The sequence below is a fragment of the Streptomyces sp. NPDC048258 genome, from assembly GCF_043201995.1.
GTDB lineage: Bacteria > Actinomycetota > Actinomycetes > Streptomycetales > Streptomycetaceae > Streptomyces.
The window spans coordinates 1-111,160 of the sequence record NZ_JBICZH010000002.1 but is presented as its reverse complement, the minus strand read 5'-3'; the positions used below and the strand labels follow the sequence as shown (position 1 = coordinate 111,160).

108 protein-coding genes (1 of these 108 cut by a window edge) are annotated in these 111,160 nt (G+C 71.3%); 47 read left to right on the top strand and 61 right to left on the bottom strand.

Annotated features, from left to right (window positions below):
* A protein-coding gene (locus tag ACGFYQ_RS04690; RefSeq protein ID WP_393739964.1) for a hypothetical protein crosses the window boundary here: on the bottom strand, positions 1-443 show its 5' portion. The gene continues 343 nt to the left of window position 1, outside the view; 443 of the gene's 786 nt are visible here — the first part of the coding sequence; the start codon lies at positions 441-443; the stop codon falls past the left edge of the window.
* A gap of 180 nt (positions 444-623) precedes the next feature.
* Here ACGFYQ_RS04690 and ACGFYQ_RS04685 point away from each other — a divergent pair, with 180 nt between their 5' ends.
* From ACGFYQ_RS04685 to ACGFYQ_RS04675, 3 genes are all read left to right on the top strand, one after another.
* Positions 624-1,895, top strand: a complete 1,272-nt coding sequence (locus ACGFYQ_RS04685) for a magnesium transporter MgtE N-terminal domain-containing protein (protein WP_393739962.1) — start codon at positions 624-626, stop codon at positions 1,893-1,895.
* A gap of 103 nt (positions 1,896-1,998) precedes the next feature.
* On the top strand, positions 1,999-2,604 hold the full coding sequence (locus ACGFYQ_RS04680) for a DUF1003 domain-containing protein (protein ID WP_393740887.1): 606 nt from the start codon (positions 1,999-2,001) through the stop codon (positions 2,602-2,604).
* A 96-nt stretch (positions 2,605-2,700) separates the two neighbouring features.
* Positions 2,701-3,816, top strand: a complete 1,116-nt coding sequence (locus ACGFYQ_RS04675; RefSeq protein WP_393740885.1) for an Mrp/NBP35 family ATP-binding protein — start codon at positions 2,701-2,703, stop codon at positions 3,814-3,816.
* Between the two features lie 82 nt (positions 3,817-3,898).
* Here the strand turns inward: ACGFYQ_RS04675 and ACGFYQ_RS04670 are convergent, their stop codons facing one another.
* The 5 genes from ACGFYQ_RS04670 to sigE form a co-directional block, all read right to left on the bottom strand.
* Positions 3,899-4,642: a hypothetical protein gene (locus ACGFYQ_RS04670; RefSeq protein ID WP_393739960.1), complete on the bottom strand. Its 744-nt coding sequence runs from the start codon at positions 4,640-4,642 to the stop codon at positions 3,899-3,901.
* A 113-nt stretch (positions 4,643-4,755) separates the two neighbouring features.
* On the bottom strand, positions 4,756-5,190 hold the full coding sequence (locus ACGFYQ_RS04665) for a sec-independent translocase (RefSeq protein ID WP_393739958.1): 435 nt from the start codon (positions 5,188-5,190) through the stop codon (positions 4,756-4,758).
* Between the two features lie 57 nt (positions 5,191-5,247).
* The gene (locus ACGFYQ_RS04660; protein ID WP_393739956.1) at positions 5,248-6,633 is read right to left on the bottom strand and encodes a trypsin-like peptidase domain-containing protein; all 1,386 of its coding nucleotides are present in this window, start codon (positions 6,631-6,633) and stop codon (positions 5,248-5,250) included.
* A gap of 54 nt (positions 6,634-6,687) precedes the next feature.
* On the bottom strand, positions 6,688-7,371 hold the full coding sequence (locus ACGFYQ_RS04655) for a zf-HC2 domain-containing protein (RefSeq protein ID WP_393739954.1): 684 nt from the start codon (positions 7,369-7,371) through the stop codon (positions 6,688-6,690).
* Positions 7,368-8,144, bottom strand: a complete 777-nt coding sequence (gene sigE, locus ACGFYQ_RS04650; RefSeq protein WP_393739952.1) for an RNA polymerase sigma factor SigE — start codon at positions 8,142-8,144, stop codon at positions 7,368-7,370. Before sigE ends, ACGFYQ_RS04655 begins: the two co-directional genes overlap by 4 nt.
* Before the next feature lie 179 nt (positions 8,145-8,323).
* Here sigE and ACGFYQ_RS04645 point away from each other — a divergent pair, with 179 nt between their 5' ends.
* The gene (locus ACGFYQ_RS04645; protein ID WP_037919526.1) at positions 8,324-8,986 is read left to right on the top strand and encodes an O-methyltransferase; all 663 of its coding nucleotides are present in this window, start codon (positions 8,324-8,326) and stop codon (positions 8,984-8,986) included.
* Between the two features lie 43 nt (positions 8,987-9,029).
* Here the strand turns inward: ACGFYQ_RS04645 and ACGFYQ_RS04640 are convergent, their stop codons facing one another.
* Positions 9,030-9,647, bottom strand: a complete 618-nt coding sequence (locus ACGFYQ_RS04640) for a hypothetical protein (RefSeq protein WP_393739949.1) — start codon at positions 9,645-9,647, stop codon at positions 9,030-9,032.
* A gap of 121 nt (positions 9,648-9,768) precedes the next feature.
* Positions 9,769-9,936, bottom strand: coding sequence for a DUF3117 domain-containing protein (locus tag ACGFYQ_RS04635; RefSeq protein WP_003966491.1), 168 nt, complete (start codon positions 9,934-9,936; stop codon positions 9,769-9,771).
* A gap of 332 nt (positions 9,937-10,268) precedes the next feature.
* Between ACGFYQ_RS04635 and ACGFYQ_RS04630 the strand changes: the two genes are divergently transcribed.
* Positions 10,269-11,072: an enoyl-CoA hydratase/isomerase family protein gene (locus ACGFYQ_RS04630; protein WP_393739947.1), complete on the top strand. Its 804-nt coding sequence runs from the start codon at positions 10,269-10,271 to the stop codon at positions 11,070-11,072.
* A 42-nt stretch (positions 11,073-11,114) separates the two neighbouring features.
* Here the strand turns inward: ACGFYQ_RS04630 and ACGFYQ_RS04625 are convergent, their stop codons facing one another.
* Together ACGFYQ_RS04625 and ACGFYQ_RS04620 are read right to left on the bottom strand one after the other, a co-directional pair.
* Entirely contained in the window at positions 11,115-11,702 is a 588-nt protein-coding gene (locus ACGFYQ_RS04625) for a DNA-3-methyladenine glycosylase I (RefSeq protein WP_393739945.1), read from the bottom strand.
* Complete coding sequence (locus ACGFYQ_RS04620; RefSeq protein WP_393740883.1) at positions 11,699-12,058, bottom strand: DivIVA domain-containing protein; 360 nt, start codon at positions 12,056-12,058, stop codon at positions 11,699-11,701. Before ACGFYQ_RS04620 ends, ACGFYQ_RS04625 begins: the two co-directional genes overlap by 4 nt.
* Positions 12,059-12,135: 77 nt before the next feature.
* On the opposite strand from ACGFYQ_RS04620, the gene folP reads away from it, so the two are divergent.
* On the top strand, positions 12,136-12,996 hold the full coding sequence (folP, locus tag ACGFYQ_RS04615) for a dihydropteroate synthase (protein WP_393739943.1): 861 nt from the start codon (positions 12,136-12,138) through the stop codon (positions 12,994-12,996).
* A gap of 70 nt (positions 12,997-13,066) precedes the next feature.
* On the opposite strand, the gene ACGFYQ_RS04610 is transcribed toward folP, so the two are convergent.
* Both ACGFYQ_RS04610 and dapE read right to left on the bottom strand, forming a co-directional pair.
* A complete protein-coding gene (locus ACGFYQ_RS04610) occupies positions 13,067-13,834 on the bottom strand; it encodes a TIGR00730 family Rossman fold protein (RefSeq protein ID WP_393739941.1) in 768 nt (255 codons plus the stop codon).
* 64 nt (positions 13,835-13,898) lie between these two features.
* Positions 13,899-14,978: a succinyl-diaminopimelate desuccinylase gene (dapE, locus tag ACGFYQ_RS04605; RefSeq protein WP_393739939.1), complete on the bottom strand. Its 1,080-nt coding sequence runs from the start codon at positions 14,976-14,978 to the stop codon at positions 13,899-13,901.
* 86 nt (positions 14,979-15,064) lie between these two features.
* Here dapE and ACGFYQ_RS04600 point away from each other — a divergent pair, with 86 nt between their 5' ends.
* Together ACGFYQ_RS04600 and ACGFYQ_RS04595 are read left to right on the top strand one after the other, a co-directional pair.
* Complete coding sequence (locus tag ACGFYQ_RS04600) at positions 15,065-16,018, top strand: hypothetical protein (protein WP_393739937.1); 954 nt, start codon at positions 15,065-15,067, stop codon at positions 16,016-16,018.
* A gap of 277 nt (positions 16,019-16,295) precedes the next feature.
* On the top strand, positions 16,296-16,655 hold the full coding sequence (locus ACGFYQ_RS04595) for an ATP-binding protein (protein ID WP_393739935.1): 360 nt from the start codon (positions 16,296-16,298) through the stop codon (positions 16,653-16,655).
* A gap of 93 nt (positions 16,656-16,748) precedes the next feature.
* Here ACGFYQ_RS04595 and dapC read toward each other — a convergent pair whose 3' ends face one another.
* Entirely contained in the window at positions 16,749-17,843 is a 1,095-nt protein-coding gene (gene dapC, locus ACGFYQ_RS04590; protein WP_393739933.1) for a succinyldiaminopimelate transaminase, read from the bottom strand.
* A gap of 123 nt (positions 17,844-17,966) precedes the next feature.
* A complete protein-coding gene (gene fdxA / locus ACGFYQ_RS04585) occupies positions 17,967-18,296 on the bottom strand; it encodes a ferredoxin (protein WP_030713714.1) in 330 nt (109 codons plus the stop codon).
* Positions 18,297-18,413: 117 nt separating this feature from the next.
* Between fdxA and ACGFYQ_RS04580 the strand changes: the two genes are divergently transcribed.
* Together ACGFYQ_RS04580 and ACGFYQ_RS04575 are read left to right on the top strand one after the other, a co-directional pair.
* Positions 18,414-19,400, top strand: a complete 987-nt coding sequence (locus tag ACGFYQ_RS04580) for a GNAT family N-acetyltransferase (protein ID WP_393739932.1) — start codon at positions 18,414-18,416, stop codon at positions 19,398-19,400.
* Positions 19,397-20,191 carry a transglutaminase-like domain-containing protein gene (locus ACGFYQ_RS04575; protein WP_393739930.1) on the top strand — a complete coding sequence of 265 codons (795 nt, stop codon included), beginning with the start codon at positions 19,397-19,399 and terminating at the stop codon, positions 20,189-20,191. The genes ACGFYQ_RS04580 and ACGFYQ_RS04575 overlap by 4 nt, the downstream gene beginning before the upstream one ends.
* Positions 20,192-20,381: 190 nt before the next feature.
* On the opposite strand, the gene ACGFYQ_RS04570 is transcribed toward ACGFYQ_RS04575, so the two are convergent.
* The 17 genes from ACGFYQ_RS04570 to ACGFYQ_RS04490 all read right to left on the bottom strand — a co-directional run bounded on the left by ACGFYQ_RS04570 (position 20,382) and on the right by ACGFYQ_RS04490 (position 42,244).
* Positions 20,382-22,223, bottom strand: a complete 1,842-nt coding sequence (locus ACGFYQ_RS04570; RefSeq protein ID WP_393739929.1) for a hypothetical protein — start codon at positions 22,221-22,223, stop codon at positions 20,382-20,384.
* 343 nt (positions 22,224-22,566) lie between these two features.
* Entirely contained in the window at positions 22,567-22,950 is a 384-nt protein-coding gene (locus ACGFYQ_RS04565; RefSeq protein ID WP_393739927.1) for a DUF6113 family protein, read from the bottom strand.
* Positions 22,947-23,843, bottom strand: coding sequence for an N-acetyl-1-D-myo-inositol-2-amino-2-deoxy-alpha-D-glucopyranoside deacetylase (gene mshB, locus ACGFYQ_RS04560; RefSeq protein ID WP_393739925.1), 897 nt, complete (start codon positions 23,841-23,843; stop codon positions 22,947-22,949). The genes ACGFYQ_RS04565 and mshB overlap by 4 nt, the downstream gene beginning before the upstream one ends.
* Positions 23,844-23,865: 22 nt before the next feature.
* A complete protein-coding gene (locus ACGFYQ_RS04555; protein WP_053677094.1) occupies positions 23,866-24,060 on the bottom strand; it encodes a hypothetical protein in 195 nt (64 codons plus the stop codon).
* Between the two features lie 354 nt (positions 24,061-24,414).
* Positions 24,415-25,476, bottom strand: a complete 1,062-nt coding sequence (locus tag ACGFYQ_RS04550; protein WP_393739922.1) for an ABC transporter ATP-binding protein — start codon at positions 25,474-25,476, stop codon at positions 24,415-24,417.
* The gene (locus ACGFYQ_RS04545; protein WP_393739920.1) at positions 25,469-26,452 is read right to left on the bottom strand and encodes an ABC transporter ATP-binding protein; all 984 of its coding nucleotides are present in this window, start codon (positions 26,450-26,452) and stop codon (positions 25,469-25,471) included. Before ACGFYQ_RS04545 ends, ACGFYQ_RS04550 begins: the two co-directional genes overlap by 8 nt.
* Before the next feature lie 12 nt (positions 26,453-26,464).
* Complete coding sequence (locus ACGFYQ_RS04540) at positions 26,465-27,490, bottom strand: ABC transporter permease (protein WP_393739918.1); 1,026 nt, start codon at positions 27,488-27,490, stop codon at positions 26,465-26,467.
* Entirely contained in the window at positions 27,483-28,406 is a 924-nt protein-coding gene (locus tag ACGFYQ_RS04535; protein WP_393739916.1) for an ABC transporter permease, read from the bottom strand. The genes ACGFYQ_RS04540 and ACGFYQ_RS04535 overlap by 8 nt, the downstream gene beginning before the upstream one ends.
* Positions 28,407-28,498: 92 nt before the next feature.
* Positions 28,499-30,133: an ABC transporter substrate-binding protein gene (locus ACGFYQ_RS04530; RefSeq protein ID WP_393739914.1), complete on the bottom strand. Its 1,635-nt coding sequence runs from the start codon at positions 30,131-30,133 to the stop codon at positions 28,499-28,501.
* Between the two features lie 107 nt (positions 30,134-30,240).
* Positions 30,241-31,179: a GNAT family N-acetyltransferase gene (locus ACGFYQ_RS04525; protein ID WP_393739912.1), complete on the bottom strand. Its 939-nt coding sequence runs from the start codon at positions 31,177-31,179 to the stop codon at positions 30,241-30,243.
* 123 nt (positions 31,180-31,302) lie between these two features.
* A complete protein-coding gene (locus tag ACGFYQ_RS04520) occupies positions 31,303-32,355 on the bottom strand; it encodes an ABC transporter ATP-binding protein (protein ID WP_393739910.1) in 1,053 nt (350 codons plus the stop codon).
* The gene (locus ACGFYQ_RS04515) at positions 32,348-33,394 is read right to left on the bottom strand and encodes an ABC transporter ATP-binding protein (protein WP_393740881.1); all 1,047 of its coding nucleotides are present in this window, start codon (positions 33,392-33,394) and stop codon (positions 32,348-32,350) included. Before ACGFYQ_RS04515 ends, ACGFYQ_RS04520 begins: the two co-directional genes overlap by 8 nt.
* 20 nt (positions 33,395-33,414) lie before the next feature.
* Entirely contained in the window at positions 33,415-34,362 is a 948-nt protein-coding gene (locus tag ACGFYQ_RS04510; RefSeq protein WP_393739908.1) for an ABC transporter permease, read from the bottom strand.
* The gene (locus ACGFYQ_RS04505; RefSeq protein WP_393739906.1) at positions 34,355-35,287 is read right to left on the bottom strand and encodes an ABC transporter permease; all 933 of its coding nucleotides are present in this window, start codon (positions 35,285-35,287) and stop codon (positions 34,355-34,357) included. The genes ACGFYQ_RS04510 and ACGFYQ_RS04505 overlap by 8 nt, the downstream gene beginning before the upstream one ends.
* Before the next feature lie 174 nt (positions 35,288-35,461).
* Positions 35,462-37,096, bottom strand: coding sequence for an ABC transporter substrate-binding protein (locus tag ACGFYQ_RS04500; protein ID WP_393739904.1), 1,635 nt, complete (start codon positions 37,094-37,096; stop codon positions 35,462-35,464).
* Between the two features lie 452 nt (positions 37,097-37,548).
* Positions 37,549-39,453 carry a translational GTPase TypA gene (gene typA, locus ACGFYQ_RS04495; RefSeq protein ID WP_393739902.1) on the bottom strand — a complete coding sequence of 635 codons (1,905 nt, stop codon included), beginning with the start codon at positions 39,451-39,453 and terminating at the stop codon, positions 37,549-37,551.
* A 373-nt stretch (positions 39,454-39,826) separates the two neighbouring features.
* A complete protein-coding gene (locus ACGFYQ_RS04490; protein WP_393739900.1) occupies positions 39,827-42,244 on the bottom strand; it encodes an ABC transporter family substrate-binding protein in 2,418 nt (805 codons plus the stop codon).
* A gap of 373 nt (positions 42,245-42,617) precedes the next feature.
* Here ACGFYQ_RS04490 and ACGFYQ_RS04485 point away from each other — a divergent pair, with 373 nt between their 5' ends.
* The 6 genes from ACGFYQ_RS04485 (at position 42,618) to ACGFYQ_RS04460 (ending at position 49,467) form a co-directional block, all read left to right on the top strand.
* Positions 42,618-42,842, top strand: a complete 225-nt coding sequence (locus ACGFYQ_RS04485) for a hypothetical protein (RefSeq protein ID WP_393739898.1) — start codon at positions 42,618-42,620, stop codon at positions 42,840-42,842.
* Positions 42,843-42,969: 127 nt separating this feature from the next.
* Positions 42,970-43,794 carry a hypothetical protein gene (locus ACGFYQ_RS04480; protein ID WP_393739896.1) on the top strand — a complete coding sequence of 275 codons (825 nt, stop codon included), beginning with the start codon at positions 42,970-42,972 and terminating at the stop codon, positions 43,792-43,794.
* Between the two features lies 1 nt (position 43,795).
* Positions 43,796-45,721 (top strand): fumarate reductase/succinate dehydrogenase flavoprotein subunit, encoded by a 1,926-nt coding sequence (locus tag ACGFYQ_RS04475; RefSeq protein ID WP_393739894.1) that lies wholly within the window; start codon positions 43,796-43,798, stop codon positions 45,719-45,721.
* A complete protein-coding gene (locus tag ACGFYQ_RS04470) occupies positions 45,718-46,548 on the top strand; it encodes a succinate dehydrogenase/fumarate reductase iron-sulfur subunit (RefSeq protein ID WP_393739892.1) in 831 nt (276 codons plus the stop codon). Before ACGFYQ_RS04475 ends, ACGFYQ_RS04470 begins: the two co-directional genes overlap by 4 nt.
* A 67-nt stretch (positions 46,549-46,615) precedes the next feature.
* Positions 46,616-48,706 (top strand): TPM domain-containing protein, encoded by a 2,091-nt coding sequence (locus ACGFYQ_RS04465; RefSeq protein WP_393740879.1) that lies wholly within the window; start codon positions 46,616-46,618, stop codon positions 48,704-48,706.
* Positions 48,707-48,753: 47 nt separating this feature from the next.
* Positions 48,754-49,467, top strand: coding sequence for a PspA/IM30 family protein (locus ACGFYQ_RS04460; protein ID WP_393739890.1), 714 nt, complete (start codon positions 48,754-48,756; stop codon positions 49,465-49,467).
* A 203-nt stretch (positions 49,468-49,670) separates the two neighbouring features.
* Here the strand turns inward: ACGFYQ_RS04460 and ACGFYQ_RS04455 are convergent, their stop codons facing one another.
* The 7 genes from ACGFYQ_RS04455 to ACGFYQ_RS04425 all read right to left on the bottom strand — a co-directional run bounded on the left by ACGFYQ_RS04455 (position 49,671) and on the right by ACGFYQ_RS04425 (position 57,774).
* Positions 49,671-52,283: a SpoIIE family protein phosphatase gene (locus ACGFYQ_RS04455; protein ID WP_393740877.1), complete on the bottom strand. Its 2,613-nt coding sequence runs from the start codon at positions 52,281-52,283 to the stop codon at positions 49,671-49,673.
* Positions 52,284-52,441: 158 nt separating this feature from the next.
* Positions 52,442-52,870, bottom strand: a complete 429-nt coding sequence (locus ACGFYQ_RS04450) for an ATP-binding protein (RefSeq protein ID WP_393739888.1) — start codon at positions 52,868-52,870, stop codon at positions 52,442-52,444.
* 139 nt (positions 52,871-53,009) lie between these two features.
* Positions 53,010-53,435, bottom strand: a complete 426-nt coding sequence (locus ACGFYQ_RS04445; protein ID WP_393739886.1) for a (deoxy)nucleoside triphosphate pyrophosphohydrolase — start codon at positions 53,433-53,435, stop codon at positions 53,010-53,012.
* Between the two features lie 27 nt (positions 53,436-53,462).
* Positions 53,463-53,648: an SPOR domain-containing protein gene (locus ACGFYQ_RS04440; RefSeq protein WP_328927454.1), complete on the bottom strand. Its 186-nt coding sequence runs from the start codon at positions 53,646-53,648 to the stop codon at positions 53,463-53,465.
* 356 nt (positions 53,649-54,004) lie between these two features.
* A complete protein-coding gene (locus tag ACGFYQ_RS04435) occupies positions 54,005-54,757 on the bottom strand; it encodes a GntR family transcriptional regulator (RefSeq protein WP_393739883.1) in 753 nt (250 codons plus the stop codon).
* A 138-nt stretch (positions 54,758-54,895) separates the two neighbouring features.
* Positions 54,896-56,074 (bottom strand): DUF4190 domain-containing protein, encoded by a 1,179-nt coding sequence (locus ACGFYQ_RS04430; RefSeq protein ID WP_393739881.1) that lies wholly within the window; start codon positions 56,072-56,074, stop codon positions 54,896-54,898.
* Positions 56,075-56,202: 128 nt separating this feature from the next.
* On the bottom strand, positions 56,203-57,774 hold the full coding sequence (locus ACGFYQ_RS04425; protein ID WP_393739879.1) for a S8 family serine peptidase: 1,572 nt from the start codon (positions 57,772-57,774) through the stop codon (positions 56,203-56,205).
* Positions 57,775-58,003: 229 nt separating this feature from the next.
* On the opposite strand from ACGFYQ_RS04425, the gene ACGFYQ_RS04420 reads away from it, so the two are divergent.
* The 3 genes from ACGFYQ_RS04420 to ACGFYQ_RS04410 all read left to right on the top strand — a co-directional run bounded on the left by ACGFYQ_RS04420 (position 58,004) and on the right by ACGFYQ_RS04410 (position 61,177).
* Positions 58,004-59,101: a pyridoxal-phosphate dependent enzyme gene (locus ACGFYQ_RS04420; protein ID WP_393739877.1), complete on the top strand. Its 1,098-nt coding sequence runs from the start codon at positions 58,004-58,006 to the stop codon at positions 59,099-59,101.
* A 264-nt stretch (positions 59,102-59,365) separates the two neighbouring features.
* Positions 59,366-60,184 (top strand): isocitrate lyase/phosphoenolpyruvate mutase family protein, encoded by an 819-nt coding sequence (locus ACGFYQ_RS04415; protein WP_393739875.1) that lies wholly within the window; start codon positions 59,366-59,368, stop codon positions 60,182-60,184.
* 57 nt (positions 60,185-60,241) lie between these two features.
* Positions 60,242-61,177, top strand: a complete 936-nt coding sequence (locus tag ACGFYQ_RS04410) for an EamA family transporter (RefSeq protein WP_393739873.1) — start codon at positions 60,242-60,244, stop codon at positions 61,175-61,177.
* A gap of 24 nt (positions 61,178-61,201) precedes the next feature.
* On the opposite strand, the gene ACGFYQ_RS04405 is transcribed toward ACGFYQ_RS04410, so the two are convergent.
* The 4 genes from ACGFYQ_RS04405 to ACGFYQ_RS04390 all read right to left on the bottom strand — a co-directional run bounded on the left by ACGFYQ_RS04405 (position 61,202) and on the right by ACGFYQ_RS04390 (position 65,069).
* Positions 61,202-61,984, bottom strand: coding sequence for a trypsin-like serine peptidase (locus tag ACGFYQ_RS04405; RefSeq protein WP_393739871.1), 783 nt, complete (start codon positions 61,982-61,984; stop codon positions 61,202-61,204).
* Between the two features lie 5 nt (positions 61,985-61,989).
* Entirely contained in the window at positions 61,990-63,087 is a 1,098-nt protein-coding gene (locus ACGFYQ_RS04400; RefSeq protein ID WP_393739869.1) for an alpha/beta hydrolase, read from the bottom strand.
* A gap of 268 nt (positions 63,088-63,355) precedes the next feature.
* Positions 63,356-64,453, bottom strand: a complete 1,098-nt coding sequence (locus ACGFYQ_RS04395; RefSeq protein WP_393739867.1) for an alpha/beta hydrolase — start codon at positions 64,451-64,453, stop codon at positions 63,356-63,358.
* A 178-nt stretch (positions 64,454-64,631) separates the two neighbouring features.
* Positions 64,632-65,069 carry a MarR family winged helix-turn-helix transcriptional regulator gene (locus tag ACGFYQ_RS04390; RefSeq protein WP_393739865.1) on the bottom strand — a complete coding sequence of 146 codons (438 nt, stop codon included), beginning with the start codon at positions 65,067-65,069 and terminating at the stop codon, positions 64,632-64,634.
* A 79-nt stretch (positions 65,070-65,148) separates the two neighbouring features.
* Here ACGFYQ_RS04390 and ACGFYQ_RS04385 point away from each other — a divergent pair, with 79 nt between their 5' ends.
* From ACGFYQ_RS04385 to ACGFYQ_RS04375, 3 genes are all read left to right on the top strand, one after another.
* On the top strand, positions 65,149-66,168 hold the full coding sequence (locus ACGFYQ_RS04385; protein ID WP_393739863.1) for an SMP-30/gluconolactonase/LRE family protein: 1,020 nt from the start codon (positions 65,149-65,151) through the stop codon (positions 66,166-66,168).
* 67 nt (positions 66,169-66,235) lie between these two features.
* The gene (locus ACGFYQ_RS04380; protein ID WP_393739861.1) at positions 66,236-66,643 is read left to right on the top strand and encodes a CPCC family cysteine-rich protein; all 408 of its coding nucleotides are present in this window, start codon (positions 66,236-66,238) and stop codon (positions 66,641-66,643) included.
* 87 nt (positions 66,644-66,730) lie between these two features.
* Positions 66,731-67,027, top strand: coding sequence for a type II toxin-antitoxin system RelE/ParE family toxin (locus ACGFYQ_RS04375; RefSeq protein WP_393740875.1), 297 nt, complete (start codon positions 66,731-66,733; stop codon positions 67,025-67,027).
* Positions 67,028-67,254: 227 nt separating this feature from the next.
* On the opposite strand, the gene ACGFYQ_RS04370 is transcribed toward ACGFYQ_RS04375, so the two are convergent.
* Both ACGFYQ_RS04370 and ACGFYQ_RS04365 read right to left on the bottom strand, forming a co-directional pair.
* Positions 67,255-67,509 (bottom strand): Txe/YoeB family addiction module toxin, encoded by a 255-nt coding sequence (locus ACGFYQ_RS04370; RefSeq protein WP_393739859.1) that lies wholly within the window; start codon positions 67,507-67,509, stop codon positions 67,255-67,257.
* The gene (locus ACGFYQ_RS04365) at positions 67,506-67,787 is read right to left on the bottom strand and encodes a type II toxin-antitoxin system Phd/YefM family antitoxin (RefSeq protein ID WP_393739857.1); all 282 of its coding nucleotides are present in this window, start codon (positions 67,785-67,787) and stop codon (positions 67,506-67,508) included. Before ACGFYQ_RS04365 ends, ACGFYQ_RS04370 begins: the two co-directional genes overlap by 4 nt.
* Positions 67,788-67,977: 190 nt before the next feature.
* Between ACGFYQ_RS04365 and ACGFYQ_RS04360 the strand changes: the two genes are divergently transcribed.
* The 3 genes from ACGFYQ_RS04360 to ACGFYQ_RS04350 all read left to right on the top strand — a co-directional run bounded on the left by ACGFYQ_RS04360 (position 67,978) and on the right by ACGFYQ_RS04350 (position 69,234).
* On the top strand, positions 67,978-68,247 hold the full coding sequence (locus ACGFYQ_RS04360; protein WP_393739855.1) for a type II toxin-antitoxin system Phd/YefM family antitoxin: 270 nt from the start codon (positions 67,978-67,980) through the stop codon (positions 68,245-68,247).
* The gene (locus ACGFYQ_RS04355) at positions 68,240-68,524 is read left to right on the top strand and encodes a type II toxin-antitoxin system RelE/ParE family toxin (RefSeq protein ID WP_393739853.1); all 285 of its coding nucleotides are present in this window, start codon (positions 68,240-68,242) and stop codon (positions 68,522-68,524) included. Before ACGFYQ_RS04360 ends, ACGFYQ_RS04355 begins: the two co-directional genes overlap by 8 nt.
* Before the next feature lie 95 nt (positions 68,525-68,619).
* A complete protein-coding gene (locus ACGFYQ_RS04350; protein WP_393739851.1) occupies positions 68,620-69,234 on the top strand; it encodes an antibiotic biosynthesis monooxygenase in 615 nt (204 codons plus the stop codon).
* 158 nt (positions 69,235-69,392) lie between these two features.
* On the opposite strand, the gene ychF is transcribed toward ACGFYQ_RS04350, so the two are convergent.
* Positions 69,393-70,481: a redox-regulated ATPase YchF gene (gene ychF, locus ACGFYQ_RS04345; RefSeq protein ID WP_393739849.1), complete on the bottom strand. Its 1,089-nt coding sequence runs from the start codon at positions 70,479-70,481 to the stop codon at positions 69,393-69,395.
* A gap of 262 nt (positions 70,482-70,743) precedes the next feature.
* Between ychF and ACGFYQ_RS04340 the strand changes: the two genes are divergently transcribed.
* Entirely contained in the window at positions 70,744-71,133 is a 390-nt protein-coding gene (locus ACGFYQ_RS04340) for a DUF6542 domain-containing protein (protein ID WP_393739847.1), read from the top strand.
* Between the two features lie 17 nt (positions 71,134-71,150).
* On the opposite strand, the gene ppgK is transcribed toward ACGFYQ_RS04340, so the two are convergent.
* Together ppgK and ACGFYQ_RS04330 are read right to left on the bottom strand one after the other, a co-directional pair.
* Positions 71,151-71,888, bottom strand: coding sequence for a polyphosphate--glucose phosphotransferase (ppgK, locus tag ACGFYQ_RS04335; protein WP_393739845.1), 738 nt, complete (start codon positions 71,886-71,888; stop codon positions 71,151-71,153).
* Between the two features lie 21 nt (positions 71,889-71,909).
* Complete coding sequence (locus ACGFYQ_RS04330) at positions 71,910-72,914, bottom strand: 4-hydroxy-3-methylbut-2-enyl diphosphate reductase (protein WP_393739843.1); 1,005 nt, start codon at positions 72,912-72,914, stop codon at positions 71,910-71,912.
* Between the two features lie 95 nt (positions 72,915-73,009).
* Between ACGFYQ_RS04330 and ACGFYQ_RS04325 the strand changes: the two genes are divergently transcribed.
* The 4 genes from ACGFYQ_RS04325 to ACGFYQ_RS04310 all read left to right on the top strand — a co-directional run bounded on the left by ACGFYQ_RS04325 (position 73,010) and on the right by ACGFYQ_RS04310 (position 76,700).
* A complete protein-coding gene (locus ACGFYQ_RS04325; protein WP_393739841.1) occupies positions 73,010-74,398 on the top strand; it encodes an APC family permease in 1,389 nt (462 codons plus the stop codon).
* A gap of 91 nt (positions 74,399-74,489) precedes the next feature.
* Positions 74,490-75,719, top strand: coding sequence for an exodeoxyribonuclease VII large subunit (xseA, locus tag ACGFYQ_RS04320; protein WP_393739839.1), 1,230 nt, complete (start codon positions 74,490-74,492; stop codon positions 75,717-75,719).
* 73 nt (positions 75,720-75,792) lie between these two features.
* Entirely contained in the window at positions 75,793-76,011 is a 219-nt protein-coding gene (locus tag ACGFYQ_RS04315) for an exodeoxyribonuclease VII small subunit (RefSeq protein ID WP_362392352.1), read from the top strand.
* 98 nt (positions 76,012-76,109) lie between these two features.
* Positions 76,110-76,700, top strand: coding sequence for a malonic semialdehyde reductase (locus ACGFYQ_RS04310; protein WP_393739837.1), 591 nt, complete (start codon positions 76,110-76,112; stop codon positions 76,698-76,700).
* Between the two features lie 273 nt (positions 76,701-76,973).
* Here the strand turns inward: ACGFYQ_RS04310 and ACGFYQ_RS04305 are convergent, their stop codons facing one another.
* Positions 76,974-77,501 carry a DUF4245 domain-containing protein gene (locus ACGFYQ_RS04305; RefSeq protein ID WP_393740873.1) on the bottom strand — a complete coding sequence of 176 codons (528 nt, stop codon included), beginning with the start codon at positions 77,499-77,501 and terminating at the stop codon, positions 76,974-76,976.
* 225 nt (positions 77,502-77,726) lie between these two features.
* Between ACGFYQ_RS04305 and glpX the strand changes: the two genes are divergently transcribed.
* Complete coding sequence (gene glpX / locus ACGFYQ_RS04300) at positions 77,727-78,758, top strand: class II fructose-bisphosphatase (protein WP_054221849.1); 1,032 nt, start codon at positions 77,727-77,729, stop codon at positions 78,756-78,758.
* Positions 78,759-79,090: 332 nt separating this feature from the next.
* Here glpX and ACGFYQ_RS04295 read toward each other — a convergent pair whose 3' ends face one another.
* The 3 genes from ACGFYQ_RS04295 to ACGFYQ_RS04285 form a co-directional block, all read right to left on the bottom strand.
* Entirely contained in the window at positions 79,091-79,489 is a 399-nt protein-coding gene (locus ACGFYQ_RS04295) for a WhiB family transcriptional regulator (RefSeq protein WP_393739834.1), read from the bottom strand.
* 178 nt (positions 79,490-79,667) lie between these two features.
* On the bottom strand, positions 79,668-80,267 hold the full coding sequence (locus ACGFYQ_RS04290; RefSeq protein WP_393739832.1) for a TIGR03086 family metal-binding protein: 600 nt from the start codon (positions 80,265-80,267) through the stop codon (positions 79,668-79,670).
* Positions 80,268-80,329: 62 nt separating this feature from the next.
* The gene (locus tag ACGFYQ_RS04285) at positions 80,330-81,004 is read right to left on the bottom strand and encodes a DUF1707 domain-containing protein (RefSeq protein WP_393739830.1); all 675 of its coding nucleotides are present in this window, start codon (positions 81,002-81,004) and stop codon (positions 80,330-80,332) included.
* Between the two features lie 157 nt (positions 81,005-81,161).
* On the opposite strand from ACGFYQ_RS04285, the gene ACGFYQ_RS04280 reads away from it, so the two are divergent.
* Together ACGFYQ_RS04280 and ACGFYQ_RS04275 are read left to right on the top strand one after the other, a co-directional pair.
* Positions 81,162-82,826, top strand: a complete 1,665-nt coding sequence (locus tag ACGFYQ_RS04280) for a fumarate hydratase (RefSeq protein WP_393739828.1) — start codon at positions 81,162-81,164, stop codon at positions 82,824-82,826.
* A gap of 137 nt (positions 82,827-82,963) precedes the next feature.
* On the top strand, positions 82,964-83,572 hold the full coding sequence (locus ACGFYQ_RS04275) for a hypothetical protein (protein ID WP_393739826.1): 609 nt from the start codon (positions 82,964-82,966) through the stop codon (positions 83,570-83,572).
* Here the strand turns inward: ACGFYQ_RS04275 and ACGFYQ_RS04270 are convergent.
* Positions 83,529-83,921, bottom strand: coding sequence for a hypothetical protein (locus ACGFYQ_RS04270; protein ID WP_393739824.1), 393 nt, complete (start codon positions 83,919-83,921; stop codon positions 83,529-83,531). The two genes, ACGFYQ_RS04275 and ACGFYQ_RS04270, sit on opposite strands and share 44 nt — an antisense overlap.
* 53 nt (positions 83,922-83,974) lie before the next feature.
* On the opposite strand from ACGFYQ_RS04270, the gene ACGFYQ_RS04265 reads away from it, so the two are divergent.
* A complete protein-coding gene (locus tag ACGFYQ_RS04265) occupies positions 83,975-84,742 on the top strand; it encodes a glycerophosphodiester phosphodiesterase (protein WP_393739822.1) in 768 nt (255 codons plus the stop codon).
* Positions 84,743-84,795: 53 nt separating this feature from the next.
* Here ACGFYQ_RS04265 and ACGFYQ_RS04260 read toward each other — a convergent pair whose 3' ends face one another.
* Positions 84,796-86,349, bottom strand: coding sequence for a ricin-type beta-trefoil lectin domain protein (locus ACGFYQ_RS04260; RefSeq protein WP_393739820.1), 1,554 nt, complete (start codon positions 86,347-86,349; stop codon positions 84,796-84,798).
* Positions 86,350-86,457: 108 nt separating this feature from the next.
* On the opposite strand from ACGFYQ_RS04260, the gene ACGFYQ_RS04255 reads away from it, so the two are divergent.
* The 3 genes from ACGFYQ_RS04255 (at position 86,458) to ACGFYQ_RS04245 (ending at position 91,230) form a co-directional block, all read left to right on the top strand.
* Positions 86,458-87,861 (top strand): class II fumarate hydratase, encoded by a 1,404-nt coding sequence (locus tag ACGFYQ_RS04255; protein WP_393739818.1) that lies wholly within the window; start codon positions 86,458-86,460, stop codon positions 87,859-87,861.
* A gap of 113 nt (positions 87,862-87,974) precedes the next feature.
* A complete protein-coding gene (locus ACGFYQ_RS04250; RefSeq protein ID WP_393739816.1) occupies positions 87,975-88,685 on the top strand; it encodes a DUF402 domain-containing protein in 711 nt (236 codons plus the stop codon).
* 256 nt (positions 88,686-88,941) lie between these two features.
* Positions 88,942-91,230 carry a SpoIIE family protein phosphatase gene (locus tag ACGFYQ_RS04245; protein WP_393739814.1) on the top strand — a complete coding sequence of 763 codons (2,289 nt, stop codon included), beginning with the start codon at positions 88,942-88,944 and terminating at the stop codon, positions 91,228-91,230.
* Positions 91,231-91,317: 87 nt separating this feature from the next.
* On the opposite strand, the gene ACGFYQ_RS04240 is transcribed toward ACGFYQ_RS04245, so the two are convergent.
* A complete protein-coding gene (locus ACGFYQ_RS04240; protein ID WP_393739812.1) occupies positions 91,318-93,609 on the bottom strand; it encodes a transglycosylase domain-containing protein in 2,292 nt (763 codons plus the stop codon).
* 242 nt (positions 93,610-93,851) lie between these two features.
* Between ACGFYQ_RS04240 and ACGFYQ_RS04235 the strand changes: the two genes are divergently transcribed.
* The 6 genes from ACGFYQ_RS04235 to ACGFYQ_RS04210 all read left to right on the top strand — a co-directional run bounded on the left by ACGFYQ_RS04235 (position 93,852) and on the right by ACGFYQ_RS04210 (position 100,169).
* Positions 93,852-94,769: an SPFH domain-containing protein gene (locus ACGFYQ_RS04235; protein ID WP_393739810.1), complete on the top strand. Its 918-nt coding sequence runs from the start codon at positions 93,852-93,854 to the stop codon at positions 94,767-94,769.
* Positions 94,766-95,068, top strand: a complete 303-nt coding sequence (locus ACGFYQ_RS04230; RefSeq protein ID WP_393739808.1) for a hypothetical protein — start codon at positions 94,766-94,768, stop codon at positions 95,066-95,068. Before ACGFYQ_RS04235 ends, ACGFYQ_RS04230 begins: the two co-directional genes overlap by 4 nt.
* 117 nt (positions 95,069-95,185) lie before the next feature.
* On the top strand, positions 95,186-96,535 hold the full coding sequence (locus ACGFYQ_RS04225; protein ID WP_393739806.1) for a serine hydrolase domain-containing protein: 1,350 nt from the start codon (positions 95,186-95,188) through the stop codon (positions 96,533-96,535).
* 90 nt (positions 96,536-96,625) lie between these two features.
* Positions 96,626-97,150: a PadR family transcriptional regulator gene (locus ACGFYQ_RS04220; protein WP_393739804.1), complete on the top strand. Its 525-nt coding sequence runs from the start codon at positions 96,626-96,628 to the stop codon at positions 97,148-97,150.
* Positions 97,147-97,833, top strand: coding sequence for an ABC transporter ATP-binding protein (locus ACGFYQ_RS04215; RefSeq protein WP_393739802.1), 687 nt, complete (start codon positions 97,147-97,149; stop codon positions 97,831-97,833). Before ACGFYQ_RS04220 ends, ACGFYQ_RS04215 begins: the two co-directional genes overlap by 4 nt.
* Positions 97,830-100,169 carry an ABC transporter permease gene (locus ACGFYQ_RS04210; protein ID WP_393739800.1) on the top strand — a complete coding sequence of 780 codons (2,340 nt, stop codon included), beginning with the start codon at positions 97,830-97,832 and terminating at the stop codon, positions 100,167-100,169. The genes ACGFYQ_RS04215 and ACGFYQ_RS04210 overlap by 4 nt, the downstream gene beginning before the upstream one ends.
* Positions 100,170-100,196: 27 nt before the next feature.
* On the opposite strand, the gene ACGFYQ_RS04205 is transcribed toward ACGFYQ_RS04210, so the two are convergent.
* Positions 100,197-101,144: a hydrogen peroxide-inducible genes activator gene (locus ACGFYQ_RS04205; RefSeq protein WP_393739798.1), complete on the bottom strand. Its 948-nt coding sequence runs from the start codon at positions 101,142-101,144 to the stop codon at positions 100,197-100,199.
* Between the two features lie 135 nt (positions 101,145-101,279).
* On the opposite strand from ACGFYQ_RS04205, the gene ACGFYQ_RS04200 reads away from it, so the two are divergent.
* Both ACGFYQ_RS04200 and ACGFYQ_RS04195 read left to right on the top strand, forming a co-directional pair.
* Positions 101,280-101,834 (top strand): peroxiredoxin, encoded by a 555-nt coding sequence (locus ACGFYQ_RS04200; protein ID WP_393739796.1) that lies wholly within the window; start codon positions 101,280-101,282, stop codon positions 101,832-101,834.
* A gap of 3 nt (positions 101,835-101,837) precedes the next feature.
* Positions 101,838-102,377: an alkyl hydroperoxide reductase gene (locus ACGFYQ_RS04195; protein ID WP_393739794.1), complete on the top strand. Its 540-nt coding sequence runs from the start codon at positions 101,838-101,840 to the stop codon at positions 102,375-102,377.
* Between the two features lie 56 nt (positions 102,378-102,433).
* Here ACGFYQ_RS04195 and ACGFYQ_RS04190 read toward each other — a convergent pair whose 3' ends face one another.
* From ACGFYQ_RS04190 to ACGFYQ_RS04170, 5 genes are all read right to left on the bottom strand, one after another.
* Positions 102,434-103,111, bottom strand: a complete 678-nt coding sequence (locus ACGFYQ_RS04190; protein WP_393739792.1) for a hypothetical protein — start codon at positions 103,109-103,111, stop codon at positions 102,434-102,436.
* On the bottom strand, positions 103,108-104,445 hold the full coding sequence (locus ACGFYQ_RS04185) for an AI-2E family transporter (RefSeq protein ID WP_393739789.1): 1,338 nt from the start codon (positions 104,443-104,445) through the stop codon (positions 103,108-103,110). The genes ACGFYQ_RS04190 and ACGFYQ_RS04185 overlap by 4 nt, the downstream gene beginning before the upstream one ends.
* Positions 104,446-104,587: 142 nt before the next feature.
* Positions 104,588-105,292, bottom strand: a complete 705-nt coding sequence (locus ACGFYQ_RS04180) for a transglycosylase SLT domain-containing protein (RefSeq protein ID WP_393739787.1) — start codon at positions 105,290-105,292, stop codon at positions 104,588-104,590.
* Positions 105,293-105,715: 423 nt separating this feature from the next.
* Positions 105,716-107,032: a PhoH family protein gene (locus ACGFYQ_RS04175; RefSeq protein ID WP_393739785.1), complete on the bottom strand. Its 1,317-nt coding sequence runs from the start codon at positions 107,030-107,032 to the stop codon at positions 105,716-105,718.
* A gap of 327 nt (positions 107,033-107,359) precedes the next feature.
* The gene (locus ACGFYQ_RS04170; protein ID WP_328927403.1) at positions 107,360-108,121 is read right to left on the bottom strand and encodes an isoprenyl transferase; all 762 of its coding nucleotides are present in this window, start codon (positions 108,119-108,121) and stop codon (positions 107,360-107,362) included.
* Between the two features lie 127 nt (positions 108,122-108,248).
* Between ACGFYQ_RS04170 and mgrA the strand changes: the two genes are divergently transcribed.
* The gene (gene mgrA / locus ACGFYQ_RS04165) at positions 108,249-109,286 is read left to right on the top strand and encodes an L-glyceraldehyde 3-phosphate reductase (protein WP_393739783.1); all 1,038 of its coding nucleotides are present in this window, start codon (positions 108,249-108,251) and stop codon (positions 109,284-109,286) included.
* A 132-nt stretch (positions 109,287-109,418) separates the two neighbouring features.
* Here mgrA and ACGFYQ_RS04160 read toward each other — a convergent pair whose 3' ends face one another.
* Positions 109,419-110,201, bottom strand: coding sequence for a prepilin peptidase (locus tag ACGFYQ_RS04160; protein ID WP_393739781.1), 783 nt, complete (start codon positions 110,199-110,201; stop codon positions 109,419-109,421).
* A gap of 315 nt (positions 110,202-110,516) precedes the next feature.
* On the opposite strand from ACGFYQ_RS04160, the gene ACGFYQ_RS04155 reads away from it, so the two are divergent.
* A partial coding sequence (locus ACGFYQ_RS04155) for an IS701 family transposase (protein WP_393739779.1) occupies positions 110,517-111,160 on the top strand: 644 nt, incomplete at its 3' end.

Sequence of the window (111,160 nt, the reverse complement as noted above, 5' to 3'; positions counted from 1 at the left end):
ATGTCGGTGAAGCCGCGGAACTGCTTGTACGAGGGGTCGCCCTCGGGCACCTTCACGTACTTGTCGCCGAGCTTGCCGGCCGAGTCGGACTTGCCCCAGAACGCCGCGCTCGCCTTCAGGTACAGCTGCTCCCCGACCCGCAGCAGCTGGAAGGTGTCGTCCTGGGACTTCACCTCGCCCGAGCCGCCGTCCGACTTCAGCCGCATGTCGACGGTGAAGGACTTGCCGCCGCTCACCAGCGTGCCGGACAGGTGCACCGACTCCGCTTCGCCGGCGGCCGCCTTCGCCTTCGCCTCGATCTTGTCGGCGGACAGCTTGCCTATCCCGTTCGTCCCCTCGTCGGGATCCTCCCCGCAGCCCGTACCGGTGACGGCGAGGCCCGCGCACAGCACACCGATGAACGCGGCCCGGCGCAGACGCGCGGCAGGGAAGTAGGCGGTCACGTGCGGGTGCCTCTCGTCGGTCCTCTTCGAGCAGCAGGCAGCGTACCTGCCCGTAGGCGTACGGCCGCCAGGCCCCCGTAGGGACCCCCGGGCGGACCGCCCCACCAGGACGGTTGCCGGTGGCACGGGCTAGCCTGAGGGGCGGCAGGACTGTTGATTGACGCTCTAGGAGGCGCTCGGATGGCTGCAGGCGCCCCGCGGATCTTCGTCTCGCATCTGTCGGGTGTGCCCGTCTTCGACCCCAACGGCGACCAGGTCGGCCGGGTCCGCGACCTCGTGGCGATGCTGCGCGTCGGCGGGCGCCCGCCGCGGCTGCTGGGGCTGGTGGTCGAGGTCGTCAGCCGGCGCCGGATCTTCCTGCCGATGACCCGGGTCACGGGCGTGGAGTCCGGGCAGGTCATCACCACCGGTGTCGTGAACATGCGGCGCTTCGAGCAGCGGCCCACCGAGCGGCTGGTCCTCGGCGAGCTGCTGGACCGCCGGGTGAAGCTGGTCGCGGACGGCGAGGAGGTCACCGTCCTGGACGTGGCCATCCAGCAGCTGCCGGCCCGCCGGGACTGGGAGATCGACAAGATCTTCGTACGGAAGGGCAAGGCGGGCGCGCTGCGCCGCCGCGGCGAGACCCTGACCGTGGAGTGGTCCGCGGTCACCGGCTTCTCGCTGGAGGAGCACGGGCAGGGCGCCGAGAACCTCGTCGCCACCTTCGAGCAGATGCGCCCGGCCGACGTGGCGAACGTCCTGCACCACCTGTCGCCGAAGCGGCGCGCCGAGGTGGCCAACGCCCTCGACGACGACCGGCTCGCGGACGTCATGGAGGAGCTGCCGGAGGACGAGCAGGTGGAGATCCTCGGCAAGCTGAAGGAGGAACGCGCCGCCGACGTCCTGGAGGCGATGGACCCGGACGACGCGGCCGACCTGCTGTCCGAGCTGCCGGAGGACGACATGGAGCGGCTGCTCACGCTGATGCAGCCGGACGACGCGGCCGACGTGCGGCGCCTGATGTCCTACGAGGAGCGGACGGCGGGCGGTCTGATGACCACCGAGCCGATCGTGCTGCGGCCGGACGCGACGGTCGCGGACGCGCTGGCCCGCGTACGGCAGGCGGACCTGTCGCCGGCGCTGGCGGCGCAGGTGTACGTGTGCCGGCCGCCGGACGAGACGCCGACGGGCAAGTACCTGGGCACGGTGCACTTCCAGCGGCTGCTGCGGGATCCGCCGTTCACACTGGTCAGCTCGATCGTGGACACGGGCCTGGCGCCGCTGCGGCCGGACGCCTCGCTGCCGGTGGTGACCAGCTACCTGGCCGCGTACAACATGGTGGCCGTGCCGGTGGTCGACGAGAGCGGTTCGCTGCTGGGCGCGGTGACGGTCGACGACGTACTGGACCACCTGCTGCCGGACGACTGGCGCGAGACGGACTTCCACTCGGAGGAGGTCGTGGGTGGGCACTGAACGGGGGCGCGGCGACCAGTCGCGTGAGCGGCGGCTCCGGGAGCGGCGCGAGCAGATCCGGGAGCGGCGTGAGCAGGGGCGGCAGCAGGCGCGCGATCACGGGCTGGCGGAGGCTGCCGCGGAGCGGGTGGAACGTTCTTCCTTCGAGCGCGGCGAGCGTGCGAAGGCCGCTCAGTTCGGCCCGTCGACGGGTTCGAGCGCGCTGACGCGTTCGCGGGTCCGCCTCGACCTGCCGCGCTCGGCGCGCCGGCGGCTGCTGCCGGAGTACGACCCGGAGGCGTTCGGGCGGCTGTCGGAGCGGGTGGCGCGGTTCCTCGGCACGGGCCGGTTCATCGTCTGGATGACGGTCGTCATCATCGTCTGGGTGCTGTGGAACATCTTCGCGCCGGACGGCATGCGGTGGGACGAGTACCCGTTCATCTTCCTGACGCTGATGCTGTCGCTCCAGGCCTCGTACGCGGCTCCGCTGATCCTGCTCGCGCAGAACCGGCAGGACGACCGGGACCGGGTCAACCTGGAGCAGGACCGCAAGCAGAACGAGCGCTCCATCGCCGACACCGAGTACCTGACGCGGGAGATCGCGGCCCTGCGGATGGGCCTGGGAGAGGTCGCCACGCGCGACTGGATCAGGTCCGAGTTCCAGGACCTGATCAAGGAGATGGACGAGCGGCGGCTATTCCCGCAGGAACGTGACGAAGGCGACCGCTGACGGGCTTTCCTGAGCCGTGCCACCGAGCCGTACCATCGGGGCATGGCTACCGACACAAGCTCCGCCGACGCCGCCGCAGTGCCTGAGCAGGACGCGATCCTCGACGCGCTGGCGACGGTGAACGACCCCGAGATCCACCGGCCGATCACCGAGCTCGGCATGGTGAAATCGGTGGAGATCGGCGACGGCGGCGCGGTCGCCGTCACCGTCTACCTCACGGTGTCGGGCTGTCCCATGCGCGAGACCATCACCAAGAACGTCACCGAGGCCGTCGCGCGGGTCGCGGGCGTCACCTCGGTCGAGGTCACCCTCGACGTGATGAGCGACGAGCAGCGCAAGGAGCTGGCGACCAGCCTGCGCGGCGGGACCGCCGAGCGCGAGGTGCCCTTCGCCAAGCCGGGCTCGCTGACCCGCGTGTACGCGGTCGCGTCCGGCAAGGGCGGCGTCGGCAAGTCCTCGGTCACGGTCAACCTGGCCGCGGCGATGGCGGCGGACGGCCTGAAGGTCGGCGTGGTCGACGCGGACATCTACGGCCACAGCGTGCCGCGCATGCTCGGTGTCGACGGCCGTCCGACGCAGGTCGAGAACATGATCATGCCGCCGTCGGCGCACGGCGTGAAGGTCATCTCCATCGGCATGTTCACCCCGGGCAACGCGCCGGTGGTGTGGCGCGGGCCGATGCTGCACCGAGCCCTCCAGCAGTTCCTGGCGGACGTGTTCTGGGGCGACCTGGACGTGCTGCTGCTGGACCTGCCGCCGGGCACCGGTGACATCGCGATCTCGGTGGCCCAGCTGGTGCCGAATGCCGAGATCCTGGTCGTCACGACGCCGCAGCAGGCGGCGGCCGAGGTCGCGGAGCGGGCCGGCTCGATCGCCGTGCAGACCCACCAGAAGATCGTCGGCGTCGTCGAGAACATGTCGGGCCTGCCGTGCCCGCACTGCGACGAGATGGTGGACGTCTTCGGCTCGGGCGGCGGCCAGAAGGTGGCCGACGGACTGACGAAGACGGTCGGCGCGACGGTGCCCGTGCTGGGCTCGATCCCGATCGACGTGCGGCTGCGCGAGGGCGGCGACGAGGGCAAGCCCGTCGTACTGTCCGACCCCGACTCCCCGGCGGGCGCGGCCCTGCGGGCGATCGCGGGCAAGCTGGGCGGCCGCGCGCGCGGCCTGTCGGGCATGTCGCTGGGCATCACCCCGCGCAACAAGTTCTGATTCGCCGCAAGCACGCGAAGGGGCGCCGCTCGACGAGCGGCGCCCCTTCGCGTTGCCGGCCCGGCTGCGGCCGGCGCGGCTGCTACTCGTACGCCGACAGGTCGCCGATGACCGAGAAGCCGAGGCCGTACGCGCTCATGCCCCGGCCGTACGCCCCGAGGTGCACCCCGCTGCTGGTGGACCCGGCGAGCACCCAGCCGAACTCCGACTCGCGGTAGTGGAACGGTGTCGGCTCCCCGTCCACCGGCAGCGACAGCGTCGACCAGTCGGGCCCCGCGAGATCGTCCGCGAGCTCCCACGCGGCCTCGGTCTGCTGGTCGAGCCAGTCGCTGCGCAGGGAGTGGTCCATCTGCCCGGGCCAGCTGTAGGCCAGCAGCCCCGAGCCGGCCAGCCAGGCCGCCGAGGAGACCGAGGTGGCCTCCAGGGTGCCGGTGCCGTCGCCGCTGCGGCGGACCGGATTGCTCGCGACGGTGACGACCACCGCGAAGCGCTCCTTCTCGCCGGTGGCGATCTCACCGCGGGCGGACGGCTCGTCGCCGTGCCCGGTGGACCCGTGCTCGACGGTGCCGTCGGCGCCGGTGCCGACCTGCATGAGCCAGCGGGGGCCGGTGAAGGCCCCGTCCAGCCCGTACCAGGGGAAGTCGGCCGCCAGGAACCCCTCGGCCGTCCGGCGGGCCGCCGGCAGGGGAGCGGCGGCCTCCTGCGGCTGCGCTTCGCTCTGCGGGGCGTTCTGCGGGGCGGTATGCGGTTCCTGCGCGGGTGCGGCGGCGGGGGCGGGTGCTTCGGCGGTCTGCGCCCCTACCCGACTACTGCTCGTCGTCTCCATCTGAGCGGCCTCTCGTTCCGTGGGGTCCGGAACGGCCCGCCCCCCACGGGCGTCCTGGATCCGGACTCATGGAGGATAGCCATCCGACCCCGGATCGCCGGGCAGGTCGCGCGTCAGGTGGCGTCGGCGTCGAACCGCGCGCGCTGGTCCGGAGCGGGTGCGGCGGGCTTCTTCAGCAGGTCCGGGCCGGTGGCGGCGGGGCCGGCGGAAGCCGGTGCGGGGTCCGTCTCCTTGCTGTTGACGGCGTCGGTGACGTCGTTCAGCTCCTTGCGGAGATCGAAGCTGCTGCGGATCTCCTTGAGGTCCTCGTTCTCGGTCAGCTGCTTGCGGATGAAGGTCTTCGGGTTCAGGTCCTCGAACTCGAAGTCCTTGAATTCCGGGCCGAGTTCGGAGCGGATGTCCTGCTTCGCACTGTCCGAGAACGCGCGGATCTTCCGGATGACACCCGTCACGTCCTGAATGACCTTGGGCAGTTTTTCCGGGCCGAAGATGAGAATGGCGAGCACCACGATCGTGACGAGTTCGAGTGCGCCTATGTCGTTGAACACCTTGCCGCTCCTCGGCTCTCTTCACTGCGGGCCCGGACACACGGTACCCCAGTGCTCCTAAGAGCCGTTCGCCGATCCGAGGACCACTTCCAGGGTCCGCTCGCGGCCCTCGCGGAGCACGGTGAGGGTCAGCGGATCACCCGGCCGGTGGGCCCTGATCTTGATGATCAGCTCGTCACCGCCGCGTACGCGCTGGCCGTCCACCTTGGTGATCACGTCGCCTGCCTTGACCCCGGCGCGGGCGGCCGGTCCGTCGGCGGTCACGGCCGGTTTGCCGTCCTCGCCCTTGTCCCCGACCCGGGCGCCGTCGCCGGTGTACTGCATGTCCAGGGTGACCCCGATGACGGGGTGCGTGGCGCGGCCGGTGCGGATGAGCTCCTCGGCGACGCGCTTGCCCTGGTTGATCGGGATGGCGAAACCGAGCCCGATGGAGCCGCCCTGGCGCGCGGGATCGTCCTTGTCGGCGCCCCGGATCGCGCTGTTGATGCCGACCACGTGGGCCTTGGCGTCGAGGAGGGGGCCGCCGGAGTTCCCGGGGTTGATGGGGGCGTCGGTCTGGAGGGCGTCCACGTAGCTGATGTCGCTGCCGTCGCCCTTGTCGCCGCCGGCGGTGACGGGCCGGCCGGTGGCGCTGATGATGCCGGCGGTGACGGTGTTGGACAGGTCGAACGGGGCTCCGATGGCCACCACCGGGTCGCCGACCTTCACGTTCTCGGAGTTGCCGAGGCTCAGCGGCTGGAGCCCCCGTACGCCGCTGACCTTGACCACGGCCAGGTCGTATCCGGAGTCACGGCCGACCAGCTCGGCGGTGACGCTCTCGCCGGTGCTGAAGGTGACCGCTATCTCCTTGGCGTCGGCGACGACGTGGTTGTTGGTCAGGATGTGGCCCTGCTGGTCGAGTACGAAGCCGGTGCCCGTGCCGCTGCTCGACGCCCCCCGCACGTGCAGGGTGACCACCCCGGGGAGCGCGGTGGCCGCGATGCCCGCGACACTCTCGGGCGCGCGGCCCTTGTCCGCGACGCCGGCCTGGGGCAGCTCCAGGCGGGTGCTGCTCTGCCGCTCGGCGAGCACGCCGAGGTAGCCGCCGATCCCGCCGGCCAGCAGGGCGGTACCCGCGGCGAGGGCCGCGACCTGCCACAGCCGGAACCCGCGGCCCTGCATGCCCCGGTCCACGGTCTGCAAGGGCTGGTTGCCCCAGGGGTCGTAGCGCACCGCGCGGACCGCCGCCTGACCATGGGCCTGTGCCGGGCTCGCGACCTCGGTCGCCTCGGCGGGCGCGGCCTGAGCCCCGTCCTGGGCCGCGGTCTGGGCCGCGCCGTCGCTCGCGCCTTCGGGCCGAGGGGAGGGAACCCCTTCGGGGTGCCCGGCCGAACGGCCCTGCGCCGTGCCCTCGGGCCGGCTCCACCACTGTGGAGCCGGATCGGTCTGCTGCCTGTCGGCCATGGGCGCTCCCCGCGTACCTATCCGCATGTGCCGCAGATTCAACCAGGTCCCCGGTCAGCGCAGCAGCGAGACCGGGCGGGCCGAACTCGGAGCGGAGGGGTGGAGCGGCGGGAGCGGGGTCGCGGCGGTCGACAGGAGGGACGGTACGGCGGCGGGCGTGGGCAGCCGGTCACGGACGGACGCGTCGGCCACGGACACGGCGGGGCCGGGCCGGGAGGCGGGTGCGGGCGACTCACCCCGCACGTTCGGATCCACCCCCTCCAGGGGCATCGCACCGCCCAGCGCGATCGCGGCCAGCGACACGGCCCCGGCGGCGACGAAGGCGAACCGGCGGCGCGGACGGCCCACCTCGTGGATCCGGAAGCCCTCCTGCCGCGGCCCGGCGGCCGTGGGAAGCGCGTACGCGAACGAGGCGAACGGGTCATTGCCGGAGAGACCGGACGGACCGGAGGACCCCTGCGGACCCGCGGAGCCGGACGGACCGGACGGCCCGTCGAGGCCGCCACCCGGCAGCCCCTGCAGCCGGGCCAGCAGCCCGGCGGACAGCGGCGGAGGCGCGCTCTCCACGAACATGGTCTTCAGGCGGCGCTGGGCATCGGCCTCGGCCTTGCACTTGGCACAGGTGGCCAGGTGGGCCAGGACCCGCTCGCGCACGTCGTGGTTCAGCTCCCCGTCCACCAGGGCGGCAAGCCGGTCACCCAGGTGCTGTTCGGCGGGGGACGGACTGACTCCGCTCACTCGGCTCCGCCCTCTCCCCCGGCGCCCGGCGCACCCACGGCGACCCCGGCCAGCGCGCGCTGCTCCGCGCGGGCCTCGGGAGAGCGGTGCTTGAGCGCCTTGCGCAGGTGCGAACGGCCCCGGTGGATACGGCTGCGCACGGTACCGAGCTTCACCCCGAGCGTGGCGGCGATCTCCTCGTACGACAGGCCCTCGATGTCGCACAGCACCACGGCCGCGCGGAACTCGGGCGCGAGGGTGTCCAGCGCCTGCTGGACGTCCGCGTCGAAGTGCGTGTCGTGCAGGACCTGCTGCGGGGACGGCTCGCGGCTGGGGAGCCGCTCGGCGGCGTCGTCGCCGAGCGCGTCGAAGCGGATCCGCTGCTTGCGGCGGACCATGTCCAGGAACAGGTTCGTGGTGATGCGGTGCAGCCAGCCCTCGAACGTGCCGGGCGTGTACGTGGACAGCGAGCGGAAGACGCGGACGAAGACCTCCTGGGTCAGGTCCTCGGCATCGTGCTGGTTACCCGTCAGACGGTAGGCAAGGCGGTAGACCCGCGCACTGTGCGTGCTGACGATCTCCTCCCATGAGGGAGGGGTCCACGCCTGGGAGCCCGCATCGGCGGCAAAGGTCGCGGTGGTTGCGGTGGCGGTGTGGAAGCTGTCAGCAATGTCGGTCACGGATTTCGGCTCACCCGCCGACCAGAAGAGGCGTCTGAACACGCCCCCACGATCCACAGGCGCAGCCGCACCTCCCCTGTCGGCTCTGGTGGTGTCCAGTGGAGTCCCTACCATAGCCACCCCCTCTGTCAGCTCCGGATAAGCATTTTTGCAGTATCTTTACGCGAGTCTTAAGCCGCGGAGCGGTCCTGGACTGCCGATCTGCCCGGCACCGTCCCTTCTTATCCCGCCCACACCCTTCACAACGCCCGGTCCCATCTGCGGGTTCCCGACGTCAACGGATACAGTCACCGTTGCGCCAACTATGGGGACAGGAGAGGGTCATTACCGGCAACCGGCAGACGAGCTGGGCGTTCGCCGACGCGTTTGTCGCCGAGGACGACGCTCTGCGATGGGCCCGCGACCGGTCCAGGGAAGCGGGCCTGCGCTCCGTCTCTCCCGGCACCGGGGCCGCGCTGCGCCTGCTGGCAGCCACCGCGGACGCCAAGGCGGTCGCCGAGATCGGCACCGGAACGGGCGTCTCCGGCATCCACCTGCTCCACGGAATGCGCCCGGACGGGGTGCTGACCACGGTGGATCCCGAAGCGGACCGGCAGGCCTTCGCCCGCCAGGCCTTCCGCGCCGCCGGCTTCGCGGGCAACCGCGCGCGGTTCATCCCCGGCCGAGCGCTCGACGTACTCCCCCGCCTCGCCGACGGCGGGTACGACCTCGTCTTCTGCGACGGAGACCCGGCCGAGTCCCTCGACTACCTCGCCGAATCGTTGCGCCTGCTGCGCCCCGGCGGGCTGGTGTGCTTCGAGGGGGTCTTCTCCGACGGCCGTACGGTCGACTCCGCGGCCCAGCCGGTGGAGGTCCTCCGCGTCCGCGAACTGCTGCGCAGCGTCCGCGAGAGCCCCGCCCTGGAGGCCGCTCTGCTCCCGGTGGGCGACGGGCTGCTGTGCGCCGTGCGGCGCTGAGCCGCCGTACGCCACACCCGCCGCGCACCCCCGTACGCCGGCCTCAGCGCAGCAGGGCGAAGGTGAGGGCGGCCGTACCGCCCAGGGCGGTGCCGGCGAGCAACTGGGCGGCCGTGTGCGCCCGCAGGACCAGCCGCGACCAGCCGACGGCGGCGGCTATCAGCGCCGCGGGAAGCACGGACGGACCGAAGACGAGCGCCAGGATCATCACGGCGCCGCCGGCCACCGACATGTGGATGGATATCTGCCAGCCGACGGTGACCAGCAGCGACGACACGAGGCCGACGAGCATCGCCACGACGAGCGCGAAAACGTCCTCGGGGGCGCCGAGTACGTGCAGCAGGGTGATCCCGGCGGCGACGGAGACCAGGCTCAGGGCCATCGGCACCACGCGCTGGCGCCGCACGCGGATGTGCTGGTCGGTCAGCGCCCCGCGCCGGACGCCGAACACGATGATCCCGATCGGCACCACACCGCAGAACAGCGCGCCGAGCAGCCCCCAGCCGAGGCCGGACCACGAGGCGGTGCTGCGCCAGCCGATCAGCAGGAGCAGGGCGACCACCAGGTTCGCCGGCGCCAGGACGTCGGAGAGGATCCGGGCCGTCTTCTGACGCGGTGTGCAGTCGGCGAAGGCGGGCGGCGCGGGCGGGGAGAAGGTCACGGCGTGGCTCCGGGAAGGGAAAAGGCCGGGGCGCGGCCTGGAGGACGACACAACGCTGCCCCGGCCGCTGATCGCGGTCGGGGCAGCGCAGAGAATGCAGAACGCAGATGGTGCCGACGGTTCAGCCGACGACCTTCTTCAGGGCGTCACCCAGGGCGTCCGCCTCGTCCGGCGTCAGCTCGACGACAAGCCGACCGCCGCCCTCGAGCGGTACGCGCATGACGATGCCCCGCCCCTCCTTGGTGACCTCGAGCGGGCCGTCGCCCGTCCGCGGCTTCATGGCCGCCATGCTCGTTCCCCTTCCTGAAACCAGCTCATCGTCAGCCGACGGCCCCATTCAGGCGCCTAGTACCCGGCATCGAACACATTGCTTCCCAGCCATTATCCCGCATGTCAGGACCCGATGACCAACATCGCCCGTGAACGGTTGGGCAACGCGCTCGGCCAAAACCACTCATTTCGGGGACCCGCCTGCGATACTTCGCCGCCGCACCCCGCGAACCGCCTCCGCTTTCTTTGACGCACATCACATGTGCGCGTGCGCTCCGGTCCGCCATGCTGGCCCTTGCACCGGCCGGTACCGGCCGGTAGCCATCCCGCGACGAAGGGGGACCCCCTGCCATGGCCGACAGCGTGCTCTACGAAGTGAGCGACGGACTCGCGACCATCACGATCAACCGCCCGGACGCGATGAACGCCATGAACACCGAGGCCAAGGTCGCACTGCGCGACGCGGTCCGGGCGGCGGCCGCGGACACCGCGGTACGGGCCGTCCTGCTCACCGCGGCCGGCAACCGGGCCTTCTGCGTGGGCCAGGACCTCAAGGAGCACATCGGGAACCTGGCGGCGGACCGCGAGACCGGCTCCTCGCTGACGATGAGCACGGTCGCCGAGCACTACAACCCGATCGTCCGGGCGCTCACGGAGATGCCGAAGCCGGTGGTGGCCGGGGTGAACGGCGTCGCGGCCGGAGCGGGCTTCGGTTTCGCGCTGGCGGCGGACTTCCGGGTCGTCGCCGACACCGCGTCCTTCAACACCTCGTTCGCCGGGGTGGCGCTGACCGCCGACTCCGGGGTCTCGTGGACCCTGCCCCGTCTGATCGGCGGCTCCCGCGCCTCCGACCTGCTCCTCTTCCCGCGTTCCCTCAAGGCCCAGGAGGCGTACGAGCTCGGCATCGCCAACCGCCTGGTCCCCTCGGACTCCCTGCACGCCGAGGCCGAGGCCGTGGCCCGCGCGCTGGCGTCCGGCCCCACGGTCGCGTACGCGGCGCTGAAGGAGTCCCTGGCGTACGGGGCCTCCCACTCCCTCGCCGAGGCCCTGGAGCACGAGGACGTCCTCCAGACCCGCGCGGGAGCCTCGGAGGACCACTCCATCGCCGTCCAGGCCTTCCTCGCGAAGCAGCCCCCGAAGTACCTGGGCCGCTGAGCCCTCCCGGCCCCGCACCGCACCGCCCCACCGCGGCCCGGCTCAGGCCGGGTCGCGCGAGGTGCAGTCGATCAGGTGGTCGTTGACCAGGCCGCAGGCCTGCATCAGGGCGTAGGCCGTGGTGGGGCCGACGAAGCGGATGCCGGCCTTCTTCAGGGCCTTGGCCAGGGCCGTGGACTCCGGCGTGACCGCCGGCACCTCGGTGACCGTGCGCGGGGCCGGGCCAGGCTTCCCGGGGGCGTGGGACCAGATCAGGGCGTCCAGCTCGCCCGGCTCCCAGCCGGCCAGGACCCTCGCGTTGGCGAGGGTCGCCTCGATCTTGGCCCGGTTGCGGATGATCCCCTCGTCGGCGAGCAGCCGCTCCGCGTCCCGCTCGTCGAAGGCGGCGACCGCCGCGATCCCGAAGTCCGAGAAGGCCTTACGGAATCCCTCCCGCCGCCGCAGGATCGTCAGCCAGGACAGGCCCGACTGGAAGGCCTCCAGGCAGAGCCGCTCGTACAGCGCGTCGTCGCCGTGGACCGGGCGGCCCCACTCGGTGTCGTGGTAGGCGACGTACTCCCCGGTGGACCCCGTGGACAGCGCCCACGGGCACCGCAGCAGCCCGTCCGCACCCGCCACCGTGCCGGTCACCGCTCACCGTCCTTGGTGAGGTCGACGTGCCCGGCCCCGGCCGCGTCCGCCGGGCCGGGGCGGGCGGCCGCCGCGGCCGTCAGCTGGGCGATCCGCGCGTCCCGTTCGGCCAGCTCGGCCGCCAGCCGCTCCAGTACGTCGTCCACCTCGGCCATCCGGTAGCCGCGCGGGGCGACCGGCAGCCGCAGCGCGTCGATGTCCGCCCGTACGACGGGCCGGGTCTCCGGCAGCGCGTCCGCCACCCGGTCCGGCTCCGCTTCCGGCAGGACGGCCTCCGAGCCGCCGCCGATCACCGCAAGGGTGACCGCTGCCACGACCACGACCAGCGCGATCATCAAGAAGAAGAACACGATCAACTCCCCACGAGAGACTCCGGCCACCAGGTTAAGGTCGCAGGCGAGGCGCGAGGGCCGCCGAAGGAGGAAAGACCAGGATGCTGCGACTGGGCAGGCGCGAGTTCGACACCCACGAGCCGGTGATCATGGCCATCGTGAACCGCACCCCGGACTCCTTCTACGACCAGGGCGCGACGTTCCGCGACGAGCCGGCGCTGGACCGGGTCGAGCAGGCGGTCGCCGAGGGCGCCGCGATCATCGACATCGGCGGGGTCAAGGCGGGCCCTGGCGAGCACGTGGACGCGGCCGAGGAGGCACGGCGCACGGTCGGCTTCGTGGCCGAGGTCCGGCGCCGCCACCCGGACGTGGTGATCAGCGTGGACACCTGGCGGCACGAGGTCGGCGAGGCCGTGTGCGAGGCCGGGGCGGACGTGCTGAACGACGCGTGGGGCGGGGTCGACCCCAAGCTGGCGGAGGTCGCGGCGCGCCACGGGGCCGGGCTGGTCTGCACCCACGCGGGCGGGGTCGAGCCGCGGACCCGGCCGCACCGGACCGAGTACGAGGACGTCATGGCCGACATCCTGCGGGTCACGGTCGGCCTGGCGGAGCGGGCGGCCGCGCTGGGCGTCCGCCGGGACGCGATCATGATCGACCCGGGCCACGACTTCGGGAAGAACACCCGCCACTCCCTGGAGGCCACCCGCCGCCTGTCGGAGATGACCGACACGGGCTGGCCGGTCCTGGTCTCCCTGTCCAACAAGGACTTCGTCGGCGAGACCCTCGACAAGCCGGTCAAGGAACGCCTGCTGGGCACCCTGGCCACGACGGCCGTCTCGGCCTGGCTCGGCGCCCAGGTCTACCGCGTCCACGAGGTCGCGGAGACGAAGCAGATCCTCGACATGGTCCGCTCCATCCAGGGGCACCGCCCCCCGGCGGTCGCCCGCCGCGGCCTGGCCTGAGGCGGCCGGGTGGGCCGGACGGGCCCGCCCGGCCCCCGCCCGCCGCGAGGGCGGCGTCAAGAAGGGGGTCCTACTTGCCGACTTCCTTCGTCACCAGCGCGATCGCCTCGTCCACGTCGTCCGTGACATGGAACAGGTACAGGTCCTTCTCCGAGGCCTTGCCCTGCGCGATCACCGTGTTCCGCAGCCAGTCGATCAGGCCGCTCCAGTACTCCGAACCGAAGAGCACGATCGGGAAGCGGGTGATCTTCTGGGTCTGGACCAGGGTCAGCGCCTCGAACATCTCGTCCAGCGTGCCGAGGCCGCCCGGCAGGACCACGAAGCCCTGGCTGTACTTCACGAACATCGTCTTGCGGACGAAGAAGTACCGGAAGTTGAGCCCGAGGTCGACGTGCTGGTTGAGCCCCTGCTCGAAGGGGAGCTCGATACCGAGGCCGACCGAGACGCCGTTGGCCTCGCGGGCGCCCTTGTTGGCCGCCTCCATCGCGCCCGGACCGCCGCCGGTGATCACCGCGAAGCCCGCCTCGACGAGCGCGCTGCCGATCCGTACCCCGGCCTCGTACTCCGGTGAACCGGCCGGCGTACGGGCCGAGCCGAACACACTGATCGCGGGCGGCAGCTCGGCGAGCGTACCGAAGCCCTCGATGAACTCCGACTGGATGCGCAGGACCCGCCAGGGATCGGTGTGAACCCACTCGGAGGGCCCGGCCGAATCCAGCAACCGCTGGTCGGTCGTGCTGCCCGCCTTGATCTGGCTCCGCCTCCTCAGCACCGGCCCGAGCTGCTGCTCCTCGGGCCGACGACGAGCGTCCCCGTCAGGAATACCGCGGTTGCCCATGATGTGCTCCCTCCTGCTGATCGTTGGATCAGGGTAGGCGCACAAAGGTGACGGCAAGCGGAATTCAGGAGGTCAGCCAGGCGCGGAGTCGTTCCTCGCAGTGCAGGATCGCCTTCGTCTCCACGCGCTCGTCGACCTTGTGGGCCAGCAGGGCGTCGCCCGGGCCGTAGTTGACCGCGGGGACGCCCAGCGCGCTGAAGCGGGAGACGTCCGTCCAGCCGAACTTCGGCATGGCGCGCCCGCCGACCGCCTCCATGAAGGCCGCCGCCGCGGGGTGGGAGAGGCCGGGGAGGGCGCCGCCCGAGAAGTCGTCGATCACGAACTCCTCGACGCCGCAGTCCGCGAAGACCTCCCGGACGTGGGCGATCGCGTCGTCCATGCTGCGGTCGGGGGCGAAGCGGAAGTTGACCGTCACCGTGCACGCGTCGGGGATGACGTTGTTGGCGACGCCGCCCTCGATGCGCACCGCGTTGAGGCCCTCGTGGTACTCCAGGCCGTCGATGACGGGCTTGCGGGGCTCGTACGCCGCCAGCCTGGCCAGGATGGGGCTCGCCGCGTGGATGGCGTTGGAGCCCATCCAGCTGCGCGCGGAGTGGGCGCGCTCGCCGGAGGTGCGGAGCAGGACGCGCAGGGTGCCCTGGCAGCCGCCCTCGACCTCGGCGTTCGACGGCTCCAGCAGCACCGCGAAGTCGCCGGTCAGCCAGTCGGGGTGGGCCTCGGCGACCTTGCCCAGGCCGTTGAGGTCGGCGGCGACCTCCTCCTGGTCGTAGAAGACGAAGGTGAGGTCGCGGTTCGGCTCGGGGACGGTCGCCGCGATGCGCAGCTGTACGGCGACGCCGGACTTCATGTCGGTCGTGCCGCAGCCCCACAGGACGTCGTTCTCGTCGAGGCGCGAGGGGACGTTGTCGGCGATCGGCACGGTGTCGAGGTGGCCGGCGAGTACGACGCGCTCGGCGCGGCCGAGGTGCGTGCGGGCGACGACGTTGTTGCCGAAGCGGTCCACGGTGAGGTGCGGGAGGGCCCGCAGCGCGTGTTCCACGAGGTCGGCGAGTACCTTCTCGTCGCCGCTCACGGAGGGGATGTCGACGAGCCGGGCGGTCAGCTCGGCGGCGTCCAGGGTGAGGTCCAGCTCGGATTCGGGCATGCACCGACCCTAACGCCCCGGTCCGGGGCGGGGCCCCGGACGTCCGGCCGCTGGACGCGTCATATGCCTCAAGTACGGTGGGCCGCGTGCCCGAGAACCGTGATCCTCGCTCCCGTCGCCGCAGGCCGCTCCGTGCGGCCGTGGGTCTGCTCGTCCTGTTCGCGGTGGTCGGCTATTTCGCCGTCCAGCGGTACTCCAACGGCGGCGCGGGGGCCCCGTACTGCACGGCCGCGGCGGCCGCAGGCAGCGGGCAGAAGTACGAGATGACCCCGGAGCAGGCGGCGAACGCGGCGACGATAGCCGCCGTCGGCATCTCCAAGGGGCTGCCGGACCGGGCGGTGACCATCGCGCTGGCGACCGCGATGCAGGAGTCGTCGCTGCGCAATCTCGACCACGGCGACCGGGACTCGCTGGGCCTGTTCCAGCAGCGGCCCTCGCAGGGCTGGGGCACCCCGGAGCAGATCACGGACCCGGTGTACTCGGCCGGGATCTTCTACGACCACCTCGTGGACGTTCCGGGGTACTCGCGGCTGCCGCTGACGGTGGCGGCGCAGAAGGTGCAGCGCAGCGGCTTCCCGCAGGCGTACGCGAAGCACGAATCGGACGCGACGGTGCTGACGGCGGCCTTCGGCGAGAGCGGCACCCTGTTCTGCTCGGGCCCGGCCCCGCTGCGCGGCGATCCGGAGAAGGTGAAGGCGGAGCTGGTACGGGCCTTCGGCAAGGACGCCCTGGGCGGTGGCCGAAACGGTGCGCCGGCCGGACGGACGGTGCCGGACCGGGTCGAGGAGTCCGAGGTCACCCTCCAGCTGAAGCGGGACGGCGGCGCGGGCGAGGCGCGGCGCGGCCGGGCGATGGCGCACTGGGCGGTGGCCCGGTCGCACGAGCTGGGCATCGCCCGGGTCTCCTACGACGGGTCCGCCTGGATCGGGGGCAAGGACCGGGGCCAGTGGCAGTCCAAGGGCGGCAACGGCGCGAAGGACGGCGACGGGGACCCGCACGACTCGGCGCCGGACGAGGTACGGATCTTCATCGCCCGCTGAGGCCCGCCGAAGGCCCGGCGAAGGCCCGCCGAAGGCCCGGCGAGGCCCCACGGAGGCCCGTGCAGGCGTACGAGTGATCACTCCTGCGGGGGTGGCCGGCGGCCGGGCCGCGAGGGCCCCAGACCCGTAGAAGGCCTGGTGGGCGCGTACCAATGCGCTTGTCGCGGAAGCCGATTAAACGATGCGTTACCGATCCTTTACCTACCGGATCCGCAACTCCACCCGCCCCACGAGCGGTTGTACACGGCGTACTCAGCCGCTACCGCTTAGGAGCAACATGTCTCTCCCCCTGACCCGTCGGATCGCCCGTGCCGCGCTGCTCGTCGCAGCCGGGGCAGCGCCCGTGGTCGGTGCGGCCGGAACGGCCAGCGCCGCCGGTCTGGAGTCCGTGCCGCAGCTGGGCGCACTCACCGCCCCGGACACCGCCGACGCCTCGGCCGTGACCGGTGCCGCCACGGACACCGCGGGCGCCGCGACCGAGGCCCTGCCCGCCGCCGCCCCCGCCGCCGACGTGGCCGGCAAGGCGACCGGCCTGCTCGGTGGGCTGCCCGCCGCGCCGCAGCTGCCGCTGGCCGAGGGCGGCCTGCCCGGTGGTCTGACGGGCGGCCTGCCCGGTGGTCTGCCGCTGGGCGGCTGATCCGCCGAGGGAACACCGAAGGGGCCGGGAGCACGAACTCCCGGCCCCTTCGGGCTGTTCAGGGGCAAGACACCCCCTTGCGGCGGCCAGGTCTCAGCCGAGGCGCTTGACCGCCGCCTCGACGCGCTCGTCGGTCGCGGTGAAGGCCACGCGCACGAACCGCGCGCCCGCCTCGCCGTAGAAGTCGCCCGGCGCGACCAGGATGCCCAGCCCCGCGAGGTAGGCGACCGTCTCCCAGCACGGCTCGTCCCGGGTCACCCAGAGGTAGAGGCTCGCCTCGCTGTGCTCGACGCGGAAGCCGTGCGCCTCCAGGGCGGCGCGCAGCGCCGCGCGGCGGGCAGCGTAGCGGCCGCGCTGCTCCTCGACGTGCGCGTCGTCGCCGAGCGCCGCGACGGTGGCCGCCTGGACCGGGGCGGGGGTCATCATGCCGCCGTGCTTGCGGATCTCCAGCAGTTCGCCGAGCACGTCCGCGTCACCGGCGATGAACGCGGCCCGGTAGCCGGCCAGGTTGGACCGCTTGGAGAGCGAGTGGACGGCCACGAGGCCCTCGTACGAGCCCCCGCACACGTCGTCGTGGAGGACGGAGACGGGCTCGGCCTCCCAGCCCAGCTCCAGGTAGCACTCGTCGCTGAAGACCAGGATCCCGTGCTCGCGCGCCCAGGCCACGATCCGGACGAGCTCCTCCTTGGGGAGGACCTTCCCGGTGGGGTTGGACGGGGAGTTGAGCCACAGCAGCTTCAGGCCGGCCGGGTCGAGCTCGGTGGGGTCGTCGTAGACCACGGGCTCGGCGCCGCACAGCCGGGCGCCGACCTCGTACGTCGGGTAGGCGAGCCGGGGGTACGCGACCTTGTCACCGGCTCCGAGCCCCAGCTGGGTCGGCAGCCAGGCCACCAGCTCCTTGGAGCCGACCACCGGCAGGATGTTGCGGTGCCCGGCGGCGCTCGCGCCGAGGCGCCCGCGCACCCAGCCCGTGATCGCGTCGCGCAGGGCGGGCGTACCCCACACCGTCGGGTAGCCCGGGGAGTCCGCGGCGCCGATCAGGGCGCGCTGGATCAGCTCCGGCACCGGGTCCACGGGCGTGCCGACCGACAGGTCGACGATACCGTCCGCGTGGGCCGCCGCCGTCGCCTTGTACGGCGCCAGCTTGTCCCAGGGGAAGGCGGGAAGACGGTCGGATACTGCGGCCACGGTGGTCTCTGCTCTCTCTGGGTGCCGGACGCTCTGGGCGCTGGACGCGAAGGTCGGGAAACACCTCGGTCCCGTGCGGCGGGCAGGCCGTACGGGACCGAGTGGCGCTTCTGCCGTGAAGGGTCAGTGCTCGCCGTTGATACCGGCGGGCAGCGCCGCGATGAAGGGGTGGTCGCGCTCGATCAGGCCGAGCTTGGAAGCACCACCGGGCGAACCGAGCTCGTCGAAGAACTCGACGTTCGCCTTGTAGTAGTCCTTCCACTCCTCCGGAGTGTCGTCCTCGTAGAAGATGGCCTCGACCGGGCAGACCGGCTCACAGGCACCACAGTCGACGCACTCGTCCGGGTGGATGTACAAGGACCGCTGGCCCTCGTAGATGCAGTCGACCGGGCACTCTTCGATGCATGCCTTGTCCTTGACGTCGACACAAGGCTCCGCGATGACGTAGGTCACGCTCTCGTTCCTCCTCGGTAGGGCTTTCCATATCGCGCGGGAGCGCGGCGTCGTCGATGCCCGCACCTAGTATCTCCGTTCCCGGGCACGATCCGAACAGGAGGGGCGGACAGAGCTGTGGAAATCACTGCCGGTGGGCTGCTGGAAGTCCGTATTACCCCGGCTGACGTGGGTAAACGAGTCTCTGTACGACGGGTGGAGCGCGGGCGGAGCGGGGCTCCCGAGTACGCGGACACCGTAGGTGTTCTCACATCCTGGACCGAAGGTGTGCTGTGGATCACACGAAAGAACGGCCAGACCGTCCGGATCGCGGAATCCTCGCTGGTGGCGGGCAAGGTCGTGCCGCCCGCGCCGGCCCGCCGGCGGGGTCCGGCGGCCTCCTTCGAGGAGCTCTCGCGGGTCGCGGCGCGGTCCTGGCAGCCGCTGGAGAGCGAGCCGCTGGGCGAGTGGACGCTGCGCGCGGCCGCCGGATTCACCCGGCGGGCCAATTCGGTGCTGCCGCTCGGCGATCCGGGGATGCCGCTGGACGATGCACTCGCGCGAGTGACCTCCTGGTACGCGGAACGAGGACTTCCGGCGTACGTGCAGGCCGCGACGGGCGCGGTCGGCACCCAGGAGCTGCTGATCCCGGAACTGGAACGGCGGGGCTGGGCGGCCGAGGCGTCGGCGGAGGTGCGGATCGGCGCGCTGGCGCCGGTCGGCGACGTGGACGCGCCCGCCGCCGGGGACGTACGGCTGACCCGTGTCCCGGACGAGGAGTGGCTGGGGCGCTACGGGAAGGTCGGCGACCCGGACGTGGCCCGGCGGGTGCTGGTCGGGGGCCCGTCGGTGTGGTTCGCGGCGCTGCCCGGGGGCCGGGCGATCGGGCGGTGCGTGGTGGACGGCCGGTGGGCGGGCTTCGCGGCAGTGACGGTCGATCCCGCGTACCGGCGGGAGGGCCTGGCGACGGCGGTGATGGCGGCGCTCGCGCGGCGGGCGCTGGAGGAGGGCGCGTCGGCGGCGTGGCTCCAGGTGGAGACGGACAATCCGGGGGCGCTGGCCCTGTACGACGGGCTGGGCTTCGCGCTGCACCACACGTACCACCACTACCGGGCGGCGGCGTGAGTTCGGCGGCCCGGCGGGAGCAGTTCGCGGCGGAGGCGCGGTCGGAGCGGCCGGACCTGGCGCTGCTGTGCCTGCTGCTGGCGGCGGAGGCGGACCCGGAGCTGGACGAGCGCGCCATGGACTGGGCGCAGATCGAACTGGACCGGCTCGCCGGGATGCTGCCGTACGGGCTGCGGGGCGGGCGGGCGTGGGCCTCGGCGGTCACGGAACTGCTGGGCGGCCGCCTCGGTTTCCACGGCACCCCGGCGGACTACGACCGGCTGTCGTCCTCGCTGCTGCACGAGGTGCTGCGGCGTCGGCGGGGGCTTCCGATCCTGTTGTCGGTGGTGTGGCTGGAGGTCGCCCGGCGGGCGGGTGCGCCGGTGTACGGGCTGGGGCTGCCGGGGCACTTCGTGGTGGGCTTCGGGGACCCGGAGGAGGGCGTGGTGGTCGACCCGTTCGCGGGCGGCGCGTCCTTGGGAGCGGGGCCGGCGGAGCTGGCGGAGGGGCCTCGGACACCGGCCCGCACGCTGGACATCGTGCTGCGGATCCTGAACAACATCCGGGCGTGGGCCTCCGCCCGGCCGGAGCAGTCGGGGGTGGCGCTGTGGGCGCTGGAGCTGTCGCTGCTGCTGCCGTCGCATCCGGCGTCGCTGCGGTTCGAGCGGGCGCGGCTGCTGGTGGAACGGGGTGCGTTCCGGGAGGGCGCGGCCGAACTGGAGGCGTACGCCGATGTGGTGGCCGCGGTGGATGCCGATGCGGCGGCCCGTATCCGCGCCGAGGCCGTTTCCGCTCGCGCTCTGCTGAACTGACCCCTTGCGCCGGGTTCGGGCCGCGCCGCGCTCGTCGGCGGGGCTCAAAGACCTGGGGCTCCGCCCCAGACCCTCCCCCGGACTCCGTCCGGGGGGACCCCCACGCCTCGAACGCCGGCGGGGCTGGATTTGCCGCGGATATGACAGTGCCCCCGCCCGGGGCGGGGCGGGGGCACTGTGACGGGGCTTCCTAGCCTGCGTTGGTGTCGATGACCGCGGTCCGCTCGGCCGTCGTCTTGCCGCGCAGGGCCTTGACGAGGGCTCCGGCGACGTCCTGCGGGGTGACGGCGGTCTTGGAGCCGTCGCCGCGGGTGATCAGGATGCCGTCGAAGGTGTTCCCGTAGGTCTGCTTGAGGGCTTCCAGGTCGAACTTCTCGACGAGGTGGCCCTCGACCGGCTGCATGCTGAGGATCTTGGGCAGGGACTTGCTGCCGAAGGCGATCGACTTGGCGCCGACCTTGACCGTGGCGTTGGCGGACATCGCGGGTTCGGCGAAGTCCTTCATGGCCCGGTCGAGTTCGGCCTGGTCGATGATCGGGGCCTTCGTGGTGACCGGCAGTTCGGGCACGGTCGGCTTGCCGGTGGCGACCATGTCACGGAAGGCCTTGGTGACCAGCTCGACGGAGGCGTCGACGTCCAGGGTGGTGCCGGGGGCGCCGGGGACGGCCACGGCCTTGCCGGTGTCGAACTTGATCGTGCCCTCGGTGGCCGAACCGGAGGTGCCTGCGAGCTCCTGGAGCGCGACCTGGAGCTTCTCCTCGTCGACCGGCATCACGGCGTCGGCCTTGCGCTCGTTGCCGAGGAGGGAGCCGATGACGGTGATCGGGTTGTAGTCGCTGCCGGCCGCGTTGCGGACGGTGGTCTGGCTGTCCAGGGTCAGGCCGGCCTTGTCGGGCTTCAGCTCGACCTGCTTGCCGCCGACGCTGAGCTGGAGCGGGGCGGCGGCGCGGGTGCCGAAGGCCGTCTGGAGCTTGGCCACGGCCTCGTCCCGGCTGCCGCTGATGTCGACGCTGAGGACGGTGGTGCCCTTGGGGACGTCGGAGTGGTTGAGGAGCAGCCCGGCTCCGTAGGCCACGCCGACGAGGACCACGGCGGCGCCGCCGAGGAGGACCAGCTTGGAGCGGCCCTTCTTGGCGGGCTTGGCGGCCTTGGCGGGGGTGGCCTTCTGCTGCGCGGGCGTCGGGCGCGGGACGGCCGGCGCGGGCGGCGGGACGGGGGTCGGCGCCGGGCCCGCCTCGGGTCCTGGCCAGCGCGGCGACTCCGCGCCAGGGGGGCCGCCGAGGGGACCGGAGCCGTAGCCGGGGCCGCCCGTGGGGCCGGGGTAGCCCTCGCCCTGGCTGTCGTAGACGGGGAAGGCCTCGGTGACGGGGCCGGAGTCGTCCTGGCCGCTCCCGTACGCCGGGAAGCCCTGGGTCGATCCGACGCCGGGGCCGCCGGGGGCGGGGGCGGCCGGGGAGAAGCCCGGACCGTAGTCCGCGACCGGCGGGGGCGGGGTGCGCGGCGGCGCGAAGCCCGCGTCGGGCACCGGCGGGGCCTGGGTGCGCGCGGGCGGCGGGAAGCCGGCGCCCGGCCCGGCCGGAGGCGGCGGGGTGATCCGCGGGGCGGGGGGCGCTCCGGGCCCGGGCGGCGGAGCCTGCTCCCGGACGGGCAGGGGCGGCGGGGTGGGCGCGGGGGCGGGGGCCGGGGCGGGCGCCTTGCGGGGGGCGAACCAGTTGCTGGCCGGCTCCTCGGCTTCGCCCGCGCCCTGGGCGCGGGCCGGCTCCTGCTCGGCCTCGATCCGGGTCGGCACGGGCTTCGGCCGCTGCGCGAGCGGCGGCTCGGGCGCCCGTCCGGGCGCCGGCTCGGCTGCCTGCTGCGGCGTCGGCCGCGTGTCCGGCGCGGCGCCGGCCGCTCCGGAGGTGCTGCCCATCGCCTTGCGTACGACCACCGGCGGGATCGGCCGCGAACCCGGGATGTTGATCCGGATCCGGGTCGTCAGGGTGGTCTCGGTCTTGGGCCCGTCGGAATCGGGCGTGGACGGCTTCGAGGTCACAGAGTTCTCCTCCGGGGCGGTCGCCGCAGCGTCCGTGGACGGATACTGGCCGGTTCCATACGGCGGCGTACCCGAGGGGTAAGCGGCTCCACCGCGCCCGTTGGGCCCGGAGGACGAACTGTCAGTTTCACGACTCAAGGCAGGTTCTCCCGGTTGGCTCCGCCGCCCGTCATACCGTGCGCGGGCAGCTCGGCGGCCCGTCCACCATACTGGCCGCCGCCGCCGCGCAACTGACCCATGGGAATCACTGGTTCCTCATAGGCCCCGCCAAACCCCCCTGAAGCGGCCCTCGGGCTGCCGTCCGCTCCCCTCGCGCCGGCCCTCTAAGGAGTCCGACACCACGTCACTTGGCAGACCGCGCGGCCGAAACCGGCCGATCCAGCGGACCGCGCATCGTGGCGCACATCACAGCGAGCACCGTCCCACCCAAAAGGTAGGCGTACATGCCGATTCCGGACGAACTGAGCAGGAAGTCCCCCTCGGAGCGCGGGATGCCGAGCACCACGTACGCGAGGAACCAGCCGACCGCGGCCCCGCCCACCCCGAGTCCGGTCCCGAGCGCGATCCGCCCGCCGAGGAACAGCCCGAAGACGGCCAGCAGCGCGAGCAGCAGACCGCCGGGGAACCACAGGTCCACCACCAGCCAGCCGGCCAGGCCGGTCAGCGCTCCCACGACCATCAGGCCCAGGCAGGCGGCGAGCCGCCCGGGGGTCAGCGTCCCGGTCACGCGTCCACCCCCGCGAACAGGTCGTGCTCGCGCTCGCCCGCCGGTGCGCCCGGCCGGCCTTCGACGAGTTCGTAGTACTCCCGGGCGAACAGCGGCTGCGCCAGGTCGTTGGAGAGCGCGAAGAAGGGCCCGTCCACGGCGATCTGGGTGGCGTGGGCGCGCATGGCGGCCGCTTTCGCCGCCGCGAACCGCTCCTCGTCGCCGATCTCGGCGGTGATCCGCTCGTCGGGGACGACCCCCGGCACGTCCTGGGGCGAGGCCAGCCCCGGGAAGGGCACGTCGTTGCCGACCGCGCGCAGCCTGGCGAAGCCCTCCTCGACCACCGAGAGGGGGACGCGGTTCCAGTAGATCTTCCCGACCGCGTGCGGCTCGCCGAGGTCGCGCCGGTACGCGCCCTCCGCGGCGAGCTCGGCCGCGCGCATGGCGACCCGGTGCGCCTGGATGTGGTCGGGGTGCCCGTAGCCGCCGTCCGGGTCGTAGGTGACGAGCACCTGCGGGCGGACCTCGCGGATCACCTCCACGAGGTACGCGGCGGCCTCGTCCACGTCGGCGGACCAGAAGGCCTCCGGGCGGTGGTTCTGCGGTGCGCCCATCATCCCGGAGTCCCGGAAGCGGCCGGGGCCGCCGAGGAACCGGTGGTCGCTGACGCCCAGTTCGGCCATGGCGGCGTCGAGTTCGCCGACGCGGTGGGCTCCGAGGCCGTCGTCGCGGTCGGCCGCCAGGTGGGCGAGCTCGGTCGGGATGACCTCCCCCTCCTCACCGAGGGTGCAGGTCACCAGCGTGACGTGGGCACCCTCGGCCGCGTACTTGGCCATGGTGACGCCGTTGTTGATCGACTCGTCGTCCGGGTGCGCGTGCACGAGGAGCAGCCGACGGGCGGGAAGACCGTTCATGGCGCCTAGCCTAGGGGGCGCCCTAGAACTTGAGCCCACTGATCATGCTGGCCACGTTCGAAGTGAGCTGGCTGAGGGTCGGGGCGATGGTGGAGCTCGCCAGATAGAACCCGAGGAGCACACAGACCACCGCGTGTCCCGCCTTCAGGCCCGACCTTCGGACCAGCAGGAATACGACGATCGCCAGCAGCACCACGGCCGAGATCGAGAGTGCCACGGCGTTTCACCTCCACGTCGAGCGGACATCGGTACACGATTCGTGCTCGGCGAGAGTCATACCCACCGTGCGCTACGGATCATAACTATCCGTGCCAGCGCATCGATCGAAATCCGGCAGCACAAGGGGCGCACGCCGCGCATGGGCAGGGTCACGGGGGAGGCCGGCCGGAGAGTCTGTACGCCTCTCCGGCCGGCTGTCGGCACCCGCACGGCCGCACGTCGTCCAGGCTGCATGCCCCAGATCTCGGGGCAGAAACGGTCAAGTTGCCCCCGTGTAAACGAGGTTGAGCACAGCGGCCGCCGTTTCCGCGCCGGACACCCGGGGGTGGCCGGAAATGATCGGCCGTCTGCACTACTCCTTCGTCAGTGGAGGCGGCGGAGGCGAAGGTGGCGCCGTCGGCGGGACCACCTGCTTCTCCGCCGCGAAGTGACAGGCCGACGGGTGGGCCGCCGGGCCGGACGGGAAGACCGCGGGGACCGCGAGCAGCGGCACCTCCACCACGCACCGCTCCTGCGCCTTCCAGCAGCGGGTACGGAAGGGGCAGCCCGAGGGCGGGTTGGCCGGGGACGGCACGTCGCCGGAGAGGATGATGCGCTCGCGGTGGGCACGGGCCTCCGGGTCGGGGACGGGTACGGCCGACAGCAGCGCCTGGGTGTACGGGTGGGTCGGGTGGTCGTAGATCTGGGTGTCGGAGCCGATCTCGACGATCCGGCCCAGGTACATGACGCCCACCCGGTCGGAGATGTGCCGCACGATCGACAGGTCGTGCGCGATGAAGACGTACGACAGGCTGAACTCGTCCTGGAGGCGCTCCAGCAGGTTGATCACCTGGGCCTGCACGGAGACGTCCAGCGCGGAGACCGGTTCGTCGGCGACGATGATCTCGGGCCGGAGGGCCAGGCCGCGGGCGATGCCGATGCGCTGGCGCTGGCCGCCCGAGAACTGGTGCGGATAACGGTTGATGTACTCGGGGTTGAGGCCGACCACGTCCAGCAGGTCCTGGACCTTCTGCCGGCGCGAGCCCTTCGGGGCGACCTCGGGGTGGATCTCGTACGGCTCCCCGATGATGTCGCCGACCGTCATGCGCGGGTTCAGCGAGGTGTACGGGTCCTGGAACACCATCTGGATGTTGCGCCGGACGGCCTTGAGGGCGCGCCCCGACAGCTTGGTGATGTCCTCGCCCTTGTACGAGATCGCGCCGGCCGTCGGGCGTTCCAGGTTGACCAGCATCTTGGCCACGGTCGACTTCCCGCAGCCGGACTCGCCGACGATGCCCAGCGTCTCGCCGGCGCGCAGGCCGAAGGAGACCCCGTCGACGGCCTTGACCGCGCCGATCTGCTTGCGGAAGACGATGCCCCGGGTCAGCGGATAGTGCTTGACCAGGTCCTTCACTTCCAGGAGGGACTCAGCCATGGAGGCACTCCTTCCAGAAGTGGCAGGCGCTGGTCCGCTCCACCGGCGACTCGGTCACCTCGTACAGCGGCGGGACGTCGGTACGGCACACCGCCTGCGCCATCGGACAGCGCGGGTTGAAGGCGCAGCCGGGCGGGATGGCCAGCAGGTTCGGGGGCAGGCCCTTGATCGCGTACAGCTCCTGGCCCTTCTGGTCGAGGCGCGGGATGGAGTCCAGCAGGCCGCGGGTGTACGGGTGCGCGGGCGCCTTGTAGATCTCGTGGACGGGGGCCGCCTCGACGATCCGGCCCGCGTACATGACGGCGATCTTGTCGGCGACGTCGGCGACCACGCCCAGGTCGTGGGTGATCAGGATCAGACCCATGTTCAGCTCGCGCTGGAGCTCGGCCAGCAGGTCCATCACCTGGGCCTGGACGGTGACGTCCAGAGCGGTGGTCGGCTCGTCCGCGATGATCAGCGAGGGCTCCAGGGCCAGCGCCATGCCGATCATGATGCGCTGGCGCATGCCGCCGGAGAACTGGTGCGGGTAGTCCCCCACCCGCTGCCTCGCCGCCGGGATCTTCACCCGGTCCATCAGCTCGACGGCCTTGGCCTTGGCGTCCTTGCGGGACATGCCGCGGTGGACCTCGTACATCTCGCCGAGCTGCGCGCCCACGCTGAGCACGGGGTTCAGGGAGGAGAGGGCGTCCTGGAAGATCATCGCCATCTGGGCGCCGCGGACCTTCCGCCGGTCCTCCTCCTTCATCTTCAGCAGGTCCTGGCCCTTGAAGAGGATCTCGCCGCCCGCGATCCGGCCCGGCGGCACGTCGAGGATGCCCATCACGGCCTGGGCGGTCACCGACTTGCCGGAGCCGGACTCGCCGAGCACGGCGAGGGTCTCGCCCTCGTCCACCGAGTAGTCGACGCCGTTGACCGCCTTCGCGACGCCGTCGCGCGTGGTGAATTCCACGTGCAGGTCGCGGACTTCGAGCAGCATGTGCGGGGCTCCTCAGCGCAGCTTGGGGTCGAGGGCGTCGCGCACCGCGTCGCCGAGCATGATGAAGGCGAGCACGGTCAGGCTGAGTGCGCCCGCCGGGTAGAGCAGCATGTGCGGGGCGTTGCGGATCTGCGAGGCCGCGTTGGAGATGTCGATGCCCCAGGAGACGGTGGGCGGGCGCAGGCCCACGCCGAGGAACGACAGCGTGGCCTCCAGGGCGATGTACGTGCCGAGCGCGATGGTGGCGACGACGATGACGGGCGCGACGGCGTTGGGCGCCACGTGCCGCAGCAGCATCCGGCCGTTGCCGGCGCCCAGCGCCCGGGCGGCCTGGACGTAGTCGTTCTGCTTGGCGGTGATCACCGAGCCGCGGGCGATACGGGCGACCTGCGGCCAGCCGAGCAGGACGATGAAGCCGACCACGGGCCAGACGGTGGTGCTGGTGACGACGGACAGGAAGACCAGGCCGCCGAGGACCACCGGGATGCCGAAGAAGATGTCCGCGACCCGGGACAGCAGGGCGTCGCCCCAGCTGCCGAAGAAGCCGGCGAGCCCGCCGAGCGCCGAGCCGAGCAGCGCGGCGCCGAGGGTGGCGCAGACGCCGACGGTGATGGAGGCGCGGGCCCCGTAGACGGTACGGGTGTACACGTCGCAGCCCTGGGTGTCGTAGCCGAAGGGGTGGCCGGGGGCGGAGCCCTGCTGCGACTTGGACAGCTCGCAGTGCAGGGGGTCGCCGCTCGCGATGAGCTGGGGCCAGATCGAGATGACGATCAGGAAGAGGATCATCAGCGAGGAGATGATGAAGACCGGGTTGCGGCGCAGCTCGTGCCAGGCGTCCGACCACAGCGAGCGGGCCTTCTCCTTGGGGCCGGCGGGGCCGCGGGGCTCCGCGTCCTTCTCGATGCCCTCGACGCTCTCGGCCTCTTCGATGGCCAGATCTATGGGACCGCCCTGTCCGGTGGGGGACACGGCCTCGCGGGGGCGCGGCCCCACGGGGTCGTAGCCGCCGGGGCCTGCGGGACGCTCGGGGTCAGGCATAACGGATCCTCGGGTCCAGGACGGCGTAGAGCAGGTCGACGAGCAGGTTCGCCAGCAGGAAGACGATGACGAGGATGGTCACGAAGCCGACGACCGTGGGCGAGTTGTTGCGCAGGATGCCCTGGTAGAGCTGGTAGCCGACGCCGTGGATGTTGAAGATCCGCTCGGTGACGATGGCCCCGCCCATCAGGGCCCCGATGTCGGTGCCGATGAAGGTGACCACGGGGATGAGGGAGTTCCGCAGCAGGTGCCGGGTGACGACCCGGCGCCGCGGCAGCCCCTTGGCGGTGGCGGTGCGGACGTAGTCGGCCTTGGCGTTCTCGGCGATCGAGGTGCGGGAGAGCCGGGTGACGTACGCGAGCGATACGAGGGCGAGCACGATGCCGGGCAGGATCAGCTCGTTGAAGGGGGCGTCCGGGGAGACGGTGGGCTTGACCCAGCCCCATTTGACGCCGAAGAGGTACTGGAGCACATAGCCCGTCACGAAGGTGGGCACCGAGATGACGACGAGGGTGAGCACCAGTACGGAGGTGTCGACGGACTTGCCGCGGCGCAGTCCGCTGATCACGCCGAGGGTGATGCCGAAGACGATCTCGATGACGATCGCGACGATGGTCAGGCGCAGGGTGACGGGGAAGGCCGTGGCCATCAGCTCGGTGACCGGCTGCCCGTTGAAGGCGGTGCCGAAGTCGCCCTGGAAGATCTGCCCCATGTAGTGGAGGTACTGCTTCCACAGGGGCTGGTCGAGGAAGAGGTCCTTGCGGATGCGCGCGGCGGTGGCGGGGTCGGGCGCCTTGTCGCCGAAGAGGGCCGCGACCGGGTCACCGAGCGCGTACACCATGAAGAAGATCAGGAACGTACTGCCGATGAACACCGGGATCATCTGGAGCAGCCGCCGGATCACATAACGTCCCATGGAGTGCTCCATGTGTGTGGGTGGGCCCGTGTCGGTGTTCGGCGGGCCCCCCGCGCAGCGGAGGGCCCGGATCCGTGTGATCCGTCAGCCGGTCAGCTGACCTTGATCTCGTTGTAGACCGGGACGCTGAACTGGTTGAGCGCCACGTCCGTGAGCCGCTCGGAGTACCCGGCGCTGCCGTTCTGGTACCAGAGCGGGATGGAGGGCATCTGCTCGGCGAGGATCTTCTCGGCGTCCTGGAACGTGGCGATCGCCTTCGCTGCGTCGCTCTCCTGGTTCGCCTGGTCGACGAGCTTGTCGAACTCCGGGTTGCTGAACTTCCCGTAGTTGGAGGAGGCGCCGGTGTAGTACAGCGGCTGCAGGAAGTTCTGGATCAGCGGGTAGTCGGCCTGCCAGCCGGAGCGGAAGGGTCCCGTCAGCTTGTAGCTGCTCTGCTGGTTGCGGAAGTCGGCGAAGGTGCCGACGGGGTTGACCGTGCACACCGGGCCCTCGCCGAGCGCGTTGTTGACGCTGTTGCAGACGGCGTCCATCCAGTCGCGGTGCGAGCCGGTGTCCACGTTGGAGGTCAGCGTGACCTTGCCGCCGGGGAGCCCGCCGCCCTCCTGGATGAGCTTCTTGGCCTCCGCGGGGTCGTAGACGCAGGCGTCACCGCAGACGGTGGAGGAGAAGCCGCCCTTCTCCCCGAGGGCCGGAGAGGTCCAGTCCTTGGCGGAGGTGCGGGTCTCCTGGAAGATCTGCTTGGTGATCTCGTCGCGGTTGATCGCCCGCGAGATGCCCTGGCGGACCTTCTCCGTGCCCGCCTTGCTCCACTGGGGGTCGTACAGCGGGAAGGTGAGGGTCTGGATGATGAGGGCCGGCTGGTTGATGTACCGGTCGCCGAGGTCGTTCTTGACGTTCTTCAGCTGCTGCGCCGGGACGTCGTCGACGAGGTCGAGGTTTCCGGAGATCAGGTCCGTGTAGGCGGTGTTGTTGTCGGTGTAGACCTTGAGGTCCACCCCGCCGTTCTGGGCCTTGTCCGTACCGGGGTAGGCGTCCCACGTGCGCAGCTTCATCCCGGTGCCCTTGGTGTACGAGTCCACCATGTACGGGCCGTTGCCGACGGGCTTGGCGAGCCAGCCGGCGTGGTCGGTGAAGAAGGCCTTGGGCAGCGGGGAGAAGGCCTGGTAGCCGAGGGTCTCGGGCCAGGTGGAGAACTTCTCCTTCAGGGCGACGGTGAAGGTGTTGGGGCCCGTGACGACCAGACCCTTCATCGTCTTGGCGGTGGGCTCGCCGGTGGCGGGGTGCACGTCCTGGTAGCCGACGATGTCCGAGAAGAACGGCGAGTTGTTCTGCTTGTTGCGCACGTCCGCCGCGTAGTTCCAGGCGTCCACGAAGGACTGGGCGGTGACCGGCTCGTCGTTGCTGAACTTCCAGCCGCTCTTGACGGTGATCGTGAAGTTCTGGCTGTCGGTCGTCTCGAACTTCTCGGCGAGCATGTTCACGGCCGCGCCGGTCTTCGCGTCGTAGCGCTTGAGACCCCGGAAGAGCATGTCGAGGACCTTGCCGCCCTGCACCTCGTTGGTGTTGGCCGGCTCCAGCGGGTTCTGCGGGTCACCCCACGAAGAGCTGACGATCCCCGCACCCTCGCCACCGCCTCCGCCACTGTCGCTGTCGCCGCCGCAAGCCGTCGCCGCGAGGGCGACGGCCACCGCACATGCGGCCCACTTGGCGTGGGTGGCTCCGCGCATGGAGTGCCTCCTATGGATCCCAAGACTCGCTTAGGGCCCAATGTCACCCTATGTGGGGTCGGGCACACGCATGGTTGGACCGATTGCACCCTCGCTCGCGCCCCCTGTCACCCCTCCGGGTGCAAAGGCAGCTCCCACGTGTCGACGGCGTAGTGCAGGCCCATCCCGTGCGCCTCGTAGAGCGCGAGTGCACCCGTTTCGTTCGCGGTGTCCACGCCGAGGCCGACGGTGTCCCGGCCGCGCGCCGCGTAGACCGCGAAGCCGTGGCGCAGCAGGAAACCGCCGATGCCGCGGCCGCGCAGGTCCTCCCGTACGCCGATATGGCTGAGCCAGCCCATGCTCGTACGGTCGTCCCGGGTGAGCAGCACTGCCACGTCGCCTTCGCCGGGCAGCGAGGCGATCCACACCAGGGACCAGTCGAGTTCACGGGCGGCGAGGTGGTCCAGCCAGGGCTCGTACGCGCGATCCACGTGGCCGAAGTGCGCCGCGAAGGTCTGCTCGACCAGGGCGTGGGCCCGGCGGCGGTCGGCCTCGTCGGCGGCGCAGTGGCGCAGGGTGAGACCTCCGGGAGGGGCCGGGGGAAGGTCGGCGGCCGGGGAGAGGCGCCGGGTCATGACCTGGTAGTGGCGGACGGTGCGGTAGCCGCGGCCGGTGAGCAGGCCGAGGTCGAGGGTGGGCTCGACGTTGAGCTGGAGCCGCAGCCGGCTCTCCGCTGCCCCGGCGGCCATCTCCCGGGCCCTGGCCTCCATGAGCTCCAGCAGCCGGCGGGCGGCCTCGGGGTGGCCGGGCAGCACGTAGTGGTCGCTGTCGATCCTGCCCGGTCCGGCATCGGACCAGACCAGGGCGTAGGCGACGAGCCGGCCGCCCTGGAAGGCGAGCCAGGAGTCGGTGGCCAGGTCGACGTCGGGGTGGTGGAGGTCGGCCTCCACGGTGCCCAGGTCGGTCTCCGGGCGGCCGATCTCGATCATGTCGACGGCGTTGAGGAGGGCGCAGATGTCGGACGCGTCCCCGGGCCCGGCGGGCCGGACGGTCAGCATGGCAGTCATCGGCCCACTGTCCGCCCGGGCGGCGGGCGGGTGCAACTGGCTTTGTCCGTACGGGAAACGCCGGAGCGCCCGGCGCCGGAGGAATCCGGTGCCGGGCGCCCTGGTGGACGTACGCCCGCGGGATCAGACGGCCAGGACGGCCTTCTCCTCCGCGAAGTGGCAGGCCGACTCGTGCGCGGCGTGGGTGTCCAGGCCCTTGAAGCGCGTCGGGATCGCCAGCAGCGGCTCCTCCGTGGAGCACTTCTCCTCGGCCTTCCAGCAGCGGGTGCGGAAGCGGCAGCCCGACGGCGGGTTGGCCGGGGACGGGACGTCACCGGTGAGGATGATCCGCTCGCGGCCCTCGCGGGCCTCGGGGTCCGGAACCGGGACGGCCGACAGCAGCGCCTGCGTGTAGGGGTGCGTCGGGTGTTCGTAGATCTGCGCGTCGGTGCCGATCTCGGCCATCTTGCCGAGGTACATGACGCCCACGCGGTCCGAGATGTGCCGGACGATCGACAGGTCGTGCGCGATGAAGAGGTAGGACAGGTTGAACTCGTCCTGGAGCTTCTCCATCAGGTTGATGACCTGGGCCTGCACCGACACGTCGAGCGCGGAGACCGGCTCGTCGCAGATGATGATCTCCGGGTTGAGCGCGAGGCCTCGGGCGATGCCGATGCGCTGGCGCTGGCCGCCGGAGAACTGGTGCGGGTACCGGTTGATGTACTCCGGGTTCAGGCCCACGACGTCCAGGAGTTCCTGGACCTTGCGGCGCCGGTCGCCCTTGGGAGCCACCTCGGGGTGGATGTCGTACGTCTCGCCGATGATGTCGCCGACCGTCATGCGCGGGTTCAGCGAGGTGTACGGGTCCTGGAACACCATCTGGATGTTGCGCCGGACGGCCTTGAGGGCGCGGCCGGACAGCTTGGTGATGTCCTGGCCCTTGTAGAAGACCTCGCCGGCGGTGGCTCGCTCCAGGTTCATCAGCAGCTTGGCGACGGTGGACTTGCCACAGCCGGACTCGCCGACGATGCCGAGGGTCTCGCCCCGGTACAGGTCGAAGGAGATCCCGTCGACCGCCTTGACCGCACCGACCTGCTTCTTGAACAGGATGCCCTGGGTCAGCGGGAAGTGCTTGACCAGGTTGCGCACCTGGAGGATCGGCTCGCGCTCGGTGGCGTTCTTGGTGAGCTCAGCCATGGATCTGCTCCTTCCAGAAGTGGCAGGCGCTGCGGCGGCCCGGCAGCTCGGTGCCGTCCTGCTCGCTGACCACCTGAAGCGCGGGGACCTCCGAGCGGCAGACGTCCTGCGCGGCGACGCACCGCGGGTTGAAGGAACAGCCGCTGGGGAGCCGCAGGAGGTTGGGCGGCAGGCCCTTGATGGCGAAGAGCTCCTGGCCCTTCTGGTCGAGGCGCGGGATCGAGTCCAGCAGACCGCGGGTGTACGGGTGCGCCGGGCGCTTGTAGATCTCGTGCACCGGGGCCGTCTCGACGATCCGGCCGGCGTACATGACCGCGATCTTGTCCGCGACGTCGGCGACGACGCCGAGGTCGTGGGTGATCAGGATCAGACCCATGTTCAGCTCGCGCTGGAGCTCGGCCAGCAGGTCCATGACCTGGGCCTGGACGGTCACGTCGAGGGCCGTGGTCGGCTCGTCGGCGATGATCAGGTCCGGCTCCAGCGCGATCGCCATGGCGATCATGATGCGCTGGCGCATACCGCCCGAGAAGTGGTGCGGGTAATCGTCCACGCGCTGCTTCGCAGCCGGGATCTTCACCTTGTCCATCAGCTCGATGGCCTTGAGCCGGGCTTCCTTCTTCGACAGGCCCTGGTGGACGCGGAACATCTCGCCCAGCTGGTAGCCGACGGTGAGCACCGGGTTCAGGGAGGACAGCGCGTCCTGGAAGATCATGGCGATCTTCCGGCCGCGGATCTTCCGCCGCTCCTCGAAGCTCATCTTCAGCATGTCCTGGCCGCGGAAGAGGATCTCGCCCTGCGGGATCTTGCCCGGCGGCATGTCGAGGATGCCCATGATGGCCTGCGCCGTCACGGACTTGCCGGAGCCCGACTCGCCGAGGACGGCGAGGGTCTCGCCGGCGCTCACGCTGTAGTTGACGCCGTTGACTGCCTTGGCCACGCCGTCGCGGGTGTGGAACTCCACGTGGAGGTCGCGCACTTCGAGGAGCGGGCCCTGCTGGTCCCCGTCACGCGGGGAGGGAACCGTACTGGTGTTGTCCATAGTGATCACTTACGCCCTCCTCAGCGCAGCTTCGGGTCGAGGGCGTTGCGGACCGCTTCGCCGAGCATGATGAACGCGAGGACGGTGATGCTCAGCATGATCGAGGGGTACAGCAGGATGTGCTGCGCCACCCGGATCTGCGCGGCACCGGCGGAGATGTCCACACCCCACGAGATGGTGGGGGACGCGAGTCCGAGACCGAGGTAGGACAGGGTCGCCTCGGCGGCGACGTAGCCGCCCAGCGCGATCGTGGCGACCACGATCACCGGTGCCATGGCGTTCGGCAGGATGTGCCGGATCAGGATCCGGGAGGTTCCCGCGCCGAGCGCCTTCGCGGCGTGCACGTAGTCGGCCTGCTTCACGGTGATCACCGCACCGCGCATCACGCGGTTGATCTGCGTCCAGCCGAGGAAGGCCAGGGCGAAGACGACGGTCCACACGGTGCGCTTGGTGAAGGCCTGGAGGACGACCATCGCGCCGAGCAGGAACGGGATGCCGAAGAAGATGTCGGTGACCCGGGACATGATCGCGTCCGTGAGGCCGCCGAAGTAACCCGCGATCATGCCCGTGATGGAGCCGACGATCGTGACGATCAGGGTCACGGCGACGGCGACGATGATCGAGGCGCGGGTGCCGTAGATGAGGCGCGCGTAGACGCTGCGGCCCTGGCCGTCGTAACCGAGCCAGTCGGGCGAACCCACGCTGGCCAGCTCCGGCTTGGCCAGGAAGTGCTTGACCAGGTCGCCCTTGGTGGGGTCCGCGCTGGTGAACAGGCCCGGGAGGGCCGCGATCAGCAGCAGGACGAGGATCAGCACGGAGGAGACGATGAAGTACGGGTTGCGACGCAGGTCGGCCCAGGCGTCGCCCCAGAGGCTGCGTGCCTTCTCGGCCTTCGCCGGCTCCACCGGGGCGCCGGGCGCCGACGGGGTCGCGGCCGCCACGGTTTCGGTCTTGGTCATGTCAGGCATACCGGATCCTCGGGTCCATGACCGCGTAGAGGAGGTCGACGAGCAGGCTGGCTATCAGGTAGACGACGACCAGGACGGTGACGACACCGACGACGGTCAGGCCCTCGCGGCGGACGATCGAGTCGTAGATCAGACCGCCGACGCCCTTGACGTTGAAGATGCCCTCGGTGACGACGGCGCCGCCCATGAGGGCGCCGATGTCGGTACCCAGGAAGGTCACGACGGGGATCATCGAGTTGCGCATGAGGTGCACACCGATGACGCGACGCTTGGGCAGACCCTTGGCGATCGCGGTGCGCATGTAGTCGGCGCGCAGGTTCTCGGCCATCGAGGTGCGGGTCAGGCGCGCCACGTAGGCGAGCGAGAGGGATCCCAGCACGATGGCCGGGGCGAGCAGCTCGCTCCACAGCTCGTCGTTGCTGACGTTGGGGTCGATCCAGCCGAGCTGGAAGGCGAACACCGACTTGACGATGAAGCCGAGGACGAAGACCGGCATCGAGATGATCAGCAGCGTCAGGATCAGGACCAGGTTGTCGGCGATCTTGCCGGCCTTGAGGCCGGCCACGATGCCGAGGCCGAGACCGAGGACGATCTCGATGGCGAAGGCCATCAGGGCCAGGCGCAGCGTCACCGGGAAGGCGCCGCCGATGACCTCGGTGATCTCACGGCCGCTCCGGATCTGGGACCCGAAGTCGAAGTGGAAAAGGATGCCGGAGATGTAGTTCCAGTACTGCTGAAGGATCGGCAGGTCCAGGCCGTGCTCGTGGCGGAGCTTCGCGAGCGTGGCGGGGTCGGTGCCCTTGTCCCCGAAGAGTCCGGCCACGGGATCGCCGGGCAGGCTGTACACCATGAAGAAGATGAGCAGGGTCGTCCCGAAGAAGACCGGGATCATCTGGAGCAGTCGTCGTGCGACATAGCGCCCCATCGTGCCTCCGTAGAAGATGCGGCAGGCGCAGCCGGACGGGCCCTTTCGCCACGCACGCGCGTGACGGTTACGTCACTGCGTCGCGAAAGGGCCCCCCGGGCGCTGCGTATAGGCCCGGATGCGGGCCGGCTCCCCGCCGGCCCACATCCGTCGAACGAAATTACGCTGCGGAACTTACTTCTTGACCTCGACGTCTTCGATGATCGGGTCGCCGTCCTGGGCGTACTTGACGTTCTGGACCTTCTCCGAGTAGCCCGCGTTGACCTTGTAGTACCAGAGCGGGATGGAAGGCATGTAGTTGACCAGGTCCTTCTCGATGGCCTGGTACGCCTTCACGGACTCGTCCAGCGACGCGGCGGAGTCGGCCGCGGCGATCTTGGCGTCCAGCTCCGGGTTGGTGAAGCCGCCCTGGTTGCCACCGGCGCCCGTACGGAACAGGTCGCTGACGAAGTTGGAGTTCACCGGGTAGTCGAGGACCCAGCCGGAGCGGTAGATCGACTTGACCTGCTTCGACTTGCGGGCCTGGAGGTCGGCCTGGAAGTCGGGCTTGGCGTCACCGGTGCACTTCACGCCGGTGGCCTGGGTGATGCTGTTGCAGACAGCCTCGACCCATTCCTTGTGGCCGCCGTCCGAGTTGAACTGGATCGAGATCTCGTTGTTCGGAACGCCACCACCCGCGGTGATGAGCTCCTTGGCCTTGGCCGGGTTGAACTTGGTGATGTCGCCGGTCGCGTTCGGCGTGTAGCCGAGGACGCCCTTGGCGACCCAGCCGGTGGCGGGCTCGCGGGTGCCCTGGAGCACCGTCTTGGTGATGGTGTCGCGGTCGATCGCCATCGACAGGCCCTGGATGACCTTCGGGTCGACCGGCTTCGGGGTCTTCCACTGGTCGGCGTAGAACGCGATGGCCAGCGTCTGGACGGCGGAGTACGCCTGGTCCACGGCACGGTCACCGAGGTCGGCGCGGTAGACCGGGAGGTCCTTCGGGCCGATCTGGCGCAGGACGTCGACGTTGCCCGACTTCAGGTCCTCGTAGGCGGTCTCGAGGGTGGAGTAGTTCTTGAGGATCACACCACCGTTCTTCGCCTTGTTCTCGCCCTTGTAGTCGTCGAAGCGCGCGAGCTCGATCTGCTTCTTGTGCTCCCAGGCCTTGAACTTGTACGGGCCGTTGCCGACCGGCTTCTCACCGGCGGCCGCGGGGTCCTTGTAGAAGGACTCGGGCAGCGGGGAGAAGACCTCGTAGCCGAGCTTGTACGCGAAGTACGGAACCGCGCTGCCGAGCTCGATGGTGAAGGTGTTCTCGTCGACGACCTTCAGACCCTCCATCGCGGTGCCGGTGGGCTTGGCGCCCTCGGCCTCGGGGTGGACGGCCTCGAAGCCCTTGATGTCCGCGAACCAAGAGGCGTTGCCCTGCTTGTTGTCGATGTTCGCGGCCCAGTTCCAGGCCTTGACGTACGAGTCGGCGGTCACCTTGGTGCCGTCGTGGAACGTCCAGCCCGACTTCAGCTTGACGGTCCAGAGCTTGCTGTCCGGGGACGTGACCGACTCGGCGTTGACCATGGTCAGCTTGCCGTCGGCGTCGTAGTCCACCAGCTGCGAGAACAGGCCCGACATGACGATGGAGCCGTTGGACTCCATCGTGTCGGCCGGGTGCAGGAGCTTCTCGGGCTCGCCGACCTCGATCGAGTAGATACCGTTCGGGTCAACCTCACCCTTGGCGGCACTGCCCTTGTCGCCACCGCCACAGGCGGTCGCTGCCAGGGCGACGACAATCGCGCCCGCTACCCACTTGGCGCTCTTGGCACCGCGCATGGGTTTCCTCCTCATGAGTCCACTGTCTGATGTGAAGGACACAGGTACGTTTCGCCGACACCCCTGACGGCGATAGGAACAGTGCCCCGAGTGTGCTCGTGAGTCGGCGCTCCCCACAGCGCGTGACCCATTGACCCGAGCTCAATGGAGCCATCCTCAAGGACTCCCAGACCGTAAACCACACTTAAGTGGTCTCGTTTTCACAACATCACCCCAGGCCGAAAACCCGAAATCCGGACAAACGGATAGGAGACAGACACGTGCGAAACGGACGGTTAGCTCACCTTCCGGAGTGTCACGGTCGGTATGCGGACACCTGAACACATAAATCCGCTTGACAGAAGCGAACAGCCCCTCCCGTCACGGAGTCCGTGACGAGAGGGGCTGCTGCGTTCTGCGGTGATGCGGCCGAGGCGGTCACCACCCAAGTGGCGACTGGGCTCGGCAGGTTGCTACTTGGCGGACTTGGCGCGCGACGCGGTGCGCGAGCGGTCCTTCTGGTCCAGGACGACCTTGCGGATGCGGACGGCCTCCGGGGTCACCTCGACGCACTCGTCGTCGCGGCAGAACTCCAGGGACTGCTCCAGGGAGAGCTTGCGCGGCGGCACCACGTTCTCGGTGTTGTCCGCGGAAGCCGCACGCATGTTGGTGAGCTTCTTCTCCTTGGTGATGTTCACGTCCATGTCGTCGGAGCGCGAGTTCTCGCCGACGATCATGCCCTCGTACACCTCGGTGCCGGGGTCGGTGAACAGGACACCGCGCTCCTGAAGGTTGATCATCGCGAACGGCGTGACCGAACCCGCGCGGTCCGCGACCAGCGAACCGTTGTTACGGGTGACCAGCGGGCCGAACCACGGCTCGTGGCCCTCGTGGATGGAGTGGGCGATACCGGTACCGCGCGTGCCCGTGAGGAACTCCGTACGGAAGCCGATGAGGCCGCGCGACGGGACGACGAACTCCATGCGGACCCAGCCGGAGCCGTGGTTCGACATGTTGTCCATGCGGCCCTTGCGGACGCCCATGAGCTGCGTGACCGCGCCCATGTGCTCCTCGGGGACGTCGATCGTCATGCGCTCGACCGGCTCGTGCACCTTGCCGTCGATCTCCTGCGTGACCACCTGCGGCTTGCCGATGGTCAGCTCGAAGCCCTCGCGGCGCATCTGCTCGACCAGGATGGCGAGCGCGAGCTCACCACGGCCCTGGACCTCCCAGGCGTCGGGACGCTCGGTGTCGAGGACGCGGAGCGAGACGTTACCGACCAGCTCGCGGTCCAGACGGTCCTTGACCTGGCGGGCGGTGACCTTGCGGTCCTTGACCGCGGACTTGGCGTCCGCGCCCTTGCCGCTACCGCCGCGGCCGACCATCGGGGAAGTGTTCGTACCGATGGTCATGGAGATCGCCGGCTCGTCCACCGAGATCAGCGGCAGGGCGATCGGGTTCTCCGGGTCGGCCAGGGTCTCGCCGATCATGATGTCGGGGATACCGGCGACCGCGCAGATGTCACCCGGGCCCGCCACCTCGGCCGGCTTGCGGGTGAGCGCCTCGGTCATCATCAGCTCGGTGATGCGGACGTTGGAGTGGGTGCCGTCGCGCTTGATCCACGTGACGGTCTGGCCCTTGCGCAGCTCGCCCTGCTCGACGCGGAGCAGCGCGATGCGGCCGAGGAAGTTGTCGGCGTCCAGGTTGGTGACGTGGGCCTGGAGGGGGGCCTCCTCGTCGTACACCGGGGCCGGGACGTGCTCCAGGATGGTGGAGAAGAACGGCTCCAGGTTGTCGCTGTCCGCGGGGACGGTGCCGTCCTCCGGCTTGGTCAGCGAGGCGACGCCGTCACGGCCGCAGGCGTAGACGATCGGGAACTCGATCTGGTCCTCGTCCGCGTCCAGGTCCAGGAAGAGGTCGTACGTCTCGTTGACGACCTCGTCGATCCGGGAGTCCGGGCGGTCGGTCTTGTTGATGCAGAGGATGACCGGCATCTTCGCCTGCAGGGCCTTGCGCAGGACGAAGCGGGTCTGGGGCAGCGGACCCTCGGAGGCGTCCACCAGCAGAACGACGGCGTCCACCATCGACAGACCGCGCTCGACCTCACCACCGAAGTCGGCGTGGCCGGGGGTGTCGATGATGTTGATCGTGATCGGGGCCCCGCCGTCCTTGGGGTGATACTTCACCGCCGTGTTCTTGGCGAGGATCGTGATGCCCTTCTCACGCTCCAGGTCGTTCGAGTCCATCATGCGGTCGTCGAGGTGCTGGTGGGCGGCGAAGGCACCGGCCTGCTTGAGCATGGCATCGACGATGGTCGTCTTGCCATGGTCGACGTGGGCGACGATGGCGACGTTACGGATGTCGTGGCGCGTGGGCACTTCGGCGCTTCTCCCGGGATCGTGGATGGCGTCGCGTACGGCCTGGCACGCGCGCCTCGACCGGGCGAAAACCTGCCACGGCCTTACCCCATGGTACGTCGCGTGGCGGGAACCGCCTGCCGGGGGGTCTGTCAAGAGGCCGGACGAATGAGGGAGGCCGGGTGCGGGGTGGGGTGCGCCGGCCGCCGGTCCGGCCTGTATTCATGCGGGTCAACGGGTGTGCACGACCTTGCCCGCCGGAGATCCGGCGGGCAAGCGACTTGAGTCACATCTGAGCTTGGGATCCCGAGGTCAACCTGACAGGCACCCCTTTGTCACCACTTCTTCTCCCGCTCTCCTTCTCGCGCCCCGTCGTCCGGCGACTCTTCTCGCGCTACTTCTTCTTGCCCTTGGCGGTCGGGGGCTTCTTCCAGCCGATGTCCTGGAAGCGGGGAGCGCCGAGCCCGAAGGCCCCCGCGTTGACCAGGGACGCCTTGACGGCCACCAGCTCCGGGCGCTGGTACAGGGGGACGGAGCCGGCGGCGGCCCAGATCCGGGCGTCCGCCTTGCGCATCAGCTCACGGGCCTGCGCCTCGTCCAGCTCGCCGGCCGCCTGGTCGAAGAGCTGGTCGATGTGGTCGGTACCGACCCGCGTGTAGTTCTGTTCGACGAGGAGCGAGCCGTCCGCGGCCGGCTCCGGCTTGGCGAAGATCGGCCGGGCGTCGGTGGCCGGGTAGGCGGTCGCCGGCCAGGAGTAGAGGGCCAGGTCGTACTGGCCCGAGGCGATGTGGTCCTTGAAGAAGCTCTCGTCGGCCACCTTGGTGATCTCGGTGTTCACGCCGATCTTCCGGAGCATCTGGGCGATCCGCTCGCCGACCGCGCGCAGCGACTCCGATCCGGGGCCCGCCGGGAGGACGAACCGCAGGTCGAGCGGCTTGCCGTCCTTGGCGAGGATTGCGCCGGAGGTGCGTACGGCCTGCTTGGCCGGGGGTGCGGAGCCCTTGGCGGGCTCGGCGGGCTCCGCGGCCTCGCCGTCGAGGGCCGGGCTGCGCTTTCCGTCGTCGACGAGTCTCGCGGCTGCGGCCTGGGCCCGCAGGGCCGCCTCCTGCCCCTCCGCGAACGGCGCGGGGACCAGCACCGGGGAGAACCGGTCCGCCGCCGCACCCGGGCCGAACGCTCCCCCGGCTACCGCTGGGGGTGCCCCCAGGCCGACGATCTCACCGTCCGGGCCGAACGCGACGCCCTCGGGGAGGGCGCCGTCGCCGCTGTGCCGCCCGGGGCCCTCGGGGCGGCCGCCCTGCGCGGCGCCGTGGTCGCCGTTGCGCTCGTCGTCCTGGCCCACGATGTAGAGGCCGTCGTTGCCCGTGCCGGGGCCCGACGGGGTCTTCCCGTCGTCCTGCTGCTCGCTCTCCGGGCCGGCCTTCGCGCCCGGAGGCTCGGTGATCTTGCCGCCCCGGCGCCAGCCCGCGTCCGCGAGGAGGGCCTGGGCGGCCTGGGTGTCCTGGCCGCCGAGGGCCTCGCTGTTGTCGGCGTACGCCTGCTGCCCGGCCAGCGCCACGTGGCTGCCGACCGGCTTCGCGGGCAGGCCCAGCGGCTTCAGTACGATCTCGGCCAGTTGCTTGCGGTCCAGCGCCCGGGCCACCGCCCGGCGGACCCGCTCGTCGGCCAGCGGGCCGCCGGCGCCGTTCATCGCGAGCTGCGTGTAGGCCGGCTCCAGGGACTTGCGGACGGTGAAGGTCCGCAGGGCCGCCTGCTCGTCGGCGTACCGCCTGACCGCCTCCGCGTTCTTCTGCCGGGTCTCTTTCTCCGCCTGGGCCTTGTCCTCGTCCGCGCCGAAGGCGATCGCCCACGACAGGGTGGCCTGCGCGGCGGTCGTCGAGGCGCCGGGACCGTGGGCCGGGGCCCCGCCCGAGCCCGCACCTCCCGCTCCGCCCTGCTTCTTCGCGTCCCGGTGCGCGAGCGCGATCCGGTCGGCGCCGGTGCGGTCGATCTCCGCCAGATCGAGCTTGCCGGCGGCCAGCGCCGCCGGGCGCTCCGCCCGGGGCACCGCCGTCAGGACCAGCGTGTCCAGCTTGGCCGGCTGTCCCCACCAGCGCGGATTGCGGTTCAGGGCGGCGGTGCCGGTCTTCTTGTCGATCGCCCCGAGGCCGAAGGGTCCGGCGGTGACCTTGAGGGTGCCGCGGGCCCCCTCGTTGAAGGCGTCGGGGGTGCCGGTGACCTGCTTGGGGTAGAGCGGGCTGAAGAGGGAACGCCAGTCCGCGTACGGCTTGGCGAAGGTGACCTTGACCTCCAGGTCGCTCTTGCCCCGTTCGATCTTCTCGATCCGCTCGTAGCCGGCGTTGCGGGCCGTCCAGTACGCCGAGTCCTTGCCGTTCAGCGCCCGCCACTGCGCGACGAAGTCGGGGGCTCCGATCTCGCGGCCGTCGCTCCACACCGCCTGCTGGTTCAGCTTGTACAGGACGACCTGCTTGGGCTCCCGCTCGACGACCTCCGCCTTCTCCAGGTAGTCGGGATTGGCCACCGGCCGCCCCTTGGCGTTCATCACGAACAGCTGCGGCAGCACGGCGGCGGCGATCCGGTTGGTGGCGGCGTCCGCGTCGGCCTGGAAGGTGTTCAGGGTCTCCGGGAGGGCGTCCACCGCCCACCGCAGCACGCCCCCGTCGGCGACCTTGTCACGGGCGGTCGTCGCGATGTCCTGTCCGGCGGCGACCGGGCCGCCCTCGTCGTCACCCGCGCCGCAGCCCGTGAGGAGCGGCAGTGCGAGGACTCCCGAGGTCAGGAGCGCCAATGACCTGCGCCTTCTCTGGGACATGGGTGGTACCTCCGGGGCGGGGCGTGGGGGAAGCATGATCACGTTCGGCGGTATATGGAGCTGATCACACCGGTTGCCGGAACCCACTGAAATCGACCGCCCCCCGTACCCCCCGCAGCCACCTCGCGCCACGCCGCGAACCCCACCCGTGCGGACCAATCCGGCTTGCGCGGCCCGGGGGCACCGCCCAGCGTTGGCCGGGGGAAGGCATTCCCTCGGACGAGGGATGAGAATGGGGTCCAAGGAGGGGCGCACAGTTCACGCCTGCGCGCCCGCAATCGCTGCACGTCCCTTCACAACCGGGGACGGGAAGCGCGACACTCGCAGGCGCACATGAGCGCTGCCACCGCACCTGCGGAAGTGAGGGCAAATCATGTCCCTGCAAGATGATCTGAGCGCCGTACGGCGCAACCTGGACGAGCTGACGCGCAAGGTCGAACAGCTGGAGCAGCAGGCGAAGCGGCAGAAGCCGGCGCCGCCGTCGGCCGCGCCGGATCCGTCCCGGATGGTGACCATCCCGGACACGCCGTACGACAACGCGCTGTGGACGGACACCGACGACGAGGGCCTGGGCGCGCGCGACCGCCACGCCCCCTGACGGCGGCCACCACCGCTCCAGCCGGTCGACCCGTTTCAGCCGTACGACCCGCTCCCCCATCTGGCCCGGCCGCCCGAGGCGGCCGGGCCTCCTGGGCCACCCCTCTTCACTCCTCCCGGAGTCCCCTTTGGCCACAGGCACACAACCACCCCAGCAGCGGCCCGGCGGCGTCCACGACGCCTCCCGGGCCGCGATCGCTGCCCGGCACCTGCGTACCGACCGGTGGTGGCTGGCCCCCGCCGGCACCGCGGCCGGGCTGCTCGCCTTCATCGTCTACTCGACCTGGCGGGCCTTCGCGAACGCCGACTACTACGCGGCCCCGTACGTCTCCCCCTTCTACTCCCCGTGTCTCGCGGAGAACTGCGAGGAGATGCGCGGCGGCCCCAACTGGGACCTCTTCGGCAGCTGGTGGGGCCTGTCCCCCGCCCTGCTGATCCTGGTCTTCCCGCTCGGCTTCCGGCTGACCTGCTACTACTACCGCAAGGCCTACTACCGGGGCTTCTGGGCCTCGCCGCCCGCCTGCGCCGTCGCCGAGCCGCACGCGAAGTACACCGGCGAGACCCGCTTCCCGCTGATCCTGCAGAACGCGCACCGGTACTTCTTCTACGCGGCGGTCCCGGTCGCGGGCATCCTCACGTACGACACCGTGCTGACCTTCCGCGACGAGCACTACGAGTGGGGCCACATGGGCCTCGGCACGCTGGTGTTCGTCGTCAACATCGTGCTGATCTGGGCGTACACGCTGTCCTGCCACTCCTGCCGCCACATCATGGGCGGCAAGCTCAGGCACTTCTCGAAGCACCCTGTGCGCTACCGGCTGTGGGGCTGGATCAGCCGGCTCAACTCCCGCCACATGCAGCTGGCGTGGGCCTCCCTGATCAGCGTGGCCCTGTGCGACTTCTACGTGTACCTGCTCGCCAGCGGCGCCTTCACCGACCCGAGGATCTTCTGAGATGGCTCAAGTGGAACGGCAGCAGTGGGACGTGGTGGTGGTCGGCGCGGGCGGCGCCGGGCTGCGGGCCGCGATCGAGGCCCGCGAGCGCGGTGCCCGTACGGCCGTGATCTGCAAGTCCCTCTTCGGCAAGGCTCACACGGTGATGGCGGAGGGCGGGATCGCCGCCTCCATGGGCAACGTCAACGAGGGCGACAACTGGCAGGTGCACTTCCGCGACACCATGCGCGGCGGCAAGTTCCTGAACCAGTGGCGGATGGCGGAACTGCACGCGAAGGAGGCCCCCGACCGGGTCTGGGAGCTGGAGACCTGGGGCGCCCTCTTCGACCGCACCCCCGACGGGAAGATCTCCCAGCGCAACTTCGGCGGCCACGAGTACCCGCGCCTCGCGCACGTCGGCGACCGCACGGGCCTGGAGCTGATCCGCACCCTCCAGCAGAAGATCGTCGCCCTCCAACAGGAGGACTTCAAGGAGTTCGGGGACTACGAGGCCCGGCTCAAGGTCTTCCAGGAGTGCACGGTCACCAGGGTCCTCAAAGACACTGCATCCGATGGCGGCTCCGCCGCGGGGAGGGTCTCGGGGACCTTCTGCTACGAGCGCGAGTCCGGCCGCTTCTTCGTCCTGGAGGCCCCGGCGGTGGTCCTGGCCACGGGCGGGATCGGCAAGTCCTTCAAGACCACCTCGAACTCGTGGGAGTACACGGGTGACGGCCACGCGCTGGCGCTGCTCGCGGGCGCGCCCCTGCTGAACATGGAGTTCGTGCAGTTCCACCCCACGGGCATGGTCTGGCCGCCGTCTGTGAAGGGCATCCTCGTCACCGAGTCCGTGCGCGGCGACGGCGGGGTGCTGCGCAACTCCGAGGGCAAGCGGTTCATGTTCGACTACGTCCCCGACGTCTTCAAGGAGAAGTACGCGGAGTCGGAGGAGGAGGGCGACCGCTGGTACGAGGACCCGGACCACAACCGGCGTCCGCCCGAGCTGCTGCCGCGCGACGAGGTGGCCCGGGCCATCAACTCCGAGGTGAAGGCGGGCCGCGGCTCCCCGCACGGCGGGGTGTTCCTGGACGTGTCCACCCGGATGCCGGCCGAGAAGATCAAGCGGCGGCTCCCGTCGATGTACCACCAGTTCAAGGAGCTGGCGGACGTGGACATCACGGCGGAGCCGATGGAGGTCGGCCCGACCTGCCACTACGTGATGGGCGGGATCGCGGTCGACTCCGACACCGCCGCCACGGTCGGGGTGCCGGGGCTCTTCGCGGCGGGCGAGGTCGCGGGCGGGATGCACGGCTCGAACCGGCTCGGCGGGAACTCCCTCTCCGACCTGCTGGTCTTCGGCCGGCGGGCCGGACTGCACGCGGCGGAGTACGCCTCCTTCCCGGCCGGGCGCCCGGCCGTCTCCCAGGCGCAGATCGACGCGGCCGCCGAGGAGGCGCTGGCCCCGTTCCACGCCGCCGAGGGCGCGGAGAACCCGTACACCCTCCACCAGGAGCTCCAGACGACCATGAACGACCTGGTCGGCATCATCCGCCGGGCGGGCGAGATGGCCGAGGCCCTGGAGAAGCTGGCGACCCTGCGCGAACGGGCATCCCGGGCCGGTGTCGAGGGGCACCGCCAGTTCAACCCGGGCTGGCACCTGGCGCTGGACCTGCGGAACATGCTGCTGGTCAGCGAGTGCGTGGCCCGCGCGGCACTGGAGCGCACCGAGAGCCGGGGCGGGCACACCCGCGAGGACTGCCCGGCGATGGAGCGGAGCTGGCGCCCGGTGAACCTGCTGTGCCGCCCCGTCGACCCGGCCCCGGTGGATCCGGCGGCCGACCGGATCGCACTGGTCCGGACCCGTACCGACCCCATCCGCCCGGACCTGCTCGCGCTCTTCGAGAAGGAAGAGCTGGTCAAGTACCTCGCCGAAGAGGAGCTCTACGAATGAGTACGTACGACGCGAGCTTCCGGATCTGGCGGGGCGACGCCGAGGGCGGATCGCTCAGGGACTTCACCGTCGAGGTGCACGACGGGGAGGTGGTCCTGGACATCGTCCACCGGCTCCAGGCCACCCAGGCCTCGGACCTCGCGGTGCGCTGGAACTGCAAGGCCGGCAAGTGCGGCTCCTGCAGCGCGGAGGTCAACGGGCGGCCGCGGCTGATGTGCATGACGCGCATGTCGACGTTCACGCGCGAGGAAACGATCACGGTCACCCCGCTGCGCGCCTTCCCGGTCGTGCGGGACCTGGTCACGGACGTGTCCTTCAACTACCGGAAGGCACGGGAGGTCCCGGCCTTCGTGCCGCCGGAAGGGGTGGCGCCGGGCGCGTACCGGATGCGGCAGATGGACGTGGAACGCTCGCAGGAGTTCCGCAAGTGCATCGAGTGCTTCCTGTGCCAGGACACCTGTCACGTCGTGCGCGACCACGAGGAGAACAAGCCCTCCTTCGCCGGTCCGCGCTTCCTGATGCGGGTGGCGGAGCTGGACATGCACCCCCTGGACGCGGCGGCGGAGGCGGGCCTGGACCGCAAGCGCACCGCCCAGGAGGAGCACGGGCTCGGCTACTGCAACATCACCAAGTGCTGTACGGAGGTCTGCCCCGAGGGCATCAAGATCACCGACAACGCGCTGATCCCGCTGAAGGAGCGGGCGGTGGACCGCAAGTACGACCCGCTGGTGTGGCTGGGGAACAAGATCCGGCGCCGGTCCGATCCCGGGTCACCGCCTGCGGCTCCGGCTGCGGCTCCGGGTGCGACTCCGGGTGCGGAGGGGTGAAACCGCCCATAATCTCCGATATGTGATTCCGTCGAGAAGCCAGACGAGAAGCAGGCCGCGCAGCGGGCTGTTCGTACGGGCCGGGCTCGCCCTCGCCGCCGCGCTGCTGGCGCTCGGCGGCTGGGGCGTGGCCGGGGCGCCACCGGCGCGGGCCGACGATCCCGTCACCCTTTCGCAGCAGGGGCAGATCACCGACCGCGTCGGGGCGCTGGGCGACCGGAAGGGGTCGGTCACCGCCGCGCTCGACAAGCTGTACGCCGACCGGAAGATCCAGCTCTTCGTGGCGTACGTACGCGACTTCTCCGGGCGCTCCGCACAGAGCTGGGCCGACGCCACCGCGGAGAAGAACGGCCTGGGCCAGGACGACGTGCTGCTGGCGGTGGCGACCGGGGCCCGGCAGTACGCGTACTCCGCCGCCGTCGACTCCGGTTTCACCGAGGAGCAGCTCGCGGCCGTCGCCCGGACCGCCATCGAGCCCGCCCTGAAGCAGAACGACTGGGCGGGCGCCGCCATCGGCGCGGCCAACGGCTACAACGCCGTGCTCGGCGGGCAGCCCGTACCCGTGCCCGCCGTCACCCCCGGCCCGGCCGACCCCGGCGGTGAGGGGAACGGTGAGAGCGGGGCGGGGGACTTCGTGCTCCCGGTGATCGCCGTCGGCGCCGCCGGAGCGCTCGGGGCGTACGCGTACCGCCGCCGCAAGCGCAAGGACGCCGTGATCGGCGCCGCCGGCCGCGGTACGACGACCGGCCCGGGCTGGCCCGAAGGAGCGCCGGACCGGCTCCCGCTGCCGGAACTGGACGCCCGGGCCAAGGCGCTGCTGGTGGAGACCGACGACTCCGTCCGCACCAGCACCGAGGAACTCGGCTTCGCCTCCGCGCAGTTCGGGGACGAGGCGGTCGTCCCGTTCACCGCGGCCGTGGAGTACGCCAAGTCCGAGCTGACGCACGCCTTCCGGCTGCGCCAGCAGCTCGACGACGCCTACCCGGAGGACGACGCGACCCGGCGCCGGATGCTCGACGAGATCGTCGCCCGGTGCACGGAGGCGAGCCGGCGGCTCGACGCCGAGTCGGCGGACTTCGACCGGCTGCGGGACCTGGAGAAGAACGCCCCGCAGGCCCTCGCCACCGTGGAGGCGCACTTCCGGGCCCTGACCGGGCGCACGACGACCGCCGGGGCGACCCTGACCGCGCTGACGCGGCGGTACGCGGACTCCGCGTCCGCGCCCGTCGCCGCCAACCCCGAACAGGCCGAGGACCGGCTGCTGTTCGCCACCGCCAACCTCGGCGAGGCCCGCGCGGCCGTCGACGGCGGCGACAACGGAAAGGCTGCCGTGCACGTACGGGCCGCCGAGGGCGCGGTGGACCAGGCCGCGACCCTCGTCGACGCGGTCGAGCGGCGGGCGCAGGAGCTGGCGGAGGCGGCCGGGAAGCTGCCGGGCGCGCTGAACGAGACGGAGACCGACCTCGCGGACGCGCGCGGGCTGCTGACGGGCACCGCGGAGGGCACCTCGACGGGCGACCTGCGCGGCCGCATCGGCCGGGCCGAGTCCGTGCTGGCCGACGTACGGCAGGAGCAGGCGGCCGGCCGGTACGACCCGATCGACGCCCTGCGCCGTGTCGAGGAGGCCGACGCGGCCCTGGACGAGGCCCTCTCCGGGGCGCGGGAGCGGGAGACGGGCCGGCAGCGGGCGGCGGCCCTGCTGGACCAGGCCATGCTGTCGGCGCGCAGCGCGATCGGGGCGGCCACGGACTACGTCACCACCAGCCGGGGCGCGGTCGGCAGCCAGGCCCGCACCCGGCTGGCGGAGGCCGGACGGCACCTGGAGCGGGCGGTGTCCCTGACGGCCGCGGACCCGACGGGCGCGCTGGCGGAGGCACAGCAGGCGGACGCGCTGGCACGGCAGGCGCAGCAGCTGGCGGAGCAGGACGTACGGGCGTACCAGGACCCGTACGGGGGCCGGCGCCCGGGCGGCGGCCAGGGCGGCGCCGTACTCGGCGGGATCATCCTCGGCGAGATCCTGCGGGGCGGGGGCGGCTTCGGGGGAGGCGGGGGCTTCGGGGGCGGCGGCGGGGGCTTCGGGGGCGGCGGAGGCCGCGGCCCCGGATCCTTCGGCGGCGGCGGGACCCGCGGCCGGATGGGCGGCGGCGGCCGCTTCTGAACGGCGCACACCAACCCCCTCACCAGGAGCACCGGGAGAGACCCCTCATGAGCAAGCAGACCATCCTCGGCCGCGTCACCCAGCTCGCCAAGGCCAACATCAACGCCCTGCTGGACCAGGCCGAGGACCCGCAGAAGATGCTGGACCAGCTGATCCGCGACTACACGAACAACATCTCGGAGGCGGAGCAGGCCGTCGCGACGACGATCGGCAACCTCCGGATGCTGGAGGCGGACCACAAGGAGGACGTGGAGGCGGCCGCCGAGTGGGGCGGCAAGGCCCTCGCGGCGAGCAGGAAGGCGGATGACCTGCGGGCGGCGGGTTCCGCGGTGGATGCCGACAAGTTCGACAACCTGGCGAAGGTGGCGCTGGGCCGGCAGATCCAGTCGGAGAAGGAGGCGAAGACGGCGGAGCCGGTGATCGCCGCCCAGACGGAGGTCGTCGACAAGCTCAAGTCGGGCCTGGACTCGATGAAGAACAAGCTGACGGAGCTCCAGGCGAAGCGCGACGAGCTGGTGGCCCGGGCGAAGACCGCGCAGGCGCAGAACACGATGCTGGACGCGGTGAAGAACATCGACGTGATGGACCCGACGAGCGACCTGAACCGCTTCGAGGAGAAGGTCCGCCGCGAGGAGGCCATGGCGATGGGCAAGCAGGAACTGGCCGCGTCCTCACTGGACGCGCAGTTCGAGTCCCTGGAGGACCTCGGCAAGACCTCGGAGATCGAGGCCAGACTCGCCGCCCTCAAGGCCACCGCCTAGCGGTCTCTCCCTGCCCGGAGGGCGCGGGCTCCGCCCGGACCCGCGCCTCAAACGCCGCCGGGGCCACGCCCCCGTTGCAGCAGCCCTTCGAGGGAGTCGTAAGGGGCGTAGATCATCTCGTCTTCGTCGCTCATCACCCCGCACCCTGCCCGACCGGGGGTGCGGCCGCCACGCGATATCGGCCCGCACCGGCGGGCGGCGGATCAGCCGTACATGCTCAGCAGTTGCTCCGCCGAGAGCCCCGAGACCGCCTCCGCCGCCGCGCCCGGCAGGGGGAGCTCGAACCAGACGGTCTTGCCGCGGTGGGTGCGGCGCGTGCCCCAGCCGGCCGAGAGCAGGCCCACCAGCTGGAGGCCGCGGCCGCCCTCGTCGGTGTCGCGGGCCCGCCGGCGCCTCGGCTGGACCAGGTTCGCGTCCCAGACCTCGCAGACCAGCGTCCGGTCCAGCAGCAGCCGCAGCCGGATCTCACCCTCCCCGTACCGCAGGGCATTGGTGACGAGCTCGCTGACCAGCAGTTCGGTGGTGTCCAGCAGGCCTTCCAGGCCCCACGCCGGCAGCTTCGCCCGCGCCAGCTCCCGGGCGCGGCCCACCGACCGTGCCTCGCGGGGCAGTTGCCAGTCCCCCACCGCGTCGACCGGCAGGCCCTGCACGCGCGCCATCAGCAGGGCGATGTCGTCCTCCCCGTGCCGGGTGTCCAGCGTGTTCAGGACGTGGTCGCAGACGTCCTCCAGCGGGCGGACCGGGTCCGCGAGGGCCTCACGCAGGCCGCGCAGGCCCTCCTCCAGCGGGTGGTCGCGGGATTCGACCAGGCCGTCGGTGTACAGCGCGAGCAGCGCCCCCTCCGGCAGATCCACCTCGACCTCCTCGAACGGCTCCCCGCCCACCCCCAGCGGCATTCCGGTGGGCACCTCCAGCAGCAGGGCGGGCCGCGCCGCGCCGCCCTCGTCGGGCGGCTCGACCAGCACGGGCGGCATGTGGCCCGCGTTGGCGATCGTGCAGCGCCGCGTCACCGGGTCGTAGACGGCGTACACGCAGGTGGCGAGGTACACCTCGGAGCGGTCCGCGTCCCGTGAGTACAGGGCCGCACGCGAAGCCTGCTGGGATCCGCCGGGGGCCCCGAGGCCCCGGGCGATCTCGTCCAGCGCGGTCAGCACCTCGGCCGGTTCGAGGTCGAGCAGCGCGAGGGTCCGTACGGCGGTCCGCAGTTCGCCCATCGCGACGGCGGCCCTCAGTCCGCGGCCCATCACGTCGCCGACGACCAGCGCCGTGCGGTGGCCGGGCAGCTCGATGACGTCGAACCAGTCGCCGCCGACCTCGGTGGCCGCGTTCCCCGGCAGGTAGCGGCAGGCGATGTCCAGGCCGGCCGCCTCCGGGTCGCCGGGCGGCAGCAGGCTGCGCTGCAGTATCAGCGCCCGCTCGTGTTCGCGCCGGTAGAGCCGCGCGTTGTCGATGCACACGGCGGCCCGCGCGGCGAGCTCCACCGCGACCGCCCGGTCCCGTTCGCCGAAGGGTTCGCTGCCCTTCGTACGGGAGAACTGCGCGAGGCCGACCACCGTGTCGTGGGCGACCATCGGCACGACCAGCGTGGACTGGACGAGGCCTTCCGGTCCGCCGCCCTCGATCAGCCGCGGCCGCGCCGTGCGCAGCGCGAGCGCGCCCGGCGAGGCCGCCGGATAGCGGTGGATCTCCCCTACGGAGACCAGCGCGCCCGGTCCCGACAGCGGGGCGTCCGAGACGGCGGAGGCGAAGGCGACCCGCCGCAGGGGCGCGGAGGGAGCCCGTCCGGCGCCCAGCCCGGGCGGCAGCGAGGGCACCCCGGGGCCCTGCGGACGGGCGGGCCGGTCGTCGTCGCCGAGCAGCAGCCCCTGGTAGAGGTCCACGGCGGCCAGGTCGCAGAAGCCGGGCACGGTGACGTCGAGGAGTTCGCGGGCGGTGGTCTCCAGGTCGAGGGAGTTCCCGATGCGGTGTCCGGCCTCGTTGAGGAGCGCGAGATTGCGCCGTACCCCGGCGGCCTCGCGGGCGGCGAGGTGGCGGCGGGTGACGTCGGTGCCGATGCCGGCGACGCCGATGGGACGGCCGGTGCCGCCGTGCACGCGGTAGAGGTTGATCGACCAGTGCCGGTCCTCCCGGCTGCCGGGGGCGGCCCCGGTGATCCGGAGGTCTGTCACCGAGTCCCCGGTCTCCAGCACCCGGCGCAGGGCCTCGGCCATCCGGTCGGCCTCGTGCACCGGGAGGTAGTCGTGCACGGTCCGGCCCCGGTGCTCCTCGGCGGCGCCGCCGAAGACGGTGGCGAAGCGGCGGTTGGCGCGCTGCACGGTGAGGTCCGTACCGAAGAGCAGGAAGCCGAAAGGAGATTGGCCGAATATGGCTTGGGAGGCCGCCAGATCGGATTCGATCCGGCGCAGCGCGCGTACGTCGACGACGACACACAGGGCGGCCCGCTCGGCGGCTTCGGTCTGGGTGGGCATCACATAGATCTCGGCCACGCCGTGCTCGCCGTCCCCGCCCGGGATCCGGAAGGGGACGAGGCCCGTCCACTCCTTGCCGTCGAGGATCTCGGCGACGCGGCGGTGTCCGCCGGCGCGCAGCTCGGGCGGCATGAAGGCATCGACCGGATCGCGCCCCACGGCCTGGACGGCGGTCAGCCCGAAGAGTTCCTCGGCGCGCAGACTCCACTGATCGATGAGCCCGTCAGGTCCGATCGAGAAGGAAGCGACCTTTATGTAGTCATATATCGAGCCAGGCGGACTGCTGTGCCACAGGGAGTCGTGCCATGTCTCCCCGGGCACCCTGGTCTGATGTGCCTGCGCAGGTATCTCGCTCACGCGACCGTCCCCTCCAGCTCACCGCAACCGGACCGGCCATGACCGAAGTATTCAGCACCACGGCCCCGGACGGCACGGCGTTCACGATCACAAAAAGGTCCCGTTAGTTTTTAGCCACCTCGTGTGATGGACGGCCACCCTTCCCCTTGTTACTCACCAGGAAGTGCCAACTCGAACCACACAGTCTTGCCCGACTTCCCGTGGCGGGTCCCCCAGCGCTTCGAGGAGACGGCGACGAGATGCAGTCCCCGGCCGCCCTCGTCGTCGGGCCTGGCGACCCGCTCGCGGGGCGGATCCGGAAGCGGATCGGAAACCTCCACGAGCAGCGCGGGGCCGCCCCCCGTTCCGTCGACGGCCGGATTCCGCCGTTCCAGACGGACGCCGATGGGGCCGGACGCGTACCGCAGGGAGTTGGTGACGAGCTCGCTGACCAGCAGGACGGTCACATCGCCGATGGAGTCCAGGCCCCAGGCCCGGAGGGTTCCGCGCACGGCGTTGCGGGCGGTGCGGACGGCACCGGGTTCGGCGGGGAAGGCCCACTCGGCACATTCACCGTCTGTGTCGATCACGCCGATCACTTCCCGGGCCAGCTGGGACCCCAGTCCGGTTCGTCGGGGACGAATGGGGGACGAGACAGGGATTAATAGCGACATACCCGATATTTGGGGCGTCGTACCACTCGATCCCGCACGCACGGCGCACTGTGGCGCAGACGGCCTACAGTGCGAGCGTCACGCGCCCCCCTGCGCCCTCGTCGCGCAGCCGGCGCCCGGCCTCGGCGACCGCGGGCCGGTCCTGGTCGAGCCAGTCCACCGACTCCAGTTCCTCCGGCCCGAGCCAGCGCAGCTCGTCGTGGTCCTCCAGCGGCGCGGGCTCGCCGGAGACCAGGCGGGCGGTCCAGACGTGCAGGACGAGCCCGGGTTTCAGCGGCCACTCGCCCGGGATCCGCTCCAGCGGTTCGGCCTCGACGCCGAGCTCCTCGCGCAGTTCGCGCACCAGCGCCTCGGGGACGGACTCGCCGGGTTCGGCCTTGCCGCCCGGCAGTTCCCAGCGTCCGGCCAGCTCGGGGGGTGCGCTGCGGCGGGCGGCCAGCAGGCGGCCCTCATGACAAAGGGCTCCGCCCACGACCACTCGTACAGTCATGGACGGAGCCTATGTCAACGCTGTCGCTCAATTCATCGTGGCGGTCTGACCGATCCGCTCGACCCAGTAGAGCTGCTTGTGTCCTCGGTCGTCGAGGCTGTCGACGACCTTCTGGGCCTCGGCCCGGGTGGGGTACCGGCCCACCCGGTAGCGGTTGCCGTTGTCGTCCTGACGTATGACGTGCCACGGGAGCAGGGCACCGCTGTCGTTCATCGCGTTTCACCCTCCGCCGGCGTACCTGCCCAGGAAACCGCATTGCGCATATGCCTGAGCTTACGCCCGGACTTTACGGAGCGGATACGGTTTTTCACGAAGAGGTACCTCGCAGGCGTACGCATCCGGCCATGCGTACGAGTGGGCCGTGCGCTCCGGCTCGGACCCGGCGCACGGAGGGCGTCGGGAGGGGGCGGCTCCGGCCGCGAAGAAGGAGGGCGGGCCCGCGCGTGACGCCCCATCACCCTTGGGCACGGCAAGGGGGTTGCACCCCCACCCCCGGCATCACCAGGGCGTTGTCGACTCCCGAACCCGCGGGCGAGCCTGGGCAGAGGCCCGCACAGGCGGGGCGGCGGCTAGCGCACCGGAAGGTGGTACGACAGGCGGTAGCGGTCCGCCGGGACCACCACGTCGGCGGTTTCCACGGCGCGGCCGGAGGCGAAGTAGGTGCGCCCGATCACCAGCACCACGTGCCCCGGGACCCCGCCCAGGAGGAAGATCTCCTCCGCCAGGCCCGGCCGCGCGCCGACCTCCTCCACCACGTTGTCCACGACGACATCGATCGCGGCCATCCGGTCGACCACCCCGGAGCCGCCCAGCGGACCTTCCTCCGGCAGCATCACGGGGGTCCGGCCGGTCACGGACAGCGGCTCCCACGAGGTCGACAGCATCATCGCCTCCCCCGCGTCGCGGAAGACGTACCGCGTCCGCATCACCCGCTCGCCCGCCCCGATGCCGAGCCGCTCGGCGATCTCAGCCGGGGCAGCCGTCTGCTCGCTGTTCGACTCCCAGGTGCCGCGCGCCCCGGAGTCCGCCTGCTCCTGACGGAACGGCGTCGAGGCGCCGCCCGTGCGGTAGCCGGAGCGCGCGACCCGCCGCGGCACCGGCTGCTCCCGTACGTACGTACCCGACCCGGACCGGCCCTCGACCAGGCCCTCCGCCATGAGGACCTTGCGCGCCTCCAGCGCCACGGTGTCGGAGACCCCGTACTCCTCGCGGATGCGGGCCTGCGAGGGGAGCCGGGCGTGCGGGGGGAGGGAACCGTCGACGATCTTCCGTCGCAGATCCCCGGCCACGCGCAGGTAGGCCGGCTGCTCACCGAAAGACACTGGCCGCTCCCATCAGGTTGACAGACAGCTACACCCTGGCAACCGACGGTTGTACATCGCAAGCAAGGGCCAAAGTTTCACCCGAAGTGATGAAGCCAGGTCACTCAAACCCGTTACCGCGCGTTACCCCCGACGACGTCACGCCGCCTGCGCCGAGGGACCCCGGCCGGCCCCGCCCTCCGGGCTCCCCGAGGACTCCTCCAGCCACTCCGGAACCTCCGTCGACAGCCCGTACGCGCCGCGCAGCGCCTTCTCCGTGTCCACGGACATCGCACCCAGGGCCCGGCCCCAGTGCTTGTCGAAGTCCGCCGCCGTCTTCGCCTGGGAGGTCCGCTGCCATGCCGCGCGGGCCGCCTCGATCTCCTTGAGCTGCGCCTGGACGGCCTTCTCCAGCCCCGGCCGGGCCTTGTCGGCCTCCAGCACCTTCGCCTCCTCGCCCAGCGCCGCGTACACCTCGCGCGCCCACGCCTGGTGCTCCGGGAGCGCGTCCTCGATCTCCTCCTCGGGCGCCCGGCCGACGAGGAACTCGACGGCGTTCGCGGCCCGCAGGAACGCCGCCTGCTCGGGCTTCAGCGTCCGCGCGTCCCGGCGCAGGCTGCCCCGCTGCTCCTCCTCGGTCGTGCCGATCACGCACAGCAGCCGCCGGTCCCCCTGGCGCCAGGACTGGCGTGAGGGCGCGAAGTAGAACATGTCCGCGTACGCGGGCAGCGCCCACGTGTCCATCGCGTACTCGTCCTGCGCCTTCCAGCACGCGTCCTCGGACGCGCGGTCCGCCTCGGCCGACTCGGCGAGGCCCGTCAGGTCCGTCGCCTTCGACGCGGTGACCTCTCCGTGGTGCGCCTGCGCGCAGTCGACCTTGTACGTCAGCGGCCGGTCGGCCAGCAGGTCCCCGTCCGGGACGTTGAAGCAGTCGCCCGCCCGCAGGTCGTCGAGGTCCGTGAGGTCGCCCTCGACGTCGCTGAGCTCGCCCATCGCGTCGAGCCGGTCGCGGACCGCCCCGCCGACCCGGTCGACGGTGACCGCCAGCACGCCGGTCATCACCACGGACACCACCAGGCCCACGATCGCCAACGCCCTGCCCCGCTGCCGCTTCTTCGCGATCTGTACGAGGGCCACGACGCCGAAGACGATGCCCAGCGGCGGCAGGCACAGCAGCCCGACGAGGAGCGAGGCGAGCGCGAAGCCGTTGAGCTCCGGCTGCGACGGCGCCTGCGACTGCGACTGCCCGTAGCCGGGCGGCGGCGCCCACACCGACTGCGGGGTGGGCGGGGGCCAGGAGTGGCCAGGTCCGGGCGGCGGGCTCGGCGGGGTGCTCACGGGGTGAGGGACTCCATCACAGGGCGGGTGCGAACGAATTCGCGAATAGTACGCAGCGGGGGCGACCGCCCTGTCGGTCGCCCCCGCCTGTTCATCGCGGCTCAGCCGGTGTGCTCAGTTCACGTCCCTCAGAACTGGAGCGCCCAGGAGTCGATCTTGCCGGTGTCGATGTTCGCGTTGTCGTTCACGCGCAGCTTCCAGACGCCGTTCGCGACCTCGGAGGAGGCGTTGACCGTGTAGGTCTGGTTGATGTTGTCCGTGCTGCCGCCGGCCCGGTTGTGCAGGGTGTAGACGGTGCCGTCGGGGGCGATCAGGTCGACCTTCAGGTCACCGATGTAGGTGTGCTTGATGTCGACGGGAACGCTCAGGGTCGCCGGGGCGTTGCCGGAGACTCCGCTGACGGTGATCGGCGATTCGACGGTCGAGTTGTCGTTGATCGCGTAGTCCGCGGTGTTCTCGAAGCGCGGGCCGGGCGGGACGGTGCCGCCGGTGCCGACGTTGAGCAGGCGGTTGGGGGAACCGGTCCCGGGGCTGGTCACCACGTTCGGGGTGGCCGCGGCGACCAGGCCGTCCCGGACCTGGGCCGGGGTGCTCGACGGGTTCTGCGACAGGTACAGGGCGGCCGCTCCCACGACGTGCGGGGTGGCCATCGACGTGCCGGAGATGGTGTTCGTGGCGGTGTCGCCCGTACCCCACGAGGAGGTGATGGAGGAGCCCGGCGCGAAGATGTCCAGGACGGAGCCGTAGTTGGAGTAGCTGGCCTTCGCGTCGGTGTTGGTGGTGGCGCCGACCGTGATGGCCTCGGCGACGCGCGCCGGGGACTTGGTCGAGGCGTCGGTGGACTCGTTGCCCGCGGCGACGCCGTAGGTGATGCCGGAGGCTATGGAGTTGCGTACGGCGGTGTCGAGCGCGGAGTCCGCGCCGCCGCCGAGCGACATGTTGGCCACGGCCGGCTTGACGGCGTTGCGCGTCACCCAGTCGATGCCGGCGACCACCTGGGCCGTCGTGCCCGAGCCCTGGTTGTTGAGCACGCGGACGCCGACGATCCTGGCCTTCTTGGCCACGCCGTACGAACCGCCCGCGACGGTGCCGGCGACGTGCGTGCCGTGGCCGTGGCCGTCCTGCGCGGTGTTGTCGTTGTCGATGGCGTCGTAGCCGTCGGAGGCGCGGCCGCCGAAGTCCTGGTGCGTCTTGCGGACGCCGGTGTCGATGATGTAGGCGGTGACGCCCTCGCCGGCCTTGTCCGGGTAGGTGTAGCTCTGGTTCAGCGGGAGCGCCCGCTGGTCGATGCGGTCCAGGCCCCAGGACGGCGGGTTGGGCTGGGTGGCGTCGACGGTGAAGACGCGGTTCTGGACGACCGATTTGACCGCTGGGTCGGCGGCCAGCTTTCTGGCCTGCGCCTCGGAGACCTCGACGGAGTAGCCGTTGAGGGCCGCGCTGTAGGTCCGGTCGATCTTCGCGCCGTACCGCTTGGCCACGGCCTTGCCGCTGTCCGCGGTGGAGCGGGCGGCGGAGTCGTTCAGAGTCACGATGTAGCTGCCGGAGACGGTTCCGGCGGCACCGGCGTTCTCGATGACGCCCAGCGGGGCGTTGTCGGCCGCGGAAGCGGGTAACGCGGCTGCCGCGCCGAGCGCGAGGGCCACGACGGCGGTCGCGCTGATGCCGGCGATCTTCCGGCGGGTGTGACGCATCACGGACATGTGAGGGGTCCTCCTCATAGGTGGTGCGCTGCGGGGGGTGAGGCGGAGCCGTACACGCCGCACGGTCGCACGGACATGGTGGGATAGCCATGCTCATGACAAACCATTCGGCCCAACGGGCTGCCGCCTCCGAAAGGTTGACGCACCGTCGTCGCCGCCCACAAGAGGACGGCCGAGCCGTAACATCCGTGCCATACACAGGCCATGATTGAGCAAAGGCTCCTCGCACATGACGCACGCACTCCCCGGATACCTCTGCCCAGAGGACGGCACCCGCGCGGACGTCCGGACCGCCCCCTGGTGCTGCCCGGTCTGCGGCAGCCCCTGGGACCTCGACTTCACGCCGGATCCGGCCAGTGTGCTGGAACCTTCCGCCGGGCCGAACTCGCTGTGGCGGTACGCGGCGGCGCTGCCGCTGCCGGGGGCGTTCTCCGTGTCGCTGGCGGAGGGACACACTCCGATGGTGCCGCTGGCGGAGCGGGTTCACGCCAAACTCGACTTCCTGATGCCGACGCTGTCGTTCAAGGACCGGGGCGCGGTGATGCTCGCCGAGCTGGCCCGGCGGCTGGCCCCGCGGCGGGTGGTGGCGGACAGCAGCGGCAACGCGGGGACCTCGGTGGCGGCGTACTGCGCCCGGGCCGGGCTGAGTTGTGAAGTTTTCGTGCCGGAGGGCACCTCGGAGAGGAAGACGGACCGGATGCGGGCGCACGGGGCGGCCGTACGGGTGGTCCCGGGCGGCCGCGAGGCCGCGGCGGCGGCGGCCCGGGAGGCCGCGGACGAGGCGGGGGTCTTCTACGCGAGCCACGTCTTCAACCCGTACTTCCTGCACGGTACGAAGACGTACGTGTACGAGGTGTGGGAGGAGCTCGGCGGCCGGCTCCCGGAGGCCCTGGTCGTCCCGGTGGGCAACGGCACCCTGCTGCTGGGAGCCGCGCTGGCCGCGGAGGAACTGGCCCGGCGCGGGGTCAGGCCGCCGGCGCTGATCGCCGTACAGGCGGAGGCCGTGGCCCCACTGGCGCGGGCGTTCGCCGCGGGCGCCGAGGAAGCGGACCCGGTGCCGCAACTGCCCACCCTGGCCGAGGGGATCGCGATCCCGGCGCCGCCGCGGGCCCGGCAGATCCTGGCGGCGGTCCGCAAGTCCGGCGGCACGTTCGTGACGGTCCCGGAGGACCACGTGCGCGAGGCCCAGCGGGACCTGGCCCGTCGCGGCCTCTTCGTGGAACCGACGGCCGCGGCCTGCTGGGCCGCGGTCGGCCCCCTGTCCCCGCACAACCCCCTCCAGGGCCGCACGGCGGTCCTCCCCTTGTGCGGCGCGGGCGCCAAGTAGGCGGGGCGCCGCCGCTTCCCCGTGCGTGGCTGTCCGGTGCGGCGCCGGGGGGGGGGGGGGGCGCCCCCCCCCCCCGCCGGCGGGGGGGGGGGGCGCGCCGCCCCCCCCCCCCGGGGGGGGGGGGCGGGGGGGGGGGGGGCCCCCCCCCCCCCCCCCGGCGGCGCAGGGAGGCCAGGACGCGTCGACCCCGCCGGAGGCGTCGGGCCGGACGTTCATGTCGGAAACTCGCGCGACCCGATCGGGCCGGTCTGCTGAACTGGGCGCATGACCAGCAACCTTGACCTCGCCGCCCGGGCCCGCGCGTTCGCGGCACTGCACACCCCCGCCACCCCCCTCGCCCTGGCCAACGCCTGGGACGTCGCCGGCGCCCGTATCGTCGAGGCGGCCGGCGCGCCGGCCGTCGCCACCACCAGCGCCGGCGTCGCCTGGTCCCTCGGCTCGCCCGACGGCGACGCCCTGGCCCGCGACCGCGCCCTCGACCTCGTCGCCCGCGTGGCCGCCGCCGTCTCGGTCCCCGTCACCGCCGACATCGAGAGCGGCTTCGGCGCCGACCCCGCCGCCGTCGCGGAGACCGTCGCCGGGGTGCTGGCCGCCGGCGCGGTCGGCGTCAACATCGAGGACGGCACCCGCGCCCCCGCCGAGCACGCCGAGCGCGTGGCCGCCGCCCGCTCCGCCGCCGAGGCCGCCGGCGCCCCGCTGTACATCAACGCCCGCGTCGACACGTACCTCAAGGGCCTCGGAGACCCCGCCACCCGCCTCGACGAGACCCTCGCCCGCGCCGCCGCCTACCTCCGGGCGGGAGCCACCGGCATCTTCGTCCCCGGCGTCACCGACCCGGCCACCGTCGCCGAGCTCGCCAAGGGCATCGACGCCCCGCTCAACGTCCTCGTCGGTCCCGGCGCCCCGACCGTCGCCGAGTTCGGCGCCCTCGGCGTAGCGCGCGTCAGCCTCGGATCCTGGGTCGCCGAAGCCGCGTACGCCGTGGTCCGCCGCGCCGCCGAGGAGCTGATCTCCGGCGGCACCTACGGATCGCTCGCGGACTCCCTCCCGTACGGCGAGCTGAACGGCCTGCTCAAGGGCTGATCAAGGGCTCATCAAGGGCGGACCAAGGGCTGATGGACGACTGAGAGGATCCGGGTCATGCGCATATCGACCCCGGTGGACAGCAAGACGACCGCCACCACCCCGCACCGCAAGATCACCGGCGCCGTGTGGACGGCCCTCCTCCTCGTCTACGTCGTCTGGGGCTCGACCTACCTCGGCATCCGGATCGTCGTCCAGACCATGCCGCCGTTCCTCTCCGCCGGAGCCCGCTTCATCGCCGCCGGCCTGCTGCTGACCGTCGCCGTCGCCTGGCGCTACGGCCCGGCCGCGCTCAAGGCCACCCGCGCCCAGCTCGGCTCCGCGGTCCTGGTCGGCCTGCTGCTGATCCTCGGCGGCAACGGCCTGGTGGTCCTCGCCGAGACCTCCGTACCGTCCGGGCTGGCCGCGCTGCTGGTGGCGGCGGTGCCGATGTGGGTGGTGGTGCTGCGGTCGAGCACCGGGGACCGGCCGCCGCTGCGCACCCTGGGCGGGGTCCTGGTCGGCCTGGCCGGGCTCGTGGTGCTGACCAGCCCGGGGCTGAGCGGGGAGGTACGGCTGTCCGGAGTACTGCTGGTGGTGGCCGCGTCGGTGCTGTGGTCCCTGGGCTCGTTCTCGGCGTCGAAGCTCAGCCTGCCGGGCAATCCCTTCACGGGCAGCGCGTACCAGATGCTCGCGGGCGGCGTCGCCGGAGTGCTGGTCGGCCTGCTGCGCGGCGAGCACCGCGGCCTGGACCCGGCGGCCTTCTCCACCGCCTCCTGGCTGGCCCTCGGCTACCTCGTCGTCTGCGGCTCGCTCGTCGGTTTCACGGCGTACGTGTGGCTGCTCCAGGCCGCTCCGCTGTCGCTGGTGTCCACGTACGCGTACGTCAATCCGGTGGTGGCCGTCGCACTCGGCGCGCTGATCCTCGACGAGGCCCTGACCTGGCCGATCCTGCTCGGCGGCGCGATCGTCGTGGCGGCGGTGGGCGTGATCGTCAGTACGGAGCGCAGGTAGCCGGGCAGCCGGAGCGGGCGACGCTCAGCCCCGCGCGGCCCGCTCGTACAGCGCCTTCGCGCGCTCGTCGAACAGCGCGGCCGTGGAGTCCACGTCCGTGTCCCCGCCGCTCAGCACCCCGATGAGCCGGCCGGGCCGCACCGGACCGCCCCGGTCGGCGATCCAGGGGCTGCCGCTGGTCCCCGTCCAGAACCCGGCGCAGCTGATGTACAGCATGTCGGGGTCGTCCTCGTCGTGGCGGGTCTGCGTCGTGCAGGAGACGGGCTTGTTCTGCGGGTTGTGCTCGGACTCCGGATAGCCGACGACGGTCACGTCGCGCTGGTAGCCGGAGGTCCACTCGGGCTTCGGGGCCTCTGCGCGGCCGCCCACGGCCTCCTGGACGCTGCGCCCGTCCTCGTCCGGGGCGATGGTGAGGAAGGCGAAGTCGGCGGTGTCCTCGCCCCACTTCGTCCAGCGCTCGTCCACGTGGATCGAACTGACCTTCCACACCCCCAGCGGGTGGCTGCCGGAGCCCTCTCCGGAGAAGGCGGGGGCGAAGGCGAGCTCGCCGATGGCATGGCCGTCGTGGGCGAGCTCGCCCGGCCGCCCGTCCTCGCCGGCCGGGGCCACGCAATGCGCGGCGGTGGCGACGACGTTGCCCTTCGGGCTGTCGACGACACTCGCCGTGCACCAGTGCTCGCCGTTGGCCGTGAGGACGCCCACGGTGGGGAAGGGGTGCACCGGCCGGTCGCCGGGCGCCTTGAGGAACGCGACGGCGAACACCATCGCGATCCCCGCGGCGGCGGCCGCCGATGCCCCCTTCACCACCGGGCTCACTGCACGCCGGGGTCGGGTGTCGGTGCCAGCATCTGCTTGCTGATCCACGCCAGTGCGCCCTCCCTCATGCCGCGTACGTACGACTTTCCGTTGTGCTCACCATCCTGGATCACCTGCAGCGTGGTGTGCACGGGGCCCTTGCCGTAGTCCTTCATGAACTGCTCGGCCTTCTCGCGGCCGCTCTCCGCGGTGCCGATCTGGAAGTTGATGTAGACGTCCGGACCGCCGTCCTTGATCAGCTTCTCGGCGAGCTTCTCCGGGTTGTTCTCGTCCATGGCCTGCGTGTTTCCCTTCCACAGCGGGGAGTCGGGGACGATGTCGACCCCGCTCGCGATGGCCGCCTTGAAGCGGTCGGGGTACTTCAGGACGTGCTTGAAGGCGCCGAATCCGCCCGCCGAGGAGCCCATGAAGGCCCACCCGTCGCGGGAGGTGAAGGTGCGGAAATTGGCCTTGGTGAAATCCGGGATGTCTTCGACCATCCAGGTGCCCATCCTGGGCTCTCCGGGGATGTCGGAGGCGTCGAAGTGATGCTTGGTGTCGGCGTTGTGCACCGGCATGATCAGGATGAAGGGCAGGCTGGTGCCTGCCGTCGCCCCGTCGCTCACGGCCTTCTGGAGGCCGAGGCCGGGGCCCGTACCCCAGTAGTTCGTGGGGTAGCCGCGGCCGCCGGGCAGGGAGATCAGGACCGGGAAGGCGCTCTTGGCGTACCTCGGCTCGTCGTACTCCTTCGGCACCCACACCCACACGTCACCCGTGAAGCCGGACTTCGCCCCGGTGAGCGTGGTCCGGCCGATCTGGGTGCCGTCCGGAAGCCGGCTGGTGCGGACGAACTCGGCCTTCGGCCCGGTGGGCATGCGTACGCCCGGCCGGGCGTCGGAGGCCTTGGAGGCCTTCGGCTTGACGTCGGCATCGACCTTCCCGAAGGACACCGGATCCCCTATGTCCGAGAAGAGGCCGGACTTGTACGCGGCGGCGGCGCCCCCGGCCGCGAGGGTGAGCGCGAGCCCACCGCCGATCAGAATCAGGCGCAGGCGCTTGGGGCGACGGCCGCCCTTGGTCGTGGGGCCGCCGTCGCCTTGCTGGTCATGCTGCACGGAATTTGTCCCGTTCCTTCTCCGGCGCTCGCTGCGGAGCGCGGGTCGGACCGATCGGTCCCCCTTACACCCTTTACAGAGGTATGAACGACGGGATGGGTTGCCTGGGACGGGGGTGACGTGGCGATCACCACGAGGTGATCGCCACGGGCCGTGCGCGCGGGGATTCGGGCGCCCGTACGCGCCTCGGGGCGGGCGTCGGACGAGCCTCGGGGCGGGCGTCGGACGAGCCTCGGGGCGGGCGTCGGACGAGACCTCGGTACGGGCGTCAGCCGGCGGTGGCGGGCTGGGGAGCCTTGAGCACCTTGCTGATCCACTCCAGGGAGCCTTCCTTCATGCCCCGCACGTAGTGCCAGCCGTTGTGCTCGCCATTCTGGATGTCGCGGATGGTGATCTTGACGGGGCCCTTGCCGTACTGCTGCTGGAACTTCGTCATCCGCTCCCTCCCGCTCTCCTTGGTGCCGATCTGGAAGTTGATGTGGACCTCGGGCCCGTTGGAGTCGATCAGCTTCCTGGCGAGCGTCTCCGGGTTGTTCGCGTCCATCTCGGCCTGGTGGCCCTTCCAGAGCGGGGAGTCGGGAACGATCTCGCCGCCGCTGGCGATCACGGCCTTGAACCGGTCCGGGTGCTGAAGGACCGTCTTCATGCCGACGAAGGCGCCGGAGGAGGAGCCCATGAAGGCCCAGCCGTCACGGGACTTGTACGTACGGAAGTTGGCCTTGGTGAAGTCCGGGACGTCCTCGGCGATCCAGGTGCCCATCTTGGGCTGGCCGGGGATGTCGGCGCCGTCGTAGTAGTACTTGTTGTCCGGGTTGAGCACCGGCATGACCACGATGAAGGGGAGGCTGGTACCGGCCTGGACGCCCTCGCTGATGGCCTTCTGGAGGCCGAGGCTGCGGTCGGACCAGTAGTTGGCCGGGAAGCCGTTGCCGCCGGGGAGCGCGATGAGCACCGGGAAGCCGGTCTTGGCGTACTTCGGGTCGTCGTACTCCTTGGGCGCCCACACCCACACGTCGCCCTCGAAGCCGGACTTCGCGCCCGCGAGGCGGGTCTTGGCGATGACCGTGCCGTCGTCGAGCTTGGTGGTCTGCTTGAAGTCGGACTTCGGGCCCGTCGGCATGAGCACGTCCGGGTCGCCGGTGGGCTTGGGGGTCGGGGACCCGCTGGGGGTGGCCTGCTGCTCCGCGACGGGGGCCGGCGCGCCCTTGCCGAAGCTCACCTTCTCACCGTTGCCGGAGAACCAGTCCAGCTTCCAGGCGGCGAACCCGCCGCCACCGCCGAGCAGGACCACGAGGGCGACCACCGCGGCGATCCATATTCGACGGCGGGAGCGCTTGGGCTGCGGGCGCTGCGGGTACTCGTGCACGGACTTCGCTCCGAACGGTCATGGCTGCCCCGGGGCGGGACAGAACGGCTGGGCATCCCCTAGGGGGTGGGATGTACGAAACCCCCACACAGTTCCAAATGCGAGCAAAACATTAAGGGGCTCTCAGCGGAACAGGGGGTGTCTCAACGGGTTCTCAACGGGTGTTCGAACGGGTGACTCAACGCTGGCCGTCGAGCACCTCCGCACACCGGCCGAGCAGCCGGACGAGCTGCTCCCGCTCCTCCCCGGTGAACGCCGCGGCGAGCGCCCGCTCGACCCGCACGGCCCCGGAATCGGCCAACTCCAGCGCCGCGCGCCCCTCGTCGGTGAGCCGGGTCTCCAGCACGTTGCGATGCCATTCGTGCGGGGTCCGCTCGATGAACCCGCGCTCCTGGAGGTTCTTCAGCACGGTGTTCATGGTCGGCGGGGTCACCCCGCACAGCCGCGCGAGCGCGGCGGCGGAGATGCCGGGCTTCTCGTCCAGCCAGAGCAGCGCGGCGTACTGCGGAACCGTTACTGCGGCCGGCTTGCACGCTGCGCTCTTCGCCGCGAGAAGTGCCTGCTCAGCGCGCTTGAGGTGCGCGCCGATGCGCTCAGCGGGGGCCATGGAGGTCATTCCCGCATCCTACGGCCCTTGCATGCATTAGAACTCTAACTTACATTCGCCTTCACCTACTCAGTAGAGGACACACGTGATGGCGTACTCGACGAAGCGGCTGCGGATCGCGGCCATGGCGACGGCACTGACGACAGCACTGACGGCGGCTCTCGCCGGGACGCTCGTATGCGGAGCGGGCCCCGCCCAGGCCCGGACCCCCGGCGCTGGCGCCCGTATATCCACGGCCTTCACCCTGCCCGGCGCGAAGGTCTACCCGGAGGGCATAGCCACGGACCCCCGCACCCACACCGTCTACGTGGGCTCGTACGCGGACGGCACCGTCTACCGCGCCCGCCCCGGCCGGCCCGAGGCCGAGGTGTTCCTGCCCTCCGGCACCGACGGCCGCCACACGGCGAACGGCTTGCGCGTCGACGCCCGGGGCCGCCTGTGGGTCACGGACTCCACCGCCGGCGTCTCCGTCTACGACACGGCGACCGGGACCCGCCTGGCCCACTTCGAGGTGGCCGGGACCTCCCCCCGCTTCGTCAACGACCTGACCTTCACCCCGGACGGCAGCGCGTACCTGAGCGACAGCGTCCGCGGGGTGATCTACCGCGTGACCCCGGCCCAACTGGCCGCCGGCAGCGGCACCCTGACCGAGGCGTACGACCTCACCCCGGCGCTGCGGCCCCGCCCGGCGGGCTCGTTCAGCCTCAACGGCATCGTCTCGGACCGGGCCGGCCGCTACCTGCTCACCGTCGACATGCCCGAGGGCGACCTCTACCGCGTCGACCTGCGCACCGGCGCCGTCCGCCGCGTCGACCTGGGCGGCGCCGACCTCAAGGCCGGCGACGGCCTCGACCTCTCCCCCGACGGCACCCTGCGCGTGGCGCACAACACCACCAACACCCTGACCCGCTGGCGGCTCGGCCGGGACGGCACGCGCGCCCGCCTGCTCCACACGATCACGGACCCGTCCCTGCAGATCCCCACGACCCTCGCCCACACCCCGGGACGCACCCTGGTGGTCCGCTCCCAGTTCGACAAGGGCGGCCCCATGTCCCCCGGCTCGGGCACCCCCACCACGTTCACGATCGCCTCGGTCCGCGGCCTGTAGCAAGCATCCCGCCGCGGACCGGCCGGGCATGCCGAGACACGGAAATCCATGGCACACCGGCCCGACCGTGAACAAGACTGCGCAGGTGAACCACCGCCACCCCTGCCCCTGCTGCGGACACCGCGTGCTCGACGCCATGCCCGGCTCCTTCGAGATCTGCCCCGTGTGTTTCTGGGAGGACGACGGGATCCAGTTCCGGTGGCCGACCGTGTCCGTCGGAGCCAACAGGGTCTCCCTGACCGAGGCGCAGCGGAACTACCAGCACTTCGGCGCCTGCGACGAGCACGGCCGGCAGTACGTCCGCCCTCCGGCCGAGGACGAGCCGCTCGACCCGGCCTGGCGCCCCATCGACCTGACGCGTGACTCCTTCGAGGACTGGGGCTCGGACGAACACACCCCGTGGCCCGACGACCCCTCGGTGCTCTGCTGGTGGCTGCCCACCTTCTGGCGTCGCGACCACCCGGCAGCATCATGACGGCCGGCGCCTGCGCCATCAGCCGCCTGGAACCCGGGGGCCCATCCATCCAGCACCTGTCCAGCACGGTGCAGCCTTGTCCAGCACATCCAGCACGCGCGAGGGCGAGCCTGTCCGACCGCCACGGCGGCGACGACCGCCTTCCGGCCCGAGGCGCAGGCCGAACTCCGGAAGATCCCTCGCGACATGGCGCTGCGCATCCTGGCCAAGCTGACCGAGCTGGAGAGCGACCCCCTCGGCTTCAACACCACCGCACTCGTATCGCAGCCAGAACGCCGTCGCCTGCGGGTCGGCGACCACCGCGTCGTCTACACGGTCGACAACGGAGAGCTCGTGGTGTGGGTCGTGCACGCCGGACACCGATCCACCGTCTACGACACGTGATCCCGGCTGATCCGGCGTCAGAATATCCGGCACCCATCCAGCACGGTGACGACGAAGGGGTCGACTCCTGGAGGAGTCGACCCCTTCCGGCCTGCACGCTTGACGAACTACCTAGCGTGCAGGAACGAACTGATCACACGTTGAAGCGGAACGTCGAGTGCAGAGCTGCGACCTGCGGAAACGTCGTTTCGGAGGGGTCCCTCCCAGCACCATCCCAGCACGGGCGGTCAGTAGTGGTACCGAGCCGCGAGGATGACGATCTCCTCGTCCGTCACCAGGTAGACGAGGCGGTGCTCGTCGTCGATCCGCCGCGACCACGCGCCAGGCAGGTGGTACTTCAAAGGTTCGGGCTTACCGATCCCCGAGAACGGGTCACGCCTGACGTCCTCGATGAGCTTGTTGATCCGAGCGAGCATCTTGCGGTCGTTCTTGAGCCAGGACGTGTAGTCCTCCCAGCCCTGATCCTCGAAGACAAGCCTCACGCGGCACCCGCACCTGCGCCCGCGGAGTCGGGATCGATCAGCTCGCGCTCCGACACGTTGATGTGGGCCAGGGCGTTCTCGTACGCCTTGAGCAGCCGACGGGCGTTCGCCGGAGAGCGCAGCAGGTACGAGCCCTCGCGCAGCGCCGCGTAGTCCTCGGCCGAGACGAGCACGGCGTTGCCGTGCTTCGAGACGATCTCGATGGCCTCGTGGTTCTCGTTGACCTTCTTGATCAGCGGAAAGAGTTCCTTGCGGGCTTCGCTCGCGGTTATGGACATGACCTGACCTCTTCCCTCAAGTGGTACCTAATAACGTACCACTCTCGACGCCCTCCGGTCGGGCCGAATGGCTGATGGATGGTGCAGCTTCACCCAGCACATCCAGCACGCGCGACCACGGCGAAGGAAGCCCGTCCGCCCGCCACAGCGAGCATTGTGTACACATGGGACACTCGGTACCCTTGGGCTCATGACACGGCCGCTGCCCATAGAGTCCATCCGTGACGTACGCGCACACCTGGCCGAGGTCGTGGAGCGCGCCGATCGCGACGACGTCCCCACAGTGATCACGCGCCGGGGCAAGGAAGTAGCCGCCGTCGTCTCCATCGAGGTGCTGCGCAAGTACCAGGAGTGGGAAGAGCGCGAGATCAACCGGATCATCGACGAGCGCATGGCCAACCCCGCGCCCGGCATCCCGATCGAGGACATCATGAGGGAGACGCTGGCGCGCGGTGAATGAGTACCGGACCGTCTTCCGGCCCGAGGCGCAGGCCGAACTCCGGAAGATCCCTCACGACATGGCGCTGCGCATCCTGGCCAAGCTGACCGAGCTGGAGAGCGACCCCCTCGGCTTCAACACCACCGCACTCGTATCGCAGCCAGAACGCCGTCGCCTGCGGGTCGGCGACCACCGCGTCGTCTACACGGTCGACAACGGAGAGCTCGTGGTGTGGGTCGTGCAAGCCGGAAACCGATCCACCGTCTCCGCGCCGGCGACGGCCCGTCTCTTCACCTGAATGCCCCTGCCACGTTGACCCCCATCCGCCCCGGCCATCGCATGGAGTGGGGAACACGAGCCCGCGCGGGCCACCGGAAGGCAGGAAAGGGCGCTATGTACGTTCGCAGCATCTATGCAACGGGTGATCCGGCCGAGCTCGACGGGGTCGCCGAGGCGATCCGGACCGACGGGCGCGCGCTGCTGTCGGCGCAGCCGGGCTTTCGCGGGATGGGGCTGTTCGCCGACCGCGAGCTCGGCAAGCTCCTGGTGGGATCATGGTGGGAGGACGAGGCCTCCCGGCAGGCCAGCTACGAGAACCTGAGCAAGCGGCGAGCCGAGATGATGGCGCCCTTCGCGCAGACCGTGACGGTCGACAACTGGGAAGCGGCAGTCGCCCGGCGCGCAGAGGAACTCGGGCCGGGCGCGGGGTTCCGGCTGGTCCGCATGGACGTCGAGCCGCCCGACATCGACCTGCTGGTGGACACGTTCCGCGACACCTCACTGCCCAAGGTCCAGAAGATCCCCGGGCTGGCCGGCATCTCCTTGCTCATCGACCGCGACCGGGGCAGAGCCGCTGTCGGCGCGCTCTTCACCGGCCGCGACGCACTCGTGGCATCCCGTGGCGCCGTCGCGGCGGTCCGCGGAGAGGCCACGGCGAAGGCCCGCGTGACCACCAGCAGCCTTGAGGAATTCGAGGTGGTCCTCGCCACGGCGGTCCCCCACGCCTGACTGCGCCCCCTCGCGCGCCGGGCCACTCGGACCGACACCGCGATTCCAAGTCAGCACCAGGTCAGCACGGGAATGCGGAAGGGGTCGGACTCAACAGAGTCCGACCCCTTCTGACCTGCACGTTTGACCAAACTAGCTAACATGCAGTAGCGAGACGACTACACATTGAAGCGGAACTCCACCACGTCGCCGTCCTGCATGACGTAGTCCTTGCCCTCCATGCGGGCCTTGCCCTTCGCGCGGGCCTCGGTGACCGAGCCGCACTCGACCAGGTCCGCGAAGGAGATGACCTCGGCCTTGATGAAACCGCGCTGGAAGTCGGTGTGGATCACGCCGGCCGCCTCCGGGGCGGTGGCGCCCTGCTTGATCGTCCAGGCGCGGGTTTCCTTCGGGCCGGCCGTCAGGTACGTCTGGAGGCCCAGCGTGGCGAAGCCGACGCGGCCGAGGGTGGCCAGGCCGGGCTCGTCCTGGCCGACCGACTGGAGGAGTTCGAGGGCCTCGTCCTCGTCCAGCTCGGAGAGGTCCTGCTCCAGCTTGGCGTTCAGGAAGATCGCCTCGGCCGGGGCGACGAGCGCGCTCTGCTCCGCCTTGAAGGCGTCGTCCACCAGCTCGTCCTCGTCCACGTTGAAGACGTAGAGGAACGGCTTCGTGGTCAGCAGGTGCAGCTCGTGGAGGAGTTCGCCCTGCTCCGTGCCCTTGGTGATGCCCTTGGAGAAGAGGGTGTCGCCGGCTTCGAGGATCTTCTTGGCCTCGACGACGGCCGCGAGGACCGCGACCTTCTCCTTCTGGAGGCGGGACTCCTTCGTCAGGCGCGGCTCGGCCTTCTCGATGGACTGGAGGTCGGCGAGGATCAGCTCGGTGTTGATCGTCTCGATGTCGTCCTTCGGCGAGACCTTGCCGTCGACGTGTACGACGTTCTCGTCCTTGAAGGCGCGGATGACCTGGCAGATCGCGTCCGACTCGCGGATGTTGGCCAGGAACTTGTTGCCCAGGCCCTCACCCTCCGAGGCGCCGCGCACGATGCCCGCGATGTCGACGAAGTCCACCGTCGCCGGGAGGACCTTCTGGGAGCCGAAGATGCCCGCGAGGACCGCGAGGCGCGCGTCCGGGACGCCTACGACGCCGACGTTCGGCTCGATCGTGGCGAACGGGTAGTTGGCCGCCAGCACGTCGTTCTTGGTCAGGGCGTTGAACAGGGTCGACTTGCCGACATTCGGCAGGCCGACGATTCCGATCGTGAGCGACACGTTGGCGACTTCCCGTAGCTGGAGGGGGCGGCGGCCCGGAGGTGGGCCATCGGACAGTTTACTTTCCGATGAGTGGCGGTGGATGTACGCGTGTCCCCACACGGATACCGCGCTCCCCCCGCCTAGCGTGGAGGGCGTGGAGCAATACAGGACGCGACCGGCCCCTCACCCGCAGCGACCCCCGGCCCAGCGAAGGGGGACACGGCCCGCGGCCGTGCCCGCCCAGGGCGGCGGCCGCCCCCTGCCTTCGCTGACCCGACGCATGCCCCGGCCCCGGCTGACCGGGCTCGGCGGCGGACTGTTCGCGTGCGCCGCCATGCTGCTGGCCGGCGGGATCTGCTGGCTGCTCTTCGGCTCCTCGCTCTTCGTCTACGGGCTGCTCTTCCTGCCCGTCGCGGCCGCCACCGCCCTCTGGGTGCGGCCCGCCGACCTGATCACCGCCCCGATCACCGTCCCCATCGCGTTCGCCGCCGGAGTGTGGCCCATCTCGGGCGGCTCCGGCGGCTTCGGCGGGCAGCTGATGGGGCTGGTGTCCGCCCTGTCCCTGCACGCGGGCTGGCTCTACGCGGGGACGCTGGTCGCCGCGCTGATCGCCGTGGTGCGCAAAGCCGTACTCATCGGCAGGCGGAGGCTCCCCCGCCGCGCCGCCTAGGCCCCTGGTCCCCGGCCCTAGCGCCTCGCCGCCATCGCCGCTCCCACGATGCCCGCGTTGTTCTGGAGCTCGGCCGGGACGATCTCGGCCCGGATGCCCTCGATCAGCGGCAGGAACTTCTCCGGCTTGCGGCTGACGCCGCCCCCGAGGATGAAGAGGTCCGGCGAGAACAGCATCTCCACGTGCGCCAGGTACCTCTGGAGCCGGTGCGCCCAGCGCTCCCAGGTGAGGTCGCCGTCCTCCTTGGCCTTCACCGACGCCCGCGTCTCCGCGTCGTGGCCCTTCAGCTCCAGGTGCCCGAGCTCCGTGTTCGGCACCAGCCGCCCGTCCGTGAACAGGGCGCTCCCGATGCCCGTGCCCAGGGTGAGCATGAGGACCGTGCCGCCCCGGCCGCGCCCGGCCCCGTACGTCATCTCCGCGACCCCCGCCGCGTCCGCGTCGTTGAGGACCGTGACCGGCAGCCCGCCCAGCTCGCGCGTGAGCAGCGCCGCCGCGTCGATGCCGACCCATCCCTTGTCGACGTTGGCCGCCGAACGGGTGATCCCGTTCGTCACCACGCCCGGAAAGGTGACCCCGACCGGGCCCGACCAGGAGAAGGCACCGACCACCTCCGCAACGCATCCGGCCACCCCTTCTGGGGTGGCCGGATGCGGTGTCAGTACTTTGTGGCGCTCCTGTGCCAGGTCGCCTCGGTCCAGGTCCACGGGAGCGCCCTTGATCCCTGAACCGCCGATGTCCACACCCATGATCTGCATGGACATACCGTACGAAAGGAGTTACTTGTCGGCGACCAGTTCCGCCGCTTCGGCGCGCAGGTCACGGCGCAGTTCCTTCGGCAGCGAGAAGACGATCGACTCCTCGGCCGTCTTGACGATCTCCACGTCCGCGTAACCGCGCTCCGCCAGCCACTCCAGCACCTGCTCGACCAGGACCTCCGGCACCGAGGCGCCCGAGGTCAGGCCGACCGTGGTGACGCCCTCCAGCCAGGCCTCGTCGATCTCGCTCGCGAAGTCGACCAGGTACGCGGCGCGCGCGCCCGCGTCCAGCGCGACCTCGACCAGGCGGATCGAGTTCGAGGAGTTCTTGGAGCCGACGACGATGACCAGGTCCGAGTCGGCGCCCATCTGCTTGACGGCGGCCTGCCGGTTGGAGGTGGCGTAGCAGATGTCGTCGCTCGGCGGCGAGACCAGCAGCGGGAACTTGGTCTTCAGCGCGTCGACCGTCTCCATCGTCTCGTCGACCGAGAGCGTGGTCTGCGACAGCCAGACGACCTTGGACTCGTCACGCACCTCGACGCCCGCGACGTCGTCCGGACCGTCCACGATCGTGATGTGGTCCGGGGCCTCGCCGGAGGTGCCGATGACCTCCTCGTGGCCCTCGTGGCCGATGAGGAGGATGTCGAAGTCCTCGTTCGCGTACCGGATGGCTTCCTTGTGCACCTTGGTGACCAGCGGGCAGGTCGCGTCGATCGTCGCGAGCTTGCCGCGCGCCGCCTCCTCGTGCACCACCGGCGCCACACCGTGCGCGGAGAACATCACGATGGAGCCCTCGGGCACCTCCTCCGTCCGCTCGACGAAGATGGCGCCCTTCTTCTCCAGCGTCTGGACGACGTACTTGTTGTGCACGATCTCGTGCCGCACGTAGACCGGCGCGCCGTACTGCTCAAGGGCTTTCTCGACGGCGATCACGGCTCGGTCCACGCCCGCGCAGTAGCCGCGGGGCGCGGCGAGCAGGACACGGCGGGAAGCGGGAGCAGGGGCGGGAGCAGTCATACGCTCCATCGTACGGGGGTCTCCAGCAGGCCGGACGTCGCCCGTACGGCACACACTTGCCCGGAAGACCCGAAAGAATGTCCCGCCGATCGCCCGGAGGACGGATGGCGTCCGTGACGGATTCCAGTGCGCCGGCGCCCACCGCGCTGCGGCGGAGCCTCGGCTTCCGGGACCTGGTCGTCTACGGGCTGCTCTTCATCGCGCCGATGGCCCCGGTAGGGGTCTTCGGCACCCTGGACGCGAAGTCGCACGGCGCCGTGGCCCTCGTCTACCTCGTCGCGACCGTCGCCATGGCCTTCACCGCCTTCTCGTACGCCCAGATGGTGCGGGTCGCCCCGCAGGCCGGCTCGGTCTTCACGTACGCCCGCAAGGGCCTGGGCGAGGGGCCCGGCCTGATCGCCGGGTGGATGGCGATGCTCGACTACCTGCTGATCCCTGCGGTCGCGTACCTGTTCTCGGGGATCGCGATGAACGCCCTGGTCCCCGAGGTCTCCCGGTGGGTGTGGACGGCCCTGGCCGTCGTGGTCACCACGCTGCTGAACCTGTGGGGCGTACGGACGGCCGCGCGCGTGGGCTTCGCCGTGCTGGCCCTGGAGATCCTGGTGCTGCTGGTCTTCGTGGTCGCCGCGGTGACGGTCCTGGTCCAGGACGGGGCGCGGCGCGGCTGGCTCTCCCCGCTGACCGGCGACGGCTCGCTCGGCTTCTCGACGGCGGCCGTACTGGGCGCGGTGTCGGTCGCCGTGCTCTCGTACCTGGGCTTCGACGCGATCGTCTCCTTCGCGGAGGAGGTGACGGGCGGCTCTGCGCGGGTGGCCCGGGCGGTGCTGCTCTGCCTGGCGCTGGCCGGGGTGCTGTTCGTCGTCCAGACCTATCTCGTGGCGCTGCTCAACCCCGTCACCGCGGCGGAGCTGGCGGCCGATCCGGGGCAGCAGGGCCCGGCCTTCTACAACGCGGTGGAATCCTCGGTCGGCTCCTGGCTGCACGACCTGGTGGCGGTCAGCAAGGCGATCGGGGCGGCCTTCGCGGCGCTGGCGGGGCAGGCGGCGGCCGGGCGGCTGCTGTTCGCGATGGCCCGGGAGCGGCGGCTGCCGCGCGCGCTGGCCCGGACCTCGGACGGCACTCCGCGGCCGGCGCTGCTGGTGGCGGCCGCCATCACGCTGGTCGCGGCCGTGTGGGCGGCCCGGCGCGACGACGGGCTCGACCACCTGGTCTCCGTGGTCGACGTCGGGGCGCTGGTGGCCTTCACGCTGCTGCACGCCTCGGTGGTGGGCTGGTTCGTGGTCAAGCGCCGGGAGGGCGCGCCGCACTGGTGGAAGCACCTGGTGGCCCCGGTGCTGGGCGCGGCGGTGACCGTCGCGGTGATCGTCGAGGCCTCCTGGACGGCGCAGGTGGTGGGGGCGGCGTGGCTGGCGGTGGGCCTGGGGGTGCTCCTCGCCCAGCGCGGGCGGCGCGGCGGGGGCGCCCCTGACGACGGCCCGACGACCGCCCCCTGACGCCCCTGGGTCCTCCCCTGACGACCGTCCGGATCCCGACACCCGCGCCGGAGCCTGAGACGCTGTCAGCGGCGCCCGTTAGCCTGCGTGCATGGGACTCAATACGTCGGCCGAGGCGCCGCTGCCGGTGGGGCAGGTGTCCCGGCTCATCGGGGGCTGGATCGAGCGGCTCGGCCAGGTGTGGGTGGAGGGGCAGATCACGCAGCTCTCGCGGCGGCCGGGAGCGGGGGTGGTCTTCCTGACGCTGCGCGATCCCTCGCACGACATCTCGGTCAGCGTGACCTGCTTCCGCCAGGTCTACGACGAGGTCGCGGACGCGGTCTCGGAGGGCGCGCGGGTCGTCGTACTGGCCAAGCCCGAGTGGTACGCCCCGCGCGGGCAGCTGTCGCTGCGGGCCACGGAGATACGGCCGGTCGGCATCGGTGAGCTGCTGGCCCGGCTGGAGCGGCTCAAGCGGTCCCTCGCCTCGGAGGGGCTGTTCGCGCTGGACCGCAAGAAGCCGCTGCCCTTCCTGCCGCAGCTGATCGGGCTGGTGGTGGGGCGGGCCTCGGCGGCCGAGCGCGATGTGCTGGAGAACGCCCGGCGGCGCTGGCCGGCGGTCCGCTTCGAGGTGCGCAACGTCGCCGTCCAGGGGGTGCACGCGGTGCCCCAGGTGATCCAGGCGGTCAAGGAGCTCGACGCCCTCGACGAGGTCGACGTGATCATCGTGGCGCGCGGCGGCGGCAGCGTGGAGGACCTGCTGCCCTTCTCCGACGAGGAGGTCGTACGGGCGGTCGCGGCGGCCCGTACCCCCGTGGTCTCGGCGATCGGCCACGAGCCGGACTCGCCGCTGCTGGACCTGGTCGCGGACCTGCGGGCCTCCACGCCCACGGACGCGGCCAAGAAGGTGGTCCCGGACGTCGGCGAGGAGCTGGAGCGCGTACGCCAGCTGCAGGGCCGGGGGCTGCGCGCGGTGAGCGGGCTGCTCGACCGGGAGGAGCGGGGCCTGGCGCACGCCCTCGCCCGGCCGGTCTTCGTCCACCCGCAGCGGATGGTGGAGACCCGCGAGGACGAGCTGGAGGCGCTGCTGGCACGCGGCCGGCGGACGCTGGGGCACCTGCTGGACCGGGCCGACTCGGAGCTCGCGCACACCCTGGCCCGGGTGGTGGCGCTGTCGCCGGCGGCCACGCTGGAACGGGGGTACGCCGTGCTCCAGCGTGCCGACGGGCATGTGGTGCGCTCGCCGGAGGAGGTCTCGGCGGACGAGGTGCTGCGCGCGCGGGTCGCGGAGGGCGAGTTCTCCGTGCGGGTCTCCTCGGTACCGGCGGTCGCGTCCGAGTAGCCGGCGGGAGGCCGCGGACGGCCACACACAGCCGCAATCAACACGTCGCACTACACACAGGGTGGAAAAGGGAATGGCAGAGGCCGAGACGGCGCTGGGGTACGAGCAGGCACGCGACGAGCTCATCGAGGTCGTCCGCAAGCTGGAGGCGGGCGGGACGTCCCTGGAGGACTCCCTCGCGCTCTGGGAGCGCGGCGAGGAGCTGGCGAAGGTGTGCCGGCACTGGCTGGAGGGGGCCAGGGCCCGGCTCGACTCGGCGCTCGCGGCCCGGGACTCGGCCGAGGAGGAGTGATCCCGGTCACCGCCGGAGGCATTTAGTTGAAAATTCACCTACTTTGGCCGTAGAGTCGGAGACATCGCTTCACCACTCGTATGGAAGAAGGCTTTCCGATGTCTCTCGTTCTTGACTCCGCCGCGCAGGACCTGCTGTTCCGCGAGGCCCGCACGGCCAACTCGTTCTCCGACGAGCCGGTCACCGAGGAGCAGGTCCAGGCGATATACGACCTGGTGAAGTACGGCCCCACCGCCTTCAACCAGACCCCGCTGCGCATCACGCTGGTCCGCTCCCCCGAGGCCCGCGAGCGCCTCGTGAAGCACCTGGCCGAGGGCAACCAGGCCAAGACCGCCGCCGCCCCGCTGGTCGCGATCCTCTCCGCGGACAACGAGTTCCACGAGGAGCTCCCGCAGCTGCTGCCGCACTTCCCGCAGGCCAAGGACATGTTCTTCGCCGAGCGCCCGGTCCGCGAGCAGTCCGCCCTGCTCAACGCCGCACTGCAGGCCGCGTACTTCATCGTGGGCGTCCGCGCCGCCGGTCTGGCCGCGGGCCCGATGACCGGCGCCGACCTCGCCGGCGTCCAGAAGGAGTTCCTGGACGCCGACCACACCCCGCTGATGATCGTCAACATCGGCAAGCCGGGCGAGGACGCCTGGTTCCCGCGCTCCCCGCGCCTGGAGTTCGACGAGGTCGTCACCACCGTCTGAGTCGGCTGAGTCGGCTGAGCACAGCGAAAACGGCCGCGGGGGCCCGCCCCGCCGGGGGGGGGGGGGGGGGGGGGGTTTTGGGGGGGGGGGGGGGGGGGGGGGGGGGGCGGGGGGGTGGGGCCCCCCGGGCCCCCCCCCCCCCCCCCGGGGGGGGGGGGCGGCGGGGCCCCCCCCCCCGGGGGGCCGGGCCCCGCCCCCCGCCCCCCCCCCCCCCCCCCCCCCCCCCCCGCCCCCCCCCCCCCCGCGGCCGTTTTCACGTACTGCCGAAGGCGGCTATTGGGCCTGCGGGCCCTGCTTGAACTCCAGCGCCGCCGCCATCGCGCCGAGCTGCTCGAAGGAGGCCGTCCCGGTGACCACCGTGACGTAGCCCTGCTCCTGCTTCACGAGGGCGTCGTACTTCTCGCCCTCCCAGCGCTCCCACGCCGCGTCGCCGACCTGCTGCGTCTGCCCGGTGGGCTTCGCCTTCTGGGTGACCGCGCCGAGGTACTTGGCGGACGTGTCGCTGGACTGCTCCACCGACACGTACTGCCGGCCCGGGTCCTGGAAGCCCAGGTGCCAGGCGTTGGCGTTCTTGCGCTGGTACGCCACCGAGGTCGCCCGCCACTCCGCCGGCAGCCCCACGGGGACGGCCACGGGGTACGGGGCGGCGCGCCGGGCCGTGAGCGTCTCCACCCGGTAGTCGACCGTGCGCGTCGGATCGGCGTTCTCGTCATGTGGGACGAAGAAGTAGATCCCCGCGACCACGATGCCGATCACTGCCAGCGACCGGACCATGTCCCAGATCGTCTGCTTGCCTTTCATACCTGCCACGGCACCATCGTCCCGCATCGCCGGGAGCGATCTCCGCCGGGGTGGCCCCGGGCGGCGGCGCGGCGCGCCCGCGGGGGCGCAAGACGTCCGCTCAGGCCAATCGACTGACCGATATTCCGCTCATACGTGACCCGCCCTGCTCAATATGTCGACGTACCGATAGAGTTCCAGTCACCCTCACATCCCGGCCGTCGTCGTACAGAAAGGTGCGCTCCGATGACCGAGCACAACCTGCCGCCCCAGCTCGAAGTCTCTCCCGAGGCCCCCGACCGCAACCTCGCCCTGGAACTCGTCCGGGTGACCGAGGCCGCCGCCATGGCCGCGGGCCGGTGGGTCGGACGCGGCGACAAGCTCGGCGCCGACGGCGCCGCGGTCAACGCGATGCGGACCCTGATCTCCACCGTCTCGATGAACGGCGTCGTCGTCATCGGCGAGGGCGAGAAGGACGAAGCCCCGATGCTCTTCAACGGCGAGCGGGTCGGCGACGGCACCGGTGCCGAGGTCGACATCGCCGTGGACCCGATCGACGGCACCACCCTGAACGCCAAGGGCATGCCGAACGCCATCGCCGTGCTCGCCGCCGCCGACCGCGGCACCATGTTCGACCCGTCCGCGGTCTTCTACATGGAGAAGCTCGTCACCGGTCCCGAGGCCGCCGACTTCGTCGACATCAACGCCCCCGTCTCGGTCAACATCCGCCGTGTCGCCAAGGCCAAGAACATGGCCGTAGAGGACGTCACCGTGGTCATCCTGGACCGCCCCCGCCACGAGGGCATCGTCAAGGAGATCCGCGAGACGGGCGCCCGGATCAAGTTCATCTCGGACGGCGACGTCGCAGGGTCGGTCATGGCGGTGCGCGAGGGCACCGGCGTGGACCTGCTCCTGGGCATCGGCGGCACCCCCGAGGGCATCATCTCGGCCTGCGCCATCAAGTGCCTCGGCGGCACGATCCAGGGCAAGCTGTGGCCGAAGGACGAGGCCGAGCGCCAGAAGGCCATCGACGCGGGCCACGACCTGGACCGCGTCCTGCACACGAACGACCTGGTGTCCGGCGAGAACGTCTTCTTCGTCGCCACCGGCATCACGGACGGCGAGCTGCTGCGCGGCGTCCACTACCGCTCGGAGACCGCGACCACGTCCTCGCTGGTCATGCGCTCGAAGTCGGGCACGATCCGGCAGATCGACTCGACGCACCGCCTGTCGAAGCTGCGCGCGTACAGCGCGATCGACTTCGACCGCGCCCAGTAGGCGCGGAGGCGGGCACAGCAAGAGGGGCGGTCACCGTGTGCGGCGGGGACCGCCCCTCTGCCGTGTCCTGTCCTGGTACCTCGCTACGGGGCTGCGCGCGCCGTGGTGCGCGGCCTAGGGGGTGTCTTGCCGGTCAGGCCGGATCAGGGAGCGGCGTCCGGTGCCGTGGATCGCAAGGCCGAGGATGGGGGTCCCCCCGGACGGAGTCCGGGGGAGAGTCGACGCGGTGGGGGCACCTCCCAGCGGTAGCTGGGGGACGTCGGCGACCGACGAGAACGCGGCGAGGCGCGGTGCCTGACGCCGCGAGCCCGGCCTGACCGGCAAGACACCCCCTAGCCCGCGGCGGCTATCGAGTCGGCCTCGGGGGCCTGGCGCAGTTCCGCGGTCCTGCGCCGCATCCGGGCCAGCACGACCCGGCGCTCGGCGGCGGTGAGGCCGCCCCACACCCCGTACGGCTCGGGCTGGAGCAGGGCGTGCTCCCGGCAGGCGACCATGACCGGGCAGCGGGCACAGACGCGCTTGGCGGCCTCCTCGCGGGAGAGCCGGGCAGCGGTGGGCTCCTTGGAAGGGGCGAAGAACAGGCCCGCCTCGTCGCGGCGGCACACCGCCTCCGCGTGCCATGGGCCGTCCTCTTCCCTCGTCGGCACCCGCGGCTTCGGCACGGCGGACGCGCGCCCCTGAAGACTCTGGACGGCGGCAACCTGCAGGGACTGATGCGGCGGATGCGGCACGGTCTACTCCTGACGACGGATACGCGAGCGAGAGACGATGCACCTGTCCCTACCCGTTGTGCGCGCCCCTATGCACTGGGTGCCGGCGGGCGGCGGGGGTTCGTCCGAAACGCGACCCTGCCCGCGGGCCCGGCCACGACCTGCCTGAGGCCCCGGCCACGACTTGCCCACCGTGCCCTCACACCCCGGGCGGCGCCCAGCCCGGATCGCGGCCCAGGAAGGCCAGCAGCGAGGCGGCCGGACCGGCGTCGGCCCCGGTCCCGGCGGCCAGCGCGGGACCGTAGGCGAACCCGCGCAAGGGCTCGGTGAGCGCGTCGGCGGCCGGGCGCAGGGCGGCGGCGAGGTCGGGGGTCAGCGGTGACCCCTGGCCGGTGGCGACGGCGATGTCCCAGGCGTGCACGGCCGCGTCGAGGGCGGCCGCGCCGACGGCCGTCTCGGCGGACACGGTGAACGGGGGCAGCGGGACGGCGACCTCCGCGGTCCGGGGCGCGACCCCGGCGAAGGCCTCGGCCGCGGCGGCGAGCGCCGGCTCCAGCAGCTGCGCCGGGGGCCCCGCCAGGTCGCCGGAGGGCGCGAAGGGGTCCTCGGAGGGGCCGGGGCCGCCGGTGAGGCGGGCCGCGTACGCGAGCTGGTCGCCGGCCGCGTGCTGGAACACCTGGGTGACGTTCCACTGCTCGCACGGCGTCGGGCGGTCCCAGCCGTCGGCGGGCACACCGATGACGGCGATGCGCAGGGCTTCGTGCGCGCGGTCGAGCAGGTCCCACTTGGATGCGGTCATGGGCCGGATCCTAGAAGGCCTCCGGCCACATGGCGCCGGCGCTGGGCCGATGGGCGCGGCGGTCAGCCGTCCAGCCGCTTGCGCGGCCTGTTGGCCAGATCGACCAGGCGGGCGCCGGGCTTCGGACGTGCCTCGATGTTGCCCAGCAGCGCGAAGCCGCGGACGATCACCACCGGGGCCTGCGGGTCGGTCTCCCCGCGGCCCTCGCCGCGCACCTCGAAGTTGCCGAGGACCCCGCTGCCGTAGCCGCGCAGGGTGACGTTCTCCGGGACCAGGACCTCGACGTTGCCGAGGACACAGGTCACGTTGACCTCGGTGACCTGCTGCTCGAAGACCGCCTCCGTGAGGTCGATGGTGATGTCGCCCATGACCGAGACCGCGCGGGTGTGGGCCCCCGGCCGCCAGCGGCCCTTGCGGGCGGCGCTGCTGCACACCGCGACCACCGTGTCGACGGGACCGCCGGGCCCGGGAGCCGACGCGTACGCGGGCGAGGTGTGGCCGGCGCCGGGCGCGGGAAGGTCCCGTACGAGCACTTCCAGCCCGCCCACCGTCTTGACGGCATACAGCGAGTCCAGGCGCTCCGAGTGCTCCTCGGCGGTCAGCCGACCCTCGGCGAGGGCGTCCGCGAGGATCTGCGCGATCCGGTCCCGGTCGGCGTCGGAGGCGCGCAGCTCGGCGGCCGCAGGGGCGGGAGCCGGCGCGGGGGCAGGGGCGGCGGGGTGCTTTTCCAGGTCCACGGCACCCAGCATAGCGAGACACGATAGATCGCGATACTCCCGCGTGAAGCCGAGTGAGCCTTACCTCACAACCACGGCCACGGCGGGAGGTTCTACGCTGGTGGACTGCGCTGCCAATTGGTCGTCAGTGCTGTCTGCCGAGTGAGGAATGGCCCCAATGCCGGAGTTCGCGTACACCGACCTGCTGCCCCTGGGCGAGGACACCACCCCCTACCGGCTGGTGACCGCCGAGGGCGTGTCCACCTTCGAGGCGGACGGCCGTACGTTCCTCAAGGTCGAGCCCGAGGCGCTGCGCAAGCTCGCCGAAGAGGCCATCCACGACATCCAGCACTTCCTGCGCCCCGCGCACCTCGCGCAGCTCCGCCGCATCATCGACGACCCCGAAGCCTCGTCGAACGACAAGTTCGTCGCGCTCGACCTCCTCAAGAACGCGAACATCGCGGCGGCCGGCGTCCTGCCGATGTGCCAGGACACGGGCACGGCCATCGTCATGGGCAAGCGCGGCCAGAACGTCCTCACGGAGGGCGGCGACGAGGCGGCGCTCTCCCGCGGCATCTACGACGCGTACACCCGCCTGAACCTGCGCTACTCGCAGATGGCCCCGATCACCATGTGGGAGGAGAAGAACACCGGCTCGAACCTGCCCGCGCAGATCGAGCTGTACGCGACCGACGGCGGCGCGTACAAGTTCCTCTTCATGGCCAAGGGCGGCGGCTCGGCCAACAAGTCCTTCCTCTACCAGGAGACCAAGGCGGTCCTCAACGAGGCCTCCATGATGAAGTTCCTGGAGGAGAAGATCCGCTCGCTCGGTACGGCGGCCTGCCCGCCCTACCACCTGGCGATCGTGGTCGGCGGCACCTCGGCCGAGCACGCGCTGAAGACCGCGAAGTACGCCTCCGCGCACTACCTGGACGAGCTGCCGACGGAGGGCTCCGCCCTGGGCCACGGCTTCCGCGACCTCGACCTGGAGCAGCAGGTCTTCGAACTCACCCAGAAGATCGGCATCGGCGCGCAGTTCGGCGGCAAGTACTTCTGCCACGACGTCCGCGTCGTGCGCCTGCCGCGCCACGGCGCGTCCCTGCCGGTCGCGATCGCCGTGTCCTGCTCGGCGGACCGCCAGGCCACCGCGAAGATCACCGCCGAGGGCGTCTTCCTGGAGCAGCTGGAGACGGACCCGGCACGCTTCCTCCCCGAGACCACGGACTCGCACCTCGACGACTCCTCGGACGTCGTCTCGATCGACCTGAACCAGCCGATGGACGAGATCCTGGCGACGCTGACCAAGCACCCGGTCAAGACCCGCCTGTCGCTGACCGGCCCGCTGGTCGTGGCGCGCGACATCGCGCACGCCAAGATCAAGGAGCGGCTGGACGCGGGCGAGGGCATGCCGCAGTACCTGAAGGACCACCCGGTCTACTACGCGGGCCCCGCGAAGACCCCCGAGGGCTACGCCTCCGGCTCCTTCGGCCCGACGACGGCCGGCCGCATGGACAGTTACGTCGAGCAGTTCCAGGCGGCGGGCGGCTCCAAGGTCATGCTGGCCAAGGGCAACCGCTCGCAGCAGGTGACGGACGCGTGCGGCTCGCACGGCGGCTTCTACCTGGGCTCGATCGGCGGCCCGGCGGCACGGCTGGCCCAGGACTGCATCAAGAAGGTCGAGGTCCTGGAGTACGAGGAGCTCGGCATGGAGGCGGTCTGGAAGATCGAGGTCGAGGACTTCCCGGCCTTCATCGTGGTCGACGACAAGGGCAACGACTTCTTCCAGAACCCGGCCCCGGAGCCGACGTTCACCCACATCCCGGTGCGCGGTCCGGGTCTGTAGCGAAGAGCGTGAGGGCCCCTCCCCCGTTCGGGGGAGGGGCCCTCACGCATGTCCTCCGATCGGCAGATGGATCACCGGCGGGCTCCGGGCGAGGCTGTTCCCGTACCCAAACGGCCCACCCGATACGGGAGTTCACGATGAAGAACCGCACCCGCGCCTTGGCCCTCGCCGGATCGGCCGCCCTGGTGGCGACCCTGGTCGCGGCGGCCCCCGCCCCGGCGGCCCCCGCCCCGGCGAAGCTCGCCTCCGTGCACGGGGGAGGCACGATCTTCTTCCCCTACTCCCCCAAGGACGACATCCGCTTCACGGTCGACGCCGAGTCGGACCCGTGGACCAGGCCCTTCCCGGCCGAGGGCGGCGAGAAGGGGCTGCCGACGGACGCGCGCGGCCGGGTGACCGTCTACCACTACTGGCCGGAGACAGGCTCCACCGGCGTCGCCGAGGCGGAGGTGGACTGCATGGTCACCGGCGGCAAGACGGCCACGATCACCGCCGTGGTCACGTCCTCGAACGTCGGCTGGGAGGGCAAGCGGATCGGGATCAGCGTCCAGGACGGCGAACGCGGTGGCCCCGACCGGGTGGGCTTCTCGTGGGCCATCGCCAACGTCGACGTGAAGCCCGACGGCTCGGCCGCCGCGGCCCCCGTGGGCACCTGCATGGCCCCCGCCCCCTTCACGGAGGTCACGAAGGGCGGCTTCAAGGTCACCCCGGCCCCGCTGGCCCCCCGGCCCGAGCCGGCGTCCTGACCGACTCCATCAGCAGCCGCGCCTCGACCGGGGTGGCCCGCCACCCCGTCGTCCGCGCGGCGACGACCTCGGCGATGGTCAGCCCGTACACCCGGCGCAGCAGCGCGATCGGCACGCCGTCGGCCCCGCCGACCGGCAGGTGAACGGTGCCCTCCCGGGCGATGATGCGCTCCCGGATCCACGGTGGCGGTACGCCCCGGCCGCGTGCGCAGGCCTGGACGGCGTAGCGCGGGCAGTACTCGTACGCCTCCCAGCGGAGCCGGCCGTCGTCGATGGACTGCCACTGCTCCTGGGCGCACTCCGCGCAGGGCTCGCAGTGCAAGGTCGCGTACATCTGCTGTTCGGCCATCCGGGCAGGATGCGGTAGCCGGGCGTCCCACGCATCCGGATAACGTCTGGGGCATGACGCAGACGCAGCTCCCCACCGCCCGCGCCATCCGGGTGGTCGCCCACCGCGGGGCCTCCCACGAGCACCCCGAGCACACCCTCGCCGCCTACCGGCAGGCCATCGACGACGGGGCCGACGCACTCGAATGCGACGTACGGCTGACCGCCGACCACAAGCTGGTCTGCGTGCACGACCGGCGCGTCGAGCGGACCTCCGACGGGCGGGGCGTCGTCTCCGAGATGACGTACGAGGAGCTGCGCGCCCTCGACTTCGGGGCGTGGAAGGGGCCCGACCACGCAGGGGCGCAGGTGCTGCTCTTCGAGGACCTGCTCCGGGAGGCCCTGGCGGCGCCGCGGCCGGTCGGGCTCGCGGTCGAGACGAAGCACCCCACCCGCGCGGGCGGCCGGCTGGAGGCCGAGCTGGTGCGGATGCTCCGGGAGTACGGGCTGGCCGACGGCTCCACCGGCCGCGTCGAGGTGATGAGCTTCTCCCGCAACGCCCTGACCCGCATGCACCGCCTCGCTCCCGGCCTGCCCACCGTGTTCCTCGTCGAACGCCGGGTCAGGCCCGTGCGTCCCCCGTACGCGACCCACGCGGGCCCGGGCATCGACCTCGTACGCCGCGACCCGGGACTGGTCGCCCGGCTACGGGCCAAGGGCCTGCGGGTCCGCGTCTGGACGGTGGACGAGCCCGAGGACCTGGAGCTGTGCGTACGCCTCGGCGTGGACACGATCATCACCAACCGGCCGCGGGACATCCGCAAACTGCTCCTGGACATGTGACACCCGGCCGGGGGCGCCGGCCGGGTGTGGGGGGTGTCGGTGGAGCGGGGCGGTTACGACGTGAAGCGCTGGTTCGCCGATCCGTTGCAGGTCTGCAGGCGCAGCGGGTCGTGGGCGGCGGCCACCGTCAGGCACATGCCCGGGGAGGCCGCGGGGCGGATGGTGGCGCCGTCGCGGACGAACTGCTGGTTCGCTCCGCCGTGGCAGTTCCACAGGATCAGACCGGTGCCGGCGCCGTAGTTGGCGCCGGGGGCGTCGATGCAGCGGTCGTGGGTCAGTCCGATGTGGACGGACTTCTTCGCGGAGTCGTACCACCAGTCCTGGTTGCGGCCGCCGTGGCAGTCCCAGCCCAGGACCGCCGTCTCATTGGCGCTGGAGCCGCCCTTCGCGTCGAGGCAGTTGCCGGTCGCCTCGTTCTTCAGGGGTGCGTAGAGGGTGTCCCAGGCTCCGGCCTGGAGCACCGGGGTGCCCGTGCTCGCGGGGTCGGCGCAGGAGGCCTCGCGCAGGCCCGAGGTGTAGAGCTGGGTCAGGCAGGACGCGAACGCGCCGTGGCCGTTGTAGTTGGGGTGGAAGGACTGGCGGGCGGTGTTCTCGTCCCACGGGAAGTGGTCCCCGAGGTCCAGGTAGAGCCCGCGGGCCCAGGTGTTCTCCATGCACACCTCGTGGCCGTGGAAGAGCCGGGAGTTGTCCAGGTAGGTCGCGCCGGAGGCGAGGGCGGCGGCGCGCATGCCCTTCTCGAAGGTGGGGACCGCGTAGTTGCGGCCCCAGGTGGCGTCGGAGTCGTAGCCGGCGCAGCCTCCGGGGAGCTTGCCGGGGAAGTTCGGGTTGTCGTAGAAGTCGGGGCCGATGGGGCTGGGGTAGCCCATCACGACGAGCTTGTAGTCCGAGTCGGCGTAGCCGGCGTCGCGCATGACCGTCTTCAGGTCGGCGACGGTCGCCTCCACCTTGGGCTTCAGGCCGTCGACGCGCGCCTGCCAGCCGGGGCCGTACTTGGGCTCGCAGGTGCCCTGGCTGAGCACCCAGCGGGTGACGCAGTCGGTCATGACCGGGCCGAACTGCAGGTCGTCGTTGGCTCCGGCGACCAGCAGCACCATCTTGATCTTCGTGTTCCGTGCTTTGATGGCCAGGTTGTCGCTCTGCACCAGCTCGTCGGCGTACTGCTTGCTGCCGCCGATCCTGATGTTGCCGGTGTACCCGCCGGAGCAGGCGACGTTGAAGGTGAGGTCGGCCGGGATGCCGGTGCGGTGGATCGCCGAGTCCGGCGAGCGGTGGCACTGGTTGGACGAGGTGTTGGTCGCGGGGTCGTAGTTGCCGACGCCCTCGCCCGATATCTCGCTGTCGCCCAGTGAGATCAGCCCGGTCTTGCGCTCGTTCAGCGGCCGGATCGCCGCATCGCCGTAGATCTTGACGGCCTCCGCGGCGCGGATCGCCTCCAGCTCGGGCGAGAGGGGCGTGACGGTTCCGGCGGTGGTCGCCGCCGAGGTCCCCGCAAGGGTGGCCGCCTGGGCCATGGGGGTGATGGCGGTGACGCCCCCGAGGGCGGCCGCGACCGCCGCGACGGCGGCGAAGGTACATCTGAACCTGGATTTCGCGTGTGCACGTGCCATGAACGCCTCCCCGAATGCCGGTGTTACCCACGGTATTTACTGGTCAGTAGGGGAGATGGGAACACTTCGAACAAGACAATTGCTCAACTTTTTGAGGAGGCCACGAACATGACCGACGATCAGCAGGCCGAAGCGTTCCGGACCGAGCACGACTCCATGGGCGACGTACGGGTGCCCGCGCACGCCAAATGGCGTGCTCAGACCCAGCGCGCGGTGGAGAACTTCCCCATCTCCGGGCAGCGGCTGGAGCGCGCCCACATCGAGGCGCTCGCCCGCGTCAAGGCGGCGGCGGCCGTGGTCAACGCCCGTCTCGGCGTCGTGGACCAGGACATCGCCGACGCGATCCGCTCCGCCGCCGCCGAGGTCGCGGACGGCCGCTGGGACGACCACTTCCCCGTCGACGTCTTCCAGACGGGGTCCGGCACCTCGTCCAACATGAACACCAACGAGGTGATCGCCACCCTGGCCACCGAGCGGCTGGGCCGCGAGGTCCACCCCAACGACCACGTCAACGCCTCGCAGAGCTCCAACGACGTCTTCCCGTCCTCCATCCACATCGCCGCCACCGCCGCCGTCACCCGCGACCTGATCCCGGCCCTGGAGCACCTGGCCGCCGCGATGGAGCGCAAGTCCGCCGAGTTCGACCAGGTGGTCAAGGCCGGGCGGACGCATCTGATGGACGCCACCCCGGTCACCCTGGGCCAGGAGTTCGGCGGGTACGCGGTCCAGATCCGCTACGGCGTCGAGCGGCTGCGCGCGGCCCTGCCCCGCCTCGCCGAACTGCCGCTGGGCGGCACCGCGGTGGGCACCGGGATCAACACCCCGCCCGGCTTCTCCGCCGCCGTGATCGCCGAGGTCGCCGCGGACACCGGACTGCCGCTGACCGAGGCCCGCAACCACTTCGAGGCCCAGGGGGCGCGGGACGCGCTGGTCGAGACCTCGGGCATGCTCCGTACGGTCGCCGTCTCGCTCACCAAGATCTCCAACGATCTGCGCTGGATGGGTTCCGGGCCGCGCGCCGGATTGGCCGAAATCAATCTCCCGGATCTCCAGCCGGGGTCCTCGATCATGCCGGGGAAGGTCAATCCGGTCGTCCCGGAGGCCGTACTGATGGTCGCCGCACAGGTGATGGGGAACGACGCCGCCGTCGCGGTGGCGGGCGCGGCCGGCAACTTCGAACTCAATGTGATGCTCCCGGTGATGGCCAGGAACCTCCTCGAATCGATCCGGCTGCTCACCAACGCGAGCCGCCTGCTGGCCGACCGCACCGTCGACGGGATCACCGCCAACACCGCCCGGGCCAGGGAGTACGCCGAGTCCTCGCCCTCCGTCGTCACCCCGCTCAACCGCTACATCGGCTACGAGGAGGCGGCCAAGGTCGCCAAGAAGGCCCTCGCCGAACGGAAGACGATCAGGGAGGTCGTCCTGGAGTCCGGATACGTCGACCGGGGCGCCCTGACCCTGGAGCAGCTGGACGAAGCCCTGGACGTCCTGCGCATGACACGCCCCTGACAGGCCGGGACCCGGCCCCCGGCGGGGGGCCGGATCCGGTCGTTTCCCGTCCCCGAACACCTCGGTGACCTGCACCGCAGCGGGCGCGCGGGCCCCCGCCCTAAGATCTGCGCATGACAGGTACCTTCCGGCCCGGGAACGGCGCGGCGCGACGCGGCGGCGCGCAGGGCACGCGCTGGGCGCCCGGGGAGCAGATCCTCTGGCGCTACCGCGACCACGCCCCGGGGCTGAAGGGGCAGGTGCACATCTGCCGCCCGGTGACCGTCGTACAGGACACCGAGGAGTTGCTGGCCGTCTGGATGGCCCCGGGCACCGAGTGCGTCAAGCCGGTCCTCGCCGACGGCACACCCGTCCACGAGGAGCCGCTCGCCACCCGCTACACGGCGCCGCGGACCACCGTACGGTCGCGCTGGTTCGGCGGCGGGGTGCTGAAGCTGGCCCGGCCCGGCGACCCGTGGTCGGTGTGGCTGTTCTGGGGGCACGGCTGGCGGTTCAAGAACTGGTACGTGAACCTGGAGGAGCCCCGGTCGCGGTGGTCCCGCGGGGTCGACTCCGAGGACCACTTCCTCGACATCGCCGTCTACCCGGACCGCAGTTGGAAGTGGCTGGACGAGGACGAGTTCGCCCAGGCGCAGCGGTCCGGCCTGATGGACGGGGAGCAGGCGCGGCGGGTCCGGGAAGCCGGGCGGGCAGCGGTCGAGGTGATCGAGGAATGGGGGACGCCGTTCTCCGGCGGCTGGCAGGACTGGCGGCCGGATCCGGCCTGGACGGTTCCGGTCCTGCCGGAGGACTGGGACCGCACTCCGGCGCATATGACCTCATGAGACCCTTGATGCGCCCCCGGGGTTCAAACGTAGGATCGTCCTCCGGAAGGTCGCGCGCGCGAGGCGGTGCGGTCGTACCGTGCACCTGCAAGTGTCGTGCCGTACACGGAACTTGACCGGAGGTCGACGCGGGGCGAGAGGTAACGAGGGGGACGCGGAATCCGGGGTGATGGTGCCCCGGCCGCTGAGCGGGTATACCGCGACTGACCGAGTTGAGTGCAGCGCACATCGAGCGCAAACGGACGGAATTCCACGCGTGACGGAGTACCCCACCTCTCAGGAGGGCCCGCAGCCCGTCGCCTCCGGCGGAGGTACGGACGAGGCCGGCCACGGCAAGGCGCCCATCGCCGCCGCCGAGGCCGTACGCACGCATGCCGCGAGCGCCGGCGCCGGCCCTGTTCCTGGTCCTGTCGCGGAGCCGGGCGGCGCCGCCGCGGCGGCTTCCGACGTCCGCGCGGCCCGCTCCGCGGCGTCCGGCGGCTCGGCCGCCGGACTCCCCCGGCCCCGCCGCAAGTCGGCCGCGCCGGGCAACGTCACGGGCCCGGCGGACCCCGGCCAGGGCGCGGCCCGCCCGCGGCACGGCGGCCCCGCCCCCGACTCCGCGAGCGCCGCCGCCGGGCTCGGGGGCCCCGCCGAAGCCCCCCGCCCGCGCGGCGAAGGCGCCGACCCGGCCGGGGACGGCGCCGGCGGCCTGAGCGCGAGCGCGACCGGCGGGGCGGACCGGCACGGCGGCGGGATACCCGCCGTGGAAGCCACCGCGGCGCGCCGCGAAGGGGACCGGCTGCGCTTCGTCGGCGCCGCGACCCGGCGGATCGCCCGCGGCATCGACCTCGACGAGATCGTCCTCGGCCTGTGCCGCGCCACCGTGCCCACCTTCTCGGACGCGATCCTCGTCTACCTGCGCGACCCGCTCCCGGTCGGCGACGAACGCCCCGTCGGCCCGGTCGTTTTAAGGCTGCGCCGCACCGACCGGCTCCGGCCGATCGACGATCTCACCGACGCCGCGCCGAGCGGCACCATCGGCGCGGGCATGGACCTCGCCGGGGCGGCGGGGGCCGGCGGCGAGCTCGACTTCAGCCAGTTGCCGCTGGTCGGCCCGCAGGGTGACCTGCCCGCGGCCGAGCTGTGCGAGATCCGGCCCGGCGGCGCGCTCGCCGAGGTGCTGCGCGGCGTACGGCCCGTCTTCGGGTCCTCCGCCGCCGCCAAGGCCGCGCTGCCGGAGCTGCTGGGCGTGGACCATCCGCTGCCGCGCGGCAACCGGGCCGTCCTCGCGCCGCTGCGCGGCCGCCGCCGGGTGATCGGCGCGGCCGTGTTCCTGCGCAGCCCCGAGCGGCCCGCCTTCGAGCAGAACGACCTCCTGGTCGCCGCCCAGCTGGCCACCCACACCGCGCTCGGCATCGACAAGGCGGTCCTGTACGGCCGCGAGGCGTACATCGCCGACGAGCTCCAGCGCACCATGCTGCCCGACAGCCTGCCCCAGCCCACCGGGGTGCGGCTCGCCTCGCGCTACCTGCCCGCCGCCGAGACGGCGCGGGTCGGGGGCGACTGGTACGACGCCATCCCCCTGCCCGGCAGCCGGGTCGCGCTCGTCGTCGGCGACGTCATGGGCCACTCCATGACCTCCGCCGCGATCATGGGCCAGCTGCGCACCACCGCGCAGACCCTCGCCCAGCTGGACCTGCCGCCCGCCGAGGTCCTGCACCACCTGGACGAGCAGGCGCAGCGCCTGGGCTCCGACCGCATGGCGACCTGCCTGTACGCCGTCTACGACCCCGTCGCGCACCGGATCACCATCGCCAACGCCGGCCACCCGCCGCCGGTGCTGCTGCACCTGGGCGGCCGCGCCGAGGTGCTCCGCGTGCCCCCCGGCGCCCCCATCGGCGTCGGCGGCGTGGACTTCGAGGCCGTGGAGCTGGACGCGCCCGCCGGGGCCACGCTGCTGCTGTACACCGACGGCCTGGTGGAATCGCGCCTGCGGGACGTGTGGACCGGCATCGAGCAGCTCCGCGAGCGGCTGGCGAACACCGCGCAGCTGACCGGCCTGGACCACCCGCCGCCGCTGGAGGCCCTGTGCGACGACGTCCTGGACATGCTCGGCCCGGGCGACCGGGACGACGACATCGCGCTGCTCGCGGCCCGCTTCGACGGGATCGCGCCCAGTGATGTCGCGTACTGGTTCCTGGACCCGGAGGAGACCGCTCCGGGCCGGGCCCGCCGCTTCGCCCGCCGCGCCCTGACCCGGTGGGGCCTGGAGGAGCTGAGCGACTCCCTGGAGCTGCTGGTGAGCGAGGTCGTCACCAATGCCGTCCGGTACGCGGAGCGGCCCGTGACGCTGCGCCTGCTGCGTACGGACGTACTGCGCTGCGAGGTCGGCGACGACTCCCCGCAGCTGCCCCGCCAGCGCCGGGCCCGGGACACCGACGAGGGCGGCCGCGGGCTGTTCCTGGTCAACCGGATGGCCCGCCGGTGGGGTGCCACCCGGCTGAGCAGCGGCAAGGTGGTCTGGTTCGAGCTGCCCCTGCCGGGAGCGCACGAACGGCGTTGACCGTCCGGGGCGGCTGAAGCCCCGTACGAAAGACCGCCGCCCCGCAGCGTGAAGGCTGCGGGGCGGCGGTCTTTCCTCGACGGTCCGTCAGTGTCCGTCCGACTGCGGGAACAGCGGGTCCGGCGGCTTCGGCCCGCCGGTCTTGGTCGCGGTCGGCGTCGGGGTCGGCGTCGGGGTGACCGGCTTCGTCGGGGTGTTGGTCGGGTCCGGCGACTTGGTCGTGCTCTTCGACGGGTCCGGGGAGTTCTGCGACGGACTGGTGGTGACCGGCGGCTGGCTGGAGGCGCTGGGCGTGGGCGACGGGGTGGCGCTGCGGGACGGCGCCTGCACGGCACCCATCTCCGCCTCCTTCAGGTCGAACTTCCCCGTGTCCTCGCCCTTGAGCACGGCGAGGGTGTACGCCTTCCAGATCGAGGCCGGGAAGCTGGAACCGCCCGCGCGTCCCAGGCCGGCGGTGCCGGTCAGGGTGACCTGGCTGTGGGTGGTGGGGTCCTCGCCGAACATCGCGACGACAGTGACCAGCTCGGGCGTGTAACCGGTGAACCAACCGGCCACGTTGGACTCGGTGGTGCCGGTCTTGCCGGCGGCCTCGTAGGCGCTGCTCCTGACCTTGTTGCCGGAGCCGCCTTCGTCGTTGACCACGCCCGTGAGCACCTTGGTGACGGTGTCGGCGGTCTTGCGGCTGATGGCCTGGCTGCCGATGGCAGGCTCGGGCTTGAACTCGCGGTCCTTGTGCTCGGCGCTCTTGATGATGGTCGGCGTGACCTTCTTGCCGTGGTTGTCGAGGGTGGCGTAGACGCCGGCCATCTCCACGGTGTTCGCGCTCATGGTGCCCAGCGCCATGGCCGGCTTGTCCTCGGGCCAGCCCTCGCGGTCCTGCATGCCGAGTTCCAGGGCCGTCTTCTTCACGGCGGGCGGCTTCACGTCCACGATCATCTGCGCGTAGACGGAGTTCACCGAGAAGTTGGTCGCGTCCTGGACCGTGATCATCGGGTCGCCGAAGTTCCGGTTGTCCTGGTTCTGCGGGTTGAACGGGATCTTGCTGCCGACCACCTGGCGCTTGCTGGTGCCGTCGTACAGCGTGTTCGGCGTGATCGGCTTGCCGTCCTGGGTGGTCGCCCCGGTCTCCAGGGCGGAGGCGAGCACGATCGGCTTGAAGGTCGAGCCCGGCTGGTAGTCGGTGCGCAGGGCGTTGCTCGCGGACTTCTCCTCCAGGCCCTGACCGCCGTACATCGCGACGATCGCGCCGGTCTTCGCGTCCACGGAGGTCGCGCCGGCCTGGACGCTCTGGTCCTGGGGCTTGCCCTTGGTGTCCTTGCGGTCGAGCTTGGACTCCAGCTCGTCCTGGACCGCCTTCTCCAGCGCCGCCTGCTTCGCCTTGTCGACGTTGAGCGTGATGTTCCAGCCGCCGGCCAAGATCTGGGCGTCGGTGATGCCCTGCTTGTTCAGTTCTTCGGAGGCGGCCTGGACCAGGTAGCCCTTCTGCCCGTCCATGCCCGGGAGGGGCTTGGGCTTGATCGGCGGCGGGAGGCTCATGGTCTTGCGCTTGGCCTCGTCCAGCTCGCCCATCTCGACCATGTTGTCGAGGACGGCGTTGAAGCGGATGTTGACGAGCCTCGTGCCGTTCGGGCCGGCCGTCGCCAGGTCGTACTGGCTGGGGGCCTGGATGACGGCGGCGAGGTAGGCGCCCTGCTCCAGCGTGAGCTTGTCGGCGTCGACCCCGTAGAAGGCCTGGGCCGCGGCCTGGATGCCGTACGCGTTGCGACCGTAGAAGTTGGTGTTCAGGTAGCCGGCGAGGATCTCGTCCTTCTCCATGCGCCGGTCGACCTTGAGGGAGATCACGAGCTCCCGGATCTTGCGCGTCGGCGACTGGTCCTGCGTCAGGTAGTAGTTCTTGACGTACTGCTGAGTGATCGTCGAGCCACCTGCCGTGCCCTTGCCCCTGACGGTGTTGAACAGGCCTCGGGCCACGCCCATCACGTCGATTCCGCGGTCCTTGTAGAAGGACTTGTTCTCGATGGCGATGAAGGCGGTGCGGACGTCCGGCGGGATCTTGTCGATCGGCAGGATCTCGCGGTTCATCTTGCCGGTGCGGGCCATGATCGAGCCGTCGGAGTACCGGTAGGTGTTGCTCTGGAGCGTGGCCTGCTTGTTCGGGTCGGTGGGTTCGTTCACCGAGAAGTAGAGGATGACCGCCGTGGCCATGAGGAGCAGGATCCCCCCGAGGAAGGTCCCGACGATCTTCTTCCAGGTGAAGAAGCGACGTATGCCGGAGCGTTTGCCGTCGCTCCCCTTGCCCGTGGTGCCCTTCGCGCGTCCGCCCGGCGCCCGCCGCGCACCGCGCTGCTGCTGCGCCTTACGCGCTTCTGCTCGGCCCATCGCTCCCGCTCCGCTCGATAACCCCCCGACGTCAGCTCAGAAAGCTAACACCGCAGGCTGTGACAAAGGTTGGCCAACCGTGACCAATACCGGTCAATTCGGACGTGAGAATCAGCACCCACGCCACAGGAACCGACGCGCGCCAAGGCCGAAGGGTTGCCGCCCCGTGCGATCCGAAAGGAAAAGTGATATCACTTTGCTAAGCGGCTGGACCGGCCGCGACCACAGAAACGGGGCAGATCATGACCAATGCGATGACCGCAGAGACCGCACCGGCCGGGATACGCGAGTTCACCGCGCGCAGCGTGGGCGGCGGCCTGGCGCTGCTGCTCGGGCTGGCCGGCGTCGCGGCCGGGGCGGGCCTGATCGCGACCGGCGCGGTGCTGACGGCCGTCGCCGCCAAGGCCACGCTGATAGCGGCCGGCGTGCTGCTCGTCCTCGCCTCCCTCATCGCGATGAGCGGGCTCAACACGATCGCGCCGGGCGAGGCCCGCGTGGTCCAGCTGTTCGGCCGCTACCGGGGGACCATCCGCACGGACGGACTGCGCTGGATCAATCCGCTGACCTCGCGGGAGAAGATCTCCACCCGGGTACGCAACCACGAGACGGCCGTCCTGAAGGTCAACGACGCCTACGGCAACCCCATCGAGCTGGCGGCGGTCGTGGTGTGGCGGGTCGAGGACACGGCGCGGGCCACCTTCGAGGTCGAGGACTTCACGGAGTTCGTCGAGACCCAGACCGAGGCCGCGGTGCGGCACATCGCGATCGAGTACCCGTACGACGCGCACGAGGAGGGCGGCCTGTCGCTCCGCGGGAACGCCGAGGAGATCACCGAGAAGCTGGCCGTCGAACTGCACGCGCGGGTCGAGGCTGCCGGGGTGCACATCATCGAGTCCCGCTTCACGCATCTCGCGTACGCTCCGGAGATCGCCTCCGCGATGCTCCAGCGCCAGCAGGCGGGCGCGGTCGTGGCGGCCCGCAAGCAGATCGTGGAGGGCGCGGTGGGCATGGTCGAACTGGCCCTGACCCGCCTGCAGGAGGAGGACATCGTGGAGCTGGACCCGGAGCGCAAGGCCGCCATGGTCTCGAACCTGATGGTGGTCCTCTGCGGGGACCGCGCGGCCCAGCCGGTCGTCAACACGGGCACGCTCTACCAGTGAGGCCCGCCGGCGAGCCGCAGGACCCGGAACCGGGCCGGAACCCGGAACCGGGCCAGGGCCAGGGCCAAGGCGCAGAGCGGGCCGCGCGCGCGGGGCGGCAGGCGCGCAAGCAGGTGCTGCTGCGGCTCGACCCGCAGGTGTACGACGCCCTCGCGCGCTGGGCGGGCGAGGAACTGCGCAGCGCCAACGCGCAGATCGAGTTCCTGCTGCGGCGGGCCCTGTCCGAGACGGGCCGCCTGCCGGGCGGGGCCGCCCCGATCCCGCCCCGCGGCCGCCCCCGCACCTCGCCCGATTCCTGACCCGGGCTCCCCCCTGCAAACCCCTGTCGGGTATGTCAGCCGGCAGGCAGCCAGCCGCCGGCCCGCAGGGGGGTGCCCGGATCTGCCAAACATGGCGATTCTGCCCAAACTGGATGGATGAGGACCTCCCGAGCGGTTGAGAACACCTCGCACGGCTCGCGCCGGAGAGGAGTTCGCGCCGGGAGCCGGCGCCCCGCCCGCCGCACGGCTCTGCTGGCACCGTGCGTGGCGCTCCTGATCGCGGGCGGCACCCTTCCCCCCGGTGCGACGGCCCTGGCGCTCGACGACCCGTCGCCCACACCCGCGGCGACGGCGTCCCCCGTTCCGTCGGCCCTGAAGCCGATCGATCCGGCCGCCTTCCAGGCCGCCGTGGACCGCGCGGCGAAGAAGCTCATGGTGCCCGGCGCGATGGTCCTGCTCCGCACCCCGCAGGGGACCTTCCGCGCGATCGTCGGCACGACGGAACGGGGCACGGCCGAACCGCCGGACACCGGCGACCACTTCCGGATCGCCTCCAACACCAAGACCATGACGGCGGCGCTGATCGCGCTCCTCGCCCAGGACGGCAGGCTCCGGTTGAGCGATCCGGTGTCCGCCTACGTCCCGGGAGTGCCGGGCGGCGGGAACATCACCGTCGCCGAGCTGCTGAAGATGCGCAGCGGGCTCTACAACTACACGATGGCCCCCGAACTCTCGGCAGCCCTGGACGCCGACCCCGGGAAGGCCTTCACCCCGCAGGACGTCCTGGCCATGGCGTTCCGCCACCCGCCGAACTTCGCGCCCGACGCGTCCTACGAGTACAGCAACACCAACTACGCCCTGCTGGGGCTGGTCGCCGAGAAGGCCGGCGGCCGCCCCTTGGCGCAGCAGTTCCAGGACCGGCTGTTCGCCCCGCTCGGATTGAAGGGGACCTCACTCCCGGACCTCCACGACCGGTCGCTCCCCGAGCCCTACTCGCACGGCTACATGTTCGGCGGAACGTCGTACGCACTGGTCGACAAGCCCTACCCCGCCGCGATGAGCGAGGCGGCCAGGACGGGGAAGCTGGCGCCCATCGACTACACCCACCAGAACCCCTCCTACGCCACCGCCGCCGGAGGAGTCGTCTCCACCGCGGACGACCTGGCCACGTGGATCAAGGCGCTGGTGACGGGCGAGGTCCTGAACGCCGCATCCCAACAGCAGTGGCTCCGCAGCCCGCAGGCCGAGGACCCGGCGGCCCCGGACGGCCAGAAGTACGGCTACGGCATCGCCTACCAGCGCTTCGGCCCGAACGCCGCGATGTACTACCACGGCGGTGAACTCCCGGGCTTCAACTCCTTCATCGGCCACGACCCGGACAACGACGTCACCCTCGTGGTCTGGACGAACCTGACCCTGTCCCCCGACGGCCGCACCACGGCCCAGGCCCTGCTGCCCACCCTCCTCAACCAGATCTACGCCGGGCTCACCCTCCCCACCGTCTAGGCCCGGCCCGACGGGCGCGGGTGAGGCCGTAAGCCATCTCTACACCCCGCGTATACACCCCGCGTATACACCGCGTGTATAGTCCTTGGCATGTCCATCGGTCACACGCTCCTCGGCCTCCTGGAGGCCGGCCCCCGCCACGGCTACGACCTCAAGCGCGCCTTCGACGAGAAGTTCGGCCACGACCGCCCCCTCGCCTACGGGCAGGTCTACTCGACCATGTCCCGCCTCCTCAAGAACGGCCTCGTCGAGGTCGACGGGATAGAGAGCGGCGGCGGCCCCGACCGCAAGCGGTACGCCATCACCGACGCCGGCATCACCGACGTCGAGACCTGGCTCTCGCAACCCGAGAAGCCCGAGCCGTACCTCCACTCGACCCTCTACACCAAGGTCGTCCTCGCCCTGCTCACCGGCCGCAGCGCGGCCGAGCTGCTGGACACCCAGCGCGCCGAACACCTGCGCCTCATGCGCATCCTGACCCAGCGCAAGCGCAAGGGCGACCTCGCCGACCAGCTCGTCTGCGACCACGCCCTGTTCCACCTGGAGGCCGACCTCCGCTGGCTGGAGCTCACGGCCGCCCGCCTCGAACAGCTCTCCCAGGAGGTACGCCGATGACCCCGGCCGGCTCCCTGCTCGCCGCCACGGACCTCCGCAAGGCGTACGGGCCCACCCGCGCGCTCGACGGCGCCGAGTTCTCCATCCACCCGGGCGAGGTCGTCGCCGTCATGGGCCCCTCCGGCTCGGGCAAGTCCACCCTGCTGCACTGCCTCGCCGGGATCGTCACGCCCGACTCCGGCTCCATCACGTACGCCGGTCACGAGCTGTCCGCCATGAACGACGCCCAGCGCAGTGGCCTGCGCCGCACCGAGTTCGGCTTCGTCTTCCAGTTCGGGCAGCTCGTACCCGAGCTGACCTGCGTGGAGAACGTCGCTCTCCCGCTGCGCCTGACCGGCGTCAAGCGCAAGGAGGCCGAACGGACCGCCCTGCACTGGATGGAGAAGCTCGAAGTGGCGGACCTCGGCCGCAAGCGCCCCGGGGAGATATCCGGCGGCCAGGGCCAGCGCGTGGCCGTCGCCCGCGCCCTGGTCACCCAGCCCCGGGTGATCTTCGCCGACGAGCCGACCGGCGCCCTCGACTCCCTCAACGGCGAGCTCGTCATGCAGCTGCTCACCGAGGCCGCCCGGTCCGCCAACGCCGCCGTCGTCCTCGTCACGCACGAGACCCGCGTGGCCGCGTACTCCGACCGCGAGATCGTCGTACGCGACGGCAAGTCCCGCGACATGGAGCGGATCGTATGAGCACGCTCCGGACATGGGCCCGTGACCTCGGCACGGGCGCCCGGTTCGCCTTCGCCGGCGGCCGCGAGGGGTGGACCCGCACCCTGCTCACCGGTATAGGCGTAGGCCTCGGCGTCGCACTGCTGCTCATCAGCACGGCGATCCCCGGCGCGCTCGCCGCCCGCACCGATCGCGGCCTCGCCCGCAGCACGATGACCGCCGTCGCCGAGCAGCCCGGGCAGGACACCCTGCTCATCGCCCGGGCCAACCAGACGTACCACCGGATGGACATCGACGGCAGCCTGGTGAAAGCCGAGGGCCCCCGGGCCCCGGTGCCGCCGGGCCTGAAGAGGATCCCCGGCCCCGGCGAGATGGCCGTCTCCCCCGCCCTGAAGGAACTGCTGGCCTCCTCGGACGGCAAGCTGCTGCGCGAGCGCCTCGACGGGCGGATCACCGAGACCATCGGCGACGCCGGTCTGACGGGCCCCGGCGAGCTGGTCTTCTACGCGGGCGACGACCGGCTGCAGGTGGCGGCCGACACGATGGGCCGCGTCAGCCGGATCACCGCGTTCGGCCAGGAGCGGACCACCGAACGGCTCAGCCCGGTCCTCCTGCTCCTGGTCGTCCTCACCTTCGTCGCCCTGCTGCTGCCGGTCGCGGTGTTCATCGCCGCCGCCGTCCGCTTCGGCGGCGAGCGCCGCGACCGCCGGCTCGCGGCCCTGCGCCTGGTCGGCGCCGACAGCCGCATGGTCCGCCGGATCGCCGCGGGCGAGGCCCTGGCCGGGTCACTGGCCGGGCTCGTGCTGGGCACCGGCTTCTTCCTGATCGGGCGCCGGCTCGTCGGCGGCTTCACCTTCCAGCAGCGCAGCGTCTTCCCCGCCGACCTCGATCCGACGGTGTGGCTGGCCGCCCTCGTCGCGGTCGCGGTGCCGGCCGCGGCCGTCGCCGTCACCCTGTTCGCGCTGCGCGGCGTGGTGATCGAGCCGCTGGGAGTCGTACGGACGGCCCGGCCGGGCAAGCGCCGCATCTGGTGGCGGCTGCTCCTGCCGCTGGCCGGACTGGGCCTGCTCGTACCGATGACGGGCCGCGGGAACGACGGCGGGACGTTCAACCAGTGGCAGGTCAGTGCCGGTGTGGTGCTGCTCCTGGTCGCCATCACCGTGCTGCTGCCCTGGCTGCTGGAACGGTTCGTCGGCCGGATGTCCGGCGGTCCGGTCTCCTGGCAGCTGGCCGTGCGCCGCCTCCAGGTCAACAGCGGCGGCGCCGCCCGTCTCGTCAACGGCATCGCCGTGGCGGTCGCGGGCGCCATCGCCCTGCAGATGCTGTTCGCGGGCGTCGAGGGCGACTACACGGAGGAGACCGGACAGGACCCCTCCCGGGCCGCCGTCTCGATCCTGCTCGACCGCGACTCCAAGGTCGACGTGGACCAGCTGGCCCGGCAGGTCGCCGGGTCCGAGGGCATCGTGAAGGCGGTGCCGCTGCGCTCCGTCGCCGCCGCCCACACGGTTCCCGAGGACACCGAGCTCATCGACGTCACCGTCGGCAGCTGCGCGGCGCTGCGCGAGGTGGCCGCGCTGGACTCCTGCGAGGACGGCGACGCCTTCCTGGCCACCGGCGCCCCCGTCAGCGGCGGCCGGTACGGCGGCACGGCCGAACCCGGCGACAAGCTGTTCGTGGGCAACGTCGGGGGCTACTCGGACGAGGTCGGGCCGGTCGAGTGGACCGTGCCCGCCGCCGCCCGGCCGGTGGCCAGCCGCCCGGACCCGGTCGGCAAGCTGCGCTCGGGTCTGCTGGTGACCCCGTCGGTCGCGCCGAAGGACACCGGGGGATTCGGCTCGACCCAGATCTTCGTGCAGGCCGACGACTCGGTGCCGGACGGGCTGGAGCGGGCACGTACGGCCGCCTTCAAGGCGTCCCCCCTGTCCACCGCCATGACGCTGCGGGCCACGAAGCAGGACGGCAGCTACTCGGCGATCCGCACCGGGCTGTTCTTCGGGGCCACCGCGGTGCTGGTCCTCATCGGCTCGAGCCTGCTCGTCTCCCAGCTGGAGCAGCTGCGCGAACGCAAGAAGCTGCTGTCGGCGCTGGTCGCCTTCGGCACCAAGCGCTCCACGCTGAGCCTGTCGGTGCTGTGGCAGACCGCCCTGCCGATCGGCCTCGGGCTGGGCCTGGCCGCCGTGTTCGGGGTGGGACTGGGCGCCGTACTGATGCGGATGGCCGCGGCCCCGGTACGGATCGACTGGCTGTCGGTCGCGGGCATGACCGGCGTGGCCGCCGGTGTGGTCGCGCTGGTCACCGTACTGAGCCTGCCGCCGCTGCTGCGCCTGATGCGCCCGGACGGCCTGCGCACGGAGTGACCGTACGCCCGCTCCCGGAGGGCTCCCTCAGTCGGTGGGCCACACCGGGAGCGGGCGTACGGCTTCGCGCAGCGCGGCCGCGATCGCCCGGAACTCCTCCTGCCGGGCCGTTCCCGTACGCATGGCCAGCGCGATCCGCCGGGACGGCGCGGGTTCGGCGAAGTACCCGGTGGCCAGGTACTCGTTGCGGGCGGTCTCCAACCGCAGCGCCGTACGCGGCAGCAGCGTCACGCCCAGGCCCCCGGCGACCAGCTGGACGAGGGTGGACAGCCCGGCGGCGGTCGTGGTGACGTCCGCCCCGTCGGTGCGCCCGGCCTCGCGGCAGATGTCCAGGGCCTGGTCGCGCAGGCAGTGCCCCTCGTCGAGCAACAGCAGTTGCAGGCCGCGCAGTTCCTCGCGCGGGATGTCCTTGCGCCCGGCCAGTGGATGCTCCCGGGGTGCCAGGAGCACGAAGTCCTCGTCGAAGACGGGCAGTTCGGTGACCCCGGGGACGCCGAGCGGCACCGCGAGCAGCAGCAGGTCGAGGCGCCCGCCGGCCAGCCCCTCCAGCAGCGAGGACGTCTGCTCCTCGTGCACCTGGAGGTCCATCCGCGGATACCGCCGGTGGAACAGCCCGAGCACGGTCGGCAGCAGGTACGGCGCCACCGTGGGGATCACCCCGAGCCGCAGTACCCCGGTGAAGGGGGCCCGTACCGCTTCCGCCTCCTCCAGCAGCCCGCCCATCGCGTCGAGCACCACCCGCGCCCGCGCCGCGATCCGCTCCCCGGCCGGGGACAGCAGCACCTTGCGGGTGGTGCGCTCCAGCAGCTGCACGCCGAGCGCCTCCTCCAGCGCGGACACTGCCCCGGACAGCGCGGGCTGACTCATCCCGATCGCCGCGGCGGCGTCCCGGAAGTGCAGGTGCTCGGCGACGGCCGCGAACGCCCGCAACTGAGCGAGGGTGGGTTGCTTCGCTCCCCTATTACCGACAGCCACTGATAGGTACCTCCGATCACCCGACGCAAGACTAGCTATTTCCGTAATCAATGCAGCTGTGCCAGCATGTGAGATCCGTCCAACCCCCTTGGAAAGCCCCCAAAAGGGTTACTTTCCTGTCTGCAAGGAGAGCACGTGCTCACTGTCGGCGACAAGTTCCCCACCTACGATCTGACCGCCTGCGTCTCGCTCGAAGCCGGCAGCGAGTTCGCCCAGATCGACCACAAGACCTACGAGGGCAAGTGGCGTGTGGTGTTCTTCTGGCCGAAGGACTTCACCTTCGTCTGCCCGACCGAGATCGCCGCGTTCGGCAAGCTGAACGACGAGTTCCTGGACCGCGACGCCCAGATCCTCGGCGTCTCCGGCGACTCCGAGTTCGTCCACCACGCCTGGCGCAAGGACCACGCCGACCTGCGTGACCTGCCCTTCCCGATGCTGGCCGACTCCAAGCACGAGCTCATGCAGGCGTGCGGCGTCCAGGGCGAGGACGGCTTCGCGCAGCGCGCCGTCTTCATCGTCGACCAGAACAACGAGATCCAGTTCTCGATGGTGACCGCCGGCTCCGTGGGCCGTAACCCCAAGGAGGTCCTGCGGGTCCTCGACGCCCTGCAGACCGACGAGCTGTGCCCCTGCAACTGGACCAAGGGCGAGAGCACCCTCGACGCCGGCGCGCTGCTGGCCGGTGAGTGACGGATGTCCCTCGACTCCCTGAAGTCCGCCGTACCGGACTTCGCCAAGGACCTGAAGCTGAACCTCGGTTCGGTCATCGGCAACCAGGACAAGCTCTCGCAGCAGCAGCTGTGGGGCACCGTCCTGTCCTGCGCGATCGCCGCCCGCTCCCCGCGCGTCCTGCGTGAGCTGGAGCCCGAGGCGAAGGCGAACCTGTCGCCGGAGGCGTACACCGCCGCCAAGTCCGCCGCCGCGGTCATGGCGATGAACAACGTCTTCTACCGCACGCGGCACCTGCTCTCCGACCCGGAGTACGGCACCCTGCGCGCCGGCCTGCGGATGAACGTCATCGGCAACCCGGGCGTGGAGAAGGTCGACTTCGAGCTGTGGTCGCTCGCCGTCTCCGCGATCAACGGCTGCGGCCAGTGCCTCGACTCGCACGAGCAGGTCCTGCGCAAGGCCGGTGTCGACCGCGAGACGGTCCAGGAAGCCTTCAAGATCGCCTCGGTGATCCAGGCCGTGGCCGTCACCCTCGACGCCGAGGCCGCCCTCGCCGCCGAGTAGCACCGCCTCGTACGAAGACCAGGGCCCCGCGGCCGGGAACGGCCGCGGGGCCTTCGTCATTTCTTGACCGCGGCCATCAGCGCGCGCATGTCCTCGATCATCGCCGCCTTGACGGCGTCCTCGTCGGGCTCGGGAACGTTCGGCTCCCCGAACCACCCGACGTGAAGGGTGAACACCGCCCCGCCGTCGAGCACTTGGAGCCGGGGACCCCGGGCCTGCCGGCTGAGCAGCGCCCGCTCGCCCAGCCCGGGGACCTGCTCCAACTCCCCGATGCCGATGCTGTCCCACAGCTGCGCGCCGGTCCCGGGACCGGCGCCGAACTCCGCCCGGGGATCCGTCTGCTTGTGCAGCTGGACCAACGCGTCAGCCTGGAAGTACAGCCGGCCCTCCGCGTGGTCCGCAGAGTACGTGCACGCCGACCAGTCCAGCGCGGGATGCTCGGCGTGGCGCGGAATGTCCCTGCTGAGCTTCGCGGTGGCCCCGGAGACCGCGGTCAGCGGCACCTCCTTGCACAGGTCTTCGGAGTGCCGGTACGCGATGCGCGGCGCATCAGTGAAACGATCCTGCGCCGCGAGGGTCCCGGCCCAGACCGCCGAGGCCAGCAGCGCCCCGCCCAGCGCCCACAACCACGGGCGACGGGGCCCGCGTACGGGATCGCCCACTGCGCCCGGCTGCGCCGTCTCGGTCGGCTGCACCGACTCCCACTCCCCGTCGAGCTCGGGCTCGCCGATCACTTCTGCCCCGTCTCCGCCTGGCCCAGGGCCGTCGCCCCGTGCGGCGACGGACCGACCGAGTCGGCGCCGTGCAGGAGCTGCTCGCGCGAGTACGCCCTCAGGTAGCCCACCACCGTGTTGGTGACGGCGACCAGCGGTACGGCGACCACCGCTCCGCCGATGCCCGCGATCATCCCGCCGGCGGCCACGGCGAGCACCACCGCGAGCGGGTGCACCCGTACCGCCCGGCCCAGGATGAAGGGCTGGAGCACGTGCCCCTCGATCTGCTGCACGGCCAGGACCACGAGCAGCACCATCAGCGCGGTGAAGACGCCCTGGGTCACGAGCGAGACGACCACCGCGAGGGCGCCCGAGACCACGGCGCCCACGAGCGGGATGAAGGCGAACAGGAAGATGAAGACGGCCAGCGGCACGGCCATCGGCACGTTGAGGAAGTAGAGGCCGAGGCCGATGAAGATGGCGTCGATGAGCGCGACGAGGACGGTGCCGCGGACGTACGCGGTCAGCGTGCGCCAGGCGCGCGGACCGGCTCCCGCCACGCCGGGCCGGGCGGCGGCCGGGACGAGGCCGAGCGTCCAGGTCCAGATGCGCTTGCCGTCGTAGAGCAGGAACAGCGTCGAGAACATCGCGAGCAGTATCCCCGTCAGGACCTCGACGAGCACCGTCACGCCTTGCAGGCCCGCGGAGGTGATCTGCTCGGTGTTGGTGCCGATGGTCTCGCTGAGGTTCTTCGCGATGTCGGTGATCTGCTTCTCGGTCACGTGGAACGGACTGTCCAGTGCCCAGAGTTTGAGTTCGTTGATGCCGTCGCGGACCCGGTCGGAGAGGTCGTCGAGGTTCTCCATGACCTGCCAGACCACGAACCAGCCGACCAGCCCGATGACCACGAAGCCGAGGATCGCGGTGACGGCGGTGGCGAGGCCGCGCGGCAGGCCGAGGCGGCGCAGCCGGACCACGAAGGGCTGGAGCAGTGCGGTGACCAGCATGGCGGCGGCGAAGGCGAGGACGACCAGGCGGACTTCGCTGATCACCTTCATCAGCACCCAGAGCATCCCGGCCAGGAGCAGGAGCCGCCAGCTGACCTCGGCGGCGACCCGCATGCCCCACGGGACCACGGTCACCGGGTCGGGGCGCTCGGGGACCACGGGGACGGCGGCGGCCGGGTCGGTGGATCCCGGTGCCGCAGCGGCGGCCTGCGGCCGGTCGGACGCGACGGGTCGCGGCAGGTCGCCTCTGGTCTCGGCCTCTACCTCGGCGCGCCGCTCGCTGAGCCGCGCCTCCATCCGGTTCAGCCTGCTCCCGAGCCGGCCGAGCCAGCCTGCCCTCTTCGACATGTCGTTCCCTTCCCCCCGCCCACTGGTCACACCTCGAAAGACCGTACACGCGAGGAGCCCCGCACCGTAGGACGGTGCGGGGCTCTCCGGGGTTGAGCGGGGTGCGGTGGCGGCTGCCGGTGGGCGGCCGGCCGCGTGTCGGCTAGTACCAGCCGTTGGCCTGGTGGAAGCTCCAGGCTCCGCACGGGCTGCCGTAGCGGTCCTCCATGTAGTTCAGGCCCCACTTGATCTGCGTAGCGGGGTTGGTGCGCCAGTCGTCACCGGCCGAGGCCATCTTCGAGCCCGGGAGCGCCTGGACCAGACCGTAGGCACCCGAGGACGAGTTGACGGCCTTGTAGTTCCAGGTGGATTCCTGGTTGATGATGTTCGAGAAGCACTGGAACTGGCCGGACGGGACCATCTGCTGGGCGATGGCCTTGACCTGCGCGACCGTGTAGGAGCTCTGGACCGCGAAGTCTCCGGCGTCGCGGGCGGCGGAGCGGCTGGCGGCCTGCTCCTTCTCCTCGCGTTCCTTCTTGGCCTTGGCGTCCGCCTCCGCCTTGGCCTTCTCCGCCTCCGCCTTCTTGGACTTGGCGTCCTCGGCGGCCTGGATGCGGGCTGCCTCCTCGGCCGAGCGCTTGGCGTCGGCGTCGGCGGCGTGGGCGATGGTGTCGGCCTGCTGGGTCAGGGACCCGCTCTGGACCTGCGCCTGGTCGCCGACCGGGATGTCAGTGAGGAGAGTCGCGCCGGACGCTGTCGTTTCGAGATCGTTCGTGGGGTCGCCAGTGGCAACGCCAACGACTGCGCCGACGGTGGTGACCGCGGTGGCCGAAGCCACTGCGAACCCCCGGACCGAGATCCGGCTCACATGATGTCCTTCCAGCAACGTCCGCAGTGACCGCGCGGGCGCAAGAGTGCCCCTCGACACTGGCCTCCGTGGTTCTGCGGTCACTGGAGACGCGGGCCCGTGGGCAGCTCCCTTGCGGGGACCGCCGCGTGAAACTCCGGGCGGCATACGGCGATCGACTGTGGAGTTGTGGTGCTGCGCGCACCTCACGGAGTTACCGGAGATACACATGTGCCGTATGCGGGGCCTGACGGAAAACAGACTCTGCCGGACGGCGACGCCGCGGGGCAATTCTGTGTTGCGTGGGAAAGGTCACACCTGGGATGTCGCCGTTGATTCGGCGAAAGGACTGTGCAGCACGACGCCGCCCGGCTAGGCTCTCGGGCCTTTGCCGGGCGGCGCCAACTCACCTTCCCGCTATGGGTGTTTTGCCCCCTGTGGTCGTTACAGGGATTCGAGCATCTCGGTGACGAGTGCGGCGATCGGGGAGCGCTCGGACCGGGTCAGCGTGACGTGGGCGAAGAGGGGGTGCCCCTTCAACTTCTCGACCACGGCGACGACTCCGTCGTACCGGCCGACCCGCAGGTTGTCCCGCTGGGCGACGTCATGGGTCAGAACGACCCGCGAATTCGCGCCGATTCGGGACAGAACGGTCAGCAGGACGTTCCGCTCCAGCGACTGGGCCTCGTCCACGATCACGAAGGCGTCGTGGAGCGAGCGGCCGCGGATGTGCGTGAGCGGCAGGACCTCCAGCATCCCGCGGTTCAGCACCTCCTCGATGACCTCGCGCCCGGCGACCGAGGAGAGGGTGTCGAAGACCGCCTGCGCCCAGGGGCTCATCTTCTCGGAGGCGTCCCCGGGCAGGTAGCCGAGGTCCTGGCCGCCCACCGCGTACAGCGGCCGGAAGACCATCACCTTCTGGTGCTGCCGCCGCTCCAGCACGGCCTCCAGGCCCGCGCAGAGCGCCAGCGCCGACTTTCCGGTGCCGGCCCGGCCGCCCATCGAGATGATCCCGATCTCGGGGTCGAGGAGGAGGTCCAGGGCGATGCGCTGCTCGGCACTGCGGCCGTGCAGCCCGAAGGCCTCGCGGTCGCCCCGTACGAGCTTCACGTTGCCGTCCGCCGTGACCCGGCCGAGCGCCTTGCCGCGCTCGGACTGCAGGACCAGCCCGGTGTGCACGGGCATCTCGGCGGCCTCCGGGACGTAGAGCCGCTCCTCCGAATAGAGGAGGTCCACCTGTTCCCCGGAGAGGGCGAGTTCGCTCATGCCGGTCCAGCCGGCGTCCGTGATGGCGAGCTCCGCCCGGTACTCCTCGGCCAGCAGGCCCACGGAGGAGGCCTTGATGCGCAGCGGGAGATCCTTCGAGACCACCGTGACGTCGTAGCCCTCGGCCTGGAGATTGCGGGCGACCGCGAGGATCCGCGAGTCGTTGTCCCCCAATCGGAAGCCGGCGGGCAGGACACCCGGGTCGGAGTGGTTGAGCTCGACACGCAGGGTGCCGCCCAGATCGCCCAGCGGGATGGGGGCGTCGAGGCGTCCGTACCGGACCCGGAAGTCGTCGAGCAGGCGCAGGGCCTGGCGCGCGAAGTAGCCGAGTTCGGGATGGTGCCTCTTTGCCTCCAGCTCGGTGATCACCACGATCGGGAGCACGACCTCGTGCTCGTCGAAACGGGTGGTCGCGTTGGGGTCTGCCAGCAGGACGCTGGTGTCGAGGACGTAGGTCCGCCTGTCGGGCAGGCGGCGCTTTGTGCTGGTCACCACGGAAGGACGTACCCCCTCGGAAGAGGTCGGGCCATGAAGACCGGACCGGTCATCGGCACCCATGCCAGGGCCGATTTCCGGCCCTCCCACTTCGTCCGTGCGAACCGCACGTGCGTCCTGGTGCAAAGGGCCTCCCGGGCGGACGACCCCATGCCGTCCGCTGAGACTCGACACCCGTGGATCGGGCATCGACCTGAAAGGGGTATTCCCAGATCAGGCCAGGCCATGCCATGGCATATGACGGACGCTCGGTGAATCCCTGGTGAAGGCTTGGGAGGGAGGGGGCGGCGGTGACCCGAAGGGGCGTCAGAGGACACCCAAGGTCACTCAGGTGCCGTAGCGCCGGTGGCGGGCGGCGTAATCGCGCAGGGCCCGGAGGAAGTCGACCTTGCGGAAGGCCGGCCAGAAGACCTCGCAGAAGTAGTACTCGGAGTGCGCGCTCTGCCACAGCATGAATCCGGACAGCCGCTGCTCGCCGCTGGTGCGGATCACGAGGTCCGGGTCGGGCTGGCCGCGCGTGTAGAGGTGCTCGGCGATGTGGTCGATGTCCAGGATCTCGGCGAGCTCCTCGAAGGAGGTGCCCTTCTGCGCGTGCTCCAGGAGCAGCGAGCGGACCGCGTCGGCGATCTCCTGGCGGCCGCCGTAGCCGACGGCGACGTTGACGAGTATCCCGTCGATGTCGTGCGTGGCCTGCTCGGCCTCCTTCAGCACGGTCTGCGTCTGTGCGGGCAGGATGTCGAGGTTGCCGACGTGGTGGACGCGCCAGCGGCCGTCGGCGGCGAGGCCCCGTACGGTGTTCTCGATGATGTTGAGCAGCGGGCGGAGCTCGACCTCCGGCCGGTCCAGGTTGTCCGTGGAGAGCATCCACAGGGTGACGACCTCGACGTCGGTCTCGGTGCACCAGCCCAGCATCTCGGAGATCTTGTCGGCTCCGGCCTGGTGGCCCTGTTCCGTCGTACCTCCGGACGCCTTCGCCCAGCGCCGGTTCCCGTCCAGGATGACGCCGATGTGCTTGGGCGCCGCGTCATGGTCGAGGCGGCCTTCCACCCGGCGTGCGTAGAGCCTGTACACCAGGTCGCGCAGCTTCACGATCTTCCAGCCCCTCCGTGCAATGCCCCCGTGCGAATTGCGGTCTCCCCCGAGGCGGCCACATTACTGCGCGGTGGGATGGGGTACCCAACTCGGTCTGTCACAAGTCCGTGATAGGGAGGACAACGTGACTGATACCAATCCCTATCGGGCAGAGCCCTCGCGCTACGACGCCATGGAGTACCGGCGCACCGGCCACAGCGGCCTCAAGCTCCCCGCCATCTCCCTCGGCCTCTGGCACAACTTCGGCGACGACAAGTCGCTGGAGTCCCAGCGGGCGATCCTGCGCCGGGCCTTCGACCTGGGCATCACCCACTTCGACCTGGCGAACAACTACGGTCCCCCGGCCGGCTCGGCCGAGCTGAACTTCGGCAAGATCTTTTCGCAGGACTTCGCGTCCTACCGCGACGAGCTGATCCTCTCCACCAAGGCCGGCTACCTGATGCACCCGGGGCCGTACGGCGAATGGGGCAGCCGGAAGTACCTGCTCAGCTCGCTGGACGCCTCGCTGAAGCGGATGGGCGTGGACTACGTCGACATCTTCTACTCGCACCGCTTCGACCCGGAGACCCCGCTGGAGGAGACCATGGGCGCCCTGGCGTCCGCGGTCCAGCAGGGCAAGGCGCTCTACGTCGGCGTGTCCTCGTACACCGCGGAGCAGACGGCCGAGGCGGTACGGATCCTGCGCGGGATGGGGGTGCGTCCGCTGATCCACCAGCCCTCGTACTCCATGATCAACCGCTGGACGGAGGAGGACGGGCTGCTGGACACCCTGGAGGACTCCGGCATGGGCTGCATCTCCTTCGCGCCGCTCGCGCAGGGGCTGCTGACGGGCAAGTACCTCAAGGAGATCCCGGAGGGCTCGCGGGCCACGCAGGGCAAGTCCCTCGACCCCGACCTGCTGTCGGACGAGGTGCTCCGCCGGCTGAACGGGCTGAACGACATCGCCGCGCGGCGCGGCCAGTCGCTGGCGCAGCTGGCGCTGAAGTGGGTGCTCCGCGACGACCGGATGACGTCGGCGCTGATCGGCGCGTCGAGCGTCAGGCAGCTGGAGGAGAACGTGGCCGCGCTGGGCGGAGATCCGCTCTCCGAGGCCGAGTTGGAGGAGATCGACTCCTTCGCGGTGTCCACCCCCGGCACCAACCTCTGGGCCCAGCGCGGCTGACCTGCGCGTTTGCCCGAAGGGTGCGGAGAACAAAAAACGGGCCGGTCCGTGGGGGGGGATACGGACCGGCCCGAGGGGGGGGTTCCACCATAACCCTTCGTAAAGCGTGATGCGTGCATTGCCGCGCCACGATTACGCTCCGAAACCGCCCAGCAGCACTCCGGTGAGTGCTCCGGCGGCCATGAAGGGGCCGAAGGCGAAGCTCCGCTTGCGGGCCGCGGGGCCGCGCAGCACAAGGGACAGGCCGTACAGGGCCCCGTAGAGGAGGCCCAGGAAGGCCCCGGCGGCCCATACCCCCCACCCGTACCACCCAAGAGCGACCCCCAGCGAGAGCGCCAGCTTGACGTCGCCGAAGCCCATCCCCGCGGGGTTGATCAGGAACAGCACGAGGTACCCGGCGGCGAGCAGGCCCCCGCCGAGCAGCGCGTGCCGCCAGTCGCCTCCGGCGCGGGGCAGCAGGGCGGCCGGGCCGAGCCCGGCGGCGAATGCCGCGGCGAGCGGGAGGGTCAGTACGTCGGGGAGCCGGTGCACGGCGCGGTCGACCAGGGCGAGCAGTACGAGCGCCGGGGCGAGGGCGACGTAGACCACGGCCTCGGGCCGGGCCCCGACGGCCGCCCCCAGCACGGCGCAGACGGCTCCGGTGAGGACGGCGAGGTGGGCGGCGGGACGCCCGTACGCGTGCGGGGCGTGCGGGGCCGCGGGCGCGGGCGGCGGGGCGTCCGGGCCGGGCACCACGACCCCCACGGGAACGCGGCAGCGGGCCGGGCCGAGCCAGCCCGACAGCCGGTGGCCCAGCGGGCAGCGCTCCCGCCAGGACTCCCCCGGCTCGACGGAGAGCCGGTAGGCGGCACGCGGCAGCAGCAGCCCGGCGGCCACCCCGTACCCGGCGGCAAGAACGATCACGACGACGCCCATCCGCCGACGGTAGGCCCCGGCGCCGGTCGGCGCATAGCCCGGTCGAGGCGCTGAGGATCCCCCGGACGGAGTCCGGGGACGGGCCCGGGGGCAGAGCCCCCGCAACCGCGCCGCACACGGCGCCGGTCGGCGCATAGCCCGGACGGCGGTGCCCCCACCCAGCCCCGCCTGGGGGCACCGCCGGGGCGGAGCCCCGGCAACGGCGCCGCACCCGGCGCGAACCCGCCGGCACCCCCAAGACACCCCCTAGTAGGGCTTGGTCAGGTCGGTTGTGGTTGAGCGTGTCCTTCTGGTTCGGTGTTGCGTTGAGAGAGCGTGACACCGGACGAGATTGCGGCTGTACGTGGCGAGTTGGAGGACTTCGCGGCGGAGGTTTTCGAGCCGTTCGCGAGGAACGACCAGCGTCGGTGGGGGCGGGTCTACCTGCGAGGCCTGCTCACCGACGGACAGCGCAAGTCGGTCGAACCTATGGCCGCCCGGCTCGGGGAGGACGGAAACCGGCAGGCCCTGGCCCACTTCGTGACCACCAGCCCATGGGATCCGGCGCATGTGCGGGCCCGGCTGGCCTGGAGGATGGAAAAGGCGATCCAGCCCACCGTGCTGGTCTTCGATGACACTGGGTTCCTCAAGGACGGCAATGCCTCGGCGTGTGTGTCGCGGCAGTACACCGGCACGGCGGGCAAGGTCACCAACTGCCAGGTGGGCGTCTCGCTGCACCTGGCCTCGGATCACGCCTCGGCGGTGGTGGACTGGAGGCTGTTCCTGCCCGAGACCTGGGCGCCCGGGTCCGTGAAGGCGGACCCGGACAAGGTCGCCCGCCGCACCGCCTGCGGCATTCCCGATGACATCGGGCACGTGGAGAAGTGGCAGCTCGCACTCGACATGCTCGACGAGACCCGTTCCTGGGGCATCGAGGTGCCGGTGGCCATCGCGGACGCCGGATACGGAGACGCGGCCGC

What these genes read in the sequence shown, in the direction of transcription:
- sigE (WP_393739952.1), bottom strand. Translation starts at nt 8,144, where the DNA reads ATGGTAGGGACTCCACTGGACACCACCAGAGCCGACAGGGGAGGTGCG.
- ACGFYQ_RS04315 (WP_362392352.1), top strand. Translation starts at nt 75,793, where the DNA reads ATGGCAGAGGCCGAGACGGCGCTGGGGTACGAGCAGGCACGCGACGAG.
- ACGFYQ_RS04280 (WP_393739828.1), top strand. Translation starts at nt 81,162, where the DNA reads ATGCCGGAGTTCGCGTACACCGACCTGCTGCCCCTGGGCGAGGACACC.
- ACGFYQ_RS04520 (WP_393739910.1), bottom strand. Translation starts at nt 32,355, where the DNA reads ATGGCTGAGCTCACCAAGAACGCCACCGAGCGCGAGCCGATCCTCCAG.
- xseA (WP_393739839.1), top strand. Translation starts at nt 74,490, where the DNA reads ATGGGACTCAATACGTCGGCCGAGGCGCCGCTGCCGGTGGGGCAGGTG.
- ACGFYQ_RS04350 (WP_393739851.1), top strand. Translation starts at nt 68,620, where the DNA reads ATGTACGTTCGCAGCATCTATGCAACGGGTGATCCGGCCGAGCTCGAC.
- ACGFYQ_RS04545 (WP_393739920.1), bottom strand. Translation starts at nt 26,452, where the DNA reads ATGCTGCTCGAAGTCCGCGACCTGCACGTGGAATTCACCACGCGCGAC.
- ACGFYQ_RS04485 (WP_393739898.1), top strand. Translation starts at nt 42,618, where the DNA reads ATGTCCCTGCAAGATGATCTGAGCGCCGTACGGCGCAACCTGGACGAG.
- ACGFYQ_RS04660 (WP_393739956.1), bottom strand. Translation starts at nt 6,633, where the DNA reads ATGGCCGACAGGCAGCAGACCGATCCGGCTCCACAGTGGTGGAGCCGG.
- ACGFYQ_RS04535 (WP_393739916.1), bottom strand. Translation starts at nt 28,406, where the DNA reads ATGGGACGTTATGTGATCCGGCGGCTGCTCCAGATGATCCCGGTGTTC.
- ACGFYQ_RS04305 (WP_393740873.1), bottom strand. Translation starts at nt 77,501, where the DNA reads ATGAAAGGCAAGCAGACGATCTGGGACATGGTCCGGTCGCTGGCAGTG.
- ACGFYQ_RS04275 (WP_393739826.1), top strand. Translation starts at nt 82,964, where the DNA reads ATGAAGAACCGCACCCGCGCCTTGGCCCTCGCCGGATCGGCCGCCCTG.
- folP (WP_393739943.1), top strand. Translation starts at nt 12,136, where the DNA reads ATGCTGCGACTGGGCAGGCGCGAGTTCGACACCCACGAGCCGGTGATC.
- ACGFYQ_RS04425 (WP_393739879.1), bottom strand. Translation starts at nt 57,774, where the DNA reads ATGTCCGTGATGCGTCACACCCGCCGGAAGATCGCCGGCATCAGCGCG.
- ppgK (WP_393739845.1), bottom strand. Translation starts at nt 71,888, where the DNA reads ATGCAGATCATGGGTGTGGACATCGGCGGTTCAGGGATCAAGGGCGCT.
- ACGFYQ_RS04470 (WP_393739892.1), top strand. Translation starts at nt 45,718, where the DNA reads ATGAGTACGTACGACGCGAGCTTCCGGATCTGGCGGGGCGACGCCGAG.
- ACGFYQ_RS04340 (WP_393739847.1), top strand. Translation starts at nt 70,744, where the DNA reads ATGCCCCGGCCCCGGCTGACCGGGCTCGGCGGCGGACTGTTCGCGTGC.
- ACGFYQ_RS04505 (WP_393739906.1), bottom strand. Translation starts at nt 35,287, where the DNA reads ATGGGGCGCTATGTCGCACGACGACTGCTCCAGATGATCCCGGTCTTC.
- ACGFYQ_RS04445 (WP_393739886.1), bottom strand. Translation starts at nt 53,435, where the DNA reads ATGACTGTACGAGTGGTCGTGGGCGGAGCCCTTTGTCATGAGGGCCGC.
- ACGFYQ_RS04220 (WP_393739804.1), top strand. Translation starts at nt 96,626, where the DNA reads ATGTCCATCGGTCACACGCTCCTCGGCCTCCTGGAGGCCGGCCCCCGC.
- ACGFYQ_RS04415 (WP_393739875.1), top strand. Translation starts at nt 59,366, where the DNA reads ATGACCAGCAACCTTGACCTCGCCGCCCGGGCCCGCGCGTTCGCGGCA.
- ACGFYQ_RS04265 (WP_393739822.1), top strand. Translation starts at nt 83,975, where the DNA reads ATGACGCAGACGCAGCTCCCCACCGCCCGCGCCATCCGGGTGGTCGCC.
- ACGFYQ_RS04670 (WP_393739960.1), bottom strand. Translation starts at nt 4,642, where the DNA reads ATGGAGACGACGAGCAGTAGTCGGGTAGGGGCGCAGACCGCCGAAGCA.
- ACGFYQ_RS04240 (WP_393739812.1), bottom strand. Translation starts at nt 93,609, where the DNA reads ATGGGCCGAGCAGAAGCGCGTAAGGCGCAGCAGCAGCGCGGTGCGCGG.
- ACGFYQ_RS04195 (WP_393739794.1), top strand. Translation starts at nt 101,838, where the DNA reads ATGTCCCTCGACTCCCTGAAGTCCGCCGTACCGGACTTCGCCAAGGAC.
- ACGFYQ_RS04270 (WP_393739824.1), bottom strand. Translation starts at nt 83,921, where the DNA reads ATGGCCGAACAGCAGATGTACGCGACCTTGCACTGCGAGCCCTGCGCG.
- ACGFYQ_RS04360 (WP_393739855.1), top strand. Translation starts at nt 67,978, where the DNA reads ATGACACGGCCGCTGCCCATAGAGTCCATCCGTGACGTACGCGCACAC.
- ACGFYQ_RS04635 (WP_003966491.1), bottom strand. Translation starts at nt 9,936, where the DNA reads ATGGCGGCCATGAAGCCGCGGACGGGCGACGGCCCGCTCGAGGTCACC.
- ACGFYQ_RS04185 (WP_393739789.1), bottom strand. Translation starts at nt 104,445, where the DNA reads ATGTCGAAGAGGGCAGGCTGGCTCGGCCGGCTCGGGAGCAGGCTGAAC.
- glpX (WP_054221849.1), top strand. Translation starts at nt 77,727, where the DNA reads ATGACCGAGCACAACCTGCCGCCCCAGCTCGAAGTCTCTCCCGAGGCC.
- ACGFYQ_RS04260 (WP_393739820.1), bottom strand. Translation starts at nt 86,349, where the DNA reads ATGGCACGTGCACACGCGAAATCCAGGTTCAGATGTACCTTCGCCGCC.
- mshB (WP_393739925.1), bottom strand. Translation starts at nt 23,843, where the DNA reads ATGAACGGTCTTCCCGCCCGTCGGCTGCTCCTCGTGCACGCGCACCCG.
- ACGFYQ_RS04210 (WP_393739800.1), top strand. Translation starts at nt 97,830, where the DNA reads ATGAGCACGCTCCGGACATGGGCCCGTGACCTCGGCACGGGCGCCCGG.
- ACGFYQ_RS04235 (WP_393739810.1), top strand. Translation starts at nt 93,852, where the DNA reads ATGACCAATGCGATGACCGCAGAGACCGCACCGGCCGGGATACGCGAG.
- ACGFYQ_RS04225 (WP_393739806.1), top strand. Translation starts at nt 95,186, where the DNA reads ATGAGGACCTCCCGAGCGGTTGAGAACACCTCGCACGGCTCGCGCCGG.
- ACGFYQ_RS04385 (WP_393739863.1), top strand. Translation starts at nt 65,149, where the DNA reads ATGGCGTACTCGACGAAGCGGCTGCGGATCGCGGCCATGGCGACGGCA.
- ACGFYQ_RS04460 (WP_393739890.1), top strand. Translation starts at nt 48,754, where the DNA reads ATGAGCAAGCAGACCATCCTCGGCCGCGTCACCCAGCTCGCCAAGGCC.
- ACGFYQ_RS04510 (WP_393739908.1), bottom strand. Translation starts at nt 34,362, where the DNA reads ATGCCTGACATGACCAAGACCGAAACCGTGGCGGCCGCGACCCCGTCG.
- ACGFYQ_RS04440 (WP_328927454.1), bottom strand. Translation starts at nt 53,648, where the DNA reads ATGAACGACAGCGGTGCCCTGCTCCCGTGGCACGTCATACGTCAGGAC.
- ACGFYQ_RS04330 (WP_393739843.1), bottom strand. Translation starts at nt 72,914, where the DNA reads ATGGAGCGTATGACTGCTCCCGCCCCTGCTCCCGCTTCCCGCCGTGTC.
- ACGFYQ_RS04255 (WP_393739818.1), top strand. Translation starts at nt 86,458, where the DNA reads ATGACCGACGATCAGCAGGCCGAAGCGTTCCGGACCGAGCACGACTCC.
- ACGFYQ_RS04325 (WP_393739841.1), top strand. Translation starts at nt 73,010, where the DNA reads ATGGCGTCCGTGACGGATTCCAGTGCGCCGGCGCCCACCGCGCTGCGG.
- ACGFYQ_RS04290 (WP_393739832.1), bottom strand. Translation starts at nt 80,267, where the DNA reads ATGACCGCATCCAAGTGGGACCTGCTCGACCGCGCGCACGAAGCCCTG.
- ACGFYQ_RS04515 (WP_393740881.1), bottom strand. Translation starts at nt 33,394, where the DNA reads ATGGACAACACCAGTACGGTTCCCTCCCCGCGTGACGGGGACCAGCAG.
- ACGFYQ_RS04410 (WP_393739873.1), top strand. Translation starts at nt 60,242, where the DNA reads ATGCGCATATCGACCCCGGTGGACAGCAAGACGACCGCCACCACCCCG.
- ACGFYQ_RS04420 (WP_393739877.1), top strand. Translation starts at nt 58,004, where the DNA reads ATGACGCACGCACTCCCCGGATACCTCTGCCCAGAGGACGGCACCCGC.
- ACGFYQ_RS04525 (WP_393739912.1), bottom strand. Translation starts at nt 31,179, where the DNA reads ATGACTGCCATGCTGACCGTCCGGCCCGCCGGGCCCGGGGACGCGTCC.
- ACGFYQ_RS04685 (WP_393739962.1), top strand. Translation starts at nt 624, where the DNA reads ATGGCTGCAGGCGCCCCGCGGATCTTCGTCTCGCATCTGTCGGGTGTG.
- ACGFYQ_RS04550 (WP_393739922.1), bottom strand. Translation starts at nt 25,476, where the DNA reads ATGGCTGAGTCCCTCCTGGAAGTGAAGGACCTGGTCAAGCACTATCCG.
- ACGFYQ_RS04215 (WP_393739802.1), top strand. Translation starts at nt 97,147, where the DNA reads ATGACCCCGGCCGGCTCCCTGCTCGCCGCCACGGACCTCCGCAAGGCG.
- ACGFYQ_RS04365 (WP_393739857.1), bottom strand. Translation starts at nt 67,787, where the DNA reads ATGTCCATAACCGCGAGCGAAGCCCGCAAGGAACTCTTTCCGCTGATC.
- ACGFYQ_RS04530 (WP_393739914.1), bottom strand. Translation starts at nt 30,133, where the DNA reads ATGCGCGGAGCCACCCACGCCAAGTGGGCCGCATGTGCGGTGGCCGTC.
- ACGFYQ_RS04490 (WP_393739900.1), bottom strand. Translation starts at nt 42,244, where the DNA reads ATGTCCCAGAGAAGGCGCAGGTCATTGGCGCTCCTGACCTCGGGAGTC.
- ACGFYQ_RS04540 (WP_393739918.1), bottom strand. Translation starts at nt 27,490, where the DNA reads ATGCCTGACCCCGAGCGTCCCGCAGGCCCCGGCGGCTACGACCCCGTG.
- ACGFYQ_RS04310 (WP_393739837.1), top strand. Translation starts at nt 76,110, where the DNA reads ATGTCTCTCGTTCTTGACTCCGCCGCGCAGGACCTGCTGTTCCGCGAG.
- ACGFYQ_RS04160 (WP_393739781.1), bottom strand. Translation starts at nt 110,201, where the DNA reads ATGGGCGTCGTCGTGATCGTTCTTGCCGCCGGGTACGGGGTGGCCGCC.
- ACGFYQ_RS04610 (WP_393739941.1), bottom strand. Translation starts at nt 13,834, where the DNA reads ATGGGCAACCGCGGTATTCCTGACGGGGACGCTCGTCGTCGGCCCGAG.
- dapE (WP_393739939.1), bottom strand. Translation starts at nt 14,978, where the DNA reads ATGCCCGAATCCGAGCTGGACCTCACCCTGGACGCCGCCGAGCTGACC.
- ACGFYQ_RS04595 (WP_393739935.1), top strand. Translation starts at nt 16,296, where the DNA reads ATGTCTCTCCCCCTGACCCGTCGGATCGCCCGTGCCGCGCTGCTCGTC.
- ACGFYQ_RS04500 (WP_393739904.1), bottom strand. Translation starts at nt 37,096, where the DNA reads ATGCGCGGTGCCAAGAGCGCCAAGTGGGTAGCGGGCGCGATTGTCGTC.
- ACGFYQ_RS04250 (WP_393739816.1), top strand. Translation starts at nt 87,975, where the DNA reads ATGACAGGTACCTTCCGGCCCGGGAACGGCGCGGCGCGACGCGGCGGC.
- ACGFYQ_RS04475 (WP_393739894.1), top strand. Translation starts at nt 43,796, where the DNA reads ATGGCTCAAGTGGAACGGCAGCAGTGGGACGTGGTGGTGGTCGGCGCG.
- ACGFYQ_RS04630 (WP_393739947.1), top strand. Translation starts at nt 10,269, where the DNA reads ATGGCCGACAGCGTGCTCTACGAAGTGAGCGACGGACTCGCGACCATC.
- ACGFYQ_RS04390 (WP_393739865.1), bottom strand. Translation starts at nt 65,069, where the DNA reads ATGACCTCCATGGCCCCCGCTGAGCGCATCGGCGCGCACCTCAAGCGC.